The organism is Cobetia sp. 1AS1, assembly GCF_029846435.1.
Taxonomy (GTDB): Bacteria; Pseudomonadota; Gammaproteobacteria; order Pseudomonadales; family Halomonadaceae; genus Cobetia; species Cobetia amphilecti.
Window position 1 is genome coordinate 115,344 of the sequence record NZ_JARWKU010000007.1, and the last position, 93,218, is coordinate 208,561.

60 protein-coding genes and 1 tRNA gene (1 of these 61 only partly in view) are annotated in these 93,218 nt (G+C 64.7%); 21 read left to right on the forward strand and 40 right to left on the reverse strand.

Annotated elements, in window-relative coordinates; all coding sequences use genetic code 11:
* Positions 1–153 carry the 5' portion of an alcohol dehydrogenase AdhP gene (gene adhP / locus QD280_RS12670; RefSeq protein ID WP_279839492.1) on the reverse strand. Its footprint begins 876 nt before the window's first position, so 153 of the gene's 1,029 nt are visible here — the first part of the coding sequence; its start codon is at positions 151–153; the stop codon falls past the left edge of the window.
* 310 nt (positions 154–463) lie between these two features.
* Positions 464–1,984, reverse strand: coding sequence for an aldehyde dehydrogenase family protein (locus QD280_RS12675; RefSeq protein WP_054555359.1), 1,521 nt, complete (start codon positions 1,982–1,984; stop codon positions 464–466).
* 434 nt (positions 1,985–2,418) lie between these two features.
* On the opposite strand from QD280_RS12675, the gene QD280_RS12680 reads away from it, so the two are divergent.
* Entirely contained in the window at positions 2,419–3,216 is a 798-nt protein-coding gene (locus QD280_RS12680) for a response regulator transcription factor (protein ID WP_279839493.1), read from the forward strand.
* Positions 3,217–3,305: 89 nt separating this feature from the next.
* Here QD280_RS12680 and QD280_RS12685 read toward each other — a convergent pair whose 3' ends face one another.
* From QD280_RS12685 to QD280_RS12720, 8 genes are all read right to left on the reverse strand, one after another.
* Positions 3,306–4,622 (reverse strand): Nramp family divalent metal transporter, encoded by a 1,317-nt coding sequence (locus QD280_RS12685; RefSeq protein WP_279839495.1) that lies wholly within the window; start codon positions 4,620–4,622, stop codon positions 3,306–3,308.
* A gap of 262 nt (positions 4,623–4,884) precedes the next feature.
* The gene (locus tag QD280_RS12690; protein ID WP_279839497.1) at positions 4,885–6,423 is read right to left on the reverse strand and encodes a hybrid sensor histidine kinase/response regulator; all 1,539 of its coding nucleotides are present in this window, start codon (positions 6,421–6,423) and stop codon (positions 4,885–4,887) included.
* Positions 6,413–7,603 carry a nitric oxide-sensing protein NosP gene (nosP, locus tag QD280_RS12695; RefSeq protein ID WP_279839557.1) on the reverse strand — a complete coding sequence of 397 codons (1,191 nt, stop codon included), beginning with the start codon at positions 7,601–7,603 and terminating at the stop codon, positions 6,413–6,415. Before nosP ends, QD280_RS12690 begins: the two co-directional genes overlap by 11 nt.
* 112 nt (positions 7,604–7,715) lie before the next feature.
* Positions 7,716–9,860, reverse strand: coding sequence for an exodeoxyribonuclease V subunit alpha (recD, locus tag QD280_RS12700; RefSeq protein ID WP_279839498.1), 2,145 nt, complete (start codon positions 9,858–9,860; stop codon positions 7,716–7,718).
* Complete coding sequence (recB, locus tag QD280_RS12705; protein WP_279839499.1) at positions 9,853–14,067, reverse strand: exodeoxyribonuclease V subunit beta; 4,215 nt, start codon at positions 14,065–14,067, stop codon at positions 9,853–9,855. The genes recD and recB overlap by 8 nt, the downstream gene beginning before the upstream one ends.
* Entirely contained in the window at positions 14,064–18,152 is a 4,089-nt protein-coding gene (locus QD280_RS12710) for an exodeoxyribonuclease V subunit gamma (RefSeq protein ID WP_279839500.1), read from the reverse strand. Before QD280_RS12710 ends, recB begins: the two co-directional genes overlap by 4 nt.
* A 204-nt stretch (positions 18,153–18,356) precedes the next feature.
* Positions 18,357–19,694, reverse strand: coding sequence for an MFS transporter (locus tag QD280_RS12715; protein WP_107335530.1), 1,338 nt, complete (start codon positions 19,692–19,694; stop codon positions 18,357–18,359).
* A 513-nt stretch (positions 19,695–20,207) separates the two neighbouring features.
* Positions 20,208–20,627 (reverse strand): DUF1499 domain-containing protein, encoded by a 420-nt coding sequence (locus tag QD280_RS12720; RefSeq protein ID WP_043333122.1) that lies wholly within the window; start codon positions 20,625–20,627, stop codon positions 20,208–20,210.
* A gap of 408 nt (positions 20,628–21,035) precedes the next feature.
* Between QD280_RS12720 and QD280_RS12725 the strand changes: the two genes are divergently transcribed.
* The gene (locus QD280_RS12725) at positions 21,036–22,436 is read left to right on the forward strand and encodes an exonuclease SbcCD subunit D C-terminal domain-containing protein (RefSeq protein ID WP_279839503.1); all 1,401 of its coding nucleotides are present in this window, start codon (positions 21,036–21,038) and stop codon (positions 22,434–22,436) included.
* Positions 22,433–25,993, forward strand: a complete 3,561-nt coding sequence (locus QD280_RS12730; protein ID WP_279839505.1) for an AAA family ATPase — start codon at positions 22,433–22,435, stop codon at positions 25,991–25,993. The genes QD280_RS12725 and QD280_RS12730 overlap by 4 nt, the downstream gene beginning before the upstream one ends.
* Positions 25,994–25,999: 6 nt before the next feature.
* Here the strand turns inward: QD280_RS12730 and QD280_RS12735 are convergent, their stop codons facing one another.
* The 3 genes from QD280_RS12735 to QD280_RS12745 all read right to left on the reverse strand — a co-directional run bounded on the left by QD280_RS12735 (position 26,000) and on the right by QD280_RS12745 (position 29,293).
* Positions 26,000–26,755, reverse strand: a complete 756-nt coding sequence (locus QD280_RS12735) for an endonuclease V (RefSeq protein WP_279839506.1) — start codon at positions 26,753–26,755, stop codon at positions 26,000–26,002.
* A 53-nt stretch (positions 26,756–26,808) separates the two neighbouring features.
* A complete protein-coding gene (locus QD280_RS12740; protein ID WP_192838574.1) occupies positions 26,809–27,381 on the reverse strand; it encodes a PRC-barrel domain-containing protein in 573 nt (190 codons plus the stop codon).
* A 205-nt stretch (positions 27,382–27,586) separates the two neighbouring features.
* On the reverse strand, positions 27,587–29,293 hold the full coding sequence (locus QD280_RS12745; RefSeq protein WP_043333127.1) for a DEAD/DEAH box helicase: 1,707 nt from the start codon (positions 29,291–29,293) through the stop codon (positions 27,587–27,589).
* 592 nt (positions 29,294–29,885) lie between these two features.
* Between QD280_RS12745 and QD280_RS12750 the strand changes: the two genes are divergently transcribed.
* Entirely contained in the window at positions 29,886–30,407 is a 522-nt protein-coding gene (locus QD280_RS12750) for a YaiI/YqxD family protein (RefSeq protein ID WP_084589335.1), read from the forward strand.
* 71 nt (positions 30,408–30,478) lie between these two features.
* Here the strand turns inward: QD280_RS12750 and QD280_RS12755 are convergent, their stop codons facing one another.
* Complete coding sequence (locus QD280_RS12755) at positions 30,479–31,489, reverse strand: glutathione S-transferase family protein (RefSeq protein ID WP_279839508.1); 1,011 nt, start codon at positions 31,487–31,489, stop codon at positions 30,479–30,481.
* Positions 31,490–31,655: 166 nt separating this feature from the next.
* Entirely contained in the window at positions 31,656–32,561 is a 906-nt protein-coding gene (locus tag QD280_RS12760; RefSeq protein ID WP_279839509.1) for a LysR family transcriptional regulator, read from the reverse strand.
* Positions 32,562–33,070: 509 nt separating this feature from the next.
* Here QD280_RS12760 and QD280_RS12765 point away from each other — a divergent pair.
* Positions 33,071–34,684, forward strand: a complete 1,614-nt coding sequence (locus QD280_RS12765; RefSeq protein ID WP_279839511.1) for a peptidoglycan DD-metalloendopeptidase family protein — start codon at positions 33,071–33,073, stop codon at positions 34,682–34,684.
* Positions 34,685–34,816: 132 nt separating this feature from the next.
* Here QD280_RS12765 and QD280_RS12770 read toward each other — a convergent pair whose 3' ends face one another.
* The 3 genes from QD280_RS12770 to QD280_RS12780 form a co-directional block, all read right to left on the reverse strand.
* Positions 34,817–35,044: a hypothetical protein gene (locus QD280_RS12770; RefSeq protein ID WP_054555349.1), complete on the reverse strand. Its 228-nt coding sequence runs from the start codon at positions 35,042–35,044 to the stop codon at positions 34,817–34,819.
* A gap of 236 nt (positions 35,045–35,280) precedes the next feature.
* Positions 35,281–35,595, reverse strand: coding sequence for a hypothetical protein (locus QD280_RS12775; protein ID WP_279839512.1), 315 nt, complete (start codon positions 35,593–35,595; stop codon positions 35,281–35,283).
* Between the two features lie 642 nt (positions 35,596–36,237).
* Positions 36,238–36,600, reverse strand: a complete 363-nt coding sequence (locus tag QD280_RS12780; RefSeq protein WP_279839514.1) for a hypothetical protein — start codon at positions 36,598–36,600, stop codon at positions 36,238–36,240.
* A 719-nt stretch (positions 36,601–37,319) separates the two neighbouring features.
* Here QD280_RS12780 and QD280_RS12785 point away from each other — a divergent pair.
* Entirely contained in the window at positions 37,320–37,877 is a 558-nt protein-coding gene (locus QD280_RS12785) for a hypothetical protein (RefSeq protein ID WP_052384472.1), read from the forward strand.
* 285 nt (positions 37,878–38,162) lie between these two features.
* Here QD280_RS12785 and QD280_RS12790 read toward each other — a convergent pair.
* Positions 38,163–38,239: transfer RNA gene (locus QD280_RS12790), tRNA-Ile, on the reverse strand.
* Positions 38,240–38,490: 251 nt separating this feature from the next.
* On the opposite strand from QD280_RS12790, the gene QD280_RS12795 reads away from it, so the two are divergent.
* The 9 genes from QD280_RS12795 (at position 38,491) to fhuB (ending at position 53,014) form a co-directional block, all read left to right on the forward strand.
* The gene (locus QD280_RS12795) at positions 38,491–39,195 is read left to right on the forward strand and encodes a hypothetical protein (protein WP_279839516.1); all 705 of its coding nucleotides are present in this window, start codon (positions 38,491–38,493) and stop codon (positions 39,193–39,195) included.
* A gap of 306 nt (positions 39,196–39,501) precedes the next feature.
* A complete protein-coding gene (locus QD280_RS12800) occupies positions 39,502–41,634 on the forward strand; it encodes a TonB-dependent siderophore receptor (RefSeq protein WP_279839519.1) in 2,133 nt (710 codons plus the stop codon).
* Positions 41,635–42,023: 389 nt separating this feature from the next.
* Positions 42,024–43,712 (forward strand): aspartate aminotransferase family protein, encoded by a 1,689-nt coding sequence (locus QD280_RS12805; protein WP_279839521.1) that lies wholly within the window; start codon positions 42,024–42,026, stop codon positions 43,710–43,712.
* A complete protein-coding gene (locus QD280_RS12810) occupies positions 43,705–45,291 on the forward strand; it encodes a SidA/IucD/PvdA family monooxygenase (RefSeq protein WP_279839523.1) in 1,587 nt (528 codons plus the stop codon). Before QD280_RS12805 ends, QD280_RS12810 begins: the two co-directional genes overlap by 8 nt.
* Positions 45,288–48,005: a GNAT family N-acetyltransferase gene (locus QD280_RS12815; protein WP_279839525.1), complete on the forward strand. Its 2,718-nt coding sequence runs from the start codon at positions 45,288–45,290 to the stop codon at positions 48,003–48,005. The genes QD280_RS12810 and QD280_RS12815 overlap by 4 nt, the downstream gene beginning before the upstream one ends.
* A gap of 269 nt (positions 48,006–48,274) precedes the next feature.
* The gene (locus QD280_RS12820) at positions 48,275–49,042 is read left to right on the forward strand and encodes an RNA polymerase sigma factor (RefSeq protein WP_279839528.1); all 768 of its coding nucleotides are present in this window, start codon (positions 48,275–48,277) and stop codon (positions 49,040–49,042) included.
* 99 nt (positions 49,043–49,141) lie between these two features.
* Positions 49,142–49,909 carry an ATP-binding cassette domain-containing protein gene (locus QD280_RS12825; RefSeq protein ID WP_043333135.1) on the forward strand — a complete coding sequence of 256 codons (768 nt, stop codon included), beginning with the start codon at positions 49,142–49,144 and terminating at the stop codon, positions 49,907–49,909.
* An 8-nt stretch (positions 49,910–49,917) separates the two neighbouring features.
* Positions 49,918–50,907 (forward strand): ABC transporter substrate-binding protein, encoded by a 990-nt coding sequence (locus QD280_RS12830; protein WP_279839529.1) that lies wholly within the window; start codon positions 49,918–49,920, stop codon positions 50,905–50,907.
* 7 nt (positions 50,908–50,914) lie between these two features.
* Entirely contained in the window at positions 50,915–53,014 is a 2,100-nt protein-coding gene (gene fhuB / locus QD280_RS12835) for a Fe(3+)-hydroxamate ABC transporter permease FhuB (protein WP_279839530.1), read from the forward strand.
* Positions 53,015–53,129: 115 nt separating this feature from the next.
* Here the strand turns inward: fhuB and purU are convergent, their stop codons facing one another.
* From purU to glyA, 6 genes are all read right to left on the reverse strand, one after another.
* Positions 53,130–54,005, reverse strand: a complete 876-nt coding sequence (gene purU / locus QD280_RS12840; RefSeq protein ID WP_054555342.1) for a formyltetrahydrofolate deformylase — start codon at positions 54,003–54,005, stop codon at positions 53,130–53,132.
* 233 nt (positions 54,006–54,238) lie between these two features.
* Entirely contained in the window at positions 54,239–54,940 is a 702-nt protein-coding gene (soxG, locus tag QD280_RS12845; protein ID WP_279839532.1) for a sarcosine oxidase subunit gamma family protein, read from the reverse strand.
* Positions 54,933–58,040, reverse strand: coding sequence for a sarcosine oxidase subunit alpha family protein (locus QD280_RS12850; RefSeq protein ID WP_279839534.1), 3,108 nt, complete (start codon positions 58,038–58,040; stop codon positions 54,933–54,935). The genes soxG and QD280_RS12850 overlap by 8 nt, the downstream gene beginning before the upstream one ends.
* Positions 58,037–58,363: a sarcosine oxidase subunit delta gene (locus QD280_RS12855; RefSeq protein WP_043333138.1), complete on the reverse strand. Its 327-nt coding sequence runs from the start codon at positions 58,361–58,363 to the stop codon at positions 58,037–58,039. The genes QD280_RS12850 and QD280_RS12855 overlap by 4 nt, the downstream gene beginning before the upstream one ends.
* 25 nt (positions 58,364–58,388) lie before the next feature.
* Positions 58,389–59,639 carry a sarcosine oxidase subunit beta family protein gene (locus QD280_RS12860; RefSeq protein WP_043333139.1) on the reverse strand — a complete coding sequence of 417 codons (1,251 nt, stop codon included), beginning with the start codon at positions 59,637–59,639 and terminating at the stop codon, positions 58,389–58,391.
* Positions 59,640–59,780: 141 nt separating this feature from the next.
* Positions 59,781–61,091, reverse strand: a complete 1,311-nt coding sequence (glyA, locus tag QD280_RS12865) for a serine hydroxymethyltransferase (protein WP_279839537.1) — start codon at positions 61,089–61,091, stop codon at positions 59,781–59,783.
* Positions 61,092–61,463: 372 nt separating this feature from the next.
* Between glyA and QD280_RS12870 the strand changes: the two genes are divergently transcribed.
* Positions 61,464–62,354, forward strand: a complete 891-nt coding sequence (locus QD280_RS12870; RefSeq protein ID WP_054555340.1) for an AEC family transporter — start codon at positions 61,464–61,466, stop codon at positions 62,352–62,354.
* 559 nt (positions 62,355–62,913) lie between these two features.
* On the opposite strand, the gene nhaC is transcribed toward QD280_RS12870, so the two are convergent.
* Positions 62,914–64,446, reverse strand: coding sequence for a Na+/H+ antiporter NhaC (gene nhaC, locus QD280_RS12875; RefSeq protein WP_279839540.1), 1,533 nt, complete (start codon positions 64,444–64,446; stop codon positions 62,914–62,916).
* Between the two features lie 255 nt (positions 64,447–64,701).
* Complete coding sequence (locus tag QD280_RS12880) at positions 64,702–65,811, reverse strand: hybrid-cluster NAD(P)-dependent oxidoreductase (RefSeq protein ID WP_192838585.1); 1,110 nt, start codon at positions 65,809–65,811, stop codon at positions 64,702–64,704.
* Between the two features lie 618 nt (positions 65,812–66,429).
* On the opposite strand from QD280_RS12880, the gene QD280_RS12885 reads away from it, so the two are divergent.
* Complete coding sequence (locus tag QD280_RS12885) at positions 66,430–67,713, forward strand: aromatic ring-hydroxylating dioxygenase subunit alpha (RefSeq protein WP_279834379.1); 1,284 nt, start codon at positions 66,430–66,432, stop codon at positions 67,711–67,713.
* A gap of 148 nt (positions 67,714–67,861) precedes the next feature.
* Here the strand turns inward: QD280_RS12885 and cyoE are convergent, their stop codons facing one another.
* The 5 genes from cyoE to cyoA are packed head-to-tail and all read right to left on the reverse strand — an operon-like array spanning position 67,862 to position 72,681.
* Positions 67,862–68,716, reverse strand: coding sequence for a heme o synthase (gene cyoE / locus QD280_RS12890; protein ID WP_043333143.1), 855 nt, complete (start codon positions 68,714–68,716; stop codon positions 67,862–67,864).
* 13 nt (positions 68,717–68,729) lie between these two features.
* Positions 68,730–69,059: a cytochrome o ubiquinol oxidase subunit IV gene (gene cyoD, locus QD280_RS12895; RefSeq protein ID WP_054555337.1), complete on the reverse strand. Its 330-nt coding sequence runs from the start codon at positions 69,057–69,059 to the stop codon at positions 68,730–68,732.
* A complete protein-coding gene (cyoC, locus tag QD280_RS12900; RefSeq protein WP_054555336.1) occupies positions 69,056–69,682 on the reverse strand; it encodes a cytochrome o ubiquinol oxidase subunit III in 627 nt (208 codons plus the stop codon). Before cyoC ends, cyoD begins: the two co-directional genes overlap by 4 nt.
* Before the next feature lie 2 nt (positions 69,683–69,684).
* Entirely contained in the window at positions 69,685–71,694 is a 2,010-nt protein-coding gene (gene cyoB / locus QD280_RS12905; protein ID WP_054555335.1) for a cytochrome o ubiquinol oxidase subunit I, read from the reverse strand.
* A 3-nt stretch (positions 71,695–71,697) separates the two neighbouring features.
* A complete protein-coding gene (cyoA, locus tag QD280_RS12910) occupies positions 71,698–72,681 on the reverse strand; it encodes a ubiquinol oxidase subunit II (RefSeq protein WP_054555334.1) in 984 nt (327 codons plus the stop codon).
* A 1,475-nt stretch (positions 72,682–74,156) separates the two neighbouring features.
* Here cyoA and QD280_RS12915 point away from each other — a divergent pair.
* Entirely contained in the window at positions 74,157–74,786 is a 630-nt protein-coding gene (locus tag QD280_RS12915) for a flavin reductase family protein (RefSeq protein ID WP_279839543.1), read from the forward strand.
* A gap of 232 nt (positions 74,787–75,018) precedes the next feature.
* Complete coding sequence (locus tag QD280_RS12920; RefSeq protein ID WP_279839545.1) at positions 75,019–76,599, forward strand: BCCT family transporter; 1,581 nt, start codon at positions 75,019–75,021, stop codon at positions 76,597–76,599.
* 124 nt (positions 76,600–76,723) lie between these two features.
* On the opposite strand, the gene QD280_RS12925 is transcribed toward QD280_RS12920, so the two are convergent.
* From QD280_RS12925 to QD280_RS12935, 3 genes are all read right to left on the reverse strand, one after another.
* Complete coding sequence (locus QD280_RS12925; protein WP_043333148.1) at positions 76,724–76,963, reverse strand: hypothetical protein; 240 nt, start codon at positions 76,961–76,963, stop codon at positions 76,724–76,726.
* A 261-nt stretch (positions 76,964–77,224) separates the two neighbouring features.
* The gene (locus QD280_RS12930) at positions 77,225–80,251 is read right to left on the reverse strand and encodes a molybdopterin-dependent oxidoreductase (RefSeq protein WP_279839546.1); all 3,027 of its coding nucleotides are present in this window, start codon (positions 80,249–80,251) and stop codon (positions 77,225–77,227) included.
* Complete coding sequence (locus QD280_RS12935) at positions 80,248–82,011, reverse strand: NADH-ubiquinone oxidoreductase-F iron-sulfur binding region domain-containing protein (RefSeq protein ID WP_279839548.1); 1,764 nt, start codon at positions 82,009–82,011, stop codon at positions 80,248–80,250. The genes QD280_RS12930 and QD280_RS12935 overlap by 4 nt, the downstream gene beginning before the upstream one ends.
* 536 nt (positions 82,012–82,547) lie before the next feature.
* Between QD280_RS12935 and QD280_RS12940 the strand changes: the two genes are divergently transcribed.
* The gene (locus QD280_RS12940; RefSeq protein WP_279839550.1) at positions 82,548–84,137 is read left to right on the forward strand and encodes a BCCT family transporter; all 1,590 of its coding nucleotides are present in this window, start codon (positions 82,548–82,550) and stop codon (positions 84,135–84,137) included.
* A gap of 183 nt (positions 84,138–84,320) precedes the next feature.
* On the opposite strand, the gene QD280_RS12945 is transcribed toward QD280_RS12940, so the two are convergent.
* Positions 84,321–84,713, reverse strand: coding sequence for a DUF4168 domain-containing protein (locus tag QD280_RS12945; protein ID WP_043333741.1), 393 nt, complete (start codon positions 84,711–84,713; stop codon positions 84,321–84,323).
* Between the two features lie 543 nt (positions 84,714–85,256).
* Here QD280_RS12945 and QD280_RS12950 point away from each other — a divergent pair.
* Positions 85,257–85,958, forward strand: a complete 702-nt coding sequence (locus QD280_RS12950; protein ID WP_279839551.1) for a DUF4174 domain-containing protein — start codon at positions 85,257–85,259, stop codon at positions 85,956–85,958.
* Positions 85,959–86,078: 120 nt separating this feature from the next.
* Here QD280_RS12950 and QD280_RS12955 read toward each other — a convergent pair whose 3' ends face one another.
* The 4 genes from QD280_RS12955 to dgcA all read right to left on the reverse strand — a co-directional run bounded on the left by QD280_RS12955 (position 86,079) and on the right by dgcA (position 92,906).
* Positions 86,079–87,044, reverse strand: a complete 966-nt coding sequence (locus QD280_RS12955; protein ID WP_279839552.1) for an electron transfer flavoprotein subunit beta — start codon at positions 87,042–87,044, stop codon at positions 86,079–86,081.
* Positions 87,045–87,077: 33 nt separating this feature from the next.
* Positions 87,078–88,532 (reverse strand): electron transfer flavoprotein subunit alpha/FixB family protein, encoded by a 1,455-nt coding sequence (locus tag QD280_RS12960; protein WP_279839553.1) that lies wholly within the window; start codon positions 88,530–88,532, stop codon positions 87,078–87,080.
* Positions 88,529–90,739: a (Fe-S)-binding protein gene (locus tag QD280_RS12965; protein ID WP_279839554.1), complete on the reverse strand. Its 2,211-nt coding sequence runs from the start codon at positions 90,737–90,739 to the stop codon at positions 88,529–88,531. The genes QD280_RS12960 and QD280_RS12965 overlap by 4 nt, the downstream gene beginning before the upstream one ends.
* A gap of 88 nt (positions 90,740–90,827) precedes the next feature.
* A complete protein-coding gene (dgcA, locus tag QD280_RS12970) occupies positions 90,828–92,906 on the reverse strand; it encodes a dimethylglycine demethylation protein DgcA (protein ID WP_043333738.1) in 2,079 nt (692 codons plus the stop codon).
* Positions 92,907–93,218: the final 312 nt, after the last annotated feature.

Here is a 93,218-nt window from a genome sequence, read left to right on the forward strand (position 1 = left end):
GCCATGCGCGGCGTGCAGGTCGGTATGACAGACCCCGGAGGCGGCGACCTCGACCAGAATCTCGCCACGCCCCGGTCGCGGTACCGCGACCTCCTCGATCACCAGCGGTGCACCGAATTCACATACCACGGCGGCTTTCATGCTGCTATCCATGACGTACTCCTCATCCATTGAAGACTGACGAACATTCAAGAAAGACGAACCAGCAGAGTTGCGGCGGAGAGTGTGGGCTTGCTGCATGCGCCAGCGCCCATGCCAGCGTTTTTTCCAGCGCCCAGGCCAGCGCCCATGCCTGCGCTCAGACCAGTGCAAAGCTTGCCTCTCCATTGAAACCAGACGCAGCGCTCCCTGCCCTGCGCCAGATCAAGCAATCGGATCTGGCGCGGGCATCGATGTCATTTCTCAAGCAAGAATCGCGGGAGGCATGCAGCACCACCCAAGGCGGTGGCGCTGCCAGCCAGGCCTAGAAGAAGCCGAGCGGATTGATGTCGTAGCTGACCAGCAGGTTCTTGGTCTGCTGGTAGTGCTCCAGTGCCATCTTGTGGGTCTCGCGACCGACACCGGATTTCTTGTAGCCACCGAAGGCGGCATGGGCGGGATACTGGTGGTAGCAGTTGGTCCACACGCGACCGGCCTGGATGCCACGACCCATGCGGAAGGCGACGTTCATGTCGCGGCTCCAGACACCGGCACCGAGACCGAATTCGGTGTCATTGGCGATGGCCAGCGCCTCGGCCTCGTCACGGAAGGTGGTGACGGCCACCACCGGCCCGAAGATCTCCTCCTGGAAGACACGCATCGAGTTGTTGCCCTTGAGCAGGGTCGGCTGGATGTAATAGCCGTTGGCCAGCTCGTTCTCCAGCTGCTCGCTGCTGCCGCCGGTGAGCACCTCGGCGCCTTCCTCGCGGGCGACATCCATGTAGGACATGATCTTGTCGAACTGCTCGCGGGAGGCCTGGGCGCCGACCTGCACGTCGGTGTCCAGCGGGTTGCCGCGCTTGATGGTCTTCACTCGCTCCATCACCCGGGCCATGAAGTCGTCGTAGATGCTTTCCTGGATCAGGGCGCGTGACGGGCAGGTGCACACCTCGCCCTGATTGAAGAACGCCAGCACCAGGCCTTCGGCGGCCTTGTCGATGAACTCGGGTTCGGCATTCATGATGTCGGCGAAGTAGATGTTGGGCGACTTGCCGCCCAGCTCCACCGTGGAGGGGATGATGCTGTCGGCGGCACACTTGAGAATGTGCGAGCCCACGGGAGTGGAGCCGGTGAAGGCGATCTTGGCGATGCGCTTGCTGGTGGCCAGCGCCTGGCCGGCCTCGGCCCCGTAGCCGTTGACGATGTTGAGCACGCCCGCCGGCAGCAGGTCGCCGACCAGCTCCGCGAGCACCAGAATCGAGGCCGGGGTCTGTTCCGCCGGCTTGAGCACCACGCAGTTGCCGGCCGCCAGCGCCGGGCCGAGCTTCCAGGCCGCCATCAAAATCGGGAAGTTCCACGGGATGATCTGCCCGACCACGCCCAGCGGCTCATGGAAGTGGTAGGAGACGGTATTGGCGTCGATGTCCGCCGCGGTGCCTTCCTGGGAGCGCAGGCAACCGGCGAAGTAACGGAAGTGGTCCGCCGCCAGCGGAATATCGGCGTTGAGCGTCTCGCGCACCGCCTTGCCATTGTCCCAGGTCTCGGCGACGGCCAGCATCTCGAGGTTCTGCTCGATGCGATCCGCGATCTTGAGCAGGATGTTGGAGCGCTCCTGCACCGAGGTCTTGCCCCAGGCAGCGGCTGCCTTGTGGGCGGCGTCCAGCGCGAGGTCGATGTCCTCCGCACTCGAACGCGGGATACGGCAGAAGGCCTCGCCCGTCACCGGGCTGACATTGTCGAAGTACTCACCCTTCACCGGCTCGACGAAGCGACCGCCGATATAGTTGCCGTAGATATCCTTGAACGTGACCAGCGCATCGGCGCTGCCCGGGGAGGCGTAGATCATGGCGAACTCCTGTTGGCCGGATTCACGAGTGGCGCTCGTGATCGACGGCCTGTTGTTGTCGTTGCTGCACAGTCGTTGTCGTTACTGAAAAGTCGTTGTCGTTGCTGAAAAGTCGTTGTCGTTACTGAAAAGTCGTTGTCGTTGCTGAAAAGTCGTTGTCGTGTCAGCGAAACGCCTGGGTTGGCCCTTCTGCAGTGGCGACGTTGGCGCTGACCCGCTGCCCGATCCATCAAGCGGTACTTGATCAGGCGACTCTCACAGTCTTGACCACTGACGCCAATCGCGACATGCCCCCATGGGCGGAGACCGTCTCATCCCTTGGGAGGAGAAAAGGAAGGAGAAACGAACGCCGCCATACCGCGAAGGCCGCAAGGCACGACACCACGCCATGACGTTATGCTCAGGATATCGCCCGCCACCGGCCAGGAGCCTCCATGTACCGTCTGTTGATCGCGGATGACCATCCGCTGTTCCGTGATGCCATCAGTCGTACCCTGAGTCTGAGCGTCGCTGACGCGCCGGCGCCGCCCTACGAGCTGCTGCAGGCCGCCAGTCTCGCCGAGACGCTAAGCCTCATCGACGCCCATGCCGATAGCCTCGACCTGCTGCTGCTGGATCTCGACCTGCCCGACAGCCACGGCCTGGAAGGCCTGGCGCGCTTGCGCCAGGAGGCAGACTGGCTGCCGGTGGCGATACTCTCCGCCCACGAGGCGCGCGAGACGGTGCTGGAGGCGTTGGCACTCGGCGCGGTGGGCTATCTCTCCAAGTCGAGCTCGGCGGAGGTATTGCGCGAGGCGCTTGCGCGCATGCTGGCCGGTGAGGTCTATGTGCCCGCCCGGCTGATGCGCGCCGCCCCGCGTCCGGCGCTGGCGAGCCAGGCGGCTTTCTCATCAGCCTCGGCATCGGCCTCAGCACCAGTGCCAGCCCCTCAACTCGCGCCGAGCCTCAGCGAGGCGGAATTCGCGCAGCGCTGGCAGACCCTCACCACCAAGCAGCGTGGCGTGCTGGAGCGCATGGTGCTGGGCGAATCCAACAAGATGATCGCCTGGCAGCTAGGCGTGGCGGAGACCACCGTCAAGTCGCATGTCTCCGCCATCCTGCACAAGCTGGGGGTCGCCAGCCGGGTACAGGCGATCCTGCTGGCCAGCCACGCCCTGCCTGCCGTGTCTGGCGCGAGTGCGACCCCTGCCGCCCCACAACGCGCAACGCCCCGCCGGGGCGCTCACGAATGAGGCACACAGCGGGGCGTTGCGAGGGCCTGCCACCGGCAGGGCTTTTACCTCTCACAAGGGCATAGGAACTGGGGCATAAAGCATGGAGCCTACATCAGCTCGCCGACCAGCACATAGCCATTGAGCAGGATGATGATCGCCGCGACCAGCACCCCGATGGCCGTCACCCAGTGACGATTGACCAGATCCCCCATCAGGCGGCGATTGGCGGTGAACATCAACAGCGGCACCAGCGCGAAGGGAATCCCGAAGCTGAGTACCACCTGGCTTGCGACCAGCACCTGCTGCTCCGGCAGCTCCATCAGGATGATGGCGATGGCCGGTGCCATGGTGATCACGCGGCGCAGCCACATCGGAATGCGGAAGTTGACGAAGCCCTGCATCACTACCTGACCGGACAGGGTGCCGACGATGGACGAGGACAGCCCCGCCAGCAGCAGCGTGAAGCCGAAGATGAGACTTGCCGCATCCTGACCCATCAGCGGTGACAGCAGCTTGTAGCTCTCGGTGATGGAGGCCACGCCGGTCTCGCCGTTACCGTGGAAGACCTTGGCGGCCAGCACCAGCATCGCCATGTTGATCAGCCCCGCCAGCGCCATGCCGATGCTGACATCCAGCCGGTAGTAGCCCATCACGCGACGGCGCTGACCGCTGTCACGCACTCGGATGCGATTCTGGGACAGCGCGGAATGCAGGTAGATGACGTGGGGCATCACGGTGGCACCGAGGATACCGGCCGCCAGGAAGATGGCATGGCTATCCGGGAAGTTCGGGGTCAGCAGACCGTAGATGATCGGCTCCACCGGCGGACGACTGAGAATGATCTCGAGCAGGAAGCCCGCCGAGACCGCCAGAATCATCGCGCCGATGATCATTTCCATCATGCGGAAGCCGAAACGCTGCATCACCAGCACCGCATAGGTGATGGCGCCGGTCAGCAGCGCCCCTTCCAGCATGCTGAGCCCGAACAGCAGATTGAAGGCCAGCGCCGCCCCCAGGAATTCGGCCAGATCGGTCGCGATGGCGACGATCTCAGCCTGCACCCAGAAGGCCCACACCAACGGACGCGGGAAGCGTTCACGGATGACCTCGGCCAGATTCTTGCCGGTCGCCAGCCCCAGCCGCGCGGACAGGGTCTGGATCAACATCGCCATCAGGTTGGCCCACAGCACCACCCACAGCAGGGTGTAGCCATAGCGGGAGCCGGCCTCGATGTTGGTCGCGAAGTTGCCCGGGTCGATATAGGCGACGGCGGCGATCATCGCCGGGCCGAGGAATGGCAAGGCGCGGCGCAGGCGGCCAGCGAGACGGACAGGGGAAACTGTGTGCGCACCACCGGCAGCAGAGGCGTCGCCTTCGCTACCCAGTGACATGCTTGCGGCATGACGTACGGATTTATCGGACATGACATTCAGCATGGGGGGAAAACCTGCCAGATCAATGACCCGCGAACAGATAATGAAATATGCGGGAGGCTATGTGATCAGCATACACACTGAATACGATTAATTCTCATTAAAAATAAGCGTGGTCCCAGATAGGCTCCTTCAATCTCCCACGTGGCGGACGCCTGTTTGCCACTATCTTTTGCAGCCCCTCCCTAGTCCCCCCTTTCCAGCTTCTCTTTCTCCCCCCTTCCAACATCTCTTCCAGCACTTCTGCGCGCGGCTAGCGACGATTGACCAGCAACTGGCGCAGGCGCAGCGGCTTGACCGGCTTGAGCAGAAACCCGAACCCGAGCGCACGCGCCCTGGCCTTGAGCGGCGCCGAGTGGTCCGCGCTGATCACCACCACCGGCAAGCCCGGCCAGCGTTGCCGCAGGTCTTGCGCCTGCTTGAGGCCATCGGGCTGCCCTTCGCCCAGCTGATGATCGACGATCAAGACCTGCGGCGCGGCCACGGCCTGCTGCAACAGCACCTCGGCATCATCGGCGCAGTAAACGCTCGCGCCCCAGCCCCCGAGCAATGACTGCATGCCGGCACACACCTCCCGATCATCCTCGACCACCCAGATAACGGTATCGAGCAGCGGCTGCGCGAGCGGTGACGCGCAAGGCTGGCCGGGAGAAGTCGCGTCAACCGCTGGCCCCTCCACACTGGCAGGCTGACGAATCGGCACGCGGACCGCGAAGGCGGCGCCGCGCCCCGGCGTGCTGGTCAGCGACAGGGGATGATCCAGCAGGCCGGTGATGCGTTTGACGATCGCCAGCCCCAGCCCGAGGCCGCGCTGCTCGTTGTCCTGGCGCGGCGCCAGACGTCGGAATTCCTGGAAGACCACCTCGCGCTGATGCTCGGCGATGCCGGGGCCGTTGTCGGCCACGGTGATCTCCAGCCAGTCACCGCGACGCCGACACCCCAGCAGCACCCGCCCGCGCGTCGAGCCATCCGGCACATGGCGCAGCGCATTGCTCAGGAAGTTGCGCACCACTCGCGCCAGCAATTGCAGGTCCGACTCGATGCTCAGATGGCTGGCCACGTAATGCAGCTCGAGCCCACGGGCAGCGCCCAGCTGACGATATTCCTCGGCGAGCACATCCAGAAGCTCACGCACCGGGAAGACGGCGACATCCGCCGTCAGCACGCCGGCATCCAGCCGCGAGATATCGACCAGCGTGCCCAGCAGACTCTCGACATCTGCCAGCGAGCGCCCCAGCCGCGCCACCAGCTCGCCGGGCGTGGAGACGCCCTGCGAAGCATCGCCCGGCATGACGTCAGAAATGGCATCGCCCGGCAGGGAAGCATCCAGCGCCAGCCGCGCCAGTTGCTCTTCCAGGGCGCTGGCGAACAGCCGCGCGGCATTCAGGGGTTGCAGCAGGTCATGGCTGATGGCGGCGAGAAAGCGGGTCTTGGAGTGGTTGGCCGCCTCGGCGGCGGCCTTGGCAGCGGTGAGGCGTCGATTGAGCGCCCCCAGCTCATCGAGGGTGCGATGCAGGGCATCGGTGCGCTCGCGCACCTGATCCGCCAGCAGCACCGCATGTTCGAAGGCGGCGTAGGGCGCGCTCGGTGAAGGGCTGCTGGATTCGACCCGCTCGATCAGCGCGGCGTTGATCTTCTCCAGCTGGCGATTGCGCGCCTTGAGGGCGGCGAGTTCGGCGCTCAGGGCGTCCGTCTGAGTCAGAGCGTCCGTCTCGGTCTGGGCATCCGTCTCGGTCAGGGGGGCTGTCCTGGTCAGAAAACCCTGCTCGATCAGCGGCGTATCAGGCGACATCCTGTCCTCCCGTTCCGTCGGCAACCGAGCGGCGCTGGCCGATCACCACGCCGGTGAAGGTCTGGTTGATGTGCATGCCGTGGTGCTGCTCACCGTAGGTATTGAAGCCGATCACCCGGTGACGCCTGAGCATGCGTGAAGCCTCATCCTCCAGTGCCAGCGCCTCGATCTCCATGCGCCGCAGGAAGCAGTCGCAGCCGATGGTCAGCGCGGGCGGTCCCAGACGCGCCTCCACCTCGGCCAGGCGCTGCTCGAGCTGCTCGAGAATCGGCGTGGCCTGCATGGCGGTGAGCACGATGCCGGTCTCCACCGCGCAGTAGAAACTCAGGCTGGCATCGTCATTCACGCGCTGGATGGAGCGCACGTAATGCGCCTCGCCGATGCGCACCGCCAGCGGGCAACGCGCGAAGACCGCCTCCTCCAGCGCCTCGGGCGCGACGCCGGCCAGCCTGGCGTACTCCTCGGCGGCGGGTTCGGCATTCAGCTCCAGCACGCGGCGCGAATCGCGATCCACCGCCGTCACCACCAGCTTGTCGGCCAGCGGCGTGAGGTGATGGGTGCTGATGACCTCGAACGGCAGCCGCGTATTGACCACCACCACGACCGCCGCCTGATCATGGAAGATGCCGTCGGCGTAGACATAGGTGTGCGACAGGCGATTGTCATCCCCGGCGGAGCCACCGAAGGCGGGAATGCTGCCCAGCGCCGCATCCAGCGTCGCCAGCACCTGCTCCTCGCTGCTCGAGAGCCCGTCGAGCAGCGTCAACGCGAAGCTGTTGCCCATCACCGGCGCCACGGCCTGCTCGCGACAGCGCGCCAGCAGCTCGTCACCCAGCGCCTGGGCACGCGGAAGATCGAAACCGCTCAGATCATCGATCAGCACCTGCGCCAGCGCGAAGTCACTGCGCGCAAGGCCGATGGCGGTGATGGAGCCGCGCGCATAGCCCGCGGGTGTGATCTCGCCGGCGGTGGTGCAGCCGCTCACCGGCACCTCGCCGAAGGTGGCGGCCAGCGCCTGGCCCAGTGCCGCCAGCGGATAATCCGCCGAGCAGAAGAACAGCACCCCGCCGAGACGTTCACGACTCCCCAGCGCCAGATCAAGCGTTCGGGCCAGCTCGGCCACCGCCGCCTGCGGGTCCTTGAGCTGGCTGGCCGCCGTGGCCAGCGCCACGGCATGCATCTCGCTCTGTGGCTGCGCCCATTCCCTCACGCGACTGCTGACGTCCGTCATGTCCCCTCCTCCCGTCGAGCGCGGCGGAGCCGGAGATGACGATCATCCGTCGGTGTCCGGCCTAGAGCACCAGCCCGCTGGCTCTCACCACGCGTCGTTCAATGGCGCCTTCCAGCGTCTCGCGGCGGGTTCCCGCCAGCGTGACCCGCGACTTGGCCCGCGTGATGCCGGTGTAGACCAGCTCGCGGGTCAGAATCGGGTTGGCGCCCTCAGGCAACACGAATAACACATGGCGGAACTCGGAACCCTGCGACTTGTGGACCGTCATCGCGAAGACGGTCTCCACCGCCTCGAGGCGTGACGGCAATACCGCGCGTACGCCACGGTGGAAGCGCTGGATGTCGGTGTCCTGCCCATCACGCTCGGTGTCTGGCGTCGCCTCCTCCTCGACCGGGAAGAACACGCGCAGGCGCCCGCCGGCGGCGGGGTCCGGCAGGGTGATGCCGACATCACCGTTGTAGAGCCCCAGCGCGCGGTCGTTGCGCGTCACCATCACCGGGCGACCGGCGTACCAGCCGCGCTCGTCCGCGATCAGGCCGCGCCGCATCAGCACCCGCGCCACGCGCTGGTTGAGGCCATCGACGCCATAGGGGCCACGGCGCAACGCGCACAGCAGCTGGAACTCGAGCAGCAGGTCGATCACCTCACGCGCCGGACGCCGCTCACGCACGGCCTCCAGCGCCGGGCGGTAGCCGTTGACTACCAGCTTCTCGAGATCGCGGTCCTCCGGGCCACTGAGCTTGAGCCAGGCGATGTCGCGATAACCGGCCTTCCAGACATCGCGCAGCGCCTGACGATCCCCGGCGTTGCTGGCGCGTGCCAGGGCGCCGATGCCACTGTCGGCAGAGAAGCGATAGCTCTTCTGCAGCACCACCACGTGATCGGCGAGTCGGCCGCGTGTCGCTGATGTTTCCTCCAAGTCCTGGCCATCAGGCGCGGCGATGGCCAGTTCCAGCGTTTCGCCGGTCAGGCGGCTCAAGTCGGCACACAATGCCGGTGAATAGCGCGGCGGCAACGCATGCTCGCAGAGATCGCCCAGCACGGCGCCGGCTTCCACCGAGGCCAGCTGGTCCTTGTCGCCGAGCAGAATAAGACGGGCGTGGGCGGGCAGTGCGCCGAGCAGTGCGGCCATCAGGTCGAGATCGACCATCGAGGCCTCATCCACCACCAGCAGGTCCAGCGCCAGCGGGTTGCCGGCGTGATGGCGAAAGTGACGCGAATCCGGGCGAGCACCCAGCAGGCGGTGCACGGTGCTTGCCTCGCGCGGGATGGCGGCGCGTACCGCGTCTGGCACCTCGAGCTTCGCCACCGCCCCTCGGATCGACTCCGACAGTCGCGCCGCCGCCTTGCCGGTCGGGGCGACCAGGCGGATATCCAGCGCCCGCCGCTCGTGCGGATGGCCTGTCTCAGCGCTCTCCACCTCGCCCTCTGCACCGTCAGCGCCACCCGCCAGCGCCTGAGCCTGCAACAACGCCAACAGGCGCGTGACGGTGGTGGTCTTGCCGGTGCCGGGGCCGCCGGAGATCACCGTCAGGCGCTGACGCAACGCCAGGGCGCAGGCCAGCTTCTGCCAGTCCGGCTCGCCGTGCGGGTCCGGCTGATTGCTGGCGAACAGCTCGCGCAGACGCTCGCCCAGCGCATCGCTGACCCGTGTCTCGCCCTCCTCGCTCGGCCCCATCCGTGCACGCAGCCCCGCCGCGACTTCACGCTCGGCCTGCCAGTAACGGCGCAGATAGAGGCGCTCGCCCACCAGCACCAGCGGGCGCAGCGGCAGATGGCCTGCCGGGGAGTCGGCCTGCGCCAGTACGCTGACCAGCCGCGATGCCGCCAATTGCTCGGCCCAGCGCCCGGCATCGAGATCCGCCAGGAAGGCCTCCGGCAGGGCTACGCTGACCTCGGCCAGATGCGCCTCGGACTGCTCCAGCGGCGGCAGCGACAGGGTCGCACGTGGCTCGGCCAGCGCCCGCGACAGCGACAGGCACACATGCCCGCGCCCCAGCTGGTGGCTGGCCAGCGCGGCCGCCAGCAATACGCTGGCCGGGGCCTCCGGCACATGGCGCGCCATGAAACGCACCAGATGGGCGTCTACGCGCCGCAGCCAGCCCAGCTCCACCCACAGGCCGAGCGTGGCGAGCAGGGTATCGGCAGTCGGGGCGTCAGGGGCAGCGCTGAGCTGCTGCGTTGGCACAGACATGGTGTCAGACATCGAAGGCCCCCTGCTGGCCGCTTTGGGTGAGTGGCGAGGTGTCGGTGGTGTTGAGGAGCAGGCTGTCCAATGCGGAGCTGTCGCCACCCAGCCAGAGATCCAGCGCCTCGATCAGCGCCTGTGATGGCCTGCGCTGGAAGACGCCGGGCGTCGCCATTCCGGGCGTCTCCCCTTCGGCGTCCACCGCAAGCGCGGGCGAGTCACCGCCGGCATCCAGGCCGCGCAGGAAGACATACAGCACCCCGCCCATGCAGCGCTCGTAATCGTAGTCGTCGCCGAGGCGCGCCTTGAGCAGACGATGCAGCGCGAGGGTATAGAGCACGTATTGCAGGTCGTAGCGGTGCTCGACCATCGCGCGGGCCAGTGACTCGCCAAGATAATCCTCGGGGCGCTCGCCCAGATAGTTGGATTTCCAGTCCAGCACGTACCAGCGGCCGCCGGACTGGAAGGTCAGATCGATGAAGCCCTTGAGCATGCCGTGCATGCGGCGTGGCGCGAGCCTGGGCCGCGAGCGCGGCAACGGTTCCAGCGCGGTGACCACGGCATCCAGCGGCAGACTGCGTGCGTGCACGGCCGGCAGCCAGAATTCCAGCTCCGGCAGCCAGGCCTCCAGCCGGTTGAGCAGGATAGGCTCGCCCTCGAAGCCCTGCAGCGGGCGGGTCAGCGCCTGCTCCAGCCAGTCGGTGAGGCGCGGCTGCCAACTGGCATCGAAGCCACCGAAATGCAGCCGCGAGCCCACCAGCCGCTCAAGCTCGCCGCGATAGTCATCCGTGCCGAGACGATCAAGATCGACCGCTTCCAGCAGACCATGCAGGAAGGTCCCCGGGCGCGGTCCGCGCGGGAAATCATGCAGATGGATCTCGCCCACCGTCATCGGCAGGCCACCGGCCAGCAGCGGGCCGGACTGCCCCGCCACCTCGCGGTCCGGGCGCGTCAGGCCCTGCTCGCCCTCTTCCAGCGCGATCTCGGTGGCGCCCTCGGGCACGCGGTCATCCGCGGCGTCAGCGGTGTCTTCCAGCGCCGCCGTCACCTGACGGGCATCGGTGAGCAAGGCGGTGTAGGAGGCGATCCACCAGTCATCCTCGATACCGCCCGCGAAGTGGCGCGCGCCATGGAAGTGCTGATCGCGCTCCGCCGGGGGCTGATACTCATGGCCCGCTGGTGCGGGCAGGCCGGAAACGCGCGCCAGCGGGCTAGACTGCTGATCACACCAGCCATGCAACGCGGCCTCGATGGCGCTGGCCTCGATATCCGGAGTGTCACTCAGGCCGAGCAGGTAGCCGACGGCGGTGGACGGCAGACTGAGCTGCTTGCTGAAACCGCCCTTGCCGATGGGCGCCAGCCCCAGCCAGCAGGCGAACTTGGGACGCGTCAGCGCCACGTAGAGCAGACGTACATCTTCCATCAGCCGTGCATGGTCGGCCGCCGCGATGGCCTCCCTGGAGGGCTTCTTGACCAAGATGCTGTCATCGAGAGCGTCATCCTCCTGATCGACTCTGTGAGCAGGCACTTCCTCGTTATCGTCTTCCTCGTCAGCGCCTTCCTCTTCAGCCGTGGCCAGCCAGCGCTGCTTGAGGGTCAGCAGGCCGAAATTTTTGTCCGGCTCGGCCGCGCGGAAGCTGGCCATGAACGGCAGCAGCACGATGGGATACTCAAGCCCCTTGGACTTGTGGATGGTGACGACACGCACCAGCCCCTCATCACTTTCCAGTCGCTGACTGAGGCTGTCGCTGTCCAGCGCTTCATGACCGGATTCCAGCGCCTGATGCCACCAGCGCAGCAACGCCTGCTCGCCATCGAGGCGCTGGGCGGCATTCTGGGCCAGCTCGCCAAGGTGCAGCACATCCGTCAGGGCGCGCTCGCCCCCAGCGCGCGCCGCCAACCGCTCACCGACCCGGAAGTCACGCATCACGCCACGCAGCATCGGCAGCACGCCACGCCGCTGCCAGTCGCGGTGATAGCCATCGAAACGCTCGACCTCACGCTCCCAGGCCAGCTCATCCACCGCGAGGCGTTCGACCAGCGAGAGATCCTCGGCCAGCAGCCGCGTCGCCAGCGCCGCGCGCAGACGGCGGTCATCACGCGGATGGGCTACGGCCTCGAACAGCTGCAGCAGCTCGAAGGCCTCCGGCGTGTCGAATACCGAGCTCTTCTCGCTCAGATAGACGCTGCGAATGCCGCCTTCGGCCAGCGCGCCCCGCACAGCCGCGGCCTCGCGCCCATTGCGCACCAGCACGGCGATATCGCTGGCGGCCACGCCACGTGGCGTCGCATCCCCTTCGTCCATGAACACCAGCCCCGGCTCGCCCGCCGCCAGACGCTGCTGTCCTTCCAGCAAGGCCTGGATCTGGGCGCGGCAGGCACCACTCATGGCGCGGCGGTGGTCATCGGCGCTCAGACGCTCACCGCTGGCCCACCACAGATTCAGCGCGCAGGCGGCCTCTTCGCGGCCATCCGGATGACGCAGCACCAGCCGGGTGCGCGTGCCCTGGGCCTCGACTGGCTGGAAGGGGATGTCCTCACTGCCGAAGGGCGCCTGATGCTGGGCGAACAGGGCATTCACCGCGGACACCATCGCGGCGCTGGAGCGGAAGTTGCGCGGCAGGGTGAAGCGCGAGCTGGTGACCTTGCGCGCCGCCAGATAGGTGTCGATATCGGCGCCACGGAAGGCATAGATGGCCTGCTTGGGGTCACCGATCATCAACAGCGTGCTGGGCGCCTCGCCAGCATCGTTGCCGACATCACTGCTGAAGGCATCGTCGCCGGTCGGGCCATCGCCCGCCGTCTGCGGATAGATGCGCCGGAAGATGCGGTACTGGACCGGATCGGTGTCCTGGAATTCGTCGATCATCGCCACCGGCAGCTCCTGACGGATCTGGCGCGCCAGACGCTGGCTGGCCTCGCCATTGAGCGACGGGTCCAATGCGTGATCGAGATCATTGAGCAGGTCCGAGAATTCCCACAGCCCGAGGCGGCGCTTCTCGCAGATCAGGGCGCGGGCGACGCTGTCACGCGCGTGCACGGCGACCTGATCCAGCAGCACAGCGTCCGGGGCGGGCACCTCGGCCAGCATGTCCAGCGCCGCGAAGAAGGGATGGCGCGGCGTCTGGCAGTTCTTCTTGGTGCCCTTCTCGAGCTTGGCCTGACTCAGCCAGCACAGCTTCTTGCTGTCGAGCATGTCGGCGGCGAAGTCGTGCTCGCCGCTGGCCAGCCAGGCAGCCGTCGCCGCCAGGCGAGGCTCGAGCTCGGCCTCCTTGTAGCTGTTGCCGTTGAGGGCCTTGCTGGCGAAGGCCTCACCCATCACCGCGCGGATGGCCGGCTCATCGAAGCTTTCCTCGACGGCGCGCCGGGCGGCCTCCTGCTGCTGACGCCACTGTTCGGCATTGCCGAGCAGCTCGCTCAGGTCATGCGGGGCCTCAAGACATTCGCCGTCGCGGTACAGCGGGCGTGGCGTGCCATCCCGCAGCAGGCCGCGCAGCTCCTCTCCCAATGCGTCGGGGCCGCCCCAGCGCCCACGGATCAAGGCCTGCCACTCACGGGCCAGCGGATAGAACTCGCAGCGCCAGTAATCCTCGACGCAGCGCGCCAGCAGCGACTGGCCGTCCTGCAACAGCTCGGCGCCGAAGCGCCCGCCAGCATCGAAGGCATGTCGGCTGAGCATGCGCTGGCAGAAGCCGTGGATGGTGAAGATGGCGGCGTCATCCATCAGGCGCGCGGCCTGATCGAGGCGCCGTGCCGCGGCAGCCTTGAGGCGAGATGCGTCCTCGGCAGGTGATGATGTCAGCAGCGGCGCGAGCAACTCGGCCAGCACCGGATCAGGACTGGCACGCTCCAGCAGCGCCTCACGCGCCTGCTTGAGGCGCGCTCGAATGCGGTCTCTAAGCTCGGCGGTGGCGGCTTCGGTGAAGGTCACCACCAGTATCTCCGGCGGCGTCAGCGGGCGCGGATAGCAGACGCCCGCGTCCTGGCCGGGCAAGGGCCCGAGCACCAGCCGCACATAGAGCGCGGCGAGGGTGAAGGTCTTGCCGGTGCCGGCACTCGCCTCGATCAGATGCTGACCGAGCAGCGGCAGCGTCGGAATATCGAGGGCCTGGCCCTGCTGGCTCTGATCCATCTCGTCACACATTGCCGCTTCCTTGTCCTGAGCGATGCCACTCCTCACGCCACTCTCCACACCGCGCATGTCTTCCACTCCGGTATCGCTCATGACGTCGCCTTCCCGGTGGCAAGCTCCACCGCGCGTTCGCCGAGAATGCCCTGACGCACACCGATCATGCTCTCGATCAGTGGCTGATAGAGCTGCACGCTGTTGAGCACGCCGCCGGCCTGTGCAAAGACCTCGAACTCCGGCCACAGCTCGCCCAGCGCGCCTTCCTGACGCCTGAGCGCCTGGGGGCCCTTGAAGATGTCTTCGCTGAAGCGGGTTTCCATGGCGCGCGTCAGGCTGTCAGCAAGCCAGGGCTTGTGAATGGCGGCCAGCGCCGTCTCAAGGTTTGCGCTGCCGTCAGCGGTCTGCGCCTTGAGCGCGCCGAACAGGGCATTGCGATCCTCCTCGGCCACCACCTCCCAGAGGGTGGTCGCCAGTTCCAGCGCGGCCGCCAGCGGCGCCTGCCAGCCCTGGGCATAGGCCTTGACGAGATGGCGCAGCGCGGCCTCGGCCTGCTCGATGCGCAGCGCGGGGAACAGCAGCCAGCGGTCCTCGAACACCGCAAGCCACTGATAGCCTTCACGGCTTGCGCCCTGATCGCCTGCCGCTTCCCCGAGGCCGGGGCGCGCGTTGGCCATCAGCCAGTCGAGGTAGCCGGCCAGCAGACGATGCGGCTTGCCGAGCTTCTTGTAGCGCCCTTCCTTGCCGGGCTTGAGGGTGCCGAAGTGGGTCGCCTCCAGCGTGGCCAGCAGGCGGCTTTCGCCCTCGGCGTCATCGCGCAGCTGCTGACGGCTGATCAAGCGCGTGGTGAGGGTCACGTGCAGCATCTCGCCGCCCTCATCCTGCATGATAAGTGGTACGTCGAGGGTGCGCGGCGGTAGCGAGATGGCATCGCTGAGCTGGTCACGCCAACTGGCCAACTGCTGATCGAGACGCTTGAGGCGCGGTTCGATCAAGGCATCGGCAAAGCCCAGCGCCGGCAGCCGCCCGGCCCGGCGCAGACGTTCGGCGGCCAGCGGCAGTGACTGCCCGGCAAGCGCGGCGTCCAGCAGCTCGCGGGTCAGGGTGAAGTTCTCCAGCCCGTCGGGGGCGAAGGGTTCGTTGTCTTCATCCGGCACCTCGGCATCGCGGAAGCGCACGCCGACGCGGTCCAGCCCCAGCTGCCAGGGGCGGCGCAGGAAGCGCGCCAGCGAATCGGCGCCGAGGCGCAGATGGGACTCCGGCGCCTGCTCCACCAGCTGCTTCAAGGCAGTCGCAGCCGCCGCTTTCACCTGACTGGCATTGCTTGGGTTTTCCTGAAGTGTTTCAGTCACTTGAGCCTGCCCCGCCGCGCGATACAGGCTCGACCAGCTGGCGTCATAGCTGAACAGATCGATGACCGCCGCCTGGGAGGCATGGAAATAGCGCCGCGAGAACGGCTGCAGCGGGTGTTCGGTGATCAGGCGCTCTCGCAGCGCCGCCTCGCGCGAACGCTTGGCGGAGTGCGGCTGCTCGGGCTCCCAGCCCAGCTCGATGTAATCGAGCAGTTCACCGACCAGCACCGAGGGCGGCCGCTCGCCGTTGTCGCGCTGGTCACGCCCGACCCACGAGATCGACAGGCGATCCCGTGCCGCCAGCAGCGCCTCCAGGAACAGGTAGCGATCATCGTCGCGGCGTGAACGGTCGCCCGCCTGCGGGCGGCTGGCCATCAGATCGAAATCCTGCGGCATGCGAACCCGCGGGTAGTCGCCATCGTTCATGCCCAGCAGGTGCACTTCGCGGAAGGGAATCGCACGCATCGGCATCAGGGTGGCGAAGTTGACGCGCCCGGCGAGGAAGCGCTGGGCGAGACCGCCGCTGTCCAGCTCGCCACGCAGCGCCTCGCGCACCACCTTGAGCGACAGGCAGCCCTCGAAACCGGCCTGCTGCCAGCCCTTGTCGAGGCGTGAGAGCGCCGCCTGCAGACGCGCCAGAATGTCGAATTCCTCGGCGCTGTCCGGGCTGAGGCTCTCCTCCCACAGCCGCTGCAGCGTGGTGGCCCAATCCGCTGGCGTGCGCGAGGTATCCAGCCAGCGCCGCCAGCGATCCAGGCTCTCGATCAGCTCGCCGACCTTGCCTGCCAGCTCGGCCTCGAGACCGGCCACTTCATCGAAGGGCACCACACCGTCGAAGCTCAGGCCGTTCATGTCGACAAGGCCGTCCATCAGATCATCCATCTGGCCATCCATCAGGTCGGCGCTCTGCTCATCGCCAACTTCCCCCTGCGCGGGGCGGCCGGCCGCCGGGGAGCCGGCCTCCGGGGAGCCGGCCGCCGGGGCGCCGGTGGCGTAGCCCAGCAGCATGCGCTCGAGGCCGAAGCGCCAGCTGTTCTCGTCGAGGGGCATGAAGCCGAGCTGCTCACGGTGCTCGCCGGAAAGTCCCCAGCGCACGCCGCTGTCGGCCAGCCAGCGCCGCAGACGCTCGAGCTCGCCCTCCTCGATGGCGAAACGACGCCGGAAGGCGGCGACATCCAGCGCATCCAGCACCTCGCTGACGCCGAGGCGACGCTCCGGCAGCTCCAGCAGCATCAGCACCAGCCCGAGCAGCGGGTTGGCCTGACTGGCCACGCGGTCGGCGATGGTGAAGGGAATATGACGCGGATTGCCCGGCGGCAGCTGACCGAACACCGCCTCGATATAGGGGGCATATCGGTCGATGTCGGGCACCATCACCAGGATGTCGCGCGGCCGCAGCGGCTCGCCCTCGCCGCGTTTCTCGGCCTCATGGGCCCGCTCGAAGGCCGCCAGCAGGCGGTCGTGGAGGATCTCGACCTCACGCAGCGCCGAGTGGGCGCTGACCAGACTGATGGAGTCGTCATCGGCCGCGAGCTCCCGCGGACTGCCCTCGGCCAGCGCACGCTCGCCGGGGTGGACCAGCTCGAGTATCTCGTCCTGGATCTGCTGCAGCAGCGGCGCCTGCTCGGGTGGCGTGTCCTCGCTGATGCGCGGCACGAAGACGTCCAGCTCGAGATCGAAGCCACTGTCGCGCCCCGACAGCGCACTCTCGAATTCATACAGGCTGACGATGAAGTCACGCCCCTGTGCGCCAAGCCCTGCCAGCAGCGGGTTGGCCTTGAGGTGCAACTCCTCTTCAGCCAGCCCGATCAGCGCCGGTGCCTCGGGGTGACGAGCACGCTGTTGCACGAGGCGCTCGCTGTCCATGCGCTGGCTGTCTGCTCGCGAACTGCGCCGCACGGCTTCACGGTCGGAGACGATATCGCCCCAGTAATGGCGGCAGGGATTGGTGATCATCAGGTAGATGTCCATCACCCCGGACAGCGCATGCAGCGCATCCAGCGTCTGGCCCGGCAACGCCGAGATACCGAACACGAACAGGCGTGGCGGCAGCGGATGACGGCGTGTCGAAGGCAGCGTTTCCAGCGCGCGCGCCGCCGCGACGAAGCGACCATGCAGGGCGGCGCGGTGATGCTGGCGGCTGCTGGAGGGCGCATCGGCCAGTACCGCGCGCCACAGTGCCGGCTGCCACTGCTGGCTGTCCGGCAGGTTGTCGGGCAGCAGATTGGCCGGCAGCTCGCTTGCGGCCCGCTGACGCGCGAAGGCATCCCGGAAGTTGTCGTCTTCAAGCCCGCTCTCCCAACTGCGTACCCACTCGGGGCGATAGTTGAGGTACTGATCGAACAGGTCCGCCAGCTGGCAGGCCAGCTGCCACTGCTGACGTTCGGCCTCGGGGCCTTCGGGCAGCGCTGGCAATGCGTCCTCACCGGCCGCCTCGATCAACTGGCCACGCTCGTCGCGACACAGATAATCCCTGAGCGGCGCATAGCATTCGGCCTGGGATTCATCGGCCAGCAGCCCCGGCAGCAGGCGCAGCAGACGCCAGGCAAGCGGGCCCTTGTCGAAGGGCGACAGCTCCGGAATCTCGTCGCCCAGCACGCCGCCCAATACCCCACGATAGGCGCGCCACACGAAGCTTGAGGGCAGTGGAAAATCCACCGAGGCGGCGATGCCATCAGCCTCGGCCAATGACAATCTCAGCCACTGGGCCATGCCGTTGGACTGGACGAGGAAGGTTTCCGGCACCAGCGGAGGCTGAGGCGCGGCCTTGATCACCTTGAGGGCCAGATCGCGCAGGTCCTCGAGGTGATTGGCGTGAAGAACGGTAAACATGCGGGCATCCTGCTGGGAGTGACAACCCGGCCATCGTGGCCGTGGCAAGCCGCTGCGCGGAAGAGACAATGAATGGCTCTATCCTAGCGTCGCCGTGGCGCCGGCCCAAACGAAAAACGCGCATCACCCAGAGGGTGATGCGCGTTTTCAGGCAGAGGCAGGCCACAAGGGCCTGCCTCTCATCTGCGATGCCAGATACGCTGATCAGACGATACGCATCAGTTCGCGACCGCGCGGGCTGATCGCCAGCCACAGGCCGAGAACCACGCCCATCAGCGACAGCGCCGCCACGTACCAGGTGGGCGACAGCGGCGAGACGGTCATCATCAGCGAGACCAGAATCGGCGTGAAGCCACCGAAGATGGCGTAGGCGACATTGTAGGAGAACGACAGGCCAGTGAAGCGCACCGCCGGCGGGAAGCCGCGGATCGCGATGCTCGGCACCGCGCCGACGATGCCGACGCTGAAGCCGGTCAGGCAGTAGAGCGGCACCAGCAGGCTGGGGTCTGAGTGCATGGTGGCGAGGAAGACCCAGTAGGTGATGCCCAGCAAGGCGCTCCACAGCACCAGGGTGACGCCGGCGCCGATGCGATCGACCATGTAACCGGAGACGATGCAGCCGACGCACACCGCCACGATCGCCAGACTGTTGGCGGAGAAGGCCGCGGCGCGGCTCAGGCCCTCGAGGCCTGCGATCAGGCTCGGCGTCATCAGGATCACGACCACGATGGCAGCGGTCAGAATCCAGGTGACCGCCATCGCCACGGCAATCGCCGGACGCTGTTCCCGCAGGATCATCTTCAAGGGCAGCTCGGCGGCCAGCGCCTTCTTCTGCTGCATCTCGGCGAATACCGGCGTCTCGTGCAACCAGCGACGCAGATAGACCGAGAACAGCCCGAACACGCCACCGATGATGAACGGAATCCGCCAGGCGAAATCACTGACCTCTTGCGGGGTGTAGACACTGTTGATGGCGCTGGCCATCAGCGAGCCGAGCAGGATGCCACCCACCAGCCCCATCGAGAGCGTGCCGCAGGCCAGACCATTGTGACGCGGTGCGACGTGCTCGCTGACGAACACCCAGGCACCCGGCACCTCACCGCCGACTGCCGCGCCCTGGAACAGACGCAGGATGATCAGCAGCAGCGGCGCCCACATGCCGATGACGGCATAGGTCGGCAGCATGCCCATCAGCAGGGTCGGCAGCGACATCATGAAGATGGACAGCGTGAACATCTTCTTGCGGCCGAGCGTATCGCCGAAGTGGGCCATGATGATGCCACCCAGCGGGCGCGCCAGATAACCGGCGGCGAAGATGCCGAAGGTCTGCACCTGACGCAGCCACTCGGGAATGTCGGGCGGGAAGAACAGCTGGCCGACGACGGTGGCGAAGAACACGAAGATGACGAAGTCATAGAACTCGAGGGCGCCGCCGAGAGCGGACAGACCGAGTACCTTGATGTCACCACGCTTGAGCGAATTTTCGTTGGGCAAATCGTGAGCAGCGGGGGCGGAGCCCGCTGCGGGGACGGAATCGTTCATGGATCTCTGTTTAGCGGGGGCTGGTGTCCAGCGATGGTCAAGGGTGATTCACGCGTCGCACATCTTGTCTTGGAGGCTTTCAGTCGGGGAGACATCATCAATCACGGAGCGGAAGTCGTGCTGATGATGACTGAAAGCACCGGGGTTGCCCCGGAGGCGTGGCGATCATGCGGAATCCTGCCAGCGTACGACGCATCACTGTATTGCAAAAAACACAATACAGATCGATGCAATCATGCGTCTCATGTATCGCGTCCAGAGTAGCAAAGGCGACCTTGGCTGGGTAGCGTTCGCTCACTGTTTGGCAGGGGTCTTGCGGGAAATCACGCCGACCTTGCCAAGAGTTGGCATGAAAAACCCCGGTGCCTCGAGAAGGCGGACCGGGGTGGTGAACGTCATCCTGTGCGGTTCAAGCAATGAGGGACGTGGTGGGTGTCATGCAGTGAGTCATCTTCTCTCGCCTGCCGGGCGACGCCCGAGGTTCAGGTTCAGGTTCAGGTTCATCGACAAGCGTCAGCTGCAGTAGCCCCAGCCTTCCAGGCGCTGGCGAATGTCCTCGACCCGCTGGCGGTTCTTGCCGAGATCGGAATGCCCTCTGCGCGAGACGCTGCGCACATGACAGACCCCCTCCTCTTCATTGCAGACGATTTCCACATCATCGACGAAGCCCAGCACGGGGGTGTGGAACTCGGCGTGCAGATAGCCGCCATCTTCGCTGACGATTTCAGCATGACCCATCGATTCTATGATGCCGTGCAACTTCTCCATCGCACTGACGCAGCAATCCTGCGGCATCGGGAGTGGCGCGACATAATGCTTGCTGTCAGTGGCCTGGGAACTGACCCCGTTGGGGGTGCTGGGGGCCGGAGCCAGCATGCCATCATGCAGGCCGAGATTGTCGGGACGAGGTGAAGCAAAAAGACCTTGGCGCATTTCGAATCCTTCCTGTCATCTCTGGGCGTCGGTAACAGCATCCTCTGTCACCAGCCTGATTGTTATCCAAGTCAGCTTGAAGACTTTGCGAAGACTGTGCGCAAGAAAGCCCCGTGTGGGCTTCTCCGCTGATGTGATTCGCTGAGGCAACTCCCACACGCTGCCATCGCGTGGGCTTGTCGGTGAATGACAAGGGCCTCGACTTTCAGCGTAGCGACTTTTGTCGATTTTGCCCGTGGAAGGCCTTGATCCAGATCATCTGCCTGATAATGCGCCGCACCTTGAGCGGCTTGAGGCCGTGCCCTCTTCCGCCCCAGCGAAGCCAGACCGTACACTGGGCAGCATTTCACCCGGCCCGGCTTGCCCCAGCCCCAGCCGCCGGCCAGACGACTTCGCAAGGACCCCATCGTGAGCTTCCGCTTTCTGCACACTTCCGACTGGCATCTCGGCCAGAGCTTTCACGGCCAGAGCCGTCACGTCGAGCATGCTGCCTTTCTCGACTGGCTGCTCGGGCAGCTCAAGACTCTGGCGCCGGATGCGCTGCTGATCGCCGGAGACCTGTTCGATGTGGTCAACCCGAGCCTGGCCGCCCAGGAGCTGCTCTACGACTTCATCGTGCGCGCCCACGAGCAGGACGCGGCGCTGGAGATCGTGATGATCGCCGGCAATCACGATTCCGGCTCGCGCATCGAGCTGCCGGCCGCGTTGCTGGCACGTCTCAAGACCCATGCGCTGGGTCGCGTGCGCTGGGTGGATGACTCCGCCGACGGCGGCGATGCCCACAGTCTCGACTGCCAGCATCTGCTGGTGCCCCTGCATGATCGTGACGGCAAGCGCCGCGCCCTGTGCCTGGCGGTGCCCTTCCTGCGCCCGGCCGAGGTCACCGGCCTGAGCAGCGGCGAGCAAGCCGAGCAGGAAGGAGAAGCAGCAGGCAAGGCCGAACGCACCCGCAGCGAGGCCTACCGCGACGGCGTGGCCCGCGTGCACCAGCAGCTGGTCAGTGCTGCGCGCGCCACCCGCCAGCCCGGCGAGGCGCTGATCGCCATGGGTCATGCCCACATGCGTGACGGCGAGGTGTCCGAGAACAGCGAGCGCCCGATCCTGATGGGCGGCGAAGAGGCGCTCTCGACCAGCCTGTTCCCCGACGATATCGCCTATGTGGCGCTGGGCCACCTGCATCGCCCGCAGCGCGTGGGCGGCGAGGAGCGCATCCGCTATTGCGGCACGCCGCTGGCGATGGACTTCTCCGAGGTCGACTACGGTCACCGCATTCTCGATGTCACGCTCAGCAATGACAGCCTGGAGAAGGTCGAGGAGCATCGCGTGCCCTGCCATGTCGCGCTCACGCGCGTCGGGCCTGCGCCCCTGGCCGAGATCACCTCTCGGCTCACGGCGCTGGTCGCCGAGGCGCAAGCGGATCTCGAGCCGACACGCTGGCCGTGGCTGGAAGTGACCGTGCAGCTGGAAGCCCCGCTGATCGACCTGCGCGCCCGCATCGAGGCACTGCTGGAAGGCGCGCCGCTGCGTCTGATCAAGCTGGTCACCCGCTACCCGGCCTCCAGTGCCGAGCATCGCGCGCCGAAAGGCGTGAAGCTCGATGAGCTGGGGCCGATGGGGCTGTTCGAGCGTCATTATCGCGCCACCTATGACAGTGAGCCGGACCCGGCGCTGATCGAGGATTTTGCCCAGCTGCTCGAGGAGGTCGAGGCCGCACGCGCAACGCGTCTCGAAGGCGAGTCGGCCACCCGGCCCGCTCGCAAGCCAGACAAGACAGCTTCGGCAGACAAGGCCAAGGGAGGTCAGGCATGAAGATTCTCGCCCTGCGCCTCGACAACCTGGCGTCGCTTGCCGGCACGCATGAAGTCGACTTCGAGAAGGCGCCGCTGTCCGATGCCGGCCTGTTCGCCATCACCGGTCCCACCGGGGCCGGCAAGAGCACGCTGCTCGATGCCCTGTGTCTGGCGCTCTATGGCACCACGCCGCGCCTGCGCCAGACACCGAGTGGCGGCCAGCTGGAGGATGTCGGCGAGCATCAGCTGACGCTCAAGGACCCGCGCAGCCTGCTCCGGCGTGGCTGCGGCGAAGGCAAGGCCGAGGTGGATTTCATCGGCCGCGATGGCCTGCGCTATCGCGCCAGCTGGACGGTCAGCCGCGCACGCGGCAAGCCCGGCGGGCGCCTGCAGAATGCCAAGCAACATCTCCAGCTGCTGCCCGCCGGCGATGACACCCGGCCGGCTCAGACCCTCAACACCACCAGCAATGACGCCAAGGCGTTGATCATCGACAGGCTGGGGCTCAATTTCGAGCAGTTCACCCGCGCCGTACTGCTGGCGCAGAGCGAGTTCAGCGCCTTCCTGCGTGCCAATGACAATGAACGCTCGGAGTTGCTGGAGAAGCTGACCGATACCGGCCATTACTCCGAGATTTCGATGGCCGCCCATGAGCGCGAGCGCGCCGCCCGCGAGGCCGTCAATGAACTGGAGCGCAAGCTGGAAGGCCAGCTGCCGGCCAGCCCGCAGGAGCGTCAGGCGCTCGAGGAGGAGGTCCGTCTGCGCCAGACGGCCATGACCCGACTCAGCGAACAGCATGATGCGCTGACGGCCTATCACCAGTGGACCACCACGGCGGGCGAGCTCGAACAGGCGCTGCGTCAGGCGCAGCAGGAGCAGACCGAGGCCCACGCCGCCAGTGACGCGCTTTCCCGTCAGCGCGAGCAACTCAGCGCCCTGGAGGCCCTCGCGCCGATTCGCCCTGCCCTGCTGCGCCTCAAGGCGATCGCGCCGCAGCATGCGCAGCTGGTCACGCAACTGGCCCAGCTGGAGCAGCAGCTCGACACCCTGTCGCCCAGGGTTGAGCAGGCCCGGGCCGCCAGGCACACCGCCGATGAACGCATGCAGCGCTGTGATACCTGGCGCGGCGAGCAACTGCCGAAGCTTGAAGAGGCACGTCAGGTGGCCTCGCGTCTTTCGCAGCAACGCGAAGCACACGCCAGCCAGCAGAGTGAACAGCACCGACTGCGCGACACGCTCGGCCGACATCAGCAGGAGCTCGAGACACAGGATCGCCAGCGTCAGCAGCTGGAGCAGCAACTCCAGCAGCTGCAGGCGACGCTGGTCGACGAGTCAGGCCAGCCGCTGCGCGATGCCGAAGATTATCGTGACCAACTGCAACGTCAGCGCGATGCACTACTGGAGCTCAAGCCCGTACTCAGCGAGCAGATCAGTGGTCTGGCCCGCCGTGATGAGGTGCAGCAGCGTCTTGTCGAGCTGGAGCAGCAACTGCCCCGACAGCAACAGGCGTTGCGGGATGTGGCTGGCCGGCAGGCGCAGGCATTGCAGGCCCGTGACCAGGCGCGCCACGAGGAAGACGCCGAGCGCCGCCAGCAGGAGCAGGAGCGTCTGGCACGCAGCGACAACGTGATGGCGCTGCGCCGTGGGCTGGTCCAGGGCGAGGAGTGTCCGGTGTGCGGCAGCCACGAGCACCCCGCCGCCGGCCAGGCCGCACCGGCCGAGGCGCTGATCGCTCAACTGGAACAGCAGGCCCGCGAGCGTCTTGACCAGCGCCGCCAGGCCACGGCCACCGCGCAGCAAGCCATGGAGACGGCCAGTCACGAGCATGCGCGCCTCGAGGAGCAGCTCGGCTATCTGCAGCAGGAACAGACCCAGCTGCATACGGAGCTGCAACGCCTGCAGCAGCAGGCGCAGAGCTGCCAGACGAACCTGACCGAGCTTCTGGCCCGGCACTCGCTGTCAGAGCAACCCCAGCTTGCCCCCTTGCCGCAGCTGCCGGCTGCCCACGCACTGCAACTGATCGAGCAGCGCCTTGGGGAACTGGACGCCCGCCAGAACACGCTGGTGACGACACTGCGCCAGCTGACGCCGCTGCGTGAGCAACGCCAGGCACTGGCAACACGTCACGCCACGCTGACGTCGCAATGCCAGCATGGCGAGGCGCAGCTTCAACAGTGCGAGACGCAGATCACTGCGCTGGCGAGTGAGATCGAGCAGCTCAGTGACACGCTTGCCCAGCAGCTGAGCGCAGACCCCAAGCGACAGCATGCCAGCGTGAGCGACTGGTCCGACTGGATCGAGTCGCTGACCACCCGGATGCGCAACGAGCAAGAGGATGCACGGCAGGCACTGCAGGAATTGAGCGACCAGCAACAGCAGCTGACGCAGCAGCAGGCCAACCTGCAGCAACGCCAGACGGAGCTGCGCGAGGAGCAAGACTCGCTCGACCGCGAACGCGCGCATTGGCAGGCAGCGAATCCCGGCCTGGATGACGCGCGCATCGCGGAGTTGCTAGCCATCGAGGATCACGAGCTGCAGGCACTGCGCCAGCAACTGCGCAGCGCCCACGAGCGCGTCGCACGCGCGGATGCCCTGTGTGATGAGCGCAATGCGCGTCAGCTCAAACACTGGCAGGCCGCTCGGACCTCCAGCTGGCAGGCAGCACTCGAACAGCTGGCAGCACTCGAGCAGCTGGCAGCGCCCGCCGAGGAGACGCCGGGAGCAGGTACCGCTGGAGAAGGTGTGGCGGGAGAAGGCACGGCGGGGACTGGAGAGACGGGCGTCATCCGCGCCCAGGCCCAGCAGGCCCTGGCGCTGCATGCTCGCTTGCAGACTCATGCGCAACCCCCGCAAGAAGATGCCGCTGGTGCGCCGGAGGATGCGCAGCCACAGCCCGAGGAAGATATCCACGCGCTTGGCGAGGCGTTGGCCACTCTGATCGCGGCGCTCAAGACACCCCTCACTGCCGTGCGCGAGGCCCATCAATCGGCGCAGGCGGCGATACTCAATGATGATCGGCGCCGCAGCGGCAGCGCCGAACTTGGCGAGCAGCTGGCCCGCGCCCGCGCAGTCCATGAACGCTGGGGCGCGCTGTCAGAGCTGATCGGCAGTGCCAGCGGTGCCAAGTTCCGCACCATCGCCCAGGCCTTCAATCTCGAGCGCCTGATCGAGCATGCCAATCTGCATCTGGCCAATCTGGTTCGTCGCTATCGTCTGGCGCGCGGCGCCAGCCCGCTGGGGCTGGTGGTGGTGGATACCGAGATGGGTGACGAGCTGCGCAGCGTGCATTCGCTGTCCGGCGGCGAGACCTTCCTGGTCTCACTGGCGCTGGCGCTGGGCCTGGCGGGCATGGCCTCCGGTGAGCTGCGCATCGAATCGCTGTTCATCGATGAAGGCTTCGGTAGCCTCGACCCGGATTCGCTGGCCCTGGCGATGGAGGCGCTGGATGGCCTGCAGGCCAGCGGCCGTCGCGTCGGGGTCATCTCGCATGTGGCCGAGATGCATGAACGCATTCCGGTGCGTATCGCGGTGCGCCCCTCGGGCAACGGCCAGAGCCGACTGGAGATCGAGGGCTAGCGGCGGTCAGGCATCACGAAGCCGCTTGAGGCGGCGGCTGGCGAGCTGGTCCGCCAGTCGGGTCGGCTCGGGCAGCTTGGTCTTGCCCAGGCAATGCAGGGTCATCGCCAGCGCCGTGTCCAGATTCATGCGCTGGCCCGGCGAGACGAACACCGGCTTGACCTTCGCGCGTGAGCGCAGCACGGCGCCCAGCTGGCTGCGCTGTTCGCGTTTGGGCAGCTCGCTATTCTCGATGATGCCGAGCTCGCCATCCGCTTCACGCACGCGATCCGTCAGCGCGACCCAGTCGCCGCGCGCATCGCCCGGTTCGCCATGCTTGCCGCACAGACGCTTCTTGGCCACGCCGAAGGATGGCAGGTCACACCACAGGCCGAGATGCGCCGCCACGCCCAGGCGGCGCGGGTGCGCGATGCCATGGCCGTCCACCATCAGGCATTCGGGCGCACGCTCCAGCGATTCGAGGGCGGCGATGGCGGCGGGCAGCTCCCGAAACGACAGCAAGCCCGGAATATACGGCATGCGTGTCGGCTGACGGATCAGCTGCTGCTCGAGGGGCTCCAGCGTCGCCAGATCCAGCGTCACCACCGCCGCGCGTGTCACCTCGCCCCCATCCTCGAAGCCGATATCGACCCCCGTGATGGTCGTTGGCCACTCGCCGGGGCTTGCTCCCCAGGGCGGCGTCAGCGTCAGTCGTGTGGCCATTTCGCGTTGCTTGGCAACGGCGGCGGCAGGGTCGAGATTCCAATCGTGCAGTGCTGTCATCCACTCACTCATGCATTCCCTCTCGGCGGTTGCGGGTCTCTCTCCCTCAGATGCTATCGATCGCCCTCACCTTCAAGCTGCTTGCCCAGTGAACGCAGCACCTCCGCCGCCTGATTGCGGAAGGTGTCCAGCCCATTGCCGACCTCCCCCATGCTGCGTTCCAGCTGGCGTGACAGGCGATTGGAAAGCGGCTGGTCCGCGCGGGCCGTCAGCTGCTCCGGCGTCATGTCGAGCACCAGCCGGTAACGGATGTCGCCGGGCGCCGCGGCCGCCAGCGGGTCACTGACCGCCTCACGGGTGAAGCGCGCGAAGTCGATGCTGGCCGCCTTGTCACCGCCGTCAGGGCGAATCAGCAGGCGATGGATCTGACCACGCGTATCGCTGAGCACATCCTCGACCTTGCCCAGCGCCTCGCCCTGCGGTGAGACCACCGGCGCCAGACGCAGGGCCTCCAGCGAGACCAGCGGCACGCGAATCTCCGGCGTGGCGCTGCTGGCCGGCATGTCGGACTCGGCGTGGGCCGCACTGAGCGACAGCCAGGATGTCGCCAGCAGAGCGCACAGCATCAGCTGGCGGGCAGGCGTGGCCTGCAGGCCACGGCGCAAGGCATCGAGTGAAGAGATCATGTGGGCATCCTCGGGAAATGATGAGCGGTGGAGCTATGATGAGCGGTGGACCTACGATGAGCGGTGGACCTACGCCAGCACAGGATACCAGCCCCGGTGACGCCTTTCGTCCAGGCACAAAAAAACCGGCACCTCGTGAGAGGTACCGGTCTTTTCAGAAGCCGTGGCCAGCACTGCGATCAGTGCCGGCCCGACTCAGGCCTGATCAGGCGCGACGACGGTCGTCGTTGCCACCTTCACGGCGCTGCGGACGAGCGCCCGCACCGTCTTCTGCCAGTTCCAGCGGACGGCCAGCGACGCGAGCACGCGCCATCTTGGACACGATGCTGGTCGGCAGACCGCTCGGCAGTTCCACGACACTGTGGGTGTTGCGGATGTCGATGCGACCGATGCGTGAACCTTCGATGCCGCCTTCGTTGGCGAGAGCGCCAACCAGCTGGCCCGGCTTGACGCCGTCACGGTGGCCGACGGCCACACGGTAGAGCTTCATGCCTTCACGCGCGACCGGCGCGGAGTTGCGACGCTCACCGCGTTCCGGACGCTCGGTGCGCTCACCGCGCTCGGAACGCTCGTTGCGACGCGCACCCGGCTTCGGCAGAGACTGGATCGGCGTCTCTTCGGCGCGAGCCATCTTGACGAAGACAGCGGCCAGTTCGACCGGATCGTGACCTTCTTCGACCAGGCTCTGGACCAGAGCGCGGTGACCGTTGGAGCTGCTGCCCAGGGCTTCGACGACGCGAGCACGGAAGGCGGCGTCACGGTGGCCACGGATCTCTTCTTCGCTCGGCAGCTGGCGTTCGGTGATGCGCTGGCCCAGGGCCTGCTCCATCCAGCGAACCTTGCGCATTTCGCGACCGCTGACGAAGGTGATGGCGCGACCTTCACGACCGGCACGGCCAGTACGGCCAGTACGGTGGACGAAGGATTCGCTGTCACCCGGCAGGTCGTAGTTGAAGACGTGGGTGATACGCGCCACGTCCAGACCACGAGCGGCGACGTCGGTCGCGACCAGCACGTCGACCTTGCCACGCTTCAGGCGAGTCACGGTGCGCTCGCGCAGGGACTGGTCCAGATCACCGGACAGTGCTGCCGCGGAGATACCGCGAGCGATCAGCTGTTCGACGACAGTGGTACAGGCGGCACGAGTGCGCACGAAGACGATGGCCGCATCGACGGTCTCGACTTCCAGCAGACGGGACAGCGCTTCGAGCTTGGCGCCGCCTTCGACACGCACCATCATCTGTTCGATGGTGGAAGCGGTACGCGATTCGGACTTGATGGCAACCTTGACCGGATCAACCAGGTAGCGGTTGACGATACGCTCGATCTCGGTCGGCAGCGTCGCGGAGAAGAAGACGCGCTGCGCTTCCTTCGGGGTATCGGCGACGACGCGCTTGACGTCATCGATGAAGCCCATGCGCAGCATCTCATCGGCTTCATCCAGCACGAGGGCTTTCAGGCCGTTCAGGTTCAGGCTCTTGCGATCCAGGTGGTCGATGACACGACCCGGGGTGCCGACGACGATCTGCGCGCCGCTCTTGAGGCTACGCATCTGCTCGCGGTAGTCCTGACCACCGCAGAGAGTGGCCACTTCCAGGCCACGCATGAACTGACCGTAACGTGTGAAGTTGACGGCGACCTGTTGGGCCAGCTCACGGGTCGGGGCCAGCACGAGAACCTGCGGTTCACGGCGGTCGAGGTCCAGACGGGTCAACAGCGGGAGTGCAAAGGCAGCGGTCTTGCCGGTACCCGTCTGTGCCTGGCCGATCATGTCACGGCCTTCGAGCAGACTCGGGATGGTCTGAGCCTGGATCGGGGACGGAGTTTCGTAGCCCAGCTTCTCGAGAGAGGTCAGGACGGCAGGCAGCAGGGCAAGATCGCTGAAGCGATCGACGACGGAAGTCGTGGTCATGTATATCTCACACCTAAATGGCTACAAGTAAGGCTTGCAGCTGAAGAATGGGTCGGGTTGAACCGACACGAAGCGTAAGGGCTCCGTCTGGCGATGCAGTCAGGCACGAGGCGCTGGCATCATCAGAAAAAACGTACGAGTGCTGGACGTCTTGGCATGGACGGGCCCGGGTTGCTCTGAAGGTGGACGCAATTCCACTTTCAGGCACAACGCTGCGGCGACCGTACAGCAACCAGAGGCTCTTCTACTCAGAGTCTCGGGGCGCTCCATCATGCACACTGTGGACAGGGACGGGTCTTGCATCGCGGCGGCCGGACATCGATCGAATCGAGGGGTCACGGATGGCTGGGGCAAGCTACGCCACGCGGTCCGGGAGGCGCGAAATACCGGCTGATGGCCACAAGATAACGGCGATCACGTCGGGCTCGGCTACTCAGGATGGTGGGTCACTACATGCGAGGAGCTGGCATTCTAGCAGCCTCTCACGCATTCTGCATCCTTTCTTTTGACCTTGGTCGCAGGCCGGCCGCCTTCGGGCAGGCATGCGCCCCGCCATCACGCCTCGCTGAACAGCCACCTGACAGGAGCCTGCATGACTGACGCGCAAGACCATGACGCCCCCTCCCCACAACATCCCGCCGAGCATGTCACCACGCTGTGGGTCGACGCCGATGCCTGTCCGCGCGCCGCGCGTGACATCCTGGTGCGCGCGGCGGAACGCACCGCGACCCCTACCTGGTTCGTCGCCAATCATCAGGTGCCGCTGCCGCGCTCGATGCACGTCAAGGCGCTGTCGGTCCCACAAGGGGCCGATGCTGCCGATCAGTTGATCGTCGAGCGCGCCCACCCCGGTGACATGGTGATCACCTCCGACCTACCGCTGGCGCTGGAGGCGATCGAGAAAGGCGCTCTGGTGATGACGACCCGCGGCGAAGCGCTGGATAGCAACAACATTCGCGCCAAGGTGCAGATGCGCGACTTCATGGAGAGCATGCGCTCCAGCGGCGAGCACACCGGCGGCCCGTCCGCCTACGGCCAGCGCGAGCAACGCGACTTCGGCAATGCGCTGGACCGCTGGCTGGCCAAGATCAGACGCCCGACACCGCGCGCCTGACCCAACCGCCGCTGCTCGCCATCAACTCGGGCGCGATCAACTCGGGCGCGATCAACTCACACTTCAAGACCTCAGACGTGACGACGAATGCCCTGGCCCGGCAGACGCTCGCGGTCATGGGGAGCGTCGAGCGCCAGGCTCGGGCCGACCGGCACGATAGCGGTGGGATTGATGGTCTGCTGACTGGCGTAATAGTGGGTCTTGATATGCGCAAGATCGCAGGTCTCGGCGATGCCCGGCCACTGATACAGCTCGCGCAGATAGTGCGAGAGGTTGGGATAGTCGGCGATACGGCGCTGATTGCACTTGAAGTGCCCGAAGTAGACGGCATCGAAGCGGATCAGGGTGGTGAACAGGCGGATGTCGGCTTCGGTCAGCCACTCACCGGTGAGATAACGCGAGTCGGCCAGCCGGCGCTCCAGTGAATCCAGGCACTCGAACAGCGCCGTGGAGTGACGCTCGTAGACCTCCTGCCGCGTGGCGAAGCCGGTCTTGTAGACGCCATTGTTGACCTTGTCATAGACCTCGGCATTGATGGCATCGATCTCGCCGCGCAGGTCTTCGGGATAGAAGTCCAGATCATTGCCGGTCAGCGAATCGAAGGCGTCATTGAAGATGCGCACCAGTTCCGCCGACTCGTTGTTGACGATGCGACCGGTCTGCTTGTCCCAGAGCGCCGGCACGGTGACACGGCCGGTGTAGTGCGGGTCGGTCAGGGTGTAGAGCTGGTGGTGATAGCGCACGCCATTGATCGGGTCACCGCTGGAGCCTTCTTCCTCGAGATAGCTCCAGCCATGTTCGAGCATCAATGGACTGGTGTAGGACATACCGACCAGCGGCTTGAGTCCCTTGAGAGAGCGCATGATCAGCGCGCGGTGCGCCCACGGGCAGGCCAGCGAGACATAGAGATGGAAGCGGTCTGCGCTGGCGGGCACGGCTGCTTGTCCCTGCGGTCCTTCGAGCAGGGCATCGGGCGCCACGACCCAATCCCTGAGCCGCGCGCTCTCGCGCTTGAATTCACCGCCGGTGCTGTCGGTGTCATACCAGCGATCCTGCCACTTGCCGTCGACCAGTAAGCCCATCTTGCACGCTCCTTATATGGCTTGAGGGGATGCCCCCAGCCTAAGAGTCGAGCGCGACAGCGCAAGCGAATTCACTGCGTGGCACCGATCGAGTTTCTCGAACGATCACGTTGTGCGAGCCCTGTGCTTTTCTCAAGCCCTCACGCTTTTCAGACCCTATACGCTTTCAAGAGCGCCGCTCGCTGGCGTCCTGCTCGACGGCAGCGTGCAGCTGCGCCTTCATCGCGCGGACGGCGGGGCCCGCGCGATCATCGTCCGGCAGATAGAGCATCAGCAATACTTCGCGTTCGCCGCCATTGGCCAGCGGCAGTGGCAGCAGCCGCCCCCGGGCCAGAGCCTCGCTCATGCGGGTGCGGGGCAGCCAGGCGAAGCCCAGTCCGCGTTCGGCAAGATCGACTGACGTGGCCAGGTGGCTCACCGTCCAGCGCGCCTCGGCCTTGAGCCAGCCGGCATCCATGCCGCTGGAGCGACTGCTGTCGCGTACCACCAGCTGGCGATGCTGCACGAGATCACGCAGATCCAGCGGCCGTCCGAGAGCATGTAGCGGGTGCCCCGGCGCCGCCACGGCGATGAAGGTTTCACGCAGCAACGGGGTGCCGAGATGGCCATCCAGCATCAGGCCGCTGATCAACAGGTCCGCTTCCTTCTCCTCGAACAGCTCGCGCCCGCCGGTCAGCGTCGTCTCGTGCAGCTGGACACGCACCTGAGGGTAGGCCGTCGAGAAGGCTTCCAGCGCCCGTGCCAGCACATCCGACGGAAACAGCTGATCCACCGCGATGGCGATCTCGCTCTCCATGCCCGCCGACAGCGCATCGGCCACATCCTCGAGTGCCCGCGCATTCTCGATCAGCTGACGCGCCCGGCGCAGCAGCAATTCACCCGCCTCGGTCAGCCGGACATTGCGCCCGACCGGCTCCAGCACCTGCACGCCCAGCAAGGCCTCCAGGCGATGCACGGCGTGATTCAGGGTCGAGGGGCTCTTGTGGATCGCGGCCGCCGCGCGCGCGAAGCTGCCATGGTCCACCACGGCGGCCAGCATCTGCCACTGAGCCAGTGTCACGCGTGACGACATCGGGATTCCTCTTGCAGAACGTACGGGAATGCACGGGGCAATCCTGACATGCCAGACGCAAAAAACCAGACACCTGATACTGCAACCCGACGGGAGCAAAAGAGCATTCTGTGCTGTCAGACTCCCGACATCTGGTCGCAATCCTCGGACATCAGGACGGCATCCTCTGAAATGCAGGAGGCCAAATACGCTATTTTGCGTAACTTTACAAAATTTAACACCAAGCAGGATTTACTGCCTGAACAGCGTTTCCTAAGCAAAAATGGCGCTATTTTCGCCAGACCTCATGTTGCCGGTACCGCCAATTGCGCCGTCAATGATCTAAACAGGGTTGAATTACTCATACTGGACATGCGTCCAGCCTATCGAACGATGGGAACCTTGGTTAAGGTTCGAATGCCTCATTGTTGCCATCTTTTCATTTCACATAACTTTATCGGTCACATATGCTGCGAATCCTTCATTCGCTCCCTCGCGCGCACAAGTATCTTCTTTTACCTGTTGCCACCATGGTTACCGTGCTGGGTGCTCACAAGCTTCTCGAAACATTCGATGCTCCTGATGTCTCTACGGCCTCACAGTCCATCGCCATCGACCTGGCCAGTGCAAATTCCAGCACCCCGGCCAAGCTGCCGCTGGCGATTGCTGCCGCCGATGACACTCAGTCTCCTCTGAGCCCGGCGCAGCTCGCCAATCAGACAGCGGCCAGCTCGGCCTCCGGTGACATTCCGCTGGCAGCACTGACGCCCAGCGAGATCGTCGCCATCGATTTCGACATGCCGACGCTGCTGACGGATGCCAACTATCATCCCGACAGCCAGACGACAGGCCCGATCGTGGCACTGGCGCCGGCGGCAGTGAAGACCGCAGAAGCCGTCATCGGCACCGCGACCGACGAACAGGCCGGCGGCACCTCCTATGACGACCTCTCCGTCGACCCGGTCGAGCTCGGCGAAAGCCCGACACTGCAGACCGAGCTGGCGGCCGAGGAAGTCTATGTACCCGAGTGGCAGACCTATACCGTGCAGGCCGGCGATACCTTCGCCGTGATGGCGGAGCGCTCGCTGGGCCTTGGCTACAGCGAAACCACGCGCATCCTCAAGGCGCTGCCTGACAAGCGCGTGCTGACGCATTGGCGCATCGGCGACAGCTTCGATTACAAGCTGGATGAAGACGGCAACCTGCTGGCGTTGCGCATCATGAAGGATGCGCGTCGCGGCTTCATGGTCAAGCGTGAGGCCGGCGGTGAAAGCTTCAATGTCGCCAAGATCGAGAAGGCGACCCAGGCCACTCAGCGCATGTTCGCCGGTACGGTCAGTGGCAGCTTCTCCCTGTCGGCGGAAGCCACTGGCCTGGGCGTCGCGGAAGTCAGCCAGCTGACCCAGGTGCTGGGCAAGAAGATCGATTTCCGTCGCGATACGCGCAAGGGTGACAAGTTCCAGGTGCTGGTCGAGTCCGACATGATCGACGGCACCAGCATGGATTCCCGCATCCTCGCCGCACGCTATGAAGGGTCTCGCAAGTCACTGACCGTGGTGCGCAACAGCAGCGATGGCCGCTACTACACCCCCGACGGCAAGGGCCTCGACCCGGCCTTCAATCGCTATCCGCTGGCGCACAAGGCGCGCATCAGCTCGCCGTTCAACCTCAGCCGTCGCCATCCGGTGACCGGACGCATCAGCCCGCACAAGGGCACTGACTTCGCGGTGCGTATCGGCACGCCGGTGCTTTCCACCGCGGATGGCGTCGTCGAGCTGGTCGGCAACCACCCGCTGGCCGGTCGCTATCTGGTGCTGCGCATGGACAACGGCTACAAGACCCGTTATCTGCACCTGTCACGCCCGCTGGTCAAGAAAGGCGAGCGTGTGACCATGGGTGAGAAGATCGCCCTGTCAGGCAACACCGGCCGCTCCACCGGCCCGCACCTGCACTATGAGGTGATGGTCAACAACCGCCAGGTCGATGCCATGCGCGTTCAGCTGCCGAACAACAAGTCCCTGTCCGGCAAGGCGCTCGCCAACTTCAAGCGTCAGTCAGAGAACATGCTGGCCAAGCTGGAAGCCGCCGACAACACTGGCGCCATCGCCAAGGCCTCGACCCCAAGCCAGGGTGACGAGAGCTAGACGCGAACCCAGGCGCGGGCCCGCAAGCATAGGGCCTGCGCCTGACATGAAGTGTGCCCGACAAAAGAAAAGGCCCCTCACCTCACGGTGGGGGGCCTTTTCTTTTGTCGGTGTCTCATGCCAGAGATCAGGTCACTTCTTCATGCCCTTGTTGGACGCCTGCTCCAGCAGCTCTTCCGCTTCGCTGCTCGCGCCCTCCTCTCGCATCTTGGCCACATCGGCATACAGGCAGACGTAGGTACCGCAGGATGCACAGAACACCTTGTCGTCGGGATTGTGGACCTGCGAGACGCGGACTCGCTGGCTGCCACAATCCGGGCACGGCTTGGGAATACGCAGTTCCTCGGAAAGATCTGACATGAAGCATTCTCCTGTTCGGTGTCTGGGCCGCTCGCCTTGAAGCTGGTCGATTGGCGCCTCCCCAAGACATGGGGCCACTCACACGGCATGCAACCCCGCTTGCGGGGAGTGTCTCGTCATTCGTCTCGAGCTACCTCACCGAGATACCTCGCCCTGGCACTGCCAGGCACTGCGCTCAGAGGCAAAGCCCCGGCACGGTGGCCGGGGCTTGAGGGGCAGGCGCGAACAGACAGATGTCACGCGGCGCTGATGCTGCCGGCAAGCGACTCATGGCTGGTGCCGTGACTTGCGGTGTTGGACATACGCGCGACGGGTCGCTCCGGCACACGGCGCTGGCCGTGTGACCTGGCGCCATCACGCGTCAGGCGGAACTCTTCCTGCAGCGCCATCTCTCGTGCCGCCAGGCGAAAATCGCCCATCGAACACAACGCATGGCCGTTGGGGCACTTGAGGATGTGATCATCCGGCAGTTCACGGGCAGGCCAATCCAGCGCTTCGTTGCATTCGGGACACTGAGGGCCATTACGGGTCGGGACTGATGGGGTAAACATGCGCGAACTCCTTTTCGACGCAAAAGATGACGATGTCATGACCAGATTCTCAGTACAGAAAACATCAAGACGTGGCTCGGTTTGCGTGCGCATGATGGAGACAGATAGCGACAGACTCCATTGCACTTTCGGTTAGATGCCACAATTTTATCGCTGGTCAGTCTCTGCGCTCACGGCTGCGGAAGGTATCGCGCAGAGCGCGGAACACACTTCATGGCAGCGCGACCGGCAAGAGTCTGACAGCACTATCTTACAGTCTGATAACACCTCGCGAATGACGCAGATCAAACGCATACCAGATCAGGGGTGTCCGCCGCACCGTTCTTCAGACGGGCGTCAGACGGGTATTCATGGGCTTGAAGCCAAAAAAATCCCGACCAAAGGCCGGGAAAACACTCTCAGGCAGAACAGGACCTATCGCGGAAGCAACGCGGCTCGCCGCAGGTCGACCAGGACGCTGAACAGTCGTCAGCGGTATCACGGAAATCTCGACTCCACCTGCAGTGCCAGAAATTCAGTTTCGTTGCCTTGGGCAACAAGCCCGCTACCAGGGCGAAACAGCGAATCCGACTGGCACTGAGGTAAAAATTCTTGTGCGCCCTCACACGCACTGGCGAACACTGGACCTTACAGGCGCTTGCTTCAGGCCGAGGCGTCCAGCTGCTGGACCACCTTCTGCGCCATCAGGGCCGGGTCAATCGCAGCTCGCTTGCGGGCACTGACTTCAAGGCGATCACGCAACATGAACCAGACACCCAGAAACTCATCACATTCTGCACAACTGACGATGTCATCATCTGCCGGGGAATCTTCGAGGTGAACCCGGTTGCTGCCACAGCGTGAACACTCCATGGGAACCTTGCGTACTGTGTTCATCTCAATGCCCTCCACTGGATCCATGATGAAAACCTTGTGCTCGAAACCGGTGGAGCGGGCGGCATGACGATGTGAAAACTTGCGGCAACCTGACAAGGGATTGAAAAAGCGGCTCTGCGGCTCCATCAATGCTGTATCAGGTGATCTCCTGCCTGCCCCGCCGTGCTTCGACAGTTGCAAAGTTAGACACTTCCAAAACCGTGTACAAGTTTTAACGCGTATCAGAACGTATCTGTATAGCTAATGTAGACGCATTGGCAGGCGTTTTCGTGTGCGCTGATCAAGCGTTTACCTCTCCCCATGCGCCCGCTGTGGCACGAGAGCGCCCCGCCAGAGCCGTGTAACACTTCGCTACAAAAAAGCCTCTTTTGACGTGCAAAAACATCTTGCCCCTCTCGTCAGGCAGCCAATCAGCGAGCAGAAAAAGACTTGAACGCGCACTGATTGCGGCATATCCACGTGCCTTGTCTCGACTTCTTGCCTTGAACGGCGTGGGCCTTGATATCCATGCAATCCTTCAGCACCTCACCTCCCTACTCGCCCCCTCTACTCGCCCCCTTCATCAGGGCCCTGCTGACAGAGCGCTTGCGGGCGGCCTGTTCGCGACAGGTACGAAGCATCAGAAAGGTCACTCTCGTGGCACGACGACATTGCCCCCTTACACCTTGCATGTGACAGACAGAGGAATTCTCGTACAAGTTTTTCTTTCACCCCTTGAAACTTGTCGGTCTCGTCAGGATCTCAGTGGGTAGGGTCATGGTCCTGGCGAATCATTTGCGCCACGAGCGAGAAGGAAGCGCTTGATGGACCGGACCAGAAGTACCGATTCAACACGCAAGGAGTACGGCATGAGCAATATGAACCGCAAACAGATTCTGGGTGCGATCACCGCGACCACGCTGCTGTCCACTACCAGTATGGCCATGGCCAGTCCGCAGGGGCTCTACTCCGCAGATGAGCTGATGGATGCCGATGTCTACCTGCAGAACGATGACAACAACGTGATCGGTGAAGTCGAGGACATCCTGCTCGACGACAACATGCAGGTCGCCGCTCTGGTCGTCGAAAGCGATGACTCCATGGGGCTGGACGAGAACCAGTACGTCGTGGAAACGGGCAAGTTCACCCTCGAGACCGAACAGGGCGATGATCTGGATGCCCTGGAATATCGCATCCACCTCGACATGGATGTGAGCGAGTTCGAGCAGCAGCCGAACTACACCACCGACTGGTGGCAGGACACGCGCAAGAGCGCCGCAGCGGCCTGGGATGAAACCAAGAACACCGCTGCCAGCGCCTGGCAGGATACTCGTCAGGCGACCGCCAATGCGCTGACCACCGCCGGCAACGCCATCAGCGGTGCCGCCAATGACACTGAGCAGGAAATGGAAGAAGAGACTCAATGATAGCGACCCTGCAAGAGATCACCCGAATCGGATGATCCGCGCCAATGCAGAGGAAAACGCCTCATGCCCCACGGCATGGGGCGTTCGTGGTTCAGGACCACGAGAAATCACGCCATTGATGCACTGGTGGGGGAAAGAGGGGAAAGAAGGGAAAGAAGAGAAAGAAGAGAAAGAACAGCAAGAGAGGCCGGAGTGACAGGCACAAAAAAAGCCGCCATTGGCGACTTGTCGGGGCACTGGAGCTTTCGAGCATCAGCTGAATGCAACCCCACTGGAAGGCATGCATGGTGGGCCCAGCAGGACTTGAACCTGCGACCAATCGATTATGAGTCGAGTGCTCTAACCAACTGAGCTATGGGCCCATGCAGCGCGCATATGATAGCGAAAGCATGAGCCTCGGGAAAGCCCGAAAACTCAACAACATAGCGATTCTCCCCTCCCGGCTGCGGCGCGAGATGTGCGTTGATCATCCCCGTCAGCCTGCGACTGCGCCGAGTGTCGCGAACCCTTGGAGCCGCCGCCTGTCCAATGTCCCATCTGCAGCATCGAATCTTTTCCAGGCGCTCATGGCGGGCCTCGCTCGCTCAAGCCCCTGGCCATCAGGAGTCATGACATGTCATTGCCTTTCTCTCGCTGGACCCGCGCCCTGAGTCGCACGTTTGCGCGTCGCTCGACCGGCAAACCCGCCAGCCGCCTCACCGCCACAGCCGCCAAAAGCCGCTTCGGCGCCCCGATCAAGGCCGCGGCACTGGCCTTCGCCATGAGTGGCATCGGTGTCAGCCTGCCGACACAAGCCGCCTGGCAGCTGGTGCCCGACAGCAGCGGCGCCACCGCGACGCTGACCGCGCAGGGAAGCCAGGGCAATGTGGAGCACGTGCATCATCTCAATGGCCTGAGCGGCACCGTGGGAGATGACGGCAAGATGAGCATTCCCTTGAGCGTCGGCCAGACCGACCTGCTCGACAAGGTCGGCGAGCTGCCGCCGTGGCTGTCCGGCGTCAGCCAGATGCGCCTGGCCACGCTGACCCTGAATCTTGATCCGCTGGCCATCGCGGCGCTGGAACCCGGTCAGACGACGCGCATGCAGGTGCCCTTCTCGGCCACCGATGGCAACCGCACCCACCGCGAGACCCTGCCGCTGGAGGTCACCCGTCAGGATGCCACCCACCTGACCTTCATCAACGCCGACCCCATCTCACTGGACAGTGCAGAAGTCGCCAGGAATCAGGTCGGCAGCACCCTGCTCAACCTGCTGGGCTACGGCAAGCTGGTAGGCGACATCCCCGTCACGCTGCAGGGCGAGATGGTCGACCAGTAACCTTCAGCACAGCGCGACGCCGCCAGGCGAGCGCGACCCAATCGCAAGCCTGCGCATCGCGTCACCAGAACCGCCCTACGGGGCGGTTTTTTTGTGTTGGTAGCAGCCGAGGATGAAGCCTGCGCCAGCCAGCGAGAGCGCGCATGACGGCGATGGTCAGCCCTCATGACGCCACGACATAAGAGAATGATAAAAATAATTCTCATTCATGGTTCAGAAAGCTGTCATCTGAACGTCTACCCACAGGAGAGAACGACGAACAAGAATCATTCCTATATAAATCATTCCGGATGGAACCCCGCGCTCATGAAAGACTCCGCCGCACATAAAGCCACTCGCTCCCTGCTGATGACCCTGCCCAGGCACCCTCTGGCACTGGCGATTGGCCTTGGCCTGCCCTTCGCCGGTCAGGCCATGGCGGCCGACCACCGTGAGTCTCAGGACGAGACCCTCGACACCATGACGGTGACCACCACAGCGGCTACCAAGACCGACACCGGCTATCTGGAAACCCCCCAGGCCGTCTCCACCATCACGCGCGACGATATCGACAAGCGCGCAGCCGAGACAGTCCAGCGTGCCGCGGACTACACGCCGGGCGTCTTCACCAACCAGATCGGTGCCTCCAACCGCTATGACTATCTGGTGCTGCGCGGCTTCTCCGATGGCAGTGTCAGCAACACCTTCCTGGATGGCCTGAAGCTGATGGGTGACTCGGGCTCCTACAGCTCGATGACCATCGACCCCTACTTCCTCGACAGCATCGAGGTGGTGAAAGGGCCGTCTTCCGTCCTCTACGGTCGCTCCTCGCCGGGTGGCCTGGTCGCGATGCAGTCCAAGCGCCCCGAGTTCCAGGACTCCGGCCAGGTCCGCTTCACCGTCGGCGACGACAACGAACGCAGCGCGGCCTTCGACCTCACCGGCCCGCTGGATGACGAGCAGCGCATCGCCTATCGCCTGACCGGCCTCGCCAGCGCCGAGGACACCCAGGTCGACTCCGTCGAGGAAGAGCGTTACGCCTTCTCGCCGCAGATCACCATGGACGTCACCGACGACACCACTGTCACCCTGATGGGCTACTTCCAGAAGGACCCGGAAGGCGGTTACCACTCCGGCCTGCCCTATGAAGGCACGGTGGTCAGCTACAACGGCACCAAGCTCGGCAACGACTTCTACGAAGGTGACGAGGACTACGAAGAGTTCGATCGCACCGAACGCATGCTTGGTTACGATTTCGAGCACCGCTTCAACGACGATGTGACTGCACGCCAGAAATTCCGCTATCTGCGCTCCGATGTGGACCTCGAGCAGGTCTACGCCTATGGCTGGGCCTCGGACACCGAGCTGACCCGCTACTACTCCGGCGGCGAAGAAAGCCTGCGCGCCTGGACCGTCGACAACCAGCTGGAGAGCCGCTTCTCCACCGGCGCCTTCGATCACACCCTGCTGTTCGGTGCCGACTATCAGACGCGCACCAATGACGTGGACTGGGAATACGGCACCGCCAGCACGCTGGATGTCTCCAGCAGCAGCGATGCCGATGTCTCCATCTATGCCACCGAGAACCAGAAGCGTGAACTGGACCAGACCGGTGTCTACCTGCAGGACCAGATCAGCTGGGGTCGCTGGAACCTGGCCGCCGGCCTGCGTCAGGACTGGGTCAACATCAAGAACACCGATCGTGACTACAACACCACCAGCGAGCTGAACGACAACGAGATGAGCGGCCGTATCGGCCTGATCTACGGCTTCGATAACGGCATCTCGCCCTATGTCAGCTACTCCACGTCCTTCTCGCCGAACTCCTACACCGATGAAGACGGTGACCTGCTCGACCCGACCACCGGCAAGCAGGTCGAGGTCGGCATGAAGTACCAGCCCAACGGCACGCGTGATCAGTACAGCGTCTCGCTGTTCCGCATCAATCAGGAAAACGTCGCCTCCAAGGACCCGGAAGACAGCTACTACACCGCCTACGGCGAGATCGAGTCCCAGGGCCTGGAGCTGGAAGCCCGCACTCAGGTGACCCGCGACTTCGCGCTGCAGGCCGGTTACAGCTACACCGACGTGACCTATGCCAAGGCGGAAGATGGCACCGAAGGCAACGATGCCAACCAGGTGCCCAAGCACCAGGTCAGCGTCTGGGGTGACTACGCCTTCAATGAAGGCCCGCTCACGGGGCTGAATGCCGGCCTCGGCGTGCGCTACTACGCCGACATGTGGGCGGATTCCGAGAACACCGAGAAGGTGCCGAACTACGCGCTGGTCGATGCCCTGGTCGGCTACGACCTGAGCCAGATCGGCTGGAGCGGCACCAGCGTGCAGCTCAACGTCAGCAACCTGTTCGACAAGGAATACATCGCTTCCTGCTACAACACCAGCTTCTGCTACTACGGTGCCGAGCGCAGCATGACCGCGACACTGACCTATGATTTCTGATTTCGAAAACTCCGCAGTCCGTCGATTCTGAATCGACCCGCACGACCCGCCGGCGGCAAGGATGTCGCCGGCACCATCGCCCTGAACCACTCATCGTCTGATAGCGCTGGCGTGTCCAGCACATGACACCGGGGATGCCGGCCACCGGGATTGCCGGCCACCGAGATTGCCCGACACAGGGGTGCTCGGTGACGACTCACTCTGCCGATGCCCACGGCAGACGTGACTGACCACGCCGACGGCTTTGCCAACAGCTTCACCAACAACAACGACCGCAAACGCGGCACTTGATGAATGTCCTGACTGGTCCTCGCACCTGAGCCATCTTCCCAGCTGGCTGCGAGTCTCTTCCAAGTCTTTATCTGCGAACATTCGCATAAGGTTATGTAATGCACAGCCTTCAAGATTCCGCCGCCACCTACGGCGCTGCCGCAGGATACTCCGTGTCTGACGCCCAGACCGATGCCTGTGCGCGCTCACTGTCCAGCTCGCCGCGCGCTGCCCTGTTCTCGCCTGCCAACATGGATGCCTGGCAGACGGGCATGGACCGCATCAGCCAGCTGGTGGCCGAACAGCTCGACAGTGTTCAAAAGCCGTTCAGCGGCATCACCCCGGAGGCCCTGCGTCCGGCCTTTGCCGACCTCGATCTCGAGACGCCCCTCGAGAACCTCGAAGCCGGTCTGGAGGAGCTCAAGTCGCTCTACCTGAAGGATGCCGTCTACTTCCATCACCCCCGCTACATCGCGCATCTCAACTGCCCGGTCGTGCTGCCCGGCGTGTGGGCTGAGAGCCTGCTGGGCGCGATCAACTCCTCACTCGACACCTGGGACCAGAGCGCCGGCGGCACCCTGATCGAGCAGCGCCTGATCGACTGGACCACCGAGCGCCTGGGGCTGGGCCCGACCGCCGATGGCATCTTCACCAGCGGCGGCACCCAATCCAACCTGATGGCACTGCTGCTGGCCCGTGATGCGGTCTGCGAGAAGCTGCCAAACCACCCCGGCAACCAGACCCACGGCCTGCCGCCGGAAGCCGGACGCCTGCGCGTCTTCGCCTCCGGCATCAGCCATTTCAGTCTGCAGAAGGCCTGTGCCCTGCTCGGCCTCGGCCACAATGCCGTCATCCCGGTCGCCGTGGATGAGCGCCGCCGCATGGACCCCGTGGCCCTGCGTGACGCCCTCGACAATGCCCGCGCCGAAGGCCTGATCCCGATGGCCGTGGTCGCCACTGCCGGTACCACCGACTTCGGCAGCATCGACCCGCTGCAGGCCATCGGCCGTGAGTGTCATGCCCGCGGCATCTGGTTCCATGTCGATGGCGCCTACGGCGGCGGCCTGATCACCTCGCGCCGCCACGGTCACTGGCTCAAGGGCACCGAGATGGCGGACTCCGTCACCATCGATTACCACAAGACCTTCTTCCAGCCGGTCAGCTGCAGTGCCTGCGTGGTACGTGATCGCACCCAGCTGCGCCACGTCACCTATCACGCCGACTACCTCAACCCGGAGCTTCAGGCCCGCGAAGGCACGCCGGATCAGGTCAACAAGAGTCTGCAGACCACGCGTCGTTTCGACGCCCTGAAACTGTGGATGACACTGCGCCTGATGGGCGCCGATGCCCTCGGCGACATGCTTGATTGCGTGATCGACCTCACCCGCGAGGGCTACCAGCTGCTCGAGGCGGCGCCGGACATCGATGTCGTCCAGGCGCCGGAGCTCAGCACCCTGGTGTTCCGCTTCCATGACGCCAACGAAGAGACCCTCAGCGCCGAGCAGTGGGACGCCTTGAACCGCGAGATCCGCAAGCGCCTGTCACGCAGCGGTGAGGCCATCGTCGCCGCCACCAAGGTCTCGGGCCGTCAGTACCTGAAGTTCACTCTCTTGAATCCGGAAACGCGCCAGGAAGACCTGGCCGCCGTGGTCGAGTTGATCCGCCAGCACGGCCAGGCGCTGGTCAAGGCGCATCATCTGGCCGTCAGCACCACCGCCCAGCCAAACCATGGCGCACCACTGGCCGATATTCCGGCCGCCAGCCGTCGCAGTCACACCACAGAAGCCAAGGAAAGCCGTCATGCATGACACCTCGAACCCTCACGTCACAGACACTCTGGAAGCGCGCGATGATGTGCTGGACTTCGTTGCCATCGGCATCGGCCCCTTCAACCTCAGCCTTGCCTGTCTGAGCGAGCCGCTGGAAGACGTCCAGGGCGTCTTCCTCGAGCGCAAGGCCGCGTTCGACTGGCACCCGGGCATGCTGCTGGAAGATGCCAGCATGCAGACGCCCTTCATGGCGGACATGGTCTCGCTGGCCGACCCGACCAGCCACTTCAGCTTCCTCAACTATCTGAAGCTGCATGACAAGCTCTACAACTTCTACATCCGCGAAGACTTCTTCCTGCTGCGTCGCGAGTACAACCAGTACTGCCAGTGGGCGGCGCGCGAGCTGAGCTGCCTGCGCTTCGATCACGACGTCCAGGACATCCAGCATGTCGGCGACATCTATGTCGTGCGCGGCACTCGCCCCAGCACCGGCGAAACCTTCGCCTATCGCGCACGCAAGCTGGTACTGGGCACCGGCACCCAGCCCTACCTGCCGAAAGCCGCCGATGCCGTGAGTGACGTGGTGCCGGTCGCCGGCAGCCGCGTGTGCCACAACGCCCACTACCTGGCGCGCAAGGAGGAGCTGACCTCCCAGCCGGCCATCACCATCATCGGCTCCGGCCAGAGCGCCGCCGAGATCTATCTCGACCTGCTGCGCGAGATCGACCAGCACAGCTACCAGCTCAACTGGATCACGCGCTCGCCGCGCTTCTTCCCGCTGGAATACGGCAAGCTGACGCTGGAGATGACCTCGCCGGATTACATCGATTACTTCCACGCCCTGCCGCGTGAGCAGCGCAACACCCTGCTGGCGACCCAGAAGGGCCTCTACAAGGGCATCAATCTCGAGCTGATCGACGAGATCTACGACACCCTCTACGCCAAGCAGCTGCAAGGCGTGGTGCCCACCACCCTGATGACCAATACCGAACTGACCTCGCTGAACAAGCAAGAGACCGACGGCGACTTCACGCTGGGGCTCTATCAGCGCGAACAGCAGCAGGCCTGGCGTCATGACACCAGCGCCGTGGTGCTGGCCACGGGCTATCACTACGTGGCGCCGCCCTTCCTGCGCAGCATCGAATCGCGCATTCGTCGTGACGAGGAAGGCCGCTACGCCGTCGGTCGCTTCTACGCCGTCGATACGCAAAGCACCGCAGACGCTGACGGCAACGAGGGCGATCAATCACCGTTCGCCGGCGAGATCTTCGTCCAGAATGCCGAGCTGCATACCCACTCGCTGGCCGCGCCGGACCTGGGCATGGCCTGCTATCGCAACAGCTGCATCCTGCGCGCCATCACCGGTCGTGAGGTCTATACCATCGAGCGCCGCATCGCCTTCCAGAGCTTCGGCGCGCCCGGCTCTGAAAAGGGCTGTGGCAATGGCTTCACACCGCTGCCCGCCGCACACCTGCCCTACGGCGAGACGGATATTCACGCCGGCACCTCTTCTACCGGCCCATCCTCTGCCGGCACCGCCTCTGTCGACACCATCTCTGCCCCCCAGGCCGACACGACTCACACCGCAGCACCGCAACACCGGGAGACCACCGCATGAACATGCCAGTCGACATCACCAGCGCCGCAAGCGCCGAACAGTCCAGCAGCGCGGCAAGTTCTCACAGTGCAGCGACCCCGTCACAGCAGCTGTTCGGGACGACCTCACTCGCCGCGCCCGCAACGATCAATCTGCTCAGCCCGGCACCGGGAACGCGCTTCACCCGCCGCGCGGTGGAGCTGGAGCAAGCCCAGGCACGCCTGCGCAAGCCGCAGGACGACAGCACGAGCGAGCGCGCCGAATTCGCGCTGCGCCCGCTCGACCTTGCCGCCGACATGGCGATGGTGGATGAGTGGACCAGCGGTGAACGCGCCAGCTTCTGGGGCATGAGTGATGACCTCATCACCACCAAGTACGACTTCTACCAAGGCCTGGAAGAGAGCCAGCACGCCCAGGGCTGGGTCGGTTTCTACAATGACCAGCCGGCCTTTCTGGTCGAGCTCTATGACCCGGCGCACGACCCGCTCGGCAAGCATTACAGTGTGCAGCCCGGCGACTTCGGCATGCACTTCCTCGTCGCGCCGCGTAGCGAGGACCAGGCCCCCATCAGCGGCTTCTCGCGGGCGGTGATCGAATCGATCATGGCGATGATCTTCGCCGGCCAGTTCCGCGATGAGCATGCCGATGAAGGGAAAGATGCAGTCCGTCCCGTGACCCGTGTGGTAGTGGAGCCGGACAGCCGCAATCGCGCCATTCACCCGCTGAATGCCGCGGTGGGCTTCGTCGATCATGGCCCGCTGGATCTCGACGGCAAGCCGGCGCGCCTGTGCTTCTGCACCCCGCAGGACTTCCGCGCCGCCCTGGCCAGCCGCAGCCCGCGTCTGGACAGCGGCGTGACCGCCAACCCGGCCGCGGCCAGCCAGCATCTCACCGGCCCGGACTGGCAGCAGGCCAATCGCCTGCTGGTGCGCAAGGCGCTGGCCGAGTTCAGCCACGAGCGTCTGATCCACCCGCAATGCGCCGATGACTGCGGCACCCGCACCGCCTGCCAGAGCCATGACAACTGGCATCACTTCCGCCTGCCGCTGGCAGCGCAGATCAGCGACACGCCGCCGGTCAGCCGCCGCGCGGTGGAATATCGCTTCGTGGCGCGCCGTTTCCAGCTCGATCACTGGCTGATCGATGCCGCCTCCATCCAGCGTCTGGATGCCGACGGCAACGCCCTGCCGCTGGACGCGCGTGAGCTGATTCTGGAACTCAATGACGTGCTGGAGATTCCGCCGCGCCTGCTGCCGGTCTATCTCGAGGAGGTCAGCGCCACGCTTGCCTCCAGCGCCTGGAAGATGCAGCGCGCCGTGCGCGAGAATCAGTCCGCCCGCGTGCTGGCGGGCGCCTCCTTCCAGACCCTGGAATCGGCGATGAGCGAAGGCCATCCGTGCTTCGTCGCCAACAATGGCCGCATGGGCTTCGATGCGCTGGACTATCGCGCCTACGCGCCGGAAGCCGCGCAGCCGTTCTCGCTGGTGTGGATCGCCGTGCATCGCGACAACGCCCATTACTCGGCCGTGGATGGTCTCGATCCGCGCCGTCTGCTCGAGGAAGAGCTGGGTGAAGCCGAACTCGCCCGTTTGGAGCAGCAGCTGACCGAGAAGGGCCTTGCGCCCTCCGACTACCTGATGATGCCGGTGCATCCGTGGCAGTGGAGCCACAAGCTGGCGATCACCTTCGCCGCCGAGATCGCCAGTCAGCACATCGTCTGTCTCGGCCTGGGGGAGGACCGCTATCAGGCGCAGCAGTCGATCCGCACGCTCTACAACCGCAATCAGCCGAATCGCCGCTATGTGAAGGTCGCGCTGTCGATCCTCAACATGGGCTTCATGCGCGGCCTGTCGCCCTATTACATGCGTGCCACTCCGGTCATCAATCAGTGGCTGCAGGGCCTGATCGATTCGGACCCGTCCTTCGAGAAGTGGGGCTTCCGTCTGCTGCGTGAAGTCGCGGCCATCGGCTATCGCGATGATGTGCTGGAAGACGCGGACCCGGCAGCCGTCGGCTATCGCAAGATGCTGGCCAGCCTGTGGCGCGAGAGCCCGGAAGACGTCAAGGACGAGGGCGAGCGCCTGATGACCATGGCCGCGCTGCTGCATGTCGACAACGATGAGAAGGCCTTGCTGCCGGCGCTGATAGAGCGCTCCGGCATCGGCGCCGAAGCGTGGATCGACAAGTGGCTGACGGCTTACATGACGCCGCTGCTGCACTGCTACTTCAAGCACGACCTGGTGTTCATGCCGCACGGCGAGAACCTGATCATGCGTCTGCGCGATGGCGTGCCATGTGGTGCGCTGATGAAGGACATCGCCGAGGAAGCGGCGCTGTTCGCCACCGAGGAGACCCGTGCACTCGAACTGCCGGCAGGGGTCGAGCGTCTGGTGGTCGAGGTGCCGGAACCGATCCGCATCCTGTCGCTGCTCACCGATGTCTTCGACTGCATCTTCCGCTTCGCGGTACCGCTGCTGGTGCGCGAGCAGGTGATGACGGAAGAGGCCTTCTGGTCTCGCGTCGCGGCCTGCATCCATGACTATCAGGATGCCCATCCGGAGATGGCCGACAAGTTCGCGCGCCATGACCTGTTCGCGCCGCGCTTCACGCTGTCGTGCCTCAACCGCCTGCAGCTGCGCAACAACCAGCAGATGGTCGATCTCACCGATCCGTCCGGCGCCCTGCAGCTCAAGGGCGAGCTGGATAACCCCATCGCGGCCTTCGCCCGCCGCTAGGCGGTGACGCTTGGCGATCACCAGGTGGCGATGACCTGGTGACCGCCATGACCCGTCAGCTACGGCCCGTCAGCCAAGACCAGCTAACTACGACCAGCAAACTACGACCAGCAAACTACGACCAGCTAACTACGACCAAGCAGCACCGGGACCGCCCTCGTCATGCACGGGGGCGGTCCTTGGCGTGTCTGACACTCAATCATTGATAATGATTCGTAACAACAATACCATTACCCTCCCATCACGACAGATCTCATTGCGAGCCGTGGATGTCCTCTCACGCCAAGCCCCCAGTTCGGCCTCATCGCGACACGGATGAGCGAACGCCTGACGCACACGGGCCAGAAGCTGAAACGCCCGCTGAGCTGCAGGCTTGTGCTGCACAGCAATACCGCCACTCGCTGGACCAGCTGTTTGCCGAGCATCGTCACGAACTGACCGGCTTTCTGGTGCGCCAGCTGGGCTCGCATGAGCTGGCGGAAGACATCAGCCATGAGGTCTATCTGCGTCTGCGCCTGACCGGAGACTGGCCCGCCAATCCGCGCGCCTGGCTATTTCGCATCGCACGCAATCTGATCATCGACCACCACCGTCACCAGTCCCGCGCACCGGAATTCGAATCGGTGTCCGAGGGCGATGAGCGCGTGGCGGCCGCCCATCTGGACCCGGAGAGGAGCCTGGCGCGCCGCCAGAAGCTGCAGGTCGTCGATGCGGCACTCTCCGAGCTGGCGGGCCACTTTCGCCTCGCCCTGACCTGGTATCGTCTCGAGGGCCTGACCAAGCGCGAGATCGGCGAGCGACTCGGCGTGTCCGAGCGCATGGCGGGTCGCTACGTCACCCAGGCGCAGCAGCACTGCGAGATGCGGCTGGCCGCGGCGGGCTGTTATCGCAATGAAGTCAGCCGCGACTGTGCCGCCTGCCAGCAGGACACCGCGGATTCGCCGCTGGCCGTGCGCCAAACGTCAACCGCGCCCGGCAAGGCGCGACGACGAAGCCGGCGTGATGACAGTCCGACAGCAAGAGGCGATCAGCACTGATGGCCCCGCGGAGCACGGATGGGCGAACGTCTCCGCGTCATGTCGCCCAGAATGAATCGCCCCTAGCCTGACGCCCTGACCACGGATGACGATGCTTTCATGTTCACTCTCGACCACCTGCGCTTTGACCTCGGCGAGCGCTGCCTGCTCAAGACGCAGTCTCTCGATTTCGCCCCCGGCCAGGTGCATGGCCTGATTGGCCACAATGGCTCCGGCAAGTCGACATTGCTCAAGCTGCTGGCGCGTCAGAACACCCCGACCAGTGGCAAGCTGGCGCTGGATGATCGCCCGCTCTCGCAGTTCGGCAGTCGGGAATTCGCGCGGGCGGTGGCCTACCTGCCGCAGCATCTGCCGGCGGCCGAAGCGCTGACCGGCCGCGAGCTGGTCGCCTTCGGCCGTTATCCGTGGCACGGCCTGCTCGGCCGTCCCGGCCCCAAGGATGAAGAAGCCATCGAGCGCGCCATCGCGCTGACCCACACCGAAGCCTTCGCCGAACAGCAGGTCGATACCCTTTCCGGTGGCGAACGTCAGCGCGTGTGGCTGGCCATGCTGCTGGCCCAAGGCAGTCGTTATCTACTGCTGGATGAACCGCTGGCGGCGCTGGATATCGCCCATCAGATCGAGGTGATGGAGCTGGTCTCGCACCTGAGCCACACCCTGGGGCTGGGCATCATCATCGTGCTGCACGACATCAATCTGGCCGCGCGTTACTGCGATCGCCTGGTGGCGCTGCACGGCGGCCAGGTGCTGGCCGAAGGCGCGCCCGACGCGATGATGAACCCCGTCACGCTCAAGGATATCTACGGCGTCGAGATGCAGGTGATCACCCCGCCGCAGAGCCAGCAGCAGATCGCGGTGCCGCTATGAAGTGGCTGTTGGCACTGATCAGTCTGAGCCTGCTGGCGGTGGGGTCCGCCAGCGCTGCCGCAACGGAGGAGGCAGTGGCAGACGAGGCAGCGGCGGACGTGGCTGCGATGAAACAGACCTCCCAGCCACCGGCCGGCTTCGTCGATCGCCCCATCGTGGCACTGGACTGGACCCTGGCCGAGACCCTGACCGGAATCGGGGTACGCGCCATGGGCGTGGGTCAGGTCGCGACCTACGCAAGCTGGGTGGCCCAACCGGCGCTGCCGCAGGGCACGCGGGATCTCGGCCTGCGCACCCAGCCGAATCTGGAGCAGCTGGCCGCTCTCGCCCCCGCCGACATCCTGATCAGCCCGATGCTGTCCAGCCTCGCGCCGCGCCTGTCGGCCATCGCGCCGGTCACCAGCATCGCCATCTATACCCCGGACGCCGACACCTGGCAGACACTGGTCAAGGCGACCCGCCAGCTGGGCAAGCTGACGCAGCGCGAGCCACAGGCCGAACAGCTGATTCGCCTGAGCACCGCTCGCCTGGCCGGTTACAACGCCGCGCTGCGCCAGCAGGCGGCACGCAAGGGCCAATCGCCCCTGCCACTGTTGATGGTGCAATTCATGGATGACCGCCATGTGCGCATCTTCGGCGACAACAGCCTGTTCCAGGCCGTGATCGAGCGCATGGGCATCGACAACGCCTGGCAAGGGGACACCAACGCCTGGGGCTTCGCCACCGTCAGTCTCGAGAAGCTGGTGACGCTGAAGGGCCGCATGGTGGTGGTGGAACCGCTGCCACCCGGCGGACACCAGGCACTGGCGCATAACGGTCTCTGGCAGGCCATGCCCGGCGTGCGCGAGAACAGCCAGGCCTCGGCGCCGCTGTTCCTGCCGCCGGTCTGGAGCTTCGGCGCCCTGCCCTCGGCCAATCGTTTCGCCGCACTGCTTGCCAGCCATCTGATTGATGATGAGGCGGCACTTGAGGGGGAGACCACCGATGGCAACCACTGAGCAAGCCATGAGCACCCGCCCCGCATCAGGCCGTCGCCCGCTGCACCTCACGCCTGGCCGGGCCTGCAGCCTGTTGGCCCTGGCCCTGGTGGTGCTGGGCAGCCTCGCGCTCAACCGTGAAGGCCTGAGCCTGATGCAGGGCCTGACCGCACTGTGGGCATCGCCCGACTTCAGCGCTGCGGCCAGTCTCGGCCAGGCAGACAGCGCGCTGCTTTCTGCGCAGCTGGTGGCGCATGTCAGCTGGTGGCCGCGTCTGGTCTGCGCGCTGCTGGCCGGTGGCGCGCTGGGCATGGCCGGCGTGCTGATGCAGCAGGTGCTGCGCAATCCACTGGCCGCGCCCACTACCCTCGGCGTCGCCAGTGGCGCGAGTCTGGCGATGATGCTGGCGACGCTGTTCGCCCCGGCGTTGATGGCCGGCACGGGTCTTGGGGGAGACGGCTTCCAGCTGGGCCGTGAATGGGTCGCGCTGGCCGGTGGCCTGGCCGCCATGGGGCTGGTGTTCGCGCTGGCCTGGGCGCGAGGCATGTCGCCGACCGTGGTGGTGCTGGCGGGGCTGGTGGTCAACCTCTATATCGGCGCGCTGGGCATGGTGCTGTTGCTGTTCAATCAGGAAGCCCTGCACGGCACCCTGGTATGGGGTGCAGGCTCGCTGGCCCAGAACAGCTGGGATGGCGTGATCACGCTGCTCACCCGTCTGCTGCCGGGCATGTTGCTGGCGCTGGTGCTGATGCGCCCGCTGGCGGTGCTGGACCTCGACGAGGCCAACGCCCGAAGCCTGGGCGTCTCGCTGCGCAAGCTGCGCCTGATGAGTCTGGGACTGGCGGTATTTCTCAGCGCCTGCGTGGTCAGCGTGCTGGGCATCATCGGCTTCATCGGTCTGGCCGCGCCGGCCTGCGTGCGTCTGATGGGTGCGCGCCGTCTGGGCCAGCGCCTGCTGTGGGCACCATTGTTCGGGGCGCTGCTGCTGGCGGTGACGGACCAGGTGGTCGCCAGTCTCGATGGCCTGCTGCCCAACCTGATTCCGACCGGCGCGATGACGGCGGCCCTCGGCGCGCCGCTGCTGCTGTGGCTGATTCCGCGCCTCAAGATGGCGCAGGGGGCTGGCCCCGCCAGCCATCACGGCATGTCACTGACGCATCGTCATCCCCGCCCCGACCGCCTGCTCGGCTGGTTGCTGGCCGGGGTCTGCGTGGCCCTGATGCTGGCCCTGCTGGTCGGCAATGGCGCCGATGGCTGGACCCTGGGCAGTGACATGCTCCAACAGCTGATGGCCGGCCAGGCCAGCGTGCTGGACTTCCGCCTGCCACGGGTACTGGCGGCGGCAGGCGCCGGCGTGCTGCTGGCCCTGGCCGGCACCCTGTTGCAGCGCCTGACCAGCAACCCGATGGCCAGCCCCGAGATTCTCGGCATCAGCGGCGGCACCGCCATCGCCCTGATGCTGACGCTGCTGCTGGTCCCGTCGCCGGGGCAACTGACCCTGCTGGGCGCAGGCATCTGCGGGGCGCTGGCCTGTCTGGCACTGCTGGTGGTGCTCAATCATCGCAGTGGCTTCATTCCCGAACGCGTGCTGCTGTGCGGGGTGGCGATCACGGCGCTCTACGATGCGGTGCGCGGCATCATCCTCGCCGATGGCGACCCGCGCGGTCAGCAGATTCTGGCCTGGCTGTCCGGCTCCACCTATTACGTGGGCCTCTCCGCGGCGGTTGGCGTGCTCGCGCTGGCGATCATCGCGGTCCTGCTGGTGCGTCCGCTGGCGCGCTGGCTGGATATCCTGCCACTGGGCATGGCGAGCGCCAGTGCGCTGGGCATCGGCGTGACCCGTGCCCGCCTGGTGCTGCTGGGTGCGGTGGCGGTGCTGACCGCGCTGGCGACCCTGATCGTCGGCCCGCTGTCCTTCGTCGGCCTGCTGGCCCCACATCTGGCACGTCTGCTGGGGCTGAGCCGCGCCCGTGAACACATGCTCGGCGCGGTGCTGTGCGGCGCGCTGTTGATGGTGCTGGCCGACTGGCTGGGCCGCCAGCTGCTGTCGCCCTACGAGATCCCCGCCGGCCTGATGGCCTCGCTGATCGGCGGCAGCTACTTCCTGTGGAGCCTGCGCAGAAGCTGACGCGCATCCGCACACGCATAAACGACGAAGCCCGCCACCGAAAGGTCGCGGGCTTCGTCGTTTGTGGAGTCGGTGAAATTCATGAACAGAGTGAGCTGGTGGACGCAGCCCGGGCTCAGTTGCCGAACACCACCGTGCGCTTGTCATGCAGGAAGACGCGACGCTCGAGGTGATAACGCACGCCGCGCGACAGGGTCAGGCACTCGATATCACGGCCCTTGGCGATCAGGTCTTCGGGATAGTGGGCGTGATCCACCGTCTCGACGCCCTGGGTGATGATCGGCCCTTCATCGAGATCATCATTGATGTAGTGCGCGGTGGCGCCGACCAGCTTGACGCCCTTCTCGTAGGCCTGGTGATAGGGGCGTGCGCCCTTGAAGCCCGGCAGCAGCGAGTGGTGGATATTGATCGCCCGCCCCGAGAGCTTCTCGCACATGTCGCTCGACAGCACCTGCATGTAGCGCGCCAGAATCACCAGCTCGGCCCCGGTGTCCTGCACGATCTGCCATACCTGGGCTTCCTGCTCGGCCTTGGTCTCGGCGGTGATCGGCAGGTGGTGATACGGCAGGCCATGCCACTCGGCCAGCGGCGCCATGTCCGGATGGTTGGAGATGACGGCGGTGATGTCCATCGGCAGCTGGCCGATGCGATGGCGATAGAGCAGGTCGTTCAGGCAATGGTCCGAGCGCGAGACCATGATGACCACCTTCATGCGCTCATCCGGCGCACTCAGGCTGACGTCCATCTCGAAGTCGGCGGCACGCGTGCCCAGGCCCTGCTCGAAACTCGCGGCATCGAAGCCGTCATCGAGGGCACCGGCCTCGGTCTGCGGACGAAATTCGGCCCGGATGAAGAAGCGCCCCGACAGGCGGTCATCGAAGGAATTGAGCTCGGTGATATAGCAGCCCTGCTCGCGCAGGTAGCGTGTCACGACGTCCACCGTGCCGATGCGGCTGGGACATTGGGCGGTCAGAATCCAGGTATCACGCATACGTAGGTGCCTGTCATGTAAGGATTATCTATTGTTGGAAGCAGCAACGTCAGGGTTGCATCCGAGGCCCTGCGCGACAAACCAATATTATTGAGGCGGGCTTCAGTATTTCTGAAGCCCGCCTCCTGGCCCGGGCAAGGCCCCTGGCAGTCGATTCAAGTCATTGCGCGCGCCTGCGACAGACCTCTCTCAAGACGCAGATCTCTTCAGACGCAGACCTCAGGCCTCAGACCTCAGGCCTTGATGCAGACCCCGAATTCCTCGCTGGCATCCAGCAGCCAGCGGCCGAGGTAATCGGCGAAGCTTCTGCGCACCACCAGCTCGAATTCGCTCTCGCTGACGCGGCGCAGCACCAGTGTCGCCTTGGCGAACACCGCCGGCACGCCACGTCCGACCGGGAAGGCACGCGGGTGCACATCGGTGGGCGTCGACTTCATCAGCACCTGACGCGCCTGGTCGCCACTCAGCGAGATGACGGTCTGACCACCGCTGACGTTGACCACCTGATAGCGGCCGGCCAACGCCTCATGCAGCGCCTTCTCGACAGTGAAGGCTTCCTCGCCGGGCACCAGGATCAGCCACTCATCCGGTGACAGCCACTGGATCGAGCGACCGCCCTCATTCTGATGGAGGGTCGCCGGCGTCAACGGCAGCGCCAGACCCAGCGCCGCCTCGACACCCTCGGCGAAGCCCGGCTGCGCAGGGTCACCGCGCAGCGTCAGGTGACCGAGAAACGCCTTCTCCTCAAGCACGACGCCGGCATCGCCGTCATCGCGGGCCGTGAACAGATGCGCCAGCGGCGAACGGGCGCACTGAGCGTGGACCTCGGGCGTCGGGCGCTGGTCGATCACCGACGTCTGGGAACTTGTCATGTCCTGCGGCTGCGCATCGACGGCGGCACCCGCTTGCGGGTCGAGTGTGGTGGCATCAGACATGCTGGCGCTCCCCTTTCTTGTCGTAGAACACCGGTGAGGTGATTTCGGCTTCCAGCGTCGTGCCATCGGCCTGCGGCAGGAACACCGTCTCGCCGATGCGCTTGGCACCGCCCTTGACCACCGCCAGCGCGAAGCCATGTCCCAGCGTCGGGCTGAAGTAGCTGGAGGTCACGTGACCGACCATCGGCATCGGGATGGCATGCTCAGGGTCGAAGACGATCTGCGAGCCTTCCGGCAGCACGATGCGCTCATCGCCGGCCTTCTTGCGCGTCGGAATCAGGCCGACCATCTGCTTGCGGTCATCGCGGCGGGTATCCGGACGCGACAGCGCACGCTTGCCGATCCAGGAATACGGCTTGTTGTAGCCGACACACCACTGCATGCCGAGATCTTCCGGGGTGATCGAGCCATCGGTGTCCTGACCGACGATGATGAAGCCCTTCTCGGCGCGCAGCACGTGCATGGTCTCGGTGCCGTAGGGCGTGAGGCCGTACTTCTTGCCGCACTCGAACAGGCGCTTCCAGACATGCAGCCCGTAGTTGGCCGGCACGTTGAGCTCGTAGGACAGCTCGCCGGTGAAGGAGATGCGGAAGATGCGCCCGGGAATGTCGGCAATCAGTCCTTCACGCACTTCCATGAACTTGAAACTGTCACGGTCAAGGTCGATGTCGGTCAGCTCGCCGACCAGCGCACGCGCCTCGGGGCCGGTGACGGTCAGGGTCGCCCAGTGATCGGTGACGCTGGTCATCTGCACGTCCAGTTCCGGCCATTCGGTCTGGTGCCACAGCTCCAGCCATTCCAGGATCGAGGCCGCGCCACCGGTGGTGGTGGTCATCAGGAAGTGGTCTTCGGCCAGACAGGTGGTGACACCATCGTCCATCACCATGCCGTCGTCGTGACACATCAGGCCGTAGCGCGCCTTGCCGACGCCCAGCTTGGCCCAGGCGTTGGTGTAGATGCGGTTGAGGAATTCGCGCGCATCGCGACCGGTGATGTCGATCTTGCCCAGGGTCGAGGCGTCCAGCACGCCGACCTTCTCGCGCACCGCCAGACACTCACGCTCGACCGCGGCATGCATGTCCTCACTGCCCTGCGGGTAGTACCAGGGGCGCTTCCACTGGCCGACATCCTCGAACCTGGCGCCCTGCGCTACGTGCCATTCATGCATCGCGGTGTAGCGGATCGGGTCGAACAGCTCGCCGCAGTGACGGCCGACGATGGCGCCGAAGGTCACCGGCGTGTAGTTGGGACGGAACACGGTGGTGCCGGTGTCGGGGATGGTCTGCCCCAGACAGCGCGCGGCGACCGCCATGCCGTTGATGTTGCCCAGCTTGCCCTGGTCGGTGCCGAAGCCCATCGCGGTGTAGCGCTTGACGTGCTCGATGGACTCGAAGCCTTCGCGGGTGGCGAGCTCGATACCGGCGGCGGTGACGTCGTTCTGCAGATCGACGAACTGCTTGGGCGCGCGTGCGGTGGGCTTGTCATGCGGCACCTGATAGAGCGGCAGCATCGGCGTTTCTGCAAGTTCGGAGACCGCAGGCACCTCGGCCTGGGCGGTCTCGAACTCGCAGGCTTCCACCGCGGCGACACCGCTGGCGTAGGCCGCGACCAGCACATCTTCCAGCGCGAAGCTGCCATTGGCGGCGCCGCAGGCATCGAAGCCCTTGAGCATCGGTGCGCCCAGCGCGGGCAGGAAGCCGTGGATCTCGTCGCTCCATACCGGACGCGCACCGGTGTGCGCTGCCAGGTGAACCACCGGGCTGTAGCCGCCGGAGCTCGCGATGGTGTCGCAGGCGAGCTCTTCCACTGCCCCCGTCACGCTGAAGGCATCGATATCGATGTCCGCGATGCGCGCGCCTGTCACGCGGCGCTCGCCCTTGGCCTCGATCACGGCGGCGCCGGCGATGATGCGGATGCCCGCGGCACGCGCCGCCTCGACCATCACGCCGGAGGGCGCCGGACGCGCATCGGCGATCGCGACCACTTCACGACCGGCCGCCGCCCAGGCAAGTGCCGCGCGATAGGCGTGGTCGTTGTTGACCGACAGCACCAGCTTGTCACCGGCGGCGACGCCGTAACGGGTCAGATAGGTGGTGACGGCACCGGCCAGCAGGTTGCCCGGCACATCGTTGTGGCTGTAGACCAGTGGCCGCTCGTGGGCGCCGGTGGCCATGATGACGCGATGGGCGCGCACGCGGTGCAGGCGGGAGCGTGCCTGCTGGGCGCCGCGGGCATTCAAGGGCGCGAGATCGGACTGATGCTCGGTACGGCGCTCGTGCAGGGTCACGAAGTTGTGATCGTGATAGCCATTGGCGGTGGTGCGCGGCAGAAGCTGCACATCCTCACAGGCTTCGAGTTCCGCCAGCACCGCGTCACGCCATTCGATGGCAGGCTGGCCGTCCAGGGTCTGATCGAGGCAGTCCGCCGACATGGAGAGCAGTGAGCCACCCAGCTCTTCCTGCTCGTCACACAGGATGACGCGCGCGCCGCTGCGGGCCGCGACCAGCGCCGCCATCAGGCCCGCCGGGCCGGAGCCGATCACCAGCACATCGGTGTGCTGATGCAGGTGATCATAGATATCCGGGTCGTCCTCGAGCGGAGAACGCCCGAGACCGGCGGCCTTGCGGATGTACTTCTCGTAGGTCATCCACAGCGAGGCCGGCGCCATGAAGGTCTTGTAGTAGAAGCCCGGCGGCATGAACTTGCCGCCCAGCTTGCCGACCTGCGGCAGGAAGCGGCTCATCAGGTCCTTCTGGGCCTTGACCCAGCCGCTGACGGCGTGGGCTTCCAGGCCGTCGTAAAGCGCCTGCTGGGTAGCACGCACGTTGGGCACCTGGCCGGCTTCGGTGCTGCCCAGCTGCAGGATGGCGTTGGGCTCTTCGGCACCGGCGGCGACCAGGCCGCGCGGACGCGCATACTTGAAGCTGGCGTTGAGCACGTCGAGGCCGTTGGCCATCAGTGCCGAGGCGAGGGTATCGCCTGCCAGGCCCTGATAGCGCTTGCCATTGAAGGTGAAGGTCAGCGGCGTGGCGCGGTCGATGCGTCCACCCGAGGCGAGACGGCGCGGGGCAGCGGCGGTCTGGTTGTCTTGCTGGCTCATGCGCTCACCCCCTTGGCTTGCGTGGTCGGATCGGCTTTCGTCTCACCGGTGATGGTGGGCTGCTCGCCCATGCGATAGGTCTCGAGAATCTCGTAGGTCACGGTGTGGCGGGTGATGTTGAAATACTTGCGACAGCCCACGGCGTGAATCCACAGCTCGTGGTGGACGCCACGCGGGTTGTTGCGGAAGAACAGATAATCCCCCCACTCGGCATCGGAGCAGGCTTCGGGGTCCTTCGGGCGCTCGATATGCGCCTGACCCTTGACGTGGAATTCCTCTTCCTCGCGCAGCTCGCCGCAGTAGGGACAGAAGATATGCATCATGGTCGGTCGTCTCCTGACGGCAGGTTCAGTGCGCGACGCCAGCGGCGCCATGTTCGTCGATCAGCTTGCCCGTGTTGAAACGGTCATAGGAGAAGGGCTCTGCCAGCGGATGGGTGCGCCCCTTGGCCAGTGTCCAGGCAAAGACGTTGCCGGAACCCGGCGTGGCCTTGAAGCCACCGGTACCCCAACCGCAGTTGAAATAGAGCCCCTTCACGGGCGTCTTGGAAATGATCGGGCAGGCGTCCGGGCAGGTGTCGACGATGCCGCCCCACTGACGGTTCATGCGTACCCGCGAGAAGATCGGGAACATCTCGACGATGGCCTGCAGGGTGTGCTCGATGGTCGGGTAGCTGCCACGCTGGCCGTAGCCCACGTAGCCGTCGATGCCGGCACCGATGACCAGGTCGCCCTTGTCCGACTGGCTGACATAACCGTGGACGTGGTTGGACATCACTACGGTGTCGAGAATCGGCTTGAGCGGCTCGGAGACCAGCGCCTGCAGCGGGTGGGATTCCAGCGGCAGACGGAAGCCGGCCTTCTCGGCCATCACGCCGGAGTTGCCGGCGGTGACCACGCCGACACGCTTGGCACCGATGAAGCCGCGCGAGGTTTCCACCCCGACGATGGCGCCATCCTGCTTGCGGAATCCGGTGACTTCGGTCTGCTGGATCAGGTCGACGCCGAGGCTGTCGGCGCCGCGCGCGAAGCCCCAGGCCACGGCGTCGTGACGTGCCACGCCACCGCGCGGCTGCCAGGAGGCACCGAGAATCGGGTAGCGTGCGCGGCTCGAGCAGTCCATCGCCGGCACCAGTTCCTGCACCTGCTGGGCGTCCAGTACTTCGCCATCGATGCCCTGCAGACGGTTGGCATTCACGCGGCGCTGGATGTCACGCATGTCCTGCAGGGTGTGGCCCAGGTTGAGCACGCCACGCTGGGAGAACATCACGTTGTAGTTGAGATCCTGGGACAGGCCTTCCCACAGCTTCATGGAGTGCTCGTAGAGCGCCGCCGCCTCGTCCCACAGATAGTTGGAGCGCACCAGGGTAGTGTTGCGCGCGGTGTTGCCGCCGCCCAACCAGCCCTTCTCGATCACCGCGACATTGGTGATGCCGTGCTCCTTGGCCAGATAGTAGGCCGTGGCCAGACCATGCCCGCCGCCACCGACGATGACGACGTCGTATTCCTTCTTGGGTTCTGGGCTACGCCAGACCTTCTGCCAGTTCTCATGGTGGCTGAGCGCATGCTTGACCAGCCCGAATCCCGAGTAACGCTGCATTTGCCACCCTCCTCACATCTTTGCCACCGCAAGCGCTGTCCGGTGCTCTCGCCCGAGTGATGTCTGTTGTTGTCACCCGAGTGATGTCTCTGCGCTTGCGGCATGTGTCGTTGTTATCGTTGTCTCTCGCCAGCGCCTTGTTCAGGCAAGCGCGGCGGGGTCGGTCACACTGGCGGAGGCGTAGACCGGGAAGCGGGCACAGACTTCCTCGACCTTGCCGCGTACCTCGGCTTCCACCTTGGCGCTCTCGCCGGTGGACAGCGCGTCGAGCAGATCACAGATCCAGCCGGCCAGTGCCTCGCATTCCGCCTCGCCGAAGCCGCGCGTGGTGGCGGCCGGAGTGCCGATGCGCAGCCCGGATGTCACGAAGGGGCTCTGCGGGTCATTCGGCACGCTGTTCTTGTTGACGGTGATGTGGGCGCGACCCAGTGAGGCGTCCGCGTCCTTGCCGGTCACGCCCTGACGGATCAGCGAGACGAGGAACAGGTGGTCATCGGTACCGCCGGAGACCACGTCATAGCCGCGCGCCATGAAGACCTCGGCCATCACGCGAGCATTGGCGATCACGCGGGCCTGATAGCTGACGAAGTCCTGGCTCATCGCTTCCTTGAAGGCCGCAGCCTTGGCGGCGATGACGTGCATCAGCGGGCCGCCCTGCTGGCCGGGGAAGACGGCGCCATTGAGCTTCTTGTGCAGCGCTTCATCACCGGTGGCGGAGAGAATCAGGCCACCGCGCGGGCCGCGCAGCGTCTTGTGCGTGGTGGTGGTGACGACATGGGCGTAGGGCAGCGGGCTCGGGTAGTGACCCGCCGCGACCAGACCGGCCACGTGGGCCATGTCGACCATCAGCCAGGCGCCGATCTCGTCGGCGATATCGCGGAAGCGACGCCAGTTGACCACGCGCGAGTAGGCGGAGAAGCCGGCGATGATCATCTTCGGCTTGTGCTCGCGCGCCAGACGTTCCATTTCCTCGTAGTCCAGCTCGCCGCTTTCGGTCAGGCCGTACTGGATGGCGTTGTAGTGCTTGCCGGAGAAGTTGGGTGCCGCGCCGTGGGTCAGGTGGCCGCCATGCGCCAGGCTCATGCCGAGGATGGTGTCACCCGGCGAGACGAGTGCCATGAACACGGCCGCGTTGGCCTGGGCGCCGGAGTGCGGCTGCACGTTGGCGTAGTCACAGCCGAACAGCGCACAGGCGCGCTCGATGGCCAGCGTCTCGACCTTGTCGACGAATTCGCAGCCGCCGTAGTAGCGCTTGCCGGGATAGCCTTCGGCGTACTTGTTGGTCAGCTGGCTGCCCTGAGCCTCCATCACCAGCGGGCTTGCATAGTTCTCGGAGGCGATCAGCTCGATATGCGCTTCCTGACGCGCTGTCTCTTCGAGGATGGCCTCGGCCAGTGCAGGGTCGAGTCTGGCCAGTCGGTCATCACGGGTGTAGCCATGTTGCTGAGACATTGCGCGCCTCCGGTAAGCGGATCGTTGTTGTTGGAGTGGTTCGATGAAGGGTGATCAGTGATCGTCTGTTCGCTCAAATCCTGTCGAGTCAGCCGGCGCCAAGGCCTTGAGTGGCTGTCTTGACCCGATACTAGCCCTGCCCCCCTGCGGCAAACTGCTTGTCAGCGTCACCCCGCAGCGCGAATGCGACATCGGCAGGCAAAAGCGACATCTCGACGGCCCGCACAGAGCTGCTGCGAATAGTGGCTGCCCGCCACTGGCGCTACACCGAAGCCCCTGCGGGCAGGTATGCTAGACACCGATATCGTGCGATCAGGCGCCGGATGACGACTGATCCATGCAAGCGCGCGCCTGAGGAAGGGAGTTGAGAATATGCTGATGGAATTGCTGGCGGTGATGGCACCGGTACTGTGTGGCGCCGCCATCGGCTTCTTCTGGGTCAGGCTGGGCAACGACTACCCGATGGCCTTCGTCACCCGGCTGGTGCTCTACATCGGCACGCCGGCGCTGATCCTCAATGCGCTGGGCAGCGCCGAGATCGACAACTCGAGCTTTTTGCGCACGGGCCTGGCGACGCTGTCCGTGATGGCCCTGCTGCTGGCGCTGAGCTGGCCCTTCGCGCGCCTGATCGGCAAGCCCTGGAAGGTCGCGGTGGCGCCGTTGCTGTTCTCCAACGTCGGCAACATGGGCCTGCCCGTCTCGCTCTACGCCTTCGGCCAGGCCGGCTTCGCCTACGCCATCACCATCATGGTCACCATGTCGCTGCTGCAGTTCACCCTCGGCGCCTGGCTTGCCAGCACCAGCGGCAACCCGCTGCGCAGCGTGGTGCGCTCGCCGACCATCTGGGCCAGCATCGTCGCCACCCTCATGCTGCTCTGCGATGTGCACATGCCGCGCTTCGTCGCCAACAGCCTGGAGCTGATCTCCGGCTTCACCGTGCCGCTGATGCTGATCACCCTGGGCGTGTCGCTGGCCAGCATTCGTGTCAAGAATCTGGCCGCGGGCGTGGGCTTCAGTGTCCTGCGCATTCCCTTTGCCGCCCTGTGTGCCTGGGGGATCGGCACCCTGCTGGACCTGCCCCCGCTGGCGCTGCACGTGTTGACCATGCAGATGGCCATGCCGGTGGCGGTCTACAACTACATGTTCGCCCAGAAGGCCGGGCGTGAACCGGAGTACGTCGCTACGCTGGTGTTCTGCTCGACGCTCGCCGCCTTCCTCTATCTGCCCATGCTGCTGGCGGCGATGGGGGCGACACTGGGCTGAGCCGACGGAAGCCGCCTGAGCCTTCCCGCAGAGAATGACAGGCACAAAAAAACCACGCGAGCCTGAGCTTGCGTGGTCGTGTGACACCTTCCTGCGGAAACTGCCGTGCCGTGAAGAAGACGGTATTGCACCATCCCGATATTGAGCAGCACGGCGCTTCCTGTTGCGACGATCAGCCTTGTAGTCCTGCTGGCACCCGCTCCCGGCCTGGAGGTGGCGCACCGTTCCCCTGTGTCATCATTGCCCTTTTGACCAAACCCGTGACTGGAGTGGCAGTCGTGGACCTGACGTGAACGCTCTCCGCTCTCGACCCGCAGCTGAAGATGGCATGCAGCCCAACGGGGCCTTGTGCTTATGGCACCAGGGCGAACCCTGGCATGGCCTGGCGGGACTTCCCGCAGAGCCCCCTGCACTGCATGCGCTCATTCACGTGGCAACATCTGAAGGGTAGCCCCGAAGTCGTCTGCACCTCCAGATGGTTTGTGCCGTCTTCCTGCGCGAGTCGACTTGCTCATGAACCTGAGCATGAAGTCTTAGAGCACTCATGCCGAGCAGACTGTCAGCGCACCTCGGGCGTGGCGGCTGGCACTCCCGCCAGGCCCTCGGCCTGCTGCTGACGCAGCTGGGCCAGCGTTGTCACGGCATGTCCCCTGGCTTGCCATTCGGCGCGCTCGGCATCATCGGCCCGGATGATGAAGCGTCCAAGCAGGGTGTAGAGCAGCCCCAGCAACGGTGACAGCCAGCAGGCGAAGGCCAGCGGAATGTAAAGCAGCCCCTCCATGCCCGCACCACCGGCCATCAGCCCCAGTGAACTGATCACCACCGCACCACTGGCATTCCAGGGCACCAGCGGCGAGATCAGCGTGCCGCCCTCTTCCAGTGAGCGTGACAGATTGAGCGTCGAGTAGCCTTCTCCGCGGAATACCGGCGCGTACATGCGCCCCGGCAGAGCAATGGAGAGGTAGGGGTCGCCCGCGATGACATTGGTCAGCGCCGCCGTGGAACTGGCCGCGACCTGCAGCCCGAAGATACCGCGCACCTTGACCAGCACCGCGGCGCACAGCACCTCCAGACAGCCGATCACCTCCAGCATCCCCCCGAAGGCCAGTGCGATCATCACCAGCAGGATGACCCAGGCCATCGACATCAGGCCACCGCGATTGAGCAGGCTGTCAATCTCGCTCACCCCGGTGTTCAGGGTGTAACCACTCTGCATATAACCGAACAGTGCCTTGATGGCCTCGCCCTGGACACCATAGGCCACCACGGCGCCCGCCAGCACCCCGACGAACAGCGCCGGGAGTGCCGGCATGCGCGCGATCGCCAGCGCCATGACCAGCAGCGGCGGCACCAGCACCCAGAGATTGAATTCGAAGGCACCTGACAGCCCAGCAGTGATGGCAGTAATTCGCTCGAGATCCAGCGACTGGCCAGCGGCGAGCAGGTTGCCGGCGATCAGGTAGATCACCAGCGCGATCAGCATGGCGGGAATGGTGGTCGGCATCATGTTGCGGATGTGCGCAAACAGGCTCACGCCGGTGACGGCAGGCGCAAGGTTGGTGGTATCCGACAGCGGCGAGACCTTGTCACCGAAGAAGGCGCCGGACACCACCGCACCGGCGGTCCACCACGGCGGAATGTCGAAGCCGGCCCCGATGCCCATCAGCGCAAGCCCTACCGTACCCACGGTGCCCCAGCTGGTACCCAGCGTGACCGAGACCACCGAGCACAGCAGCATGGCCGCCGCCAGGAAGTATTCCGGCGAGACCAGCTTGAGCCCGTAGTAGATGATCATCGGCACGCTGCCGGAGGCGATCCACACCCCGACCGTCATGCCGACCAGAATCAGGATCGCGATGGAAGGCAGGCCGACACGCACGATGCGCATCATGCCCTCTTCCATCGCCGACCAGCCGTAACCCAGCTTCCAGCCGACCAGCGCCGTCATCGCGACGCCACAGATCAGCGGTACGTGCGGAGTGAATTCACCGAAGACAAACAGTTGCAGGGCCAACACGGCCAGCGTTGCCAGGATAGGCAAGCTGGCCATGGGCAGGGAGGGGCGTTGCGGTGCATCGACATCACGAGTCATGAGACATTGCTCCATTAGCCAGTTGTACTTGTTGTACCCCCACGCTAACCGACCCATGTCTGGACAGATGACTGACAGCGTCATCGGTCTCCCTGTATGCGACATCGTCTACGACTTTCCGCCTATCACTTGCGCGAGATTCATTCACCTCGCCGGGGACTGTCACCAACTTCATCTTGTGGTGAAAAGACGCTCTCCACCAGAACCTCAGATCCTCTGATTCTCAGTTCCTCAGAACCTCAGAACCTCAGAACCTCAGTAATCGATCACCACATCGCCATTGGGCACACTGCAGCAGGACAGGATGAAGCCTTCGGCGACGTCTTCATCGGTGATGCCGCCGTTGTGTTCCATCTCGACCTCGCCCGCGACCTTCTGCACCCGGCAGGTGCCGCAGATGCCCATGCCGCAGGCCTTGGGAATATGCAGGCCGAGCTTGGCGGCGGCGGCGTGGACGGTCTCGCCCGGGGCGATCTGCACCGACTTGCCGGTGGCGGAGAACTCGACCCGCGTGAGATCGGAGCGGTCCAGCTCATCGGCCAGCACCTCGGCCTGTTCGGCCTGCTCGATGGCCTCTTCCTCGACATCGACCGGCGTGGCACCGAAGGACTCCTCGTGATAGCGACTCATGTCGAAGCCGTGGCTGCGCAGCAGATGCTTGACCGCATTCATGTAGGGCGTGGGGCCACAGCAGAAGATCTCGCGCTCCATGAAGTCCGGCGCGATCATCTCGAGCATCGCGTCGGTGAGATAGCCGCGATAGCCGGACCAGGTCTGGCCGGTCTCGAAGCGCTCACAGATGACGTGCATGTTGAACTCCGGCACGCGGGAATCCATGAACTCGAGCTGACGCCAGAAGATGATGTCGCGCGGGCTGCGCGCACTGTGCACGAAGGAGATGTCCACATTGGCATTGGTATCGAAGTACCAGCGCGCCATCGACATCAAGGGCGTGATGCCCACGCCACCGGACAGCATCAGAATGCGCTCCGCCGGGTAGTCGATGCAGTTGAAGTTGCCGACCGGGCCGTGTACCGCCAGCACATCGCCTTCATTGAGGTTGTCGTGCAGCCAGTTGGAGACCAGCCCGCCCGGCACGCGCTTGACGGTGATCGAGAAGCTGTAGGGCACCGACGGTGAGCTGGAGATGGTGTAGGAGCGCATGATCTGCTGGGCATCGATCTCGAGCTCCAGGGTCACGAACTGCCCCGGCTTGAAGAAGAACATCACCGGCTGTTCGGCCATGAAACAGAAGGTGCGAACGTCCCAGGTTTCCTGAATGACCTTCACGCAGCGCACGCTATGTCGACCGTTGGTCCAGGTCTGCGTCGTAACTGGATTGAAGTTGCTGAGAGTGGTGCTCATGAAGGCCTCGCTGGGCATGTTGTTCTTGGAGACATGTTCGTGAAGAGACAGTGTCAGGCCACCCTGCGCTGCGTGCGCGGCCAACGGTGGGACATGCTCAGGATTGTCGAGTCAGTGCCCGGCAAGCATTTATCCGTGCACGACAGAAACATGCCCGATCACTCCAATCACGCCCCGCAGCGCCCTGCCCCCGCCTCATCGCTACGTCTGTCTGTGCCTCAAAACCCCTGCGCAGACGACCGGCGTCGGAAATACATCATTGAGCGTCGCCATCAGACATAAGTCGCGACTTGACCTCAGCCACACTGCGATCCATGCGTGGCAATGCCACTCAGATGTCATGCGGGCTGCCTGAACTTCCACGCTGACTATCCTGTCGAGCGAGCGGAACTCTGCCTGCGCCGCCCTCGACACCCGAACCGACCAGGACGGGATGACACACCGCGCGATGCATCGGCACTCCCTCATGGGGCCCCGATGTCGCCCCGCGGTGCTGCCCGGCAATGGTCTGTTCACTCGTTCCCTCTGTCCCGGCTTCACAACAACAATGATCAGCACACTCACTCAACCCAAGGCGACCCTGCTCCCGGCGCCTACCGACCGTGCGAGGACACCGCGATGAGCGACTTACTGGAACACGCTCAGGATCAGCAGCGTCAGGCGGTACGCGAGGCCGCCGCGCGGCTTCTAGAGGCCCGCAGTCCCGGCTACACCCTGCCCCAGCCCTTCTACAACGATCAGCGCCTGTTCGATCTCGACATGAAGGAGATCTTCGAGCGCGAGTGGCTGTTTGCCGGCCTCAGCAGCGAGATCCCGCTCAAGGGCAACTTCATGACCATGGATGTGGGCAACAGCCCGATCATCATCGTGCGCGGTGACAACGGGGCCATCCATGCCTTCCATAACGTCTGTCGTCATCGCGGGTCCCGCCTGTGCAGCACCGAGCGTGGCAAGGTCGCCAAGCTGGTGTGCGGCTATCACAAGTGGACCTATGAGCTGGATGGTCGCCTGCTGTTCGCCGGTTCCGACATGGGCACCACCTTTGATACCAGTGAATACGGCCTGCATCCCGTCCACGTGCGCTCAGCCGGTGGCATGCTGTTCATCAACCTCGCCGAGCAGCCCGAGAACTGCGAGCCGTTCTTCAAGACGCTGGAGTTCTACCTCAAGCCCTACGACATGGAGAACGTCAAGGTCGCGGCCAGCTCCTCCATCATCGAGGAAGGCAACTGGAAGCTGGTGATCGAGAACAATCGCGAGTGCTATCACTGCGATGGCTCCCACCCGGAGCTGCTCAACACCCTGCAGGAATTCGATGACACCGATGACCCGCGTGCCACCGATGCCTACAAGGCGCTGGTCGCGAAGAAGCAGGCCGACTGGGATGCCGAGAAGGTGCCCTATCAGCTGGTGCGCTTCGGTCGCCGCAATCGCATGACGCGCACGCCGCTGCTGGAAGGCACCGTCTCGATGACCACGGACGGCACTCCAGCATGCAAGAAGCTGTTGGGACGCCTGCAAAGCCCCGACATGGGCTCGCTGCGCATCCTCAACCTGCCCAATTCCTGGAACCACTTCATGGGCGATCACGCCGTGGTCTTCCAGGTCGACCCGATCGGCCCCCTCAAGACCCGCGTGACCACCAAATGGCTGGTGCACAAGGACGCGGTGGAAGGTGTCGACTACGACCTGGCGAAGCTGCGCAAGGTGTGGGATGCCACCAATGATCAGGACCGTCAGCTGGTGGAAGAGAACCAGCGCGGCGTCAACTCCAGCGCCTATCAGCCCGGCCCCTATTCGGCGACCTTCGAGTTCGGCGTCGTCGACTTCGTCGACTGGTATGCCGAGCGCATGCAGGAAGCGCTCAAGGAACAGCAGGAGCCGCATCTGCAGCTGGCCTGAGGGCTTGAGTCCTTGAGTCCTCGAAACCTGAGATTCTGAAAGACAGGCAAGAAAAAACCCGCCACCGGCAAGCCGGTGGCGGGTTTTTTTTGGCTTTCACCCGGGCAACACGCCGAAGGCGGGTCACCCGAGAGGTACTACGGCTGGATTACAGCTGCGTGTCCAGGCTCATCATCAGGCTGAGCGCCATGACGATGATGATGGAGAAGCCGAACAGCTTGCGTGCCCAGGAGGCATCAGGCTGATCCTTGAGGCGCCAGGCGGCCAGATACAGCCACCAGCCACCCGTGACGGTCGCGACTACCAGATACCAGATGCCGGTATATCCCCACAGTGTCAGCAACAGCGACACCGGGATGAAGCCGGCAATGTACCCCGTCACTACACGCTTGGCATGCTCCATGCCTCGCGCTACCGGGAGTACCGGAATATTGGCGGCCCGATAGTCATCGACACGAAACATGGCAATCGCATAGGAATGCGGCATCTGCCACATGCTGAAGATGATCAACAGCAGCAGCGCCCCCATGTCCGCCTGACCGGTGACGGCCAGGTAGCCGACCACTGGCGGCGCAGCGCCGGACAGTGAGCCGATGAGGGTGCCATACACCGAACCACGCTTGAGCCACATGCTGTAGGCCCCGACGTAGATCACGAAGCCCAGCCCCACGGCGATCATCGCCATGAGATTGGTCATCGCGGCCAGAAGCCAGAAGCCTGCAAGGCCCAGCACGCTGCCGAAGACGAAGGCCCCCTTCAGCGAGATGTCGCCCTGCACCAGAGCACGGCCCTGGGTACGCGCCATGTGGCGGTCGATATCGCGATCGATGCAGTTGTTGAACACACAGCCTGAGGCCACGATCAACGCCACCCCGACCAGGGTGGCGATGAACAGCGCCCAATCCACCTCACCACCGGAAGCGAGAAAGAAGCCGCCGCTGACGGTGATCAGGTTGCCGAAGATAATGCCCGGCTTGGTGGTACGCAGGTAGTCCTTGATCATCAGGCTCACGCTATCAGATGGGCATCATGTTCTGATTCAGCTCGATCATGATCCACATGGAACCACCAACGACGATTGCCACGATCACCAGGGTGAACAGCATGGCCATGACATTCCAGCTCTGCTCCTTGGAGCCGTCCAGGTGCAGGAAGAAGTACAGCTGCACGAAGACCTGAGCGATGGCGAAACCGTAGATGGCCCAGATCACGCCGACACCCGGATCGTCCATCATCATCACCATCCCGAACGGGATGATGGTCAGGATGATGGAGAGAATCAGACCGGTCACGTACTGCTTGACGCTGCCGTGATTGTCGTTGTGGTCGTTGTTGGAATGGCTCATAGCATCACTCCTGTGAGATAGACGACGGTGAAGACGCAGATCCAGATGACGTCCAGGAAGTGCCAGAACAGGCTGAGCATCATCAGACGACCGCGATGCACTTCCGTCAGGCCTTTCTGCTTGACCTGGAAGATCAGCAGCGCCATCCAGATCAGACCGACGGTCACGTGCAGACCGTGGGTGCCGACCAGGGTGAAGAAGGCAGACAGGAACGCGGACTTGTCCGGACCATGGCCGTTCACGATCAGGTGGTGGAACTCATAGATTTCCATCGCGATGAAGCCTGCGCCACAGGCGAAGGTGATCATCAGCCACTTGATCACCGCGGAGCTGTCTCCGCGGTTCATGCCCAGCATCGCCAGGCCGTAGGTGAAGCTCGAGGCCAGCAGCAGCGCGGTCTCGACCAGCACGAAGTCCAGCTCGAAGATCTCGGCGCCCGTCGGGCCACCGGCATACGCCTGGCTCAGTACCACATAGCCCGCGAACAGCATCGCGAACAGGATGCAGTCGCTCAGCAGATAGAGCCAGAAACCGAAGACCTTCAGGCCGTTGGTATCGTGATGCTCGTGATCGTCATGGGCGTCATGCGCCCCATCGTGAGATGTCATTGCATTATTCGCCATGATTACCCCTGAACCACTGTGTCGTTAGGTGTGCGGGCGCTGGGCAGGGCGCGACGCTCGCGACCCTCACGCTCGACACGCTCCACTTCCTCGACGGACACGTAGTAGTCGATGTCGTAGTTGAAGGAGCGCACGATGAAGGTGGCGATCATACCGACCAGCCCGACCACGGCCATCCACCAGATGTGCCAGATCAGTGCGAAACCGAACACCAGGCTGAAGGCGGAGATGATGACGCCAGCAGCGGCGTTGCGCGGCATGTGGATCGGCGCATAAGGCTTCTTGGCCTCCTGCTCGATGCCACGTTCCTTCATTTCCCAGAACTCGTCGAGCTCGGAAACCTGCGGCTCGTGAGCGAAATTGTAGAACGGTGCCGGTGAAGTGGTGCTCCACTCCAGGGTACGACCGCCCCAGATATCGCCAGTGGTGTCCTGCAGCTGCTTGCGGTTCTTGATGCTGACCGCGATCTGGATCACGGTGCAGGCGATACCGATCATGATCAGGCAGGCACCGATGAAGGCGACGACCAGGTACGGCACCCACAGCGGGTTGTCGACGTGCTGCAGACGACGGGTCATGCCCATGAAGCCGAGGATGTACAGCGGCATGAAGGCGAGGTAGAAGCCAGTGATCCAGAACCAGAAGGAACGCTTGCCCCATTTCTCGCACAGCATGAAGCCGGTCGCTTTCGGGAACCAGTAAGTGATACCGGCCATCGCACCGAAGACCACGCCGCCGATGATGACGTTGTGGAAGTGAGCGATCAGGAACAGCGAGTTGTGCAGTACGTAGTTGGCGCCCGGAACGGCCAGCAGAACGCCGGTCATGCCACCGATGGTGAAGGTGACGATGAAGCCCAGGGTCCACAGCACCGGAGAGGTCATTTCGACGCGACCGCGGTACATGGTGAACAGCCAGTTGAAGATCTTCACACCTGTCGGGATCGAGATGATCATCGTCGCGATACCGAAGAAGGCGTTCACGTCAGCGCCGGCACCCATGGTGAAGAAGTGGTGCAGCCAGACGATGAACGACAGGACGGTAATGACGAGAGTCGCCCACACCAGCGAGGTGTAACCGAACAGCTTCTTCTTGGAGAAGGTGGAGATGACTTCGGAGAACACACCGAAGACCGGCAGCACCAGGATGTACACCTCAGGATGGCCCCAGGCCCAGATGAGGTTGACGTACATCATCATGTTTCCACCAAGGTCATTGGTGAAGAAGTGGAAGTCGAGGTAGCGATCGAGCGTCAGCATCGCGATGGTAGCGGTCAGAATCGGGAAGGCCGCGACGATCAGGACGTTGGCGCACAGTGCGGTCCAGGTGAACACCGGCATCTTCATCAGGGACATGCCCGGCGCACGCATCTTGAGGATGGTGGCGATGAAGTTGACACCTGTCAGCAGGGTACCGACACCGGAGATCTGCAATGACCAGATCCAGTAATCCACCCCGACCCCGGGACTGTAATTGGCCCCCGACAACGGCGGATAGGCCAGCCAACCGGTCTTGGCGAACTCACCCAGACCCAGAGAGATGTTGACCAGCAGCGCGCCGACCACGAACAGCCAGAAGCTGAGCGAGTTCAGGAACGGGAAGGCCACGTCACGTGCGCCGATCTGCAGCGGCACGACAACGTTGATCAGACCGATGACCAGCGGCATCGCCACGAAGAAGATCATGATCACGCCGTGGGCTGTGAAGATCTGGTCGTAGTGATCCGGGGGCAGATAGCCGTGCCCGCCGGTGGACGCCAGCATCTGCTGGGAACGCATCATGATCGCATCGGAGAAACCACGGATCAGCATCACCAACGCGACGATGATGTACATCATGCCGATCTTCTTGTGATCGACAGAGGTGAACCACTCATTCCACAGGTAGGCCCACTTTTTCTTTACCGTGATGAAGCCGAACAGGGCTGCACCACCGAGGATTACCGCCGCAAGCACGATCATGACGATCGGCTCGTGATACGGAACAGCCTCTATTGTGAGTTTTCCAAGCATTGCTTATTCCTCGGTTGCCATCGCAGATTCAGCGTGACCAGAAGCGTCATGATCGGACATGCCGTGTTCGGCGCTGTCGTGATGCATTCCACCCTTCTTCATGTGGCGCATCTGATCATCGCTCATGCCCAGCTCCATGCCGTCCATGTAGGGCGCCATGATCTGCTCATACAGGTTCGGCTTGACCTGACCATAGAAGGTCGGGGCGACGTCCTCGCTCGGCTCCTTGAGAGCGGCAAGACCAGCGTCATCCAGCACCTTGCTGCTGCCGCGTGCCTTCTCGATCCAGGCGTCGAAGTCGCCTTCGCTCATGACATGCGCCTTGAAGTGCATGTCCGCGAAGCCGGCGCCGCTATAGCTGGCAGAGATACCGTCGTAGGTACCCACTTCACTGCCGATCAGGTGCAGACGGTTTTCCATCCCCGCCATTGCATAGATCTGGCTACCGAGCTGCGGGACGAAGAACGAGTTCATCACCGTGTCGGATGTGATGTGGAAGCGAACCTGACGATCCACCGGCATGGCCAGTTCATTGACCGTCGCGATCCCCTGCTCCGGATAGATGAACAACCACTTCCAGTCCATGGACACGACCTGCACCTCGATCGGCTCACCGCCGTCGACGATCTCGGCACGCGGGTCCAGCTCGTGCGTGCTCTTCCAGGTCAGGATGCCCAGAGCGAGGATGATCAGGCACGGAATGCCCCAGACCACGATCTCGATCTTGGTGGAATGCGCCCAGTTGGGCGTGTAGGTCGCCTTGCTCTGCTTGGTATCGCGATAGCGCCAGGCGAACCACAGCGTCATGAAGATGACCGGGATAACAACCACGAGCATCAGGTAGGTAGCAGTCAGGATCAGCGACTTTTCGGATTCACCGATAGGCCCCTTGGGATCGAAGAGTACGGCGTCACAGCCGGACAGCATCAATAATCCCGCGAGGATAGGGAGTCCCCGCAGAGCCCCCCGCATTAGGCTTTTTCTCATCTCACGACCTCGTTGGAACACGCCATGGCGTCATGACGAGCCCACATGTGGAACACAGCGTTCGAAGAAATGACCAACAGGAAGCCGTCGATCTTTCGAACGAAATCAGAAGATTTCCCGCAGGCGGGCACAGGATAGAGAAAAGACAGGGGGGCTGACTACGGGGCAGGATGACGCACCAGGGGCCACATGCGGATGACTTCGGCCATCCGGTGCGCGCCAATCATGCCTTGAGCGGCATGAGTTCTCTCACGCTCGAGGGAGGTTAAGGCAGCGGGATCGGGTGGGGAAGCCGACACTCACGGCGATGATGTCGCGACAGCGCATGCCTTGCAGGGCCAGACAGCTCGTCATTCACCGGCCTTCTCCGCGATGCCAGCCCCCCTGCCCTGCTTGATGATGCCCGTGAGAATCACGACCTTGTCGCGCCACAATTCAGTGCATCCCCGCAGATGTCCTCGCCATCGGCGCACCAGGTGGCGTCGAAGCAACCACTACCGCCACACGATACTGCGCAACAAAAACCCAGCAAATGGCCACCACTTGAAATTAAATGCCAAAAAATGTGCCAACGAGCCTTTCAAAAGTTGCTGAAGTACTCCCCCAACCCGGGCGAGAGAGGCATTTTCCCGACATGATACTTGCATGAGGCCGGCGTTCATTGACGAGAAAACATGCATCATTATCGATCATGACCTGACAGGTAAATGCACCATGATGCGTCTCACATGATGCTGGCATTCCCGATCAACAGGGGACGCTTTTTCGCAACCTTGGCATACCATTCCCATGATCAATGCCGAACCAAATGGCCTGATGACTGTCATTTTCCGCCATTCATTTACGCGGAATCACCACCTTTCTGCCAGATGACGCCCGGCCCGCCATCATAAAAAATACACAAATAAACACACACCAGAAACTATCTGGTTACCAATTTTGCACAAAAATCCGGTTTCCCGCCCCCATTGTGTGACTTGAGTCAGACAAGGAATGAACTCGACCGCGGCGTCAGGAACAACATCCTCGAAAAAGGTCAAGACCTGCGACAATTGACCACACCAAAAATAGGGACAATGATCTGGGAGAATTTCCCGGGGCCTTTTCCACGCCCAGCGGCCACACAGGCCACTCTTCATCAGCACCACCGGCCTGTGGTCAGGCGCGATTCGCGTTCCCCATCAGCGATGATTCGCGGCCGCCACTCGCCGCGATGGGCAGATTCTCGAGCTCTCGGTCTAGCGGGCTCTTGGCTTGCCGGGTCTCTTGGCTTATCGGGCTCTGGGCCTGGCTGGCTCTCACTCTCTCCAATGTCAGGGCCGTGCGACATGCTGCCTGAGCGGGTCGAGAGCCATGCCCTGTGACGGCAGCTCTGCAATGACAGCTCTGCGACGAAAGCTCTACAGCTACAGCTCTGCAATGACAGCTCTGCAACGACAGCTCTACAACAACAGCCCTGCAACGAGAGCCCTACCATGACTGCCTCCTCGACCACGCATTCCCTCATCGCCGCCGACCAGCTTCCCGCAGGCATCCTCTATCGCCTGTTCTCGGGCAGCATCGCGCCCCGGCCGATCGCCTGGGTCTCGACCATCGACGCGGCAGGCAACACCAACCTCGCCCCCTTCTCGTTCTTCACCATCGCCAGCATCAATCCGCCGGTGCTCGCCTTCAGCCCGCTGCGCAATGGCGAAGGCAAGACCAAGGACACCCTCAACAACCTCGGGCAGGTCGCGGAGTGCGTCATTCACATCGGTGGCGAGGCGATGAGCGAGGCGCTCAATCTTACCAGCGCCAGTCTCGCCGCCGACGAGGATGAGTTCACCCACGCGGGTCTGAACAAGGTGACCATGCCGCCGCTTGCGGTCCCGCGCGTGGAGGGCGCCCCGATCGCCTTCGGCTGTCGACTGCGCGACATCATCTCGTTCGGTGATCAGCCGCTGGCCGGTTCACTGGTGCTGGCCGAGGTGGTGGTGATGCATGCCGACGAAGCGGTCTGGGATGGGCGGCATGTCGACAATGAGGTGCTGCGTGCCATCGGGCGCATGGCCGGCAGTGACTATGCACGCACGGATAGCCTGTTCAGCCTACAGCGCCCCGAATGACTTTCCGGCAAGGAAAAGAAATCCATAAACCTTAATACAATCAATGCCTTTCAGCGCACGACAAGGATGACTCAAGGTTTGACGCCGTCATCTGCAACTGGCAGAAAGGCGCATGTTGCACAAGGCTTCAGACCAAGGTCTGAACGCTTCCACCAGGCGGGACAAGGTCCCTCATTCTGACTCGAGATGCCCACAGGAGCGGCTATCGAAAGAAAACATACGAGGTAACTCCATGTCATCGAATCCGTATGTGACGGATTACCAGATCGGTCAGGACAATGTTCAGCGACTCGGGCTGGATGTCCACAAGCCGGTCTTCACCATCAGTGCGCTGCTGATCGTAGGCTTCATCCTGTTCACGCTGCTGATGCCCGCGTCGGCCGAGTCGGCACTGGGCGGCGCCAAGGCATGGTCCATCACCCATGGTGATTGGCTGTTCATGCTCTCCAGCAACTTCTTCATCCTGTTCTGCCTGCTGCTGGTCCTGCACCCGGTCAGCCGCCTGCGTCTGGGCGGACGCGACGCCAAGCCGGAATTCAGCCGGATGGCCTGGTTCGCGATGCTGTTCGCGGCCGGCATGGGCACCGGCCTGATGTTCTGGGGGGTCGCCGAGCCAGTGGCGTACTACACCGACTGGTCAGGCACGCCACTGAATGCGCCACCGCGCACGCCGGAAGGCGCAACGGCGGCACTCTCGGCCACCGTCTTCCACTACGGGCTTCACCCGTGGGCCATGTATGCCGTGATCGGCCTGTCGCTGGCCTTCTTCGCCTACAACAAGGGCCTGCCGCTGACGCTGCGCTCGGTGTTCTACCCCTTGCTGGGTGAACGTGTATGGGGCTGGAGCGGCCATATCATCGATATCGTCGCGGTGCTCGCCACCCTGTTCGGCCTTGCCACCTCTCTGGGGCTGGGCGCGGCACAGGCGGCCTCGGGGCTGGACCATCTGTTCGGCATCGGCGATGGGCTGGTCAGTCAGATCGGCGTGATCGTGGCGGTCACGCTCGCGGCCATCTACTCGGTGAGTCGCGGTCTGGATGGCGGCGTCAAACGCCTCTCCAATCTCAACATGATGCTGGCCGCGCTGCTGGTGGTGTTCCTGTTCATCGTCGGCCCGACCATGGACATCATCACCGGACTCGGCACCACCAGCGTCGGCTATCTGGAATATCTGCTGCCGCTCTCCAACTGGATCGATCGCCCCGACGAAGGCTGGTTCCATAGCTGGACCATCTTCTACTGGGCCTGGTGGATTTCCTGGTCGCCGTTCGTCGGCATGTTCATCGCACGTATCTCACGCGGACGCAGCGTGCGCGAATTCGTCACCGCCGTGCTGGTGGTACCGACACTGGTCACCATCGTGTGGATGACCGTCTTCGGCGGCACCGCACTGGAAGAGGTGCGAGCCGCCGGCAGCGAGCTGGCCCAGGGCATCGACACTCCCTCGATGGCCATGTTCCAGATGTTCGACAGCCTGCCGCTGTCCTCCATCACCTCCTGCGTCGCCATCGTGCTGGTGCTGGTGTTCTTCGTGACCTCCTCCGACTCCGGCTCGCTGGTGATCGATTCCATCACCGCCGGTGGCAAGCAGGATGCCCCGACGCGCCAGCGCATCTTCTGGGCAGCGGCCGGCGGCCTGATCGCCTGTGCCCTGCTGTATGGCGGCGGCAGCACCGCACTGAGTGCACTGCAGGCGGGCGCCATCTCCACGGGGCTGCCCTTCACGGTGGTGCTGCTGGTGATGTGCTTCTCGCTGTTCCGCGGTCTGCGCTGGGAAAAACGCGAGTACGACCGCGCCAACGCATCGACCTGAGCCACTGCGCGCAGTGAAAAGAGGCGAGTGAGCACCCACGCAAAAGGGCCTGTCAGTCGACAGGCCCTTTTGTTCATCTGGCAATCAGTGTCAGCGCGCGGCGTACAATCTTCCCGGAGCGCGCCTAGCGCAGCCCCGGCAGCAGATACTTGTCCAGCGCCTGGCGCACCGATGGCAGCAGGATATCGGAGTGCATCACCAGCTCGCGCACCAGTTCCTGCAGGCCCGGCACGCCCACCTCGGCATGCTTTCTGAGTGCCATGCGCGCGCAGGTATCCGCGCAGGCATGCTCGGAAATCTGCACGCCCAGCGCCACCAGCCGCTCACGAAAGTCTTCGTGATCAATCAGCTCCACGATCATCATCGTCATTCTCCTTGCTCGCTGACGGCGGGCATTGTCATTGGTATTGACCCACTCTGTTCTGAGCATAGCCCTTGTGAGGATAGCCGAAATGCGCGGCGGGCTGTCTCCGACATTCTGGTCAGACCGGGGCGCCCTCTGCGTGCCTGCCCACGCCACTGGCGTAGGCATTTGCGTCAGGCGCGTCTGGCTCGGTTGCGGTCTATTGCCTCGAGCTATCCGCTCGGTTCAGCCCGCTTGCCATGTCCACCTCACATGTCCGCTTCAGCTCTCCACACCCGCCGAGGCGGGTTCGGCTCTGGCCAGACGGCAGGCGGCGTACTTGAACTCGGGAATCTTGCCCACCGGATCAAGCGCCGGATTGGTCAACAGGTTGGCGGCGGCCTCGGCGTAGCAGAATGGCACGAAGACCATGCCGGCCGGCGTCAGCGGATCGGCACGGGTGGCAAGAGTGATCTGGCCACGTCGCGTGGTGATCGAGAGCGGCTCGCCCGGCGTGATGCCTAGGCGCTCCAGCTCCACCGGATTGAGTGTGGCCACGGCGGCCGGCTCGAGATCATCGAGCACCGTCGCGCGGCGCGTCATCGAGCCGGTATGCCAGTGCTCCAGCTGGCGCCCGGTGGTCAACACCGTCGGGTAGTCAGCATCCAGCGTCTCATCCGGCGGCGTGGGCCAGGTGGGCACGAAGCGGGCACGGCCGCTGGCGCGCGGGAAGCCCTCGCCGAACACCACATCCTCGCCCTCGCCTCCCGGCGTCAGGCACGGGTAGGTCACCGAGTTCTCCTCGGAGAGCCGCGCCCAGTCGATGTTGTCGAGGGAATCCATGCCCTTTTGCATCTCGGCGTAGATCTCCTCCGGCCCGGCGTAATCCCAGTCAAGCCCCATGCGCCGCGCCAGCTGCTGGGTGATCCACCAGTCCGGCTTGGCCTCGCCCGGGGCGCGCAGTGCCGCCCGCCCACGCTGCACCTGCCGGTTGGTATTGGTGACGCTGCCGTCCTTCTCCGGCCAGGCGTACGAAGGCAGCACCACATCGGCGAACTGCGCCGTCTCGGTGACGAAGATGTCCTGCACCACCAGGTGCTCCAGATGCGCCAGCGCGCTGCGCGCATGCTCGAGATCCGGGTCCGACATCGCCGGATTCTCGCCGAGAATGTACATGCCGCGGATCTGATCGGCGTGGATGGCGTGCATGATCTCCACCACCGTCAGGCCCGGCGTCGCCGAGAGCGGGGTCTGCCACAACGCTTCCAGTCGCTCGCGCGCCGCCGTGTCGCCCACCGGCTGATAGTCGGGGAACACCATCGGAATCATCCCGGCATCCGAGGCACCCTGGACGTTGTTCTGGCCGCGTAGCGGGTGCAGGCCGGTGCCTTCACGCCCGACATGACCACACACCAGCGCCAGCGCGATCAGGCAGCGCGCATTGTCGGTGCCGTGGGTGTGCTGCGAGATGCCCATGCCCCAGAAGATCATCGCGCGCCTGGCGGTCGCATACTCGCGGGCCACGGCGCGAATCTCTTCTGCCGCCACGCCACACAGCGGCGACATCGCCTCCGGTGTCAGCGCCGCGACATGCTCCGCCAGCGCGGCGAAATCCTCGGTATGCGCCTCGATATAGGCCTGATTGGCCAGCCCCTCGCTGATGATGACGTTGAGCATGGCATTGAACAGCGCCACGTCCGCCCCCGGCGTGAACTGGATCGAGCGATGCGCCTGACGACGCAGCGCCAGCGCGCGCGGGTCGATCACCACGATGCGCGTGCCACGCTTGGCGGCGCGCTTGAAGAAGGTCGCCGCCACCGGATGATTGACGCCCGGGTTGCAGCCGGTCAGCACGATCAGATCGGACTGCTCGGCCTGCATGAAGGAGGCGCTCACGCCGCCCGAGCCGACGCCTTCCATCAGCGCCGCCACCGAGCTTGCATGACACAGGCGCGTGCAGTGATCGACATGGTTGGAGCCGAAGCCGGTGCGCACCAGCTTCTGGAACAGCCACGCCTCCTCGTTGGTGCACTTGGCGCTGCCGAAGCCCGCCAGGCTGTCGGGGCCATGCGCGCGCTTGAGGCGCATGAGCCCCTCGGCCGCGACCTCGAGGGCCTCGTCCCAGCTGGCCTCACGGAAGTGGGTCAGCGGGTGGGCGGGGTCAAAGTTCGCATCCAGCCCCTTGGCCACGCCGTCACGGCGGATCAGGGGGCGGATCAGACGCTCCGGATGGCGCGGATAATCGAAGCCGAAGCGCCCCTTCACGCACAGCCGGCCATGGTTGGAGGGCCCATCGCGGCCACTGACCGCGATGATGTTGTCCAGCCGCGTATCCGCGACGCGCTGTCGGCGCTTGTCAGTCTTGAGGGAGTCGCCGTCCGCCACGCTCTGCTGGGCATCCGCCAGGGTCGCGACCGGTTGCCCCTCGGCACTCAACGCCTCGCCGCTGCCACGGCTGACCTGATACTCCAGCTGACAGCCCACGCCGCAGTACGGGCAGATGGAGGCGACGCGCTCATCGACGGCGGCGCTGTCGCCGAAGCCCTGCTCATCCACCTGGGTGGCGGGCATCAGGGCGCCGGTCGGGCAGGCCTGCACGCACTCGCCACAGGCGACGCAGGTGCTGTCGCCCATCGGGTCCTCGAGATCGAACACGATGCGCGTATTGCTGCCGCGCCCCGCCAGCCCGATCACGTCATTGACCTGCACCTCGCGACAGGCGCGCACGCACAGGCCGCAGCTGATACAGGCATCATGATTGACCGCCATCGCGGTATGGGAGTGATCGAGAGCGCTGGCCTGCTCCGGCAACCACTCCTCCACGGTCTCCCCCAGCCACTCGCGGACCGTCTCGCGGGCGCCGCCCAGGGTTTCGCGCGCGTGCCCGACATCCACCGCCAGCAGCTCGGCCATCGCCATGAAGTGACTGCTGACATCGGGATTGTGCGCCTCGGCGGGCATGTCGGCGGCGAGCAGCTCCACCACCATCGCGCGCGCCTCGCCGGCACGCCGTGAACTGGCACTGCGCACCACCATGCCCGCCCGCGCCTCACGGATGCAGCTGGCAGCGAGAGTGCGCTCGCCATCGATCTCGACCATGCAGGCGCGACAGTTGCCATCGCCGCGATAATCCGGCGCTTCGCTGTAGCAGAGGTGGGGAATCGTCTCGCCGGCACGCTTGGCGATCTTCCATAGCGTCTCGCCGGGATAGGCCGTCACCTCGGCGCCATCCAGCGTGATGGTGAAGCCATCCTCACGCAGCGGCTGATCATCCGAGGAAGAATTGCCCAACCCTGTCAGCGCATTCATGCCTCACCTCCCGTGGCGTCAGCCGCATGGCTCGTGGCGATCAAGCGCACCCCGCTGCTGGCGAGGGTCTCCCGGAAGTCCCTGAGCAGGCCGAGCACCGGATTGGGCGCGGCCTGACCGAGCCCGCAGATCGAGGCGTCCATCATCACCTGCGACAAGCGCGTCAGCAGCGTCTCATCCCACTCATCGCCGCTGAGCACCGCCAGCATCTGGCGCGTGCCGACACGACACGGCGTGCACTGGCCGCAGGACTCGTCCATGAAGAAGCTCATCAGATTGCGCGCCACCGCCGCCAGGTCGTCCTTATCCGACAGCACCACCACCGCGGCCGAGCCGATGAAGCAGCCGTGGGCCTGCAGGGTGTCAAAGTCCAGCGGCAGGTCCGCCTTGCTGGCCGGCAGAATGCCGCCGGAAGCCCCGCCGGGCAGATAGGCACGCAGGCGATGGCCGTCGGCCATGCCGCCGCCGTATTCATCGACCAGCTCGCTGAGCGTGATGCCGGCCGGTGCCAGATACATGCCCGGGCGTCTGACGCGCCCGGAGAGCGAGAAGCTGCGCAGCCCCTGACGTCCCTGACGCCCGGCCGCGACGTAGTGGTCATGGCCTTCGCGATGGAGCCGCGCGATCCAATAGACCGTCTCGACGTTGTTGACCAAGGTCGGGCGACCGAACAGCCCGCACTGGGCCACGAAGGGCGGCCGCTGACGCGGCTTGCCAGGCTTGCCTTCCAGCGACTCGATCAGCGCCGATTCCTCGCCACAGATATAGGCGCCGGCGCCACGCCGCAGCTGGATATAGCCCGGCGCGACGAGGCCTGCGGCTTCCAGCTCCGCGATGCAGTCGCGCAGCACCTCATTCAGGGTCGGGTATTCGTCGCGCAGATAGAGGTAGAGCGCCTCGGCCTCGATGGCATGCGCACTGGCCAGCGCGCCCTCGAGGAAGGTGTGCGGCTCACGCTCCAGATAGCAGCGGTCCTTGAAGGTGCCGGGCTCGCCTTCATCGGCGTTGATCACGCAATAGCGCGGCCCCGCCTCGGCACGCACGAAGCCCCACTTGCGAAACGTCGGGAAGCCCGCCCCGCCCAGGCCACGCAGACCGGCCTGCTCGATCATCTGCGCCAGGTCCTCGATGCTGACCTCACCGCCATCCAGCGCGGCGAGCAGACCATAGCCGCCACTGGCGCGATATTCCGCCAGCCGCGGATAGTCGAGACTCGCAGCCGGCGCGGCATGCACATGGCCTTCGGCAAGCGCCGCCGTGACGCCTTCCACGCTGGCGTGGCCGAGATGGTAATGCCCGACCTCCGCCACCGGCGCACTGTCGCAGCGCCCCATGCAGGGCGCACGCAGCACGCGCACCTGTTCGGGGTCCAGCCCCGAGGCGAGACCGGCGCGCAAGGCTTCGGAGCCGGCCAGCTGACAGGACAGCGAATCACAGACGCGCACGGTCAGTGCCGCGGGCGGCGTCTCGCCATCGCGAACCACGGTGAAATGGGCATAGAAGGTGGCCGTCTCGTAGACCTCGGCCATCGGCAGGCGCATCCACTCGGCCAGCGCGCGCAGATGGGCCAGCGTCAGGTAGCCGACCTCATCATTGAGCACATGCAGATATTCGAGCAGAAGGTCACGCTGCGCCGGGGCATCGCCCAGCAGGCGCTGTACCTCGGCCCAGGCCTCGGCATCCAGCGGACGGCCGCGCAACTGGCTGCGCGAACGGCGGCGAGCGACAGGTGTCGGCTCGGTCAGGGTCTCAGGCGTCATGGCGGCACCACGGTATTGTTATTGGGCAGGAGCAGGCAAGTACTGGCGTATCGCGCGAGGAGTGAAGTCTCGGGCGCGAAAGTGGTGCGCGGTCAGGGAGTACGCACCACTTTCCTTCACTGTAGATCGCAATCTACAAAGCGGGCACACCTGCGACAACCGCTCTGAGCGCTGAATCGCCCCCTATGTCAGTCACGCATATGCCGGCGTCGTATCCAGCTAACTCGCTCTCGCCCAGCCCTCACACAATCACGAGGGCCTGGCGCAGCATGCCTGGCACGACGCGCTGTCGTGGCTGGCTGATAAATCTGTCGCAAGCCGGCCCACTCGACGATTCGTCCGTGTCCTGATGAGGCAGCGACCGTCGAGGGTCTTCGTCACCGAGGGATATTCCTGATCGCCATTGCACTGGGGATCCGTGCCATCCCGGGTGACAGCACTCCCTGCCCTGCACTGGCGTCATCCGCTCCAATGGCTCCTTCAGCACCACCCGCTCCTCACAGGTGGCAACACCAATAACAATATGAGGTAACTCCATGGCTTCGAACCCGTACGACACGGATTACGAGATAGGCCGGGACAACGTCCAACCGCTGGGCCTTGATATCCACAACCCAGTCTTCGCGATCAGCGCCGTGCTGATCGTCGGCTTCATTCTCTTCACGCTGCTATTGCCCGAGCAGGCCGAAGTGGTACTTGGCGGTGCCAAGGCCTGGTCCATCTCGAATGGCGACTGGCTCTTCATGCTCTCAAGCAACGTCTTCGTGCTGTTCTGCCTGTTCTTGATCGTGCATCCGGTCAGCCGGCTGCGCCTTGGCGGCAGCAAGGCCCGACCGGACTTCTCGACCCTGGCCTGGTTCTCGATGCTGTTCGCCGCCGGCATGGGCACCGGCCTGATGTTCTGGGGCGTGGCAGAACCCGTCGCCTACTACACCGACTGGTACGGTACGCCACTCAATGCCGCACCACGCACTCCCGCCGGCGCCGAGACCGCACTGGCCGCCACCGTCTATCACTATGGATTGCATCCGTGGGCCATGTACGCCGTGGTCGGTCTGTCACTGGCCTTCTTTACCTACAACAAGGGCCTGCCGCTGACGATGCGCTCGGCCTTTTTCCCGATTCTCGGTGAACGCACCTGGGGCTGGGCGGGACACATCATCGATATCCTCGCCGTGCTGGCGACCATCTTCGGTCTGGCGACATCACTGGGGCTGGGGGCGGCGCAGGCCGCGTCAGGGCTCGATCATCTGTTCGGCATCGGTGCGGGTCTGCCCAGCCAGATCGCCATCATCGTGGCAGTGACACTGGTCGCGATATTCTCGGTCAGCCGCGGCCTGGATGGCGGCGTCAAGGTGCTCTCGAACTTCAACATGATCCTGGCCGCCGCACTGGTCGCCTTCATCATCGTCGTCGGCCCGACGCTCGCCATCTTCACTGGCCTGCCCACCACTGCCATGCACTACGTGGAATATCTGATCCCGCTCTCGAACTGGATCGATCGCCCCGATGAAAGCTGGTTCCACGGCTGGACCGTCTTCTACTGGGCATGGTGGATCTCCTGGTCACCGTTCGTCGGCATGTTCATCGCGCGCGTCTCACGCGGACGTACCGTACGCGAGTTCGTCACCGCCGTACTGGTCGTCCCGACGCTGGTGGGCATCGTGTGGATGACCGTCTTCGGCGGCACGGCGCTGGAACAGGCCATCGACGGCGTCGGCGCGCTGGCCAACGGTATCGACTCACCGTCGATGGCCATGTTCCAGATGTTCGAGAACCTGCCGCTGTCCAGCGTGACCTCCTTGATCGCCATCGTGCTGGTACTGGTGTTCTTCGTGACCTCGTCCGACTCGGGCTCGCTGGTGATCGACTCCATCACCGCCGGTGGCAAGATCGATGCCCCGACCAGCCAGCGCATGTTCTGGGCAGCGATGGGCGGCCTGATCGCCTGCGCCCTGCTCTACGGCGGCGGCAGCACCGCACTGGGCTCGCTGCAGGCGGGTGCCATCGCCACGGGGCTGCCGTTCACGCTGGTACTGCTGGTGATGTGCTATTCGCTGTTCCGTGGCCTGATGCAGGAAAAGAAGGCACAGGACATGCTCATTCGTCCGGTCGCCGGCGCCTGACATGCGGCGCTGACCATAGCTTTACTGACCAAAGCTTTACTGACCAAAGCTTTACTGACCAAAGCTTTACTGACCAAGGCGGTACTGACTGACAGGCCGCAGGACATGGGCACAAAAAAACGCCGCCCCCGGCAACCGGGGGCGGCGTTTTCATTGGATGACCCGAACGTCATCCAGGCGAGATCAGGAGTTTTCCTGAGCCAGCTTCTGCACCTTCTTCATCAGGTCCGGGTCGTTCTGGACCGCTTGACCGATGGAGTTGAAGGTGGCGACTTCCAGACCGGAGTCTTCGACAGCGCTGACCATCTCGTCGTTGGCTTCCTGACGCACGCTCTGCTTGGCAGTCTCGTCGTCGGCTTTCTGCAGCTTGCCGGCGAATTCCTGAGAGATGCGTGCGATGTCCTGAGAGGCCGCAGCGAACTGTTCCAGCTGAGCGTCAGTGAAATCGCCAGCCTGAGCCTGTGCCGCCTGGGCAGTAGACTGACCCTGGGCCGGTGCGTCAGCAGCGAACGCCGGTGCCGACATCATGCCCGCGGAAATCAGGGCAGCCGTCATGTATGCAGTCATCCGTTTCATTGCAGCCTCCAGCAGTGATCAATAAGTGTTTGCCCTAACTCAGACGGGCCTGACGACAGGATGTTCATTTTTTCATGCAACTCTTTGAAAACATTCTGTATCGCCAGAGTTACATGAGTCGCAGATCAGCAACGTAAAAACCGCGGGGCCGCGCATGGCGGGCATCATGACGGCTGGACGCGCATACAGCTTGCACCACGATTGTGAAAATATCTGCAGCAAGACGCGTGAAGTCTACCCGCCATGCACTCGACCCGCCCTCGATACAGACATGCCTCTGCGCTCGCTACGCGCTCTAGCAAGGCATGTCACCTGCTGCCGCCGCTATCGGCATGTCGCCACTGGCCTTTTCACAGGCTGAATGAGGGCGGCATGTCGTGAAGTACCACATAAATCGCGCGCCAACGGGCAGCAAACTCTCGGCGACTGTCTTAGTCTTGAAGGAGAGGCTGTCATCCCGGGTGTGCCATTCTCCTGTGCAACCTGCTTCTGCAGCCCAGGCTGGCTAGCCCAGCTCATAAAATTCGTTGCCGGAGGACTGCCATGTCCATGCACATACTGCCCGCGCTGCCTCGACGGCTCTCGCATCACAGGCTGACGCCGGGCCTGATGAGCCTCTTGTTGCTGGCCCTGCTGCCGGCCCTGCTGCTGAGCTCGCCGGTGCATGCCATCAGCCTGCTGGATTCGGACGCCGACCTGAACGCGCCCGCCGAGACATCCACTGGCGCACCACCGCCCCCGACCTCACCGGACACCGCGGAGACCACCATGACCGCCGCCAATGTCGACCCCGCCGCCAACCCGCTGCTGGGCGAGACCTGGAACCGACGCTCGCTGGTGCTGATCGCACCGGATGAGCAGGACCGGGACCTCGAGCGTCAGCGCGAGGAACTGCGTGCCACGCGTGGCGAGATGCAGCAACGCGACATGACGCTCTATACGCTGATGGGCACGCGCGGCATCCACGATGGCGTGCCGATGAGCTTCGAGGAGGTGCGTGCCCTGCGCGATGCCATGCAATTGCGCGAGGGCGCGCCCTTCACCGTCATTCTGATGGGCAAGGACGGCGGCAAGAAGATGCAGCAGGAAGGCTTCGTCTCCCCCGACCAGATCTATCAGGTGATCGACAACATGCCGATGCGCCAGCGCGAAGCCAGTCAGGCAGCGCGCAAGCCCCCCCAGGGCACCGACGAGCACACCTCGCCCGACCCCTTGAACGATGAGGACTGGCAGTGGGAGGAGTGACCTTTCTGTGAGAAACGACCTTCTGTAAGGAGCGACCTTCTGTGAGAAACGACCTTCTGTGATGCATGAAAAAGCCCCTGCCAGCCGAGCTGACAGGGGCTTTTTACCGTCTGCGCGGCTTCAGCGCAGTACGCCTTCCTCACGCAGCAGCTTGAGGATTTCCGCCGCGCCCTCCTCGGCGCTCACGCCTTCCAGACGCTTGCCACCGCCCCCTTCGGCCTTGGCGGCCGCAGCCTTGAAGCGGTCCCGCGCGCTGGTCGCCTTGATGCGCTTCAAGCGCTTGGGACGCTTGCGAGCCGGGGCCACGCCGAAGGCCTCGGCCTGCGCATCATGGACAAGCTCGCCACTGGCCAGTGTGGACAGTTCACCACGCCGCGCCTGCGCGAAGGCCGACTGACGCGCCGCCGGCGCCGCGGAATCGACACTGACAAGCGCCGGCAGCTTCACGCGCAACCGTCGCCGCTGGCCACGCGGCAGCGCCTGCAAGGCGGTGAGATGCGCGCCATCGCAGCTCTCGATCGCGACGATGCCCTCCACCAGCGGCCAGCCGAGACTCTCCGCCAGCAGATGCGGCAGCAGGCCGCTGCCTTCACCGGTCTCGCCCTGGCCGCCACACACCACCAACTGCGGTGCCGCCTGCTTGAGGCGCGTGACCAGCAGCGGCCAGACATCGATGACCGGCTGATCAGCAGCCTTGAGTGACGAATTGTCAGCCATGAGCGAATCAGCAGCCTTGAGTGACGAATCGTCAGCCATGAGCGGATCAACAGCCTTGAGCGGGTCAGCGCCGAGAGCATCCGGCGTCACCAGCGTCAACGACTCCAGCCCCATGCCCAGATAGCCGCGCAGCGCCTGATCCTGCTCGCTGCCGGGCGCGATCTCGCTGCCACTGGCGTGCCAGGCGCTGAGGCTTACGGCACCGGGCGCCGACTGACGCTCCAGCGCCAGACACAGCTCCAGGGCGCGGGCGTCCTGCTCGGCGCGCCGCAGACGCCCCGAAACCGGGTGTTGCCCCAGCGACACCAGACTCACGACCTCAAGCGGCGCCGAGGCCTGCTGCGCAACGGTCGAACGATCTGCCTTCATGTTCTTCTCCTTTCCCCTGTCGCAGGCACGAGTTCAGGCCGCGTCGGCGGCAAGCGTGGCGGATGACGCACTGGATGACGCCGAGGTCGCGGCAGGCGCCTGACCCGCCGCCGAGGCATCACCGCCGGCACTGCGTTCGGCCTCGAGCTGCTGACAGAGACTGGCGAGAATCGCCCCGGCGTCACCGATTACCGAAAGATCGGCACGCTTGACCATGTCACAGCCGCCATCGGTGTTGATGGCCACCACCTTGTCGCAGCGCTGGATGCCCTGCAGATGCTGGATGGCCCCCGAGATGCCCACCGCGACATAGACCCGCGCCGTCACCCAGGTACCGGTGGCACCGACCTGGCGGGCACGCGGCATGAAGCCGTCATCCACCGCCACCCGCGAGGCGCCTTCGGTGGCCCCCAGCAGGCTGGCGGCGCGGTGGAAGCCATCCCAATCGCGGATGCCGTTGCCCGCCGAGAGAATGAATTCGGCCTCGCCCAGCGCGATCGCGGAGGGATCGACGGCCACCGGGCCAAGATCTTCGATCACGTCTGGCACGGCGCGCGCGGTGCTGGCCGCCTCCCACTCGAGCGGCAGCGCGGCGTGGCGCACATCTTCCACCGGCTCGGCGCATTCCGCCTCGCACAGCACGATACGGGTCAGCGGGCGGGTCAGGTCCTGCTGACCATTGCCGCTGCGCCCGGTGACGTTCACCTCGGCAAGCTCGCCACGCCCGATGGCGGCAAGCTCGCCGTCGAGCTGATAGGCATTGCCGCTGGGCCGCGCCAGCGCATCACCCTGACACAGCAGGCGCGCACCGAGACGCCGGCCGCGTTCGCCGCCGCCAGTGCGGGATTCCGGCAGCAACCACAGCCGTGGTGCTAGGCGCGTGTCGATGGCCTCAAGCTCCGCCAGCTGGGCCAGCGGCGCGTAGCCATCGTGGAGAGTATCGGCAAAGTGCAGCCAGCGATCGGCCCCCGCCGCACCGAGCCCGACACTGTCGGCGGCGTCACCATCCTCACGCAGCGTGCCGAAGGTGACGGCCAGTACCGCACCCTGATGGGCGGGGTCGGCATCGGCGATCTGACGCGCCAGCCCCAGCACATCGCGGTCGTGACTCGAGAGTCGCCCACCGGTCATGTCCGGCACCACCGCGATCAGGAAGGCAGGTGATGCGATCTCGATCAGCGGCAGCACGCGCGCCTTGGCCACGACCGCGGGCTGGCCAGCACCCGCCGCTGCAGGCCCGGAGCGGCCACTGCGGTCGATGCGTTTGCGGCCATTGGCGGCGATGAAGTGGCCGACGTGGGGATCGCGACGCATCACGCCCTGCGGGCCCATCCAGCGTTCCTGAGGGGCTGCCGCGCCTCGGCCCAGCGCCTGCAACGCGATGAGATGCTGCGGGTGCAGGCGATTGCGTGCCTGCTGCTCCAGACGCGGGTCACGGCGTGGCAGTGACTCGCGCTCGGTTGCTTGTGGATCGACGGGAATCGTCATGCCGCCACCTCCGCGTCAGTGGGCTGCGTGGTCGACGCCGCCAAGCCTTGCGTGGACGCTTCCAGTACCAGCGCCCGCGCCATCAGTTCCGCCAGATCCAGCACCTGGGGTTCGGCTTCACCGGCCGGAGCCACCACGCCTTCCAGCATCGCGGTGCACTGCGGGCAGCCGACTGCCACCACCTCGGCGCCGGTCTCGCGCACATCGCCCATGCGCATGTCGGGGATACGCTGCTTGCCGGGGATGTCCGTCACCGGCGCGCCACCGCCACCGCCGCAACAGCGCGAGCGGAAGCCGGAGCGCTGCATCTCGCGCACTTCCAGTCCCAGCGCCGCCAGCAAGCTACGCGGCGCCTCGAATTCACCGTTGTAGCGACCCAGATAGCAGGGGTCGTGCCAGGTGACCGAGCCGAGTGTGGCCAGTCTGGTGGCATCGAGGCTCAGGCGCCCGGCCGCCAGCAGCTCGTTCATGTAGCTGGTGTGGTGGTTGACGAGGTAGTCGCCACCGAAGGCGGCATATTCACGTCCCAGCACATGGAAGCTGTGCGGATCGCAGGTGATGATGCGCGCGAAGCGATACTTCGACAGGGTGGCGATATTGCGGGTGGCCAGCGACTGGAAGGTCGCCTCATCACCCAGGCGGCGCGCCACGTCGCCACTGTCACGTTCTTCCGCGCCAAGGATGGCGAAATCCACCCTGGCGGCGCGCAGTACCTGCACGAAGGCACGCAGCGTGCGCTGGTTGCGCATGTCGAAGGCGCCATCGCCCAGCCACAGCAGCGCTTCCACCGGACGCGGATCACGCGCTGCCTCGCGGGCGGCCTGAAGCTCGGCGATGCGCGGCAGGTCGAGGTCCGCCGCCCAATGCAGCCGCGCTTCGAGCGCGAAGCCGCCCGGATTGTCGGTGGCGATCAGGTTGTCGAGCACCTCGACACCCTTGCCCGGCGTCGCGCCCTGCTCCAGCGTCATGTGACGGCGCATGTCGACGATGGCATCGACGTGCTCGATCATCATCGGGCACTCCTCGACGCAGGCGCGACAGGTAGTGCAGGCCCACAGGGTTTCCGGCTCGACCAGTACCTTGAACTCGTGGATCAGCTTGTCGCCATCTGTCGCCTCACCCGCAGCACCCGGTGCCGCCTTGATCTGGATCGGCCCAGAGGCAACGGTCTGGCTATCAGAGTCAACGGCCTGAGCTGCCGGGCGAGCATGCGGAGAGGCCCCGACGATGGTCTGCTGCGGGCCGCCGCCATGCTGGCCGGGCGCGCGCCTGGGCTCATCGCCCGGATAGGGCGAACCGGCGTAGGCGGCATCGCTGCCACCGGCCATGCCGACCACCATATCCTGAATCAGTTTCTTGGGATTGAGCGGCTGACCGGCCGCGAACGCCGGGCACACCGCTTCACAGCGCCCGCACTGCACGCAGGCATCGAAGCCCAGCAGCTGACGCCAGTTGAAATCGGACGGCTTGCCGACACCCAGCGGTGCCTCGGGGTTGGTCAAATCCAGCGGCAGCAATGCGCTGTCGCGGATGCCCGCACTGTCACGAGTGCTGAAACGTGCCGGGCGCCGATGGAAGGCCAGATGCAGCGCGCCGGCGAAGGCATGCTTCATCGGCCCGGTGATGCGCGAGCCGCCGCCGGTCATGCCGACGATCATCTCCAGCAGCCCCCAGGCGATGCCCGCTACCAGCACCAGCCCGAGGATACCGCCGGAGATCATGCCGCCGACGCCTTCCGGCAGCACCAGTGACAGACTCATCACGAACAGGCTGGCGGAGAACACCAGCAGACTCTTGGGCAGACGCATCCACGGGCCACGCGACAGGCGCGCCGGCGGGTCGAGGCGACGACGACGCACGAACAGCGCGCCACCGAACATCGCGCCACTGGCCAGCAGCAGCAAGACGCCCAGCCAGGCGGAGTCGATGCCGAAGCCGTAGACCACCACCATCAGCAGCGCCGCGGCCACGAAGCCGCCCCCGGTGGCGACGTGGGTGTTGGCCATGTAGCGGTCCCGCGCGACCACGTGGTGCAGGTCCACCCCGTAGCGGCGCGGTACCTTGGCAAGGCTCGCGATCAGCTCTCCTACACTCATGGACGTGGCGTCCGCCCGCCCCTGGCGCCACAGGCCGATGCGCTTGACCGCGCCGATGGCAGCCAGCGCCAGCGCGGCGAAGATCAATACCGACAAGATCGTGTCATTCATGCTGCTCACCCTCTTTCTTCAAGCCCGCTGTCGACCGGACGACTGCCGAGCCGGCGCATAGGAGCAGCCGGCTCGGCAGATCACGTCATCAGAAGTCCTTGCACAGACGCAGGGCGTCATAGATGGCGGCGTGGGTGTTGCGCGGTGCGTTGCAGTCACCGAGGCGGAACAGCAGGTAATCATTGCCCTCGGTGGCCTGGCTCAGGCACGGCTGCGGCTTGATGGCGTAGAGCGACTCGACGTCGATCTGGCCCTTGTTGAGCGAGCCGTCCTTGAAGGCGTAGTAGAGCGCCTCATCCGGGCGCACGCCGTTCTCGACCACGATCTGATCGACGACGCGCTCTTCCAGCGTGCCGGTGTATTCGTTCTCGAGCACCGCCACCAGGCCCTCGCCTTCGCGGTAGACCTCATGCAGCACCATGTCGGAGGTCATCACGACTTCCTTGGCATACAGACTGCGGTAGTAGGTCGGGAAGGTGGTGCCGCCGACCGCCGCACCCGGCTTGATGTCGTCGGTGACGATCTCGACCCTGGCGCCCTTGTCGGCCAGATAGTCGGCCACCGAGACCCCGGAGAATTCGCAGATGCTGTCGTAGATCAGCACATTGCTGCCCGGTGCGACGCGCCCATCCAGTACGTCCCATGAAGAGACGATCAGGCTCTTGGCCGGGTCCTCGTCGTAGCCCCAGGACGCGAACTGGTCCATGAACGGACGACCGCCCACCGCGAGGATCACCACATCGCCGCGCAGGTCACGGATGGTGGCCTCATCGGCCCGCGTGCCCAGGCGCAGGTCGACCTTTAGGCGTGCCAGTTCCAGCTGGTACCAGCGCGTGATGCCGGCGATCTGATCGCGCTGCGGCGCCTTGGCCGCGATGGTGATCTGACCGCCCAGCTCGTCACGGGCCTCGAACAGCGTCACGTCGTGGCCGCGTTCGGCGCACACGCGGGCCGCCTCCATGCCGGCCGGACCGCCGCCGACGATGACGACCTTGCGCACCGGGCCGCTGGTCTTCTCGATCTGATGCGGCAGGCCCATGTATTCGCGCGAGGTGGCGGCATTCTGGATGCACAGCACGTCGAGACCCTGATACTGGCGGTCGATGCAGTAGTTGGCGCCGACGCACTGCTTGATCTGGTCGAGCTGGCCCATCTTGATCTTGGCGATGATGTGCGGGTCGGCGATGTGGGCGCGGGTCATGCCGACCATGTCGACATAGCCGCCTTCCAGAATGCGCTCGGCCTGGTTGGGGTCCTTGATGTTCTGGGCGTGGATCACCGGAATCGAGACGACTTCCTTGATGCCGGACGCCAGGTGCAGGAAGGGTTCCGGCGGGTAGGACATGTTGGGAATGACGTTGGCGAGGCTGTTGTGGGTATCACAGCCGGAGCCGATCACGCCGAAGAAGTCGAGCAGACCGGTGGCGTCGTAATAGGCCGCGATCTGCTTCATGTCGTCGTGGGACAGGCCATCGGGATGGAATTCATCGCCACAGATGCGCATGCCGACCACGAAGTCGTCACCGACCTCGGCGCGCACCGCCTTGAGCACCTCGAGACCGAACTTCATGCGGCCCTCGAAGCTGCCGCCCCACTCATCGGTGCGCTTGTTGACGCGCGGGCTCCAGAACTGGTCGATCAGGTGCTGGTGCACGGCGGACAGCTCGACGCCGTCCAGGCCGCCTTCCTTGGCACGCCGCGCCGCCTGGGCGAAATCGGCGATGATGCGCTGGATCTCCTCCACCTCGATGGTCTTGCAGGTGGAGCGGTGCACCGGCTCGCGGATGCCGGACGGTGACATCAGCGAGGTCCAGTCGAAGCCGTCCCAGCGCGAGCGACGGCCCATGTGGGTAATCTGGATCATGATCTTGCCGCCATGCTTGTGCACGGCATCGGCCAGATTCTGGAAATGCGGAATGATGCGGTCGGTCGACAGATTGACGGAGCTCCACCAGCCCTGCGGGCTGTCGATGGAGACCACCGAGGAGCCACCACAGATGCACAGACCACACCCGCCCTTGGCCTTCTCTTCGTAGTAGCGCACGTAGCGCTCGGTGGTCATGCCGCCATCGGTGGCATACACCTCGGCGTGGGCGGTACTGACGACGCGGTTGCGGATGGTCAGCTTGCCGATCTCGATCGGCTGGAAGAGTGCGTCGAATGCCATGGTGAGAGCTCCTCGCCGGGGAGAACGTCGCCTTGTCACGCTGGCCTGGCCTGCCCGCCGCCACGAGTCGTTGCTGGTGGCGGCGGGGTCGGCGTCAGGCGTCTTGCATGTCAGGAAAGGCGGCGCTCAGGCGTTGCGTTGTCGTTGTTGTGGGTGGTGAGTGTCGTGACAGAGAGATGATCGGGCAGCCGGCTTGTGCTGTTGCCTTTTGCCTGGGCCGGGCCTGGGCCTGGGCCTTGACCCGAGCCATGGAATAGAGAGTGGCGGATCCGAAAACGTCACACTGTTCCGGGAGCGACCTCGAAATACCCC

What these genes read in the sequence shown, in the direction of transcription:
- QD280_RS12675 (WP_054555359.1), bottom strand. Translation starts at nt 1,984, where the DNA reads ATGATCTACGCCTCCCCGGGCAGCGCCGATGCGCTGGTCACGTTCAAG.
- QD280_RS12680 (WP_279839493.1), top strand. Translation starts at nt 2,419, where the DNA reads ATGTACCGTCTGTTGATCGCGGATGACCATCCGCTGTTCCGTGATGCC.
- QD280_RS12685 (WP_279839495.1), bottom strand. Translation starts at nt 4,622, where the DNA reads ATGTCCGATAAATCCGTACGTCATGCCGCAAGCATGTCACTGGGTAGC.
- QD280_RS12690 (WP_279839497.1), bottom strand. Translation starts at nt 6,423, where the DNA reads ATGTCGCCTGATACGCCGCTGATCGAGCAGGGTTTTCTGACCAGGACA.
- nosP (WP_279839557.1), bottom strand. Translation starts at nt 7,603, where the DNA reads ATGCATGCCGTGGCGCTGGCCACGGCGGCCAGCCAGCTCAAGGACCCG.
- recD (WP_279839498.1), bottom strand. Translation starts at nt 9,860, where the DNA reads ATGTCTGACACCATGTCTGTGCCAACGCAGCAGCTCAGCGCTGCCCCT.
- recB (WP_279839499.1), bottom strand. Translation starts at nt 14,067, where the DNA reads ATGAGCGATACCGGAGTGGAAGACATGCGCGGTGTGGAGAGTGGCGTG.
- QD280_RS12710 (WP_279839500.1), bottom strand. Translation starts at nt 18,152, where the DNA reads ATGTTTACCGTTCTTCACGCCAATCACCTCGAGGACCTGCGCGATCTG.
- QD280_RS12715 (WP_107335530.1), bottom strand. Translation starts at nt 19,694, where the DNA reads ATGAACGATTCCGTCCCCGCAGCGGGCTCCGCCCCCGCTGCTCACGAT.
- QD280_RS12720 (WP_043333122.1), bottom strand. Translation starts at nt 20,627, where the DNA reads ATGCGCCAAGGTCTTTTTGCTTCACCTCGTCCCGACAATCTCGGCCTG.
- QD280_RS12730 (WP_279839505.1), top strand. Translation starts at nt 22,433, where the DNA reads ATGAAGATTCTCGCCCTGCGCCTCGACAACCTGGCGTCGCTTGCCGGC.
- QD280_RS12735 (WP_279839506.1), bottom strand. Translation starts at nt 26,755, where the DNA reads ATGACAGCACTGCACGATTGGAATCTCGACCCTGCCGCCGCCGTTGCC.
- QD280_RS12740 (WP_192838574.1), bottom strand. Translation starts at nt 27,381, where the DNA reads ATGATCTCTTCACTCGATGCCTTGCGCCGTGGCCTGCAGGCCACGCCT.
- QD280_RS12745 (WP_043333127.1), bottom strand. Translation starts at nt 29,293, where the DNA reads ATGACCACGACTTCCGTCGTCGATCGCTTCAGCGATCTTGCCCTGCTG.
- QD280_RS12750 (WP_084589335.1), top strand. Translation starts at nt 29,886, where the DNA reads ATGACTGACGCGCAAGACCATGACGCCCCCTCCCCACAACATCCCGCC.
- QD280_RS12755 (WP_279839508.1), bottom strand. Translation starts at nt 31,489, where the DNA reads ATGGGCTTACTGGTCGACGGCAAGTGGCAGGATCGCTGGTATGACACC.
- QD280_RS12760 (WP_279839509.1), bottom strand. Translation starts at nt 32,561, where the DNA reads ATGTCGTCACGCGTGACACTGGCTCAGTGGCAGATGCTGGCCGCCGTG.
- QD280_RS12765 (WP_279839511.1), top strand. Translation starts at nt 33,071, where the DNA reads ATGGTTACCGTGCTGGGTGCTCACAAGCTTCTCGAAACATTCGATGCT.
- QD280_RS12770 (WP_054555349.1), bottom strand. Translation starts at nt 35,044, where the DNA reads ATGTCAGATCTTTCCGAGGAACTGCGTATTCCCAAGCCGTGCCCGGAT.
- QD280_RS12775 (WP_279839512.1), bottom strand. Translation starts at nt 35,595, where the DNA reads ATGTTTACCCCATCAGTCCCGACCCGTAATGGCCCTCAGTGTCCCGAA.
- QD280_RS12785 (WP_052384472.1), top strand. Translation starts at nt 37,320, where the DNA reads ATGAGCAATATGAACCGCAAACAGATTCTGGGTGCGATCACCGCGACC.
- QD280_RS12795 (WP_279839516.1), top strand. Translation starts at nt 38,491, where the DNA reads ATGTCATTGCCTTTCTCTCGCTGGACCCGCGCCCTGAGTCGCACGTTT.
- QD280_RS12800 (WP_279839519.1), top strand. Translation starts at nt 39,502, where the DNA reads ATGAAAGACTCCGCCGCACATAAAGCCACTCGCTCCCTGCTGATGACC.
- QD280_RS12805 (WP_279839521.1), top strand. Translation starts at nt 42,024, where the DNA reads ATGCACAGCCTTCAAGATTCCGCCGCCACCTACGGCGCTGCCGCAGGA.
- QD280_RS12810 (WP_279839523.1), top strand. Translation starts at nt 43,705, where the DNA reads ATGCATGACACCTCGAACCCTCACGTCACAGACACTCTGGAAGCGCGC.
- QD280_RS12815 (WP_279839525.1), top strand. Translation starts at nt 45,288, where the DNA reads ATGAACATGCCAGTCGACATCACCAGCGCCGCAAGCGCCGAACAGTCC.
- QD280_RS12820 (WP_279839528.1), top strand. Translation starts at nt 48,275, where the DNA reads ATGTCCTCTCACGCCAAGCCCCCAGTTCGGCCTCATCGCGACACGGAT.
- QD280_RS12825 (WP_043333135.1), top strand. Translation starts at nt 49,142, where the DNA reads ATGTTCACTCTCGACCACCTGCGCTTTGACCTCGGCGAGCGCTGCCTG.
- fhuB (WP_279839530.1), top strand. Translation starts at nt 50,915, where the DNA reads ATGAGCACCCGCCCCGCATCAGGCCGTCGCCCGCTGCACCTCACGCCT.
- purU (WP_054555342.1), bottom strand. Translation starts at nt 54,005, where the DNA reads ATGCGTGATACCTGGATTCTGACCGCCCAATGTCCCAGCCGCATCGGC.
- soxG (WP_279839532.1), bottom strand. Translation starts at nt 54,940, where the DNA reads ATGTCTGATGCCACCACACTCGACCCGCAAGCGGGTGCCGCCGTCGAT.
- QD280_RS12850 (WP_279839534.1), bottom strand. Translation starts at nt 58,040, where the DNA reads ATGAGCCAGCAAGACAACCAGACCGCCGCTGCCCCGCGCCGTCTCGCC.
- QD280_RS12855 (WP_043333138.1), bottom strand. Translation starts at nt 58,363, where the DNA reads ATGATGCATATCTTCTGTCCCTACTGCGGCGAGCTGCGCGAGGAAGAG.
- QD280_RS12860 (WP_043333139.1), bottom strand. Translation starts at nt 59,639, where the DNA reads ATGCAGCGTTACTCGGGATTCGGGCTGGTCAAGCATGCGCTCAGCCAC.
- glyA (WP_279839537.1), bottom strand. Translation starts at nt 61,091, where the DNA reads ATGTCTCAGCAACATGGCTACACCCGTGATGACCGACTGGCCAGACTC.
- QD280_RS12870 (WP_054555340.1), top strand. Translation starts at nt 61,464, where the DNA reads ATGCTGATGGAATTGCTGGCGGTGATGGCACCGGTACTGTGTGGCGCC.
- nhaC (WP_279839540.1), bottom strand. Translation starts at nt 64,446, where the DNA reads ATGACTCGTGATGTCGATGCACCGCAACGCCCCTCCCTGCCCATGGCC.
- QD280_RS12880 (WP_192838585.1), bottom strand. Translation starts at nt 65,811, where the DNA reads ATGAGCACCACTCTCAGCAACTTCAATCCAGTTACGACGCAGACCTGG.
- QD280_RS12885 (WP_279834379.1), top strand. Translation starts at nt 66,430, where the DNA reads ATGAGCGACTTACTGGAACACGCTCAGGATCAGCAGCGTCAGGCGGTA.
- cyoE (WP_043333143.1), bottom strand. Translation starts at nt 68,716, where the DNA reads ATGATCAAGGACTACCTGCGTACCACCAAGCCGGGCATTATCTTCGGC.
- cyoD (WP_054555337.1), bottom strand. Translation starts at nt 69,059, where the DNA reads ATGAGCCATTCCAACAACGACCACAACGACAATCACGGCAGCGTCAAG.
- cyoC (WP_054555336.1), bottom strand. Translation starts at nt 69,682, where the DNA reads ATGGCGAATAATGCAATGACATCTCACGATGGGGCGCATGACGCCCAT.
- cyoB (WP_054555335.1), bottom strand. Translation starts at nt 71,694, where the DNA reads ATGCTTGGAAAACTCACAATAGAGGCTGTTCCGTATCACGAGCCGATC.
- cyoA (WP_054555334.1), bottom strand. Translation starts at nt 72,681, where the DNA reads ATGAGAAAAAGCCTAATGCGGGGGGCTCTGCGGGGACTCCCTATCCTC.
- QD280_RS12915 (WP_279839543.1), top strand. Translation starts at nt 74,157, where the DNA reads ATGACTGCCTCCTCGACCACGCATTCCCTCATCGCCGCCGACCAGCTT.
- QD280_RS12920 (WP_279839545.1), top strand. Translation starts at nt 75,019, where the DNA reads ATGTCATCGAATCCGTATGTGACGGATTACCAGATCGGTCAGGACAAT.
- QD280_RS12925 (WP_043333148.1), bottom strand. Translation starts at nt 76,963, where the DNA reads ATGATGATCGTGGAGCTGATTGATCACGAAGACTTTCGTGAGCGGCTG.
- QD280_RS12930 (WP_279839546.1), bottom strand. Translation starts at nt 80,251, where the DNA reads ATGAATGCGCTGACAGGGTTGGGCAATTCTTCCTCGGATGATCAGCCG.
- QD280_RS12935 (WP_279839548.1), bottom strand. Translation starts at nt 82,011, where the DNA reads ATGACGCCTGAGACCCTGACCGAGCCGACACCTGTCGCTCGCCGCCGT.
- QD280_RS12940 (WP_279839550.1), top strand. Translation starts at nt 82,548, where the DNA reads ATGGCTTCGAACCCGTACGACACGGATTACGAGATAGGCCGGGACAAC.
- QD280_RS12945 (WP_043333741.1), bottom strand. Translation starts at nt 84,713, where the DNA reads ATGAAACGGATGACTGCATACATGACGGCTGCCCTGATTTCCGCGGGC.
- QD280_RS12950 (WP_279839551.1), top strand. Translation starts at nt 85,257, where the DNA reads ATGTCCATGCACATACTGCCCGCGCTGCCTCGACGGCTCTCGCATCAC.
- QD280_RS12955 (WP_279839552.1), bottom strand. Translation starts at nt 87,044, where the DNA reads ATGAAGGCAGATCGTTCGACCGTTGCGCAGCAGGCCTCGGCGCCGCTT.
- QD280_RS12960 (WP_279839553.1), bottom strand. Translation starts at nt 88,532, where the DNA reads ATGACGATTCCCGTCGATCCACAAGCAACCGAGCGCGAGTCACTGCCA.
- QD280_RS12965 (WP_279839554.1), bottom strand. Translation starts at nt 90,739, where the DNA reads ATGAATGACACGATCTTGTCGGTATTGATCTTCGCCGCGCTGGCGCTG.
- dgcA (WP_043333738.1), bottom strand. Translation starts at nt 92,906, where the DNA reads ATGGCATTCGACGCACTCTTCCAGCCGATCGAGATCGGCAAGCTGACC.